Source organism: Leucobacter sp. NPDC077196 (assembly GCF_040687075.1).
GTDB lineage: Bacteria > Actinomycetota > Actinomycetes > Actinomycetales > Microbacteriaceae > Leucobacter.
This window is the reverse complement of record NZ_JBFBML010000013.1, coordinates 1-80,905: the sequence shown is the minus strand read 5'-3', so window position 1 is coordinate 80,905 and position 80,905 is coordinate 1. Positions and strand designations below refer to the sequence as shown.

Annotated in this window: 77 protein-coding genes and 1 tRNA gene; 48 read left to right on the top strand and 30 right to left on the bottom strand. The window is 67.4% G+C overall.

Features of this window, described 5'->3' with window-relative positions; all coding sequences use genetic code 11:
- From AB0O71_RS12345 to AB0O71_RS12320, 6 genes are all read left to right on the top strand, one after another.
- The coding region (locus tag AB0O71_RS12345; RefSeq protein ID WP_363745720.1) for an integrase core domain-containing protein at positions 1–100 on the top strand (100 nt) is incomplete at its 5' end.
- A gap of 63 nt (positions 101–163) precedes the next feature.
- Positions 164–814 (top strand): NAD(P)H-dependent oxidoreductase, encoded by a 651-nt coding sequence (locus tag AB0O71_RS12340; RefSeq protein ID WP_363745714.1) that lies wholly within the window; start codon positions 164–166, stop codon positions 812–814.
- Between the two features lie 103 nt (positions 815–917).
- The gene (locus AB0O71_RS12335; protein WP_363745712.1) at positions 918–2,384 is read left to right on the top strand and encodes an alanine/glycine:cation symporter family protein; all 1,467 of its coding nucleotides are present in this window, start codon (positions 918–920) and stop codon (positions 2,382–2,384) included.
- A 130-nt stretch (positions 2,385–2,514) separates the two neighbouring features.
- Complete coding sequence (locus AB0O71_RS12330; RefSeq protein WP_363745710.1) at positions 2,515–3,891, top strand: NAD-dependent succinate-semialdehyde dehydrogenase; 1,377 nt, start codon at positions 2,515–2,517, stop codon at positions 3,889–3,891.
- Between the two features lie 81 nt (positions 3,892–3,972).
- The gene (locus tag AB0O71_RS12325; protein WP_363745708.1) at positions 3,973–4,449 is read left to right on the top strand and encodes a hypothetical protein; all 477 of its coding nucleotides are present in this window, start codon (positions 3,973–3,975) and stop codon (positions 4,447–4,449) included.
- Positions 4,450–4,479: 30 nt separating this feature from the next.
- Positions 4,480–5,253 (top strand): alpha/beta hydrolase, encoded by a 774-nt coding sequence (locus tag AB0O71_RS12320; RefSeq protein ID WP_363745706.1) that lies wholly within the window; start codon positions 4,480–4,482, stop codon positions 5,251–5,253.
- A 19-nt stretch (positions 5,254–5,272) separates the two neighbouring features.
- Here AB0O71_RS12320 and AB0O71_RS12315 read toward each other — a convergent pair whose 3' ends face one another.
- From AB0O71_RS12315 to AB0O71_RS12305, 3 genes are read right to left on the bottom strand one after another with little or no spacing between them, the layout of a single operon-like run.
- Complete coding sequence (locus AB0O71_RS12315; protein WP_363745704.1) at positions 5,273–7,402, bottom strand: iron ABC transporter permease; 2,130 nt, start codon at positions 7,400–7,402, stop codon at positions 5,273–5,275.
- 16 nt (positions 7,403–7,418) lie between these two features.
- Complete coding sequence (locus tag AB0O71_RS12310; protein WP_363745702.1) at positions 7,419–8,477, bottom strand: iron-siderophore ABC transporter substrate-binding protein; 1,059 nt, start codon at positions 8,475–8,477, stop codon at positions 7,419–7,421.
- Positions 8,478–8,524: 47 nt separating this feature from the next.
- Positions 8,525–9,409: an ABC transporter ATP-binding protein gene (locus tag AB0O71_RS12305; protein WP_363745700.1), complete on the bottom strand. Its 885-nt coding sequence runs from the start codon at positions 9,407–9,409 to the stop codon at positions 8,525–8,527.
- 188 nt (positions 9,410–9,597) lie between these two features.
- Between AB0O71_RS12305 and AB0O71_RS12300 the strand changes: the two genes are divergently transcribed.
- Positions 9,598–10,029: an MmcQ/YjbR family DNA-binding protein gene (locus AB0O71_RS12300; protein WP_363745698.1), complete on the top strand. Its 432-nt coding sequence runs from the start codon at positions 9,598–9,600 to the stop codon at positions 10,027–10,029.
- 42 nt (positions 10,030–10,071) lie between these two features.
- On the opposite strand, the gene AB0O71_RS12295 is transcribed toward AB0O71_RS12300, so the two are convergent.
- Positions 10,072–12,207, bottom strand: a complete 2,136-nt coding sequence (locus AB0O71_RS12295) for an LPXTG cell wall anchor domain-containing protein (protein ID WP_363745696.1) — start codon at positions 12,205–12,207, stop codon at positions 10,072–10,074.
- A gap of 66 nt (positions 12,208–12,273) precedes the next feature.
- Positions 12,274–13,221: an isoprenylcysteine carboxylmethyltransferase family protein gene (locus tag AB0O71_RS12290; protein ID WP_363745694.1), complete on the bottom strand. Its 948-nt coding sequence runs from the start codon at positions 13,219–13,221 to the stop codon at positions 12,274–12,276.
- 97 nt (positions 13,222–13,318) lie between these two features.
- Between AB0O71_RS12290 and AB0O71_RS12285 the strand changes: the two genes are divergently transcribed.
- Positions 13,319–14,968, top strand: coding sequence for an amidohydrolase (locus AB0O71_RS12285; RefSeq protein WP_363745692.1), 1,650 nt, complete (start codon positions 13,319–13,321; stop codon positions 14,966–14,968).
- Positions 14,969–14,982: 14 nt separating this feature from the next.
- Here AB0O71_RS12285 and AB0O71_RS12280 read toward each other — a convergent pair whose 3' ends face one another.
- Both AB0O71_RS12280 and AB0O71_RS12275 read right to left on the bottom strand, forming a co-directional pair.
- Positions 14,983–17,103, bottom strand: coding sequence for an acyltransferase family protein (locus tag AB0O71_RS12280; RefSeq protein WP_363745690.1), 2,121 nt, complete (start codon positions 17,101–17,103; stop codon positions 14,983–14,985).
- A 174-nt stretch (positions 17,104–17,277) separates the two neighbouring features.
- Complete coding sequence (locus tag AB0O71_RS12275) at positions 17,278–19,836, bottom strand: LuxR C-terminal-related transcriptional regulator (protein ID WP_363745688.1); 2,559 nt, start codon at positions 19,834–19,836, stop codon at positions 17,278–17,280.
- Positions 19,837–20,132: 296 nt separating this feature from the next.
- Here AB0O71_RS12275 and AB0O71_RS12270 point away from each other — a divergent pair, with 296 nt between their 5' ends.
- The 4 genes from AB0O71_RS12270 (at position 20,133) to AB0O71_RS12255 (ending at position 26,247) form a co-directional block, all read left to right on the top strand.
- The gene (locus AB0O71_RS12270) at positions 20,133–21,032 is read left to right on the top strand and encodes an ABC transporter substrate-binding protein (protein ID WP_363745686.1); all 900 of its coding nucleotides are present in this window, start codon (positions 20,133–20,135) and stop codon (positions 21,030–21,032) included.
- Between the two features lie 11 nt (positions 21,033–21,043).
- A complete protein-coding gene (locus AB0O71_RS12265; protein ID WP_363745684.1) occupies positions 21,044–22,072 on the top strand; it encodes an amino acid ABC transporter permease in 1,029 nt (342 codons plus the stop codon).
- A complete protein-coding gene (locus AB0O71_RS12260; protein WP_363745682.1) occupies positions 22,069–22,848 on the top strand; it encodes an amino acid ABC transporter ATP-binding protein in 780 nt (259 codons plus the stop codon). Before AB0O71_RS12265 ends, AB0O71_RS12260 begins: the two co-directional genes overlap by 4 nt.
- 150 nt (positions 22,849–22,998) lie before the next feature.
- Positions 22,999–26,247 (top strand): M14 family zinc carboxypeptidase, encoded by a 3,249-nt coding sequence (locus AB0O71_RS12255; protein WP_363745680.1) that lies wholly within the window; start codon positions 22,999–23,001, stop codon positions 26,245–26,247.
- A gap of 56 nt (positions 26,248–26,303) precedes the next feature.
- Here AB0O71_RS12255 and tagD read toward each other — a convergent pair whose 3' ends face one another.
- The 5 genes from tagD to AB0O71_RS12230 all read right to left on the bottom strand — a co-directional run bounded on the left by tagD (position 26,304) and on the right by AB0O71_RS12230 (position 29,260).
- On the bottom strand, positions 26,304–26,702 hold the full coding sequence (gene tagD / locus AB0O71_RS12250) for a glycerol-3-phosphate cytidylyltransferase (RefSeq protein WP_363745678.1): 399 nt from the start codon (positions 26,700–26,702) through the stop codon (positions 26,304–26,306).
- A 60-nt stretch (positions 26,703–26,762) separates the two neighbouring features.
- Positions 26,763–26,978, bottom strand: a complete 216-nt coding sequence (locus tag AB0O71_RS12245) for a hypothetical protein (RefSeq protein ID WP_363745718.1) — start codon at positions 26,976–26,978, stop codon at positions 26,763–26,765.
- The gene (locus tag AB0O71_RS12240; RefSeq protein WP_363745676.1) at positions 26,978–27,112 is read right to left on the bottom strand and encodes a hypothetical protein; all 135 of its coding nucleotides are present in this window, start codon (positions 27,110–27,112) and stop codon (positions 26,978–26,980) included. Before AB0O71_RS12240 ends, AB0O71_RS12245 begins: the two co-directional genes overlap by 1 nt.
- A 60-nt stretch (positions 27,113–27,172) precedes the next feature.
- Complete coding sequence (locus tag AB0O71_RS12235) at positions 27,173–27,499, bottom strand: hypothetical protein (RefSeq protein ID WP_363745674.1); 327 nt, start codon at positions 27,497–27,499, stop codon at positions 27,173–27,175.
- Between the two features lie 129 nt (positions 27,500–27,628).
- Positions 27,629–29,260 (bottom strand): helix-turn-helix domain-containing protein, encoded by a 1,632-nt coding sequence (locus tag AB0O71_RS12230; protein WP_363745672.1) that lies wholly within the window; start codon positions 29,258–29,260, stop codon positions 27,629–27,631.
- 96 nt (positions 29,261–29,356) lie between these two features.
- Here AB0O71_RS12230 and lysA point away from each other — a divergent pair, with 96 nt between their 5' ends.
- The 5 genes from lysA to AB0O71_RS12205 all read left to right on the top strand — a co-directional run bounded on the left by lysA (position 29,357) and on the right by AB0O71_RS12205 (position 33,934).
- Complete coding sequence (gene lysA / locus AB0O71_RS12225) at positions 29,357–30,688, top strand: diaminopimelate decarboxylase (RefSeq protein ID WP_363745670.1); 1,332 nt, start codon at positions 29,357–29,359, stop codon at positions 30,686–30,688.
- A gap of 70 nt (positions 30,689–30,758) precedes the next feature.
- Positions 30,759–31,718, top strand: coding sequence for an ABC transporter substrate-binding protein (locus AB0O71_RS12220; RefSeq protein ID WP_336662176.1), 960 nt, complete (start codon positions 30,759–30,761; stop codon positions 31,716–31,718).
- Between the two features lie 8 nt (positions 31,719–31,726).
- Positions 31,727–32,680, top strand: coding sequence for an amino acid ABC transporter permease (locus tag AB0O71_RS12215; protein WP_336662175.1), 954 nt, complete (start codon positions 31,727–31,729; stop codon positions 32,678–32,680).
- The gene (locus AB0O71_RS12210; protein ID WP_363745667.1) at positions 32,673–33,488 is read left to right on the top strand and encodes an amino acid ABC transporter ATP-binding protein; all 816 of its coding nucleotides are present in this window, start codon (positions 32,673–32,675) and stop codon (positions 33,486–33,488) included. The genes AB0O71_RS12215 and AB0O71_RS12210 overlap by 8 nt, the downstream gene beginning before the upstream one ends.
- Before the next feature lie 38 nt (positions 33,489–33,526).
- A complete protein-coding gene (locus AB0O71_RS12205) occupies positions 33,527–33,934 on the top strand; it encodes a hotdog domain-containing protein (protein ID WP_090145610.1) in 408 nt (135 codons plus the stop codon).
- Between the two features lie 6 nt (positions 33,935–33,940).
- On the opposite strand, the gene AB0O71_RS12200 is transcribed toward AB0O71_RS12205, so the two are convergent.
- The 3 genes from AB0O71_RS12200 to AB0O71_RS12190 form a co-directional block, all read right to left on the bottom strand.
- Positions 33,941–34,411: a GNAT family N-acetyltransferase gene (locus AB0O71_RS12200; RefSeq protein WP_363745665.1), complete on the bottom strand. Its 471-nt coding sequence runs from the start codon at positions 34,409–34,411 to the stop codon at positions 33,941–33,943.
- Positions 34,408–34,713, bottom strand: coding sequence for a cupin domain-containing protein (locus tag AB0O71_RS12195; protein ID WP_090145604.1), 306 nt, complete (start codon positions 34,711–34,713; stop codon positions 34,408–34,410). The genes AB0O71_RS12200 and AB0O71_RS12195 overlap by 4 nt, the downstream gene beginning before the upstream one ends.
- Positions 34,714–34,778: 65 nt before the next feature.
- Positions 34,779–35,990 carry a helix-turn-helix domain-containing protein gene (locus AB0O71_RS12190; RefSeq protein ID WP_090145601.1) on the bottom strand — a complete coding sequence of 404 codons (1,212 nt, stop codon included), beginning with the start codon at positions 35,988–35,990 and terminating at the stop codon, positions 34,779–34,781.
- A 172-nt stretch (positions 35,991–36,162) separates the two neighbouring features.
- On the opposite strand from AB0O71_RS12190, the gene AB0O71_RS12185 reads away from it, so the two are divergent.
- The 3 genes from AB0O71_RS12185 to AB0O71_RS12175 all read left to right on the top strand — a co-directional run bounded on the left by AB0O71_RS12185 (position 36,163) and on the right by AB0O71_RS12175 (position 41,796).
- Positions 36,163–38,202: a hydantoinase/oxoprolinase family protein gene (locus AB0O71_RS12185; RefSeq protein ID WP_363745662.1), complete on the top strand. Its 2,040-nt coding sequence runs from the start codon at positions 36,163–36,165 to the stop codon at positions 38,200–38,202.
- Positions 38,202–40,205 carry a hydantoinase B/oxoprolinase family protein gene (locus AB0O71_RS12180; RefSeq protein ID WP_363745660.1) on the top strand — a complete coding sequence of 668 codons (2,004 nt, stop codon included), beginning with the start codon at positions 38,202–38,204 and terminating at the stop codon, positions 40,203–40,205. Before AB0O71_RS12185 ends, AB0O71_RS12180 begins: the two co-directional genes overlap by 1 nt.
- A gap of 199 nt (positions 40,206–40,404) precedes the next feature.
- A complete protein-coding gene (locus AB0O71_RS12175; RefSeq protein ID WP_363745658.1) occupies positions 40,405–41,796 on the top strand; it encodes a permease in 1,392 nt (463 codons plus the stop codon).
- A 15-nt stretch (positions 41,797–41,811) separates the two neighbouring features.
- Here AB0O71_RS12175 and AB0O71_RS12170 read toward each other — a convergent pair whose 3' ends face one another.
- Complete coding sequence (locus AB0O71_RS12170) at positions 41,812–43,278, bottom strand: helix-turn-helix domain-containing protein (RefSeq protein ID WP_363745656.1); 1,467 nt, start codon at positions 43,276–43,278, stop codon at positions 41,812–41,814.
- 92 nt (positions 43,279–43,370) lie between these two features.
- Between AB0O71_RS12170 and pxpA the strand changes: the two genes are divergently transcribed.
- The 7 genes from pxpA to AB0O71_RS12135 all read left to right on the top strand — a co-directional run bounded on the left by pxpA (position 43,371) and on the right by AB0O71_RS12135 (position 48,579).
- Entirely contained in the window at positions 43,371–44,105 is a 735-nt protein-coding gene (gene pxpA / locus AB0O71_RS12165; protein ID WP_363745654.1) for a 5-oxoprolinase subunit PxpA, read from the top strand.
- Positions 44,106–44,200: 95 nt separating this feature from the next.
- Positions 44,201–44,437: an acetyl-CoA carboxylase gene (locus AB0O71_RS12160; protein WP_090145587.1), complete on the top strand. Its 237-nt coding sequence runs from the start codon at positions 44,201–44,203 to the stop codon at positions 44,435–44,437.
- A 50-nt stretch (positions 44,438–44,487) separates the two neighbouring features.
- The gene (locus AB0O71_RS12155; protein ID WP_363745652.1) at positions 44,488–45,843 is read left to right on the top strand and encodes an acetyl-CoA carboxylase biotin carboxylase subunit; all 1,356 of its coding nucleotides are present in this window, start codon (positions 44,488–44,490) and stop codon (positions 45,841–45,843) included.
- Positions 45,840–46,733, top strand: coding sequence for a carboxyltransferase domain-containing protein (locus AB0O71_RS12150; RefSeq protein WP_363745650.1), 894 nt, complete (start codon positions 45,840–45,842; stop codon positions 46,731–46,733). The genes AB0O71_RS12155 and AB0O71_RS12150 overlap by 4 nt, the downstream gene beginning before the upstream one ends.
- Entirely contained in the window at positions 46,723–47,688 is a 966-nt protein-coding gene (locus AB0O71_RS12145; RefSeq protein ID WP_363745648.1) for a biotin-dependent carboxyltransferase family protein, read from the top strand. The genes AB0O71_RS12150 and AB0O71_RS12145 overlap by 11 nt, the downstream gene beginning before the upstream one ends.
- Positions 47,689–47,697: 9 nt before the next feature.
- Positions 47,698–47,892 carry a hypothetical protein gene (locus AB0O71_RS12140; protein ID WP_363745646.1) on the top strand — a complete coding sequence of 65 codons (195 nt, stop codon included), beginning with the start codon at positions 47,698–47,700 and terminating at the stop codon, positions 47,890–47,892.
- Between the two features lie 117 nt (positions 47,893–48,009).
- The gene (locus AB0O71_RS12135) at positions 48,010–48,579 is read left to right on the top strand and encodes a DUF308 domain-containing protein (RefSeq protein ID WP_363745644.1); all 570 of its coding nucleotides are present in this window, start codon (positions 48,010–48,012) and stop codon (positions 48,577–48,579) included.
- Positions 48,580–48,590: 11 nt separating this feature from the next.
- Here the strand turns inward: AB0O71_RS12135 and AB0O71_RS12130 are convergent, their stop codons facing one another.
- From AB0O71_RS12130 to AB0O71_RS12115, 4 genes are read right to left on the bottom strand one after another with little or no spacing between them, the layout of a single operon-like run.
- Positions 48,591–49,052, bottom strand: a complete 462-nt coding sequence (locus tag AB0O71_RS12130; RefSeq protein WP_363745642.1) for an SseB family protein — start codon at positions 49,050–49,052, stop codon at positions 48,591–48,593.
- An 18-nt stretch (positions 49,053–49,070) separates the two neighbouring features.
- Positions 49,071–49,697 carry an energy-coupling factor transporter transmembrane component T gene (locus AB0O71_RS12125; protein WP_363745640.1) on the bottom strand — a complete coding sequence of 209 codons (627 nt, stop codon included), beginning with the start codon at positions 49,695–49,697 and terminating at the stop codon, positions 49,071–49,073.
- 53 nt (positions 49,698–49,750) lie between these two features.
- On the bottom strand, positions 49,751–50,500 hold the full coding sequence (locus tag AB0O71_RS12120; protein ID WP_363745638.1) for an ABC transporter ATP-binding protein: 750 nt from the start codon (positions 50,498–50,500) through the stop codon (positions 49,751–49,753).
- Positions 50,497–51,108, bottom strand: coding sequence for a biotin transporter BioY (locus AB0O71_RS12115; protein ID WP_363745636.1), 612 nt, complete (start codon positions 51,106–51,108; stop codon positions 50,497–50,499). The genes AB0O71_RS12120 and AB0O71_RS12115 overlap by 4 nt, the downstream gene beginning before the upstream one ends.
- A gap of 127 nt (positions 51,109–51,235) precedes the next feature.
- Here AB0O71_RS12115 and AB0O71_RS12110 point away from each other — a divergent pair, with 127 nt between their 5' ends.
- The 6 genes from AB0O71_RS12110 (at position 51,236) to AB0O71_RS12085 (ending at position 53,791) form a co-directional block, all read left to right on the top strand.
- The gene (locus AB0O71_RS12110; RefSeq protein WP_363745634.1) at positions 51,236–51,883 is read left to right on the top strand and encodes a TetR family transcriptional regulator; all 648 of its coding nucleotides are present in this window, start codon (positions 51,236–51,238) and stop codon (positions 51,881–51,883) included.
- Complete coding sequence (locus AB0O71_RS12105; protein WP_363745632.1) at positions 51,880–52,647, top strand: alpha/beta hydrolase; 768 nt, start codon at positions 51,880–51,882, stop codon at positions 52,645–52,647. The genes AB0O71_RS12110 and AB0O71_RS12105 overlap by 4 nt, the downstream gene beginning before the upstream one ends.
- A gap of 37 nt (positions 52,648–52,684) precedes the next feature.
- Positions 52,685–52,948 (top strand): hypothetical protein, encoded by a 264-nt coding sequence (locus AB0O71_RS12100; protein ID WP_363745630.1) that lies wholly within the window; start codon positions 52,685–52,687, stop codon positions 52,946–52,948.
- Positions 52,949–52,992: 44 nt separating this feature from the next.
- Positions 52,993–53,289, top strand: coding sequence for a hypothetical protein (locus AB0O71_RS12095; protein ID WP_363745628.1), 297 nt, complete (start codon positions 52,993–52,995; stop codon positions 53,287–53,289).
- 107 nt (positions 53,290–53,396) lie between these two features.
- Complete coding sequence (locus AB0O71_RS12090; protein WP_363745626.1) at positions 53,397–53,543, top strand: hypothetical protein; 147 nt, start codon at positions 53,397–53,399, stop codon at positions 53,541–53,543.
- A gap of 44 nt (positions 53,544–53,587) precedes the next feature.
- Complete coding sequence (locus AB0O71_RS12085) at positions 53,588–53,791, top strand: hypothetical protein (protein ID WP_363745624.1); 204 nt, start codon at positions 53,588–53,590, stop codon at positions 53,789–53,791.
- Positions 53,792–53,882: 91 nt separating this feature from the next.
- Here AB0O71_RS12085 and AB0O71_RS12080 read toward each other — a convergent pair whose 3' ends face one another.
- Positions 53,883–54,212, bottom strand: coding sequence for a hypothetical protein (locus AB0O71_RS12080; RefSeq protein ID WP_363745622.1), 330 nt, complete (start codon positions 54,210–54,212; stop codon positions 53,883–53,885).
- 159 nt (positions 54,213–54,371) lie between these two features.
- Entirely contained in the window at positions 54,372–54,539 is a 168-nt protein-coding gene (locus AB0O71_RS12075) for a hypothetical protein (protein WP_346057167.1), read from the bottom strand.
- A 244-nt stretch (positions 54,540–54,783) separates the two neighbouring features.
- On the opposite strand from AB0O71_RS12075, the gene AB0O71_RS12070 reads away from it, so the two are divergent.
- Entirely contained in the window at positions 54,784–55,278 is a 495-nt protein-coding gene (locus AB0O71_RS12070; RefSeq protein WP_363745620.1) for a hypothetical protein, read from the top strand.
- 81 nt (positions 55,279–55,359) lie between these two features.
- On the opposite strand, the gene nucS is transcribed toward AB0O71_RS12070, so the two are convergent.
- The 3 genes from nucS to AB0O71_RS12055 form a co-directional block, all read right to left on the bottom strand.
- On the bottom strand, positions 55,360–56,052 hold the full coding sequence (gene nucS, locus AB0O71_RS12065) for an endonuclease NucS (protein ID WP_090145545.1): 693 nt from the start codon (positions 56,050–56,052) through the stop codon (positions 55,360–55,362).
- Between the two features lie 24 nt (positions 56,053–56,076).
- Positions 56,077–57,336, bottom strand: a complete 1,260-nt coding sequence (locus AB0O71_RS12060) for an MFS transporter (RefSeq protein WP_363745617.1) — start codon at positions 57,334–57,336, stop codon at positions 56,077–56,079.
- Between the two features lie 79 nt (positions 57,337–57,415).
- The gene (locus AB0O71_RS12055; RefSeq protein ID WP_363745615.1) at positions 57,416–58,756 is read right to left on the bottom strand and encodes an MATE family efflux transporter; all 1,341 of its coding nucleotides are present in this window, start codon (positions 58,754–58,756) and stop codon (positions 57,416–57,418) included.
- Positions 58,757–58,869: 113 nt separating this feature from the next.
- Between AB0O71_RS12055 and AB0O71_RS12050 the strand changes: the two genes are divergently transcribed.
- Positions 58,870–60,846 (top strand): M13-type metalloendopeptidase, encoded by a 1,977-nt coding sequence (locus AB0O71_RS12050; protein ID WP_363745613.1) that lies wholly within the window; start codon positions 58,870–58,872, stop codon positions 60,844–60,846.
- Here the strand turns inward: AB0O71_RS12050 and AB0O71_RS12045 are convergent, their stop codons facing one another.
- Positions 60,847–61,740, bottom strand: coding sequence for a hypothetical protein (locus AB0O71_RS12045; RefSeq protein WP_363745611.1), 894 nt, complete (start codon positions 61,738–61,740; stop codon positions 60,847–60,849).
- A 234-nt stretch (positions 61,741–61,974) separates the two neighbouring features.
- Between AB0O71_RS12045 and AB0O71_RS12040 the strand changes: the two genes are divergently transcribed.
- The 6 genes from AB0O71_RS12040 to AB0O71_RS12015 all read left to right on the top strand — a co-directional run bounded on the left by AB0O71_RS12040 (position 61,975) and on the right by AB0O71_RS12015 (position 67,742).
- Positions 61,975–62,745, top strand: coding sequence for a DUF1684 domain-containing protein (locus AB0O71_RS12040; protein WP_363745609.1), 771 nt, complete (start codon positions 61,975–61,977; stop codon positions 62,743–62,745).
- A gap of 45 nt (positions 62,746–62,790) precedes the next feature.
- Positions 62,791–64,296, top strand: a complete 1,506-nt coding sequence (locus tag AB0O71_RS12035; protein ID WP_363745607.1) for an ABC transporter substrate-binding protein — start codon at positions 62,791–62,793, stop codon at positions 64,294–64,296.
- A 95-nt stretch (positions 64,297–64,391) separates the two neighbouring features.
- A complete protein-coding gene (locus AB0O71_RS12030) occupies positions 64,392–65,354 on the top strand; it encodes an ABC transporter permease (protein WP_363745716.1) in 963 nt (320 codons plus the stop codon).
- The gene (locus AB0O71_RS12025) at positions 65,351–66,172 is read left to right on the top strand and encodes an ABC transporter permease (RefSeq protein ID WP_363745605.1); all 822 of its coding nucleotides are present in this window, start codon (positions 65,351–65,353) and stop codon (positions 66,170–66,172) included. Before AB0O71_RS12030 ends, AB0O71_RS12025 begins: the two co-directional genes overlap by 4 nt.
- Entirely contained in the window at positions 66,169–66,987 is an 819-nt protein-coding gene (locus AB0O71_RS12020; RefSeq protein WP_363745603.1) for an ABC transporter ATP-binding protein, read from the top strand. The genes AB0O71_RS12025 and AB0O71_RS12020 overlap by 4 nt, the downstream gene beginning before the upstream one ends.
- Entirely contained in the window at positions 66,984–67,742 is a 759-nt protein-coding gene (locus AB0O71_RS12015; protein ID WP_363745601.1) for an ABC transporter ATP-binding protein, read from the top strand. The genes AB0O71_RS12020 and AB0O71_RS12015 overlap by 4 nt, the downstream gene beginning before the upstream one ends.
- Positions 67,743–67,933: 191 nt before the next feature.
- Here AB0O71_RS12015 and AB0O71_RS12010 read toward each other — a convergent pair whose 3' ends face one another.
- A complete protein-coding gene (locus AB0O71_RS12010) occupies positions 67,934–68,869 on the bottom strand; it encodes a rhodanese-related sulfurtransferase (RefSeq protein ID WP_363745599.1) in 936 nt (311 codons plus the stop codon).
- 102 nt (positions 68,870–68,971) lie between these two features.
- Between AB0O71_RS12010 and AB0O71_RS12005 the strand changes: the two genes are divergently transcribed.
- Positions 68,972–69,847 carry a MerR family transcriptional regulator gene (locus AB0O71_RS12005; protein WP_363745597.1) on the top strand — a complete coding sequence of 292 codons (876 nt, stop codon included), beginning with the start codon at positions 68,972–68,974 and terminating at the stop codon, positions 69,845–69,847.
- Here the strand turns inward: AB0O71_RS12005 and AB0O71_RS12000 are convergent.
- Both AB0O71_RS12000 and AB0O71_RS11995 read right to left on the bottom strand, forming a co-directional pair.
- Entirely contained in the window at positions 69,790–71,352 is a 1,563-nt protein-coding gene (locus AB0O71_RS12000; RefSeq protein ID WP_363745595.1) for a carboxylesterase family protein, read from the bottom strand. The two genes, AB0O71_RS12005 and AB0O71_RS12000, sit on opposite strands and share 58 nt — an antisense overlap.
- Before the next feature lie 8 nt (positions 71,353–71,360).
- Complete coding sequence (locus AB0O71_RS11995) at positions 71,361–72,164, bottom strand: GntR family transcriptional regulator (RefSeq protein WP_363745593.1); 804 nt, start codon at positions 72,162–72,164, stop codon at positions 71,361–71,363.
- Positions 72,165–72,275: 111 nt separating this feature from the next.
- Between AB0O71_RS11995 and AB0O71_RS11990 the strand changes: the two genes are divergently transcribed.
- The 5 genes from AB0O71_RS11990 to AB0O71_RS11970 all read left to right on the top strand — a co-directional run bounded on the left by AB0O71_RS11990 (position 72,276) and on the right by AB0O71_RS11970 (position 79,784).
- Positions 72,276–72,845, top strand: coding sequence for a YbhB/YbcL family Raf kinase inhibitor-like protein (locus tag AB0O71_RS11990; RefSeq protein WP_363745591.1), 570 nt, complete (start codon positions 72,276–72,278; stop codon positions 72,843–72,845).
- A gap of 162 nt (positions 72,846–73,007) precedes the next feature.
- Positions 73,008–74,015, top strand: coding sequence for an ABC transporter substrate-binding protein (locus tag AB0O71_RS11985; RefSeq protein ID WP_363745589.1), 1,008 nt, complete (start codon positions 73,008–73,010; stop codon positions 74,013–74,015).
- Between the two features lie 60 nt (positions 74,016–74,075).
- Positions 74,076–75,131, top strand: a complete 1,056-nt coding sequence (locus AB0O71_RS11980) for an ABC transporter permease (RefSeq protein ID WP_363745587.1) — start codon at positions 74,076–74,078, stop codon at positions 75,129–75,131.
- A 4-nt stretch (positions 75,132–75,135) separates the two neighbouring features.
- Positions 75,136–75,927: an ABC transporter ATP-binding protein gene (locus AB0O71_RS11975; RefSeq protein WP_363745585.1), complete on the top strand. Its 792-nt coding sequence runs from the start codon at positions 75,136–75,138 to the stop codon at positions 75,925–75,927.
- 101 nt (positions 75,928–76,028) lie between these two features.
- Positions 76,029–79,784 (top strand): aldehyde dehydrogenase family protein, encoded by a 3,756-nt coding sequence (locus AB0O71_RS11970; protein ID WP_363745583.1) that lies wholly within the window; start codon positions 76,029–76,031, stop codon positions 79,782–79,784.
- Between the two features lie 4 nt (positions 79,785–79,788).
- Here the strand turns inward: AB0O71_RS11970 and AB0O71_RS11965 are convergent, their stop codons facing one another.
- Complete coding sequence (locus AB0O71_RS11965) at positions 79,789–80,250, bottom strand: GNAT family N-acetyltransferase (protein WP_363745581.1); 462 nt, start codon at positions 80,248–80,250, stop codon at positions 79,789–79,791.
- 114 nt (positions 80,251–80,364) lie between these two features.
- On the opposite strand from AB0O71_RS11965, the gene AB0O71_RS11960 reads away from it, so the two are divergent.
- Positions 80,365–80,449: transfer RNA gene (locus AB0O71_RS11960), tRNA-Tyr, on the top strand.
- Positions 80,450–80,905 lie beyond the last annotated feature (456 nt).

The following is an 80,905-nucleotide window of genomic DNA, read 5'->3' as shown; positions in this document are numbered from 1 at the left end:
GTGGCTGCACTACTACAATCAACATCGGCCACACTCGGCCATTGGGAAGCTCCCGCCAGTCACTCGGTTATCAAACAACCTCGCCGGACACTACAGCTAGCGCGAGCGCCGAGAATGCGAAACCCCCTGATGCGCTGCTGGGGCGCGACCGTAGCCTCGCGTCATGTCAGGATACGAAACGACCTTTGATGCCCATGACGAAGCCTTGATCGCCGCGCCGCGAGCGCTGCTCATCAACTGCACGCTGAAGCCATCGCCCCAGCCATCGAGCGGCGATGTGCTCGGCGGGCAGGTGCTGCAGCAACTGGAGGAGCACGGTGTGCAGGGCTCCTCGATTCGCGCGGTGGATCACCGCATCCTGCCCGGGGTGCAGAACGATATGGGTGAGGGAGACGCCTGGCCTGAGATCAGGGAGGCCGTGCTGCAGGCCGACGTGCTCGTGTTCGTGACTCCGACGTGGTTGGGGCAGCACTCGAGTGTCGCTCAGCGGGTGCTCGAGCGACTCGACGCTGAGATCTCGGCGACCGACGAGTCGGGTCGCCCGACCCTCTTCGGTAAGGTGGCGATCCCCGTGGTCGTGGGCAACGAGGACGGCGCGCACCACATCTGCGGCATTCTGGCGCAGGCGCTCGGTGATACCGGATTCACGATCGCAGCGCAGTCCTCCGTGTATTGGAACGGTCACGCGATGGGCGGCACCGACTACCGCGAGCTCGAAGAGACGCCCGAGGCCGTCGCGACGACGATCCGCACCGCGGCGGCGAATGCCGCCCACCTGGCCGAGCTGCTGCGGGGTGAACCCTACCCGGCCTGATGCCTCGACGCGCGCCGTGCCGAACTGGTCGGTCCGGCACGGCGCGAACACGTGAATCGCGCGAAAGGCCCACCCGCCAGTCGAGTTCCGTCATACTGTCGGAATGGATGCCCTGAACGAACTGGTGCTCGCCGGCGGAGATCTTCTGTGGACCTGGGCAGTGCTGCCCGTGCTGGCGCTGCTGGGTCTGTATTTCACGTTTCGAACCGGGGTCGTGCAGCTCAGGCTGATCCCGGAGATGTTCCGCACCCTGACGAACAAGACCCCCCGCGACGCGAACGGCGAGCCGCAGTCCGTGTCCGCCTTCCAGGCATTCACGATCTCGGCGGCCTCGCGCGTCGGCGTGGGCAACATCGCCGGCGTGGGAACTGCGATCGCCATCGGCGGCCCGGGTGCGGTGTTCTGGATGTGGACGATGGCGTTCATCGGCGGCGCATCGAGCTTCGTGGAGTCGACCCTCGGTCAGCTGTTCAAGGTGCGCGACAAGGACGGCTTCCGCGGCGGCCCGGCCTATTACATGCAGTACGGCTTGAAGGCCCGCTGGATGGGCATCCTGTTCGCGATCATTCTGATCGTGTGCTTCCCGTTCGCCTTCAGCTCGCTGCAGGCGAATACGATCAGCGCGACGGTCTCCTCGAGCTTCGGAGACGACGTCGGCTGGGTCCCGTGGGTCGTCGGCATCGTGCTGGCCGGCCTCACGGCGCTGGTCGTCTTCGGGGGTATTCGACGCATCGCAAGCGTGACGCAGGCGGTCGTGCCGGCGATGGCGCTTCTGTACCTCGTCCTCGGCCTCATCATCGTCGGTATGAACATCGACCAGGTGCCGACGGTCTTCGCGTCCATCTACACGCAGGCGTTCGGGCTCAACGAGGTCGTCGGAGCTACGCTCGGCATGATCATCATGACCGGCGTGAAGCGCGGCATGTTCTCGAACGAGGCCGGTCTCGGGTCCGCCCCGAACGCCGGTGCGAGTGCGGCCGTGACGCATCCGGTCAAGCAGGGGCTCGTGCAGACGCTCGGCGTGTACTTCGACACGTTCCTCGTGTGCTCCATCACGGCCTTCATCATTCTGGTGTCGACGCCGGATCTCGCCGGGGCGACACGGGGCATCGGGCTCACGCAGAACGCGATCGTCGGCAACCTCGGCGACTGGTCGAACGTGCTCTTGAGCATCATCATCTTCCTGCTCGCCTTCAGCTCGATCCTCGGAAACTACTACTACGGGGAAGCGAACATCGAGTTCATCTCGACGAATCGTGGACTGCTGCGGTCGTACCGCACGCTCGTCGTGATCATCGTCTTCCTCGGATCGATCGCCTCCGCCGACGTCATCTGGAACACGGCGGACGGAATCATGGGCCTCATGGCGCTCGTGAACCTCGTCGCGATCGGACTGTTGTCGGGCCTAGTCTTCAAGCTCCTCAAGGACTACACGGCGCAACGGCGCCAGGGCCGCGACCCGGTCTTCACGCGGGATCGGCTCCCCGAGGTGAGTGGCATCGACTGCTGGCAAGACGAGCTGAGCGTCACCGGACCGCTTCAGGTGCAGCCCGTGAAGCGCGGAAGCTAGCCGATGCCCGGTCCTCGCGAACGCCCCGGCGCCGCACTGGGAGGGTCGCTACAGTGGAGTGCGGAGATGCACGAGCTCGTGCTGATCCTGGCGCGCTGAAGCGCTGCTCTGATCTGGAGGAAAGATAACCATGTCCAAGTACCGGGTGCAGAATCCTGCCACGGGTGAGGTTCTCGAGACGTTCGAGGCCGCGACCGATGCGCAGATCGAGGAGGCGCTCGCGGGCGCCGACGCCGTATACCGGGAATGGCGGGAGCGGAGCGTGCAAGAGCGCGCCGCTGTCGTCAAACGGGTCGCCGAGTTGTTCCTCGAGCGGAAGGACGAGCTCGCTCGTCTGATCGCGCTGGAGATGGGCAAGTCGATCGCCGAATCGATCGACGAGGTGGAGTTCGCGGCCCAGATCATCGACTACTACGCGGTGCACGGCCCGAGTCTGATCACCGATTACGAGATCCCGAGCACGATTCCGGGGAAGGCGTACGTCGAGCACCTGCCCGTGGGCGCGCTGCTCGGCGTGATGCCGTGGAACTTCCCGTACTACCAGGTGGCGCGCTTCGCGGCGCCGAACCTGGTGCTCGGCAACACGATCCTGCTCAAGCACGCCGACGTCTGCGCGCGTTCTGCGCTGACGATCCAGGAGATCATGGAAGAGGCCGGCGTTCCCGTCGGCGGATACCAGAACGTGTTCGCCTCGCACGATCAGATCGCGACGATCATCGCCGACCCGCGGGTGCAGGGAGTGTCGCTCACGGGCTCCGAGCGGGCCGGAGCGATCATCGGCGCGCAGGCCGGGTCGCATCTGAAGAAGGCGGTGCTCGAGCTCGGCGGCATCGACGCGATGGTCGTGCTCGACTCCGACGATGTGGCCGATGTCGCAAAGCAGGCGTGGGATTTCCGTGTCTACAACGCCGGCCAGGTGTGCAACTCGAACAAGCGGCTCATCGTGATGGACGACATCTACGACGAGTTCGTTGACGAGCTCGTGAAACTCGCCGAGGGCCTGGAGCCGGGCGACCAGCTCGATCTCCAGGAGGCCCAGTACGTGCCGCTCTCGTCGCGCACAGCGGCCGAGACCGTCGACGCGCAGGTGCAGAAGGCCGTCTCCGAGGGGGCGCGTCTGCTGGCGGGCGGCACGCTCTCCGAGGGGCCGAGCGCGTACTACTCGCCAGCGGTCCTGGTCGATGTGCCGCGGGATTCCGAGTCGTACGGCGAGGAGATCTTCGGCCCGGTCGCCACGGTGTACCGGGTGTCGAGCGACGAGGAGGCGTTGGAGCTCGCGAACGACTGCGCGCTGGGGTTGGGCGGGTCGGTGTTCTCGACCGACGAAGCCCGCGCCACTCGGGTCGCCTCGCGACTCGAGACCGGCATGAGTCACGTGAACATCATCGCGGCCGAGTCGGCTGAGATTCCGTTCGGCGGCGTGAAGCGCTCGGGCTTCGGCCGTGAGATGGGGCCGATCGGCATCGGGGAGTTCGCGAACAAGCGGCTGTTCTTCGTGGCGAAGTAGGGCTGCGGCTGCAGTGCTGCGAGCGGGTCGGAGGGGATTTCCTCCGGCCCGCTCGCATGTGCGGGGTGCACACTGGGAGATATGCGCATCCGCACTGAGTTCGAGGCCGACTGCCCACCCGACGTCGCCTGGCGCGCGATGCACGACCCGCGCGTCGCGGCAGAGCTGTACGCTCCGATCCTCACCATGCAGCCCGAGCAGGCCTTTCCCGAGGCGTTGAGCACGGGTACTGAGCTGCGCGCGCGGCTGCGAGTATTCGGCGTCCTGCCGGTCGGCGCGCAGCTGATCCGGATCACTGATCTCACCGCAAGCTCGGGCGCTGACTGGCCCCGCACCATGCGCGACCACGGTCGCCCGCTCTCGGGGCCGCTGGCGCTGCTCACGGAGTGGCGGCATGAAATGAGGATCTCGCGATCGCGCGCTTCGGAGCACCGCGCGGTCTGGACCGACGAACTGCACATCGGCGGCGCGATCGCTCCCGTCTTCCGACCCGTGCTCGCGCTCATGTGGCGGTGGCGCGGTCGCAAGCTCCGGCGGCTCGCGCGGAGCTGGCAGTAGACGCGGGCACGAGCAGAACGGGCTGATCGAATGGCGTACGTGCATATCGGCGGGGTGGACCTGTACGAGGAGGTCTCAGGGGCCGGCGAACCTCTCGTGGTGCTGCACGGCGGCTTCTGCTCGCTCGAGTCGCTCGCCCCGGTCGCCGACGCGCTCGCCGCAGAACACCGCGTGCACGCCTTCGAGCGGCCGGGACACGGGCGCTCGGCCGACATTGCGGGCGAGTACTCGTACGAGCGCGGCGTCGCCGATGCGGTCGCCTACCTCGATGCCCACGGGCTCACCGCCGCGCACATCGTCGGATACAGCGACGGCGCGATCATCGGATTGCTTCTCGCGATGCAGCACCCCGAGCGCGTGCGCACGCTGACGGCGATCAGCGCCAATCTCGACCCCTCCGCCTATGACCGAGACCCCGAGGTGAACGGGCCGATTCTGCCAGCGTTGCCCCATGCCGCGGCCGACGAAGCCGAGACCGCGGCGCCGGATCGCGTGAGCCCCGAACGCAGCGCCTACGAGCGCCTGTCGCCCGATGGCCCCTCCCATGCCGAAGACATATGGGAGAAGTGCGTGCGATTGTGGACGACCGAACCGCACATCGATCTCGCCGATCTCGCTCGCGCCACTGCTCCGACGCTCGTGCTCGCAGGCGACCGCGACACCGTGCGGCCGCTCCACACGCTGCGCATCGCTGCGGCGCTGCCGAACGCTCGCCTCGGCCTCGTTCCCGGCACGACGCACGGCCTCGTCGCTGAAAAGCCGGACCTGGTGACGGCGCTCATCTGCGACTTTCTCGCCGAATAACGCGATCGCCGTTGACTGCCTACGCCGAGCGCCGCAGCAGCCAGACGAAGTAGGGCGCGCCGATGAGCGCGAGCATGAGGCCGGCGGGCAGCTGCGCCGGCGAGATGAGGGTGCGGCCGAGCGTGTCGGCCACGCAGACGAGCAGGCCGCCGAGCAGCATCGACACCGGGATGATGCGCGTGTGCCGCGCCCCGACGATCGCGCGCGCGAGGTGCGGTGCGACCAGGCCGACGAAGCCGATGACGCCGACCGCCACGACGCTGACCGCCGCGAGCGCTGCCGCGATGGCGAGCAGCGAGAAGCGCGTCTTCTCAAGGCCGATGCCGAGAATGCGCGGCATATCTTCATCGATCGCGAGCAGATCGAGGTGGCGGCGCAATCCGATGAGGATCGGCAGCGCGATCACCAGGGCGATCGCTACCGGCAGCACATCGGGGAGCGACCGTCCGTAGGTGGTGCCCGAGAGCCAAGTCAGGATGCGCGGCGCGTTCCAGGGGTCGGCGCGCAGCAGCAGGAACGTGGTGAGCGCGGTCAAACCGTAGCCGCAGCCGATGCCGATGAGCACGAAGCGGTCGGGCAGCATGCCGCCGCGCCAGGAGAGCAGTGCGATCAGAGCGAAGGTGGCGAGCCCGAAGGCGACGGCGAGCACGATGAGCAGCGGTCGTCCGCCCCCGTTGGTGATCGCGACGACCGCGCCGAGGCCAGCACCCGCCGTGATCCCGAGGAGGCCGGGCTCGGCGAGCGGGTTGCGCACGGTCGATTGCACGACGCATCCCGAGAGCGCGAGTGCGGCTCCTGCAAGCAGTGCGGCGGCGACGCGCGGCACCCGTTCATCGATGGCGCGCGCGACGAGATCGGGCGCGAGGCCCTGCGCCCAGAGCGCGAGGTCTCCGGTGCGCAACCACAGGCTGCCGGCGAGCAGCCCGACGACTGCGGCGACGACCAGCAGCATCGCTGCAACCGCGATGACGATGCCGAGGCGTCGTCGTGACCGCCCGGGGGCCTTGGCCTGCGGCGGGTTGCGCACGCCCCCGGCATCGCGCATGCGGAGCGCGAGGATCACGATGACCGCTGCACCGAGGATCGCGGTGGGGATTCCGGTGGGCACGGAGGTCGCGCCCTCGGCGCCGAGGAGCGCGCGCAGCCCGGCGTCGGCGAGCAGGATAAGCAGCGCGCCGAGCAGCCCCGAGACCGGGACGAGCAGGATGTGCCGCGTGATCGGTCGCACTTTCGCGGCGATGAGGCGGGCGAGCACGGGAGCTCCGAGGCCGACGAACGCGATCGGGCCCGCAAGCATCACCGCGGTGCTCGTGAGCAATACTGCGCAGAAGACGGAGATGAGCCGCGTCGCGCGGATCGGCACGCCGAGTGCCGACGCGGTGTCGTCGCCCAGGCCGAGCACGTCGAGTCGTCGCGCGAGCAGCATCGCCACCGCCAGCACGACGATGATGAGGGGGAGGGCACGGAGGGAGGCGTCGATGTTGAGCTGCGCCAGTGAACCACTGCCCCAGGCGAACAGGCCGGTGGTGTTCTCCTTGAACAGGATCAGCAGCATCGCGGTACCGGCATCGAGGGCCATCGCGAGAGCGGATCCGGCGAGGATCAGCCGCGTCGTGCCGGTACCTGCCGTGCTGCCCGCGAGGGCGAGCACGAGCGCGGCGGCAGCGAGCCCGCCGATGAACGCGACGCCGCCCGACGCCCACAGCGGGAGGGAGAGGCCGAATGCCGCGACCGCTGAGAGCGCGAAGTACGAGCCGGCGGTCACGGCGAGTGTGTCGGGCGAAGCGAGCTGATTCCGGGTGATCGACTGCAGCAGCGCGCCCGCGGCTCCGAGCGCGAACCCGACGGCGACGCCCGCCGCGAGTCGCGGAAGGCGCGAACCGGTGAGCACGTCGCCCACCGGCACGCCGTCCACCGGCTCTCTGGCGCCGCCGGCGTATCTGATCAGGTCCCAGACGCCGACGCCCGAGGTGCCCTGGGTGAGGTGCCACGCACCGACGGCGACGACGCCGATGAGCAATGCGACGAGCACCGCGATTCCGCTCGCGCGGCCGCGCATTCCGAGGTCTCGGGCGCCGAGCTCCCGGGCCGCGGGGTTTCGGGTGCCGAGACCCGCAGCCGCGTTCGTCGGAGCGCTGCTCGCCGTCATCGCGATCCTGCGCCGGTTACTTCTTGAGGATCACGTCGACGAATGCGTCGACGGCCTGCTCGCCCGAGAGCGGCCCGCCCGCGCCCCACACGCCCGCGGGGAACGCCTGAGCGCGGCCCTCTTCGACGGCCGGAAGCGAGGTCCAGATCGCGCTCTTCTCGAGTTCGTCGGTGTAGCCGCCCTCGACATCCTTGGAGTAGAAGAGATTCGCGTCGCCGACGGCGGTGAGGCCCTCGAGGTCGGTCTGCGCGAGCCCGTAAGCAGGGTCGACGCCGCCGCTGCCGTACGCCTCGTCGATGTCCCCGGTCCACGCGGGGGTGAGGCCGAGCTCCTCTCCGAAGGCGGTGAACAGCGCACCCTCGCCGTAGGGGCGGATCACGAGGTTGCTGCCTTCGACCCAGCCGTCGAAGAAGACGAAGTCGGTGGTGGGCAGGTCGGCGGTGGCGACCTCTGCCTTCGCGTCTGCGAGGTGCTGATCGAAGTCGGCGAGCACCTGGTCGGCGCGCTCCGTGCGGCCGGTGGCCTCTGCAATGAGCGTGAATACGTTCTTCATGTTGCCGATGGGGTCCGTCGTGTCGGCGCCGACCGTCACCAGCACCGGCACATCGCTCTCCTTCTCGAGGGTCTGCACGATGTCGGCGTCGGCTTCGAACGCCTCGACGATGATGAGGTCGGGGTTCGCGCCGTAGAGCGCGTCGAGATCGGGCTCGCCGCGTGTGCCGAGATCGACGACGTCATCAGGAAGCGTCTCCGCGCTCACCCAGTCGGCGTAGCCCTTCGGGTCGGAGACCGCGACCGGCGCGACGCACAGGGTCATCGCGTCTTCGGCCTGCTGCCATTCGAGTACGGCCACGCGCTTCGCCGGCTCGTCGAGCTGCACGGTGCGGCCGACGCCGTCCGTGATCTCGATGGGGCCGGTCGACGTGGTCGTCGAATCGTTCTGGCAGGCCTCTGAGGTGGCGCGAGGGGCGTCGTCGCTGCCGGCGTCGACAGACGTGGTGCCGCAGCCGGCCGCGGTGAAGGCGACGGCCGTGACGAGTGCAGCGGCAGCTGCGGTGCGAAGAGAGCGAGTCATGCGGGGTCCTCTCGGAACGGGGGTGATGGAGTCGAAGCGGAACGTGATCATGGGCGGGCGCTCTCGGCGGCAGGCGTGGTGCGTACACCGCGGGGAGCGTGCCTGCTGACGGGATCGACGTGTACGCGACCGGTGCGCCCGTCGACGGCGACCTCGACGGGAATGCCGTAGACCTCGCTGAGGTGCTCAGCCGTGAGCACATCGACCGGGTCGCCTGCTGCACGAACGCGACCCTGGTCCATGAGGATCAGGTGGTCGGCCACGCGCGCAGCGTGATCGAGATCGTGCAGCACGATACCGACCGCGACGCCCGTCTGCTCGACGAGGTCGCGCACGAGGTCGAGGGTCTCGATCTGGTACCGCAGGTCGAGGTGGTTCGTCGGTTCGTCGAGCAGCACCGCGCCCGTTTCCTGCGCGACGCAAGCGGCGAGCCAGACGCGCTGCATCTCGCCGCCCGACAACTCGCCCACGGGCCGGGCCGCCATGTCGCGCACACCGGTCGCGCCGAGCGCGTGGTCGATCGCCTGGCGGTCGTGCTCGGTGAGCCCGGCGAAACGGCGCCGGTGCGGGTGGCGGCCGAAGGCGACGACCTCTCCCACCGTCAGGCCTTGAGGAGCCGGCCGGGACTGCGAGAACAGCGTGACCTCGTGGGCGAACTCGCGCGCCGTGAGCATCGAGACCGGGCGGGCATTCGAGCTGCCGGCGCCCGTGATGGTGACCGCCCCGTTGGGGGCGGGGTGGAGCCGCGCGAGCGCGCGCAGCAGCGTCGACTTGCCGCTCCCGTTGGGCCCCACCAGCGCAGTCGCGCAGCCGGGTTGCAGCGAAATGGATACGTCGTGCACGACTGCGGTCTTGCCGTAGCTGAGATCGAGATGTTCTCCCCGCAGCGCGACAGGGGTGCGCGATACCTGTACGGAGGCGGCAGATGGCATACGGTGAATCCTGAATCGACGTGGGGGACGAGGCGCCTCCGAGTCGGTTGCTCGAAGCAACTTAGGACAGCCTTGCTTACATCAGATTAGCCGTTGGCTCCTATCCTCTGCAATTTCCATGCGCAAGCTGAACTCGGGGTCCACAAGGGGGAGTAGCCGGCGCCAGGCGCATGCGAGAGAATCGGGATGTGGATGGAGTAGGAGTGCAGGCGCGGGCAGCGGCTCGCGCCGAAGAGCTGCCCGGCGCCGAACTCGTGCACCCGTTCGGCCCCGAGTTCGACGTCACCAAGGTGTGCGGCAAGGTGTTCATGCTGATGTCCGCCCGCAACGATGCTCCCATCGTGACCCTGAAAGCCGCGCCGGCCGACGCGAATGTGCTGCGCGAGGCGTACCCCGAGATCGTGCCGGGGTATCACATGAACAAGAAGCATTGGATCACGATCTCGGGCGGCGGTTCGCTCGAGCCGGAGTTGCTCGACGATCTCGTGACCGAGTCGTATCTGCTCGTCGTGGAGACGCTGCCGAAGCGGCTGCAACCCGTGAACCCGGCCACATTCGGCCGGCGTTCTGAGGCCGGCGGCCGGGACGGCGAAGGAGCAGCGGCCCCGCAACTCGGATGAGTCGCGGGGCCGCTGCTGAGTTCGTGCAGTTCAGCGCACCGTTCAGCGCAGGGCACTGCGAGATGCCCGGCGCACGGTCACGAGCGCTCCCGCCAGCATGAGTGCGCCAACGAGCGTCGCCCATGGAGCGATGTCGGAGCCCGTCGAAGCGAGCTCCGAGCCCGACGCTGCGGGGGTCGCGCGTTCGGCGGTCGCGGGGTTCGACGCGGATGCGGATGGTTCGAGAGCGCCGGGCTGAGCTGTTCCTGCCGAGCCTGCGTTTCCGTCGGCCGCGCCCGCGGCGGCAGCGTCCGCGCCCGCGGCAGCACCATCCGCGGAGGCGTCCGCAGCCCCGCCGGCGCCCGCTTCAGCCTCGGGAACCGTTGCAGTCACCGAGAACGGCAGCGGCACCTTCTCTGCGTCCATTGCCGCACCGGTGGTCAGCCACCACGGCTGCAGCTGCGGATCGAGCCACTGCACGAAATCGGCCGGGTACGAATCCGGGTAGGTGCGCCCGTCGAGTTCGAGCGCGCGGCCGGCGAAGTCGGGCGTCGCGGTCAGCGCGAGCTGGTCGCCTTCGCGCGATAGCGCTGCATCTGAGAAGGTGGCGAGGGTGACGCGCCGATACCCGTCGCTCGCGAGGGTGTCGGCGACCTTCCACGAGACGTCGAACGACAGCGACCCGGTGCCGTCGGCAGCGATCTGCAGGCGCGGATTGCCGAGGATGGTGCTGACGTCGGGTGCGAGCCCCGGGTAGTGCTGCACGAAGATGCCGTCTCTCCAGACGAGATCGGCGGCTCCGGTCGTGGTGTCGTACCAGCCCGATCCGTCGGCGAACCCGAAGTTCGCATTCTCGCGTGTGGTCGCTCCGAGCGGGCGCGGTGACCACGCCAGCATGTAATTGTTGAGCGCCCAGGCCAGGCTGCCGTCGTTCGTCTCCGACGCGCCGGAGGGCGTCTCGCTCGGCGCCGGAGCTTCCGGTCCCTCCCAGGGGGCGTTCTCGGCCGGAGGCTCGGGAACGTCCTCCTGCCCGAGGGTGAACTCGCGATGCGTCGGAACGGGAAGGTCTCCCGACCGGCTGAGTCCGCTCAGGCGGTCTGAGTAGGGGTGGCTCACGTACACGCGTGATCCGTCGGCGTTCACGTCGAGGCCCCAGGTGTCGGCGTACCCCGAGCCGGTGCCATCGGTGACGCCCGCGGCAGTGAAGTCGATGGCCTGCTGCGCTGTCCAGGTATCGGGACTGATCACGGAAACCGAGTTCGAGAATCCGTTGGTGGTGAATACCTCATGGGTCTTCGGGTTGACCTCCATCTCGTAGACGTTCTCACCGACTTCGATTGGGGAGCCGACGAAGCGGCCGTCGGCGACGCGCAGGCTCACGACTTTGGAGCGATCCCAGGAGTCGGTGAGGGTGGGCGACACCGCGATGTGCAATTCGCCGAGGCCTTCGTCCATCGCCAGCGCTGCGGCACGGCCGCCGACCGGCTCTCCGTCGACGACGAGTGCCGAGACGGGGAAGGCAAGCGAATCGACCCAGGCGCCGGTGATGGTGCTGTACCCCGTGATGACCTTCGCGCGGCCCTCGGCGACCCAGATCATGTGGTTCGTGGCGTCGTACACCGCATCCTTGATCAGCGGGTAGCGCTCCGTGCTGATCGCGACGGGCGCAGAAGCCAGGCCGGTTTTGACCTTCACCGGGGTGATCGCGCTCGAATCGAAGACGTACACCATGCCGGTGTCACGATCTTCGACCATGCCGCTCGGGAAGGTGGGCACCCCGCTGATCTCGCGCACTTCGTGCCCGGCCGAATCGAGGTTCACGACGCTGATCGTGCCCGTGCGGTTATGCAGCACGTACAAGCTGCTGCCGTCGGCGCTCAGCACGATGTCTGTCGGCTCTGCCTGCGGCAACGAGATGACCTCGGCTGACGGAGCGCCCGTCTGCATGTCGAACCAGGCGATCTGCCCGAGGGTCGACGCATCTGCGCTCGGCTCGACGGTCACGTACACCCGCTGGCGAACGTCGTCCACCACCGCAGTGCGGCTCAACTGACCGACCTGATGCGTTCCCATGAGGGTGAATTGCGATGCGTCGGCGCGTGCGGCCTGTGGAATGAGGATCAGTGCGAGCCCGGCGAGGAGGAGCGTGATGAGCGCAACTGCGAGGGCTCGCGGAGTGAAGGTTGGTTCTGATCGCATGAGCGAGCGGTCTCCCTCGGTTGGGCGGAGTGGTCAGACCGCTAATCTTATGGAAGTTAGGGTACCCTACACAACATCCGATTTATTCGGCGCGTCTCGCCGGAGGGGTCCCCGAGCTGATGGCCGGCGGGGGAGCCAGCACGCCACCTCGCGCTCGAAGGCATCGAAGTCGGCGCCGAAGCGCGCTCGCAGGTCGGCCTCCTCGGAGGGGCGGACCACCCAGTTCCAGATCAACGAGCCTGCGAGCGCATACACGATCACGAGCCACGATCCGAGCATGCAGCCGATCCCGACGGCCTGCGCGACTCCCGCGAGCGCCATCGGGTTGCGCACCCAGCGGTACGGCCCCGCCACAACGAGGCGGCGAGCCGTCGCGGCGGGGAGCGGGGTTCCCTCACCGTGTGCCGACATCGCGAGCGCCGACCAGATGCCGAGTGAGCTCGCAGCGACGAAGAGGGAGCCCCCGGCGACCGCCACGGGCGGTGGGATCGTGATCCTCAGCCCCCACCTCGCTTCGATCAGCGCGATACCGACCGGGAGCAGCCCGAGAAAGCACCCCCAGAACAGGGCGATCTGACGCCCTGTGCGCGCAATGTGGTTGCGCCGCGTCGCCCTCGCGGCCTCGCCGAAGGCGAATGGCCCGACGAGCAGCCGCTCAGTGGGCACGCGCCCGCACCGCACGATGATGCCGGCGCCGATGCTGCAGGCCGCCGCGGCGATCATTGCGAGCGCACCCCATCCGGCGATTCCCGTCAGCGTTGCATAGCTGGCCATCCCAGCTGCGACGAGCCCCGTCCAGGGCACCACGACCCAGACTGCCCACCGCAAGCCGAAGGCCGCGAGCACTGAGCCGCCGACGAAGAGTGGGAGATCGAGTGCGGCGATCAGCACAGGGTCGAGCTCACCGAGCGTTGCCCGGCGCACGGCCGGAACGGTGAAGACGCACGCCCACCACAGCGCGCCGGCACTCGCCTGGGCCGCGAAGTACCAGCGGCCGAGCGCGCGGGAGAACATACGGCGAGTCTATGAGGCCGCGCGGTCTTCCGCGGATGCGCGAATGCCGGTACACATGAGGTGCGGCATAGCTGCCGCATTGCTGAAAGGACGCACCATGACGGACTCGGGACCCACGCTCATCACGGGTCGGTTCATCCGCACCGACCGAGACTGCATCGGCACGGGTGCCGGCGCCGACAGCGGGAGAGAGGATCCCGGCGCGTCGCCCGAGGCGATGCTCGTCGAGGGCGGAGTCATCGTCGCGGTCGGGTCCCGGCGCGAGATCAGCGCGCCCCCCGGGGTGCGCCGCATCGATGTGGGCGAGGGGTGGGCGATTCCTGGCCTGATCGAGCCGCACGGGCACCCGGCGGAAGCCGCCGTCTTGCTCGGCGACGGTGTCGTCGACATTCGCCCCGTGGTCCTCGACAGTGCGAACGGGGTGTGGGCGGCCATCCGCGCAGCGCTCACGGCCGAGCCTCGGCCGGCCCGGGTGCTCGCCAATGGCTGGGATCCCCTGCTGCAGCGCGGTCTCACCGTGCCGACGATGCTGGACCTCGACGAGGTGGCCGGAGATATCCCGCTCGTCATCGTGCACAATTCGCTGCATTCCGCGTACTTCAACTCCGCGGCCGCTCGGGAGGCGGGTCTCGGGCGCGACACTCCCGATCCCGATGGCGCCTCGTTCGGACGTGATGCGACGGACGAGTTGACGGGCGTCGCCTATGAAGCCGGAGCCGTCATGCGTGTCGCCGGTCCGGTGCTCGAAGCGGCCAGGGCAGACCTTCCGCGTCGGCTCGCCACCCACCTGAGTGGCGTGCGCGCTCGCGGTATTACGACGATCGCCGATCTCACCTGGACGGACGAGCTCGGGCGGGTGTACACCGGCCTTGCAGACACAGGCGAGCTGCCGGTGCGCGTGCGCGGCTACGAGATGTCGCGACCGGGGGCGCACGCGAGCGCACCGCGCGACAACGGGGACTCGATGGTGCGGCAAGTGGGCGTCAAAGTCTGGTCGGACGGGTCGCCGTGGGTTGGCAACATCGCGACCTCGTTTCCCTATCTCGACACGCCTGCGACACGGGCGCTCGGTCTCGAACCCGGACACATCGGTCGGCCCAACTACTCAACCGATCAGCTCATCGACATCGGCGCTCAGTACGTCGGCGAAGGCTGGCAGCTCGCCTGTCACGCGCACGGCGACGTCGCGATCGACAGCACTCTCGATGCGTACGCCGAACTCGTGCGTCGATTCGACCTCGCCGATCATCGCTTCCGCATCGAGCACTGCGGGTTGATGACGCCCGCGCAGTTCTCGCGTGCGGCAGAGCTCGGCGTCACGGTGAGCCTCTTCGTCGACCACATCACGTACTGGGGCGATGTGCTCATCGACGACCTGTTCGGGGAGCGAGGATCGGCCTGGACCGATGCCGGTGCGGCCTTCGCCGCCGGTCACCGGGCGACGTTTCACAATGATGGAACGGTGACGCCGTACGAACCGCTGCGCAATATGGCAGTGGCCGAGACACGCACCTCTCGCACAGGGCGGCGGCTTGCAGGTGGAGTGCACGCGAGGCGCCTCGATACCCTGCGCGCTCACACATCGCACGCCGCCTGGCAGCTGCGCAGTGAGCACGAGATCGGAGCACTGGCGCCGGGAATGCGCGCTGATATCGCCGTGCTCGACGTCGATCCGCGTGTCGCCGACCCTGCGGCGCTCGCAGAAGCGAGAGTGCTCACGACCGCTCTGAATGGAGAATTCCAGTAACGCGCGGCCGGCCCTCACGCCGTGAGTGCCGCAGAGATCCGCTCGGCGAACGGCTCCGAGAGCATCTCCGCGTACGCCCAACTGAGGTGATGCGAATCACGGAAGGCGAGCACGCCTCCGATGACCGGCGGGCACTTGTCGTCGACGATGAAGTACTCGCTCATGTCGATCACCTCGACGGCCGGCGATGCCGATCCGGCGCGTTTCTGAGTCGAGGCCGGTAATGCGGAGAGCTTCTGCGCGGCGTCGGCCAGAGGATCGCTGCCGAGCGCCTCGTGGGCCGACACCGAGCACGCGTCTGCTGCGGCGGTGCCGTGCCCCGAAACGCACTGGAGCACGCGATCGACCATCTGCGGCGTGTCTCGAATCGCGATGACGCGGTGTATCGAGGGCGGCAGCTCGCTCCACCGCTCCGTGTACCCGCGCTCTGCGGCCCCGTGCCAGTCCTCGCTCGCAGAGACGACGCGGTTCGTTGATTTCGCCGCGGTCATGACGGTGTCGATCGACGGATCATCGGCGAGGTACTGCAGTGCAGCATCGTTCCAGGCGACGCAGTCCGAGCGCAGAGCCAGATTCTCTGCTTCCGGAGAGTTCGCGAAGTCCCGCTCCGCCGCCGTGAACGGGCAGGAGGCCTTCGCCAGCACGATCAGCCGCCACTCTTGCTCCTCCGCCCGCTGGGCCAATGCCGGCAGCCACTGCTCCGCGTGCGAATCGCCGACGAGTGCGATCGTGTGCGTCGCGCGCGCGGCAGTCGCACCGTACTCGCACGGCTCGAGCGCCGTTCCCTCTTGCGTGCTCAGGCAGCGCTCGGGGGAGGTCGAGGCCAAGGCAGGCTCGGGTATCGGCAACTGCTCGGGCAGCGGCTCGCACCCCGATTTCGGGTCGAGCGCCGAGGCGCCCAGGCACGGATCGGGATCCTGCAGCGCCACCACCACGCGATCGCGTTCGGCCTCCACCTGGGCATCGGCTGCGTGCATGCCCGCGAGCGCCCCGGCGAGGAGCGCCACCATGCCGGCGCTGGTCACCGCAAGCGCACGAGCATCTGGCCAGTCTCGCGAGAGTCCCGTGCGAAACGGATCTTCGACCCACACCTTCGAGGCCCACGCCAGCAGGAGGGTGGCAGCGATGACCGCAGCACCTCCGAGCACTCCGGGGTTTCGCCCCAGCACGAAGGGCAGCAGCACGATGAGCGGAAAATGCCACAGGTACGCGCCGTATGAGATGTCACCCAGCCAGTGCATGGGCCGCGCACCGATCCACGGCGTGGGCGATCCGGGCCCTGACGGCTCCTGTGCGGCGATGACGAGCACGGTTGCGATGACCGGGAGCAGCGCGGCGACGCCGGGGAACGGCGTCGCATCTGAGAACCAGAAGGCTGCCGCGGCGATGCCTGCGAGTCCGATCCACGCAGACACGATGCGCAGGCGCTGCGGCACGCGGTCGATGGTCGCGCGCGACGATACCGCGGCCCAGGCGAGCAGGCCGCCGGCTGCGAACTCCCACGCCCTCGTCGTCGTGACGAAGTATGCCTGCGCCGGGGCAGCAGCGGTGAGAGTGATGGACGCAGCCAATGAAGCGGCTCCGACGCAGGCGATCAGACCGGCGAACACCGGGCGGAATCGGGCCCGGGCGAATCGACCTGCGAGCACGACCGCGAGTACGGCGACGAGCGGCCACACGATGTAGAACTGCTCTTCGACCGAGAGCGACCAGTAATGCTGCACGGGAGAGACTTGAGCTTCCGCCGCCATGTAATCGACCGACTGGCCCGCGAGAATCCAGTTCTGCACGTACCCAGCCGACGCGGCCACCTGTACGAGAAACTCGGGAAGGTACCCGCGCGGTGCGAAGAGCCAGACCGCGAGCAGCGTGACGGCGAGCACGAGCAGCGCCGCGGGGAGCAGTCTACGGGCCCGGCGCGCCCAGAAGCGCACGAGGTCGACGGTGCCCGACGTTTCGGCCTCGCGCAGCAGCTGGCCCGTGATGAGGAACCCGGAGATGACGAAGAAGACGTCGACGCCGATGTACCCGCCGGGCAGCACCTCTGGCGAGAGATGGTAGACGAGCACGAGGGCCACGGCGATGGCTCGCAGCCCTTGGATGTCGCGTCGCATGCGATGTGCTGGACGGGGCATGCGTGCGAGCGGAACGGCGTGTGCGCCGCTGTGCGGCGTTACAGCTGCCGCGGTCGCGGGCCTCGATCGAGACATGGTGTCGCCTCCGTGCCAGTGCGCCCGGGGCTCCTGAACCTCCGGGTCGTCCTCACAGGCTATGCAACGATTTGGCTACGATTCAAGGCCTTGCGCGGCTCAGACCAAACCCATCTGCCGCGCGCGAGCGAGCGCCTCCGTGCGACTCGAGACCTTGAGCTTCTTATAGATGCTGCGGGTCTGCGTCTTGATCGTGTTCGACGACACGTGCAGGTCGCCCGCGATCTCGTCGATGGAGCCGCCCCTGGCGAGTTCGATCAGCACGAGCGCTTCGCGCTTCGACAGTTCTTCGAGCACGACCTCATCGCTGGCGAAGGGGCTTCCCGGTGGCATGCGCCACACATCGGGGGGCACCAGGGATCTGATGATCGCCAGTTCGCCGGCGGGAATCCACAGGAGCGGCAACCGGTTGTCGAGCCGATCGAGAGCCAGGAACGCCTGCGTGGCAAGCGACGTCGCGCACCTCGCATTTCCCTGCCGCGCATTCGCAGCTGCACGGAGCAACTGCTGCTGCACCTGCTGCGCCGGGAACGCACCCGGATCAAGCGCACCCGGGTCGTGTGTTTCGCGGTCGATCACGTCGAGATGCGCGAGCGCCTCGATCGGTTGCGACGCGAGGATCGCCAGGCGGGCGCGTGCCAGCTGCGACGAGGTGCCGTTCCCGACGTGGGTGAGCGCCGCGCGTGCGCTCACCAGGTCGCCGGTTGCGAGCAGAAATTCTCCGCGCAGCGTCTGCAGCTCTTCCGTCCAGCCTGCGCTGATCGGCAGATGCCTGCGCTCGGCGAGCGCAGCGTCGAGCTCCTGGTATCCGAGCGCTGCCTGGCTAGCGACGAGACGCGCGATGCCGCGCGTCCACACGATGGTGGGCCACAGCTCTGAGTCGTCCATGCGCGCCGAGACCGCCCGCAACGCCTCGAATGCGTCGTCGTGCTGCCCGAGGCTCAACGCGCGGAGGGCAGTGGCGAGGTGCCAGCCGATACTGTGCGCCGACTCCTGCCAGCCGGCTCGCGACGCATCGACCGCGCTCAGTTCGCGTTTGGCCGAGCGCAGGTCTCCCATGCGTGCGTGCGCGAAGGCGAGGACCGAGTGCAGGTGCGCTTGCCTGCCCGGATGCGTATCGTCGGCGAGCCCCTCGGAAAGCGCGAGCGCGCGGGCGACTCGAGCGGCGAGCAGTTCGGTGACGATGACCTGCAGCCGGGCCGCGTGCATGCCCGACCTCCAGCTCTGCGAGCCGAGTGCTCCCTGTTGCAAGAACTGCTCGCCGACATCGGCCGCCGCTTCATACGCTCGGCTCACCCGCAATCCGGCGAAGCGGGCGAGCAGCAGGAGACGACCCGCCGCACCTCGCGCCTCCGTCGCGCGATTCTCGAGCGTCGGCATGCCGATGTCGAGCAGCTGGCGCATGCGCGGGGTGGGCACGATCGAATCTTCGCTGAGGGCCACCGCCATCATGATCGGAATCGTGCCCTCCCGCGCGAGCCGTTCGGCGGAGATGCCGTCGGTGACGGCGAGGAGCTCCCCCGAACGCCTCAGGCTGATCTCCGAGTAGTTGCGAACGAAATGAGGGAAGATGGCGCGATCCATGTTCCCCTCGATGAGCAGTTCCAGTACATCGATCGGATCCGCCTGCTCGTACAGGTGCTCGAACGCGAGTTGCCGAACCTCCGCGATGCGCGTAGCGGGCAGTTCGCCGACCGCGCTCGGGCGCAGTGCGCCCGCGATGAGCGTGTGGAGACGAAACCGCGTGCGCCCGTGCTGGGCGGAGACGCGACCGTATCCGAGCGCGTCGAAGCGCTCGAAATCCGCCCATGCCGAGGGGCCGCCCAATTGCGCTGCGAATGCTTCGTCGATCTCGGGCACGAGCGAAGCGAGGAGAGCGAGTTCGCGATCGGCGCGCGACGCAAAATCCGGAGCGAAGCCGGCGAGCAGTGTTTCGATGCCGCCAACCACCTCATCCGGCGTGGGCCGATGCGCGCCGCCCCGCGACAGCCCCGACATGACCGACAGGGCGAGCCGTACGGCGAGCGGGTGGCCTCGCGTCGAACGTCGCAGGGTGGCGATCTCGGATTCCGAGAGACGATAGGGAAGGGCCGACGCTGCGGTGGCGATCTCACTCGCGGTGAACGCAAGATCAGCGGTGCTCAGGATCGTGACGGCGAGCCCCGCGGCTGTCAGCGGCATCTCGAATCGCGTCGTCGACCGCGACGTCGCGAGCAGCCGTACATGCGGAGCACGGTGGAGCAGTGACACCAGCTGATCCTGCAGCTCGTTCGCAGCGAAGTGCAGGTCGTCGAGCACCAGGGTGACGGGATGCGGGTCGCGCATCGACGCCGACGTCACCAGGGGGAGAGCTTCCTCGGGCGAAATTCTGCCTTCCAGGAAGTCGCGTGCGAGCGGCCCGAACGTCTCCGGCCTGGCCGCGCCGAAGGCCTGCATGATGCGCAGCCAGAAGCTGCGGAGATCGTTCGCTCCGGCGTCGAGGGCGACCCACGCGAGCGCCGTCGGCTGTCGTTGCGACGACCACTGCGAGAGCAGCTCGGTCTTCCCCGCGCCATGCTCTGCCGTGATGATGACGACGCGCCCCGCGTGACTGAGCCGTTGCAGGAGTGGCACGCGTTGCACGTGACCGTGCATCGCGATTGCGCTCTCGTCTGCCACGACCTCCCCCGGCACTGAGCTTCCCCACTTCTTCAGCCCGGTTCGTACGAGCGATCACGGGCTGAGGTGCTTCGCAAAACAAGAGACTCGGATCGAGCCGGTCCCAGCTTAACCGGAATGTTATGACGGGTGATGGGTCCCTCGTGGGGCTGAATGGAGCGCGGACTCGGGCTGGGCGGCAGCCGCTCTATGGACCGGGGGAGAGACTCTGTCACAGAACCGTTACCGGGGCGCAGTAGGCTCGGGGGCGAGATTCAGACAGGACTTCGAGTCCCTTCCGATACATGGAGACATCAATGAAGATTCGTTTCGCACTTCCCGCTCTCGCCGCGGCAGCCGTGCTCACTCTGACCGGATGCGTGAACAACGCCGAGTCCGAAGGCGGAGCGGGGTCCACCGACTCCGCTCCCGCCGCCGAGATCACCGCAGACGAGGCCGCAGTCGCGCTCCTCCCGCAGGAGCTCAAGGATTCGGGCGAGCTCCGCATCGGCACCGACGCTGAGTACCCGCCGAACGAGTACAAGGACGCCGACGGCAACCCCGTCGGCTGGGGAGTCACGCTCGCCGAGGCCGTCTCCGCGAAGCTCGGCCTCGAGCCGAAGTGGGAGATCCTCGGGTTCGACAGCATCATTCCGCGCATCCAGGAGGGCGCGCTCGACATGGGCTCCTCCTCGTTCACCGATAACGTCGAGCGTCAGAAGTCCGTGGACTTCGTCGACTTCCTGAACGCGGGCACGCAGTGGGCGGCCGCCAGCGGCGCCGACGTCGATCCCGACGACGCATGCGGTCTCACGATCGCGGTGCAGGCGACCACCGTGCAAGACACGGATGAGCTGCCCGCGAAGTCGAAGGCCTGCACCGATGCGGGCAAGGAGCCGATCGAGGTGCTGCGCTTCGACGGACAGCCGGAGGCCACGCAGGCTGTCGTCGACGGACGCGCCGAAGCCTTCTCCGCCGATCTGCCCGTGACGGGCGACGCGGTGGCGAAGCTGAGCGATCAGCTGGAAACCGTCGGCGACGTCTTCGACGCCGCTCCGTACGGCTTCGCCACGCAGAAGGACGGCGAGACGACGAAGGCCGTGCAGGCCGCGCTGCAGTCCCTCATCGATGACGGCACCTACCTCGAGATCCTCACGGAGGCAGGCATCGAAGACGGCGCGGTCGAGCAGGCCGACATCAACGCCGGCACGGAGTAGTCGCGTAGATCATGTCGCATACCCACTCCTCGGATGCGGGGCCAGACGCCTCGCATCCGAAGTCGGCGCCGATTGAGGCGATCCGGCTCCGGCACCCCTGGCGAACCGTGTTCGCCGTGGTGCTCGTGCTCCTCGTGGCACTCTTCATCTACGACGCCGCATTCAACCGGCCGGTGTTCAACTGGGGCGAGGTCGGCAAGTACCTGTTCGACGTGCGCATCGTTTCAGGCGCCGGCTATGCGCTGCAGCTGACCCTCTACTCGATGATCATCGCCGTGCTGCTGGGCGTCACCATCGCCGTGATGCGGCAGTCGCCCAACCCGGTCGTGAAATCGATCGCCTGGGTGTTCCTGTGGCTCTTCCGAGGCACCCCGGTCTATGTGCAGCTCGTCTTCTGGGGCCTGGTGCCGACGATCTACAAGTCGATCAGTCTCGGAATCCCGTTCACGGAAGCGGCCTTCACGCTCAACACGAAGGACCTGCTGAGCTACTTCACGCTCGCCGTGATCGGCCTCGCCTTGAACGAAGCCGCGTACATGGCCGAAATCGTGCGCGCGGGGCTCCTGTCGGTGGACAAGGGGCAGAATGAGGCGGCGACCGCGCTCGGCCTCGGCTGGTGGCACACGATGAGCCGCGTGATCCTGCCTCAGGCGATGCGCGTCATCATCCCACCGACCGGCAACGAAGTCATCTCGATGTTGAAGACCACGTCGCTCGTGACCGCGGTGCCGTTCACCCTCGATCTGTACGGACGCGCGCGCGATATCTCCGCCGTGACCTATCAGCCCGTGCCCATGCTCATCGTCGCTTCGATCTGGTATCTGGCCGTCACCTCGATCCTCATGGTCGGGCAGTACTTCCTCGAGCGGCACTTCGCCAAGGGCGTGCTGCAGCGGCCCGACGTCATGAAGCCGACCGTTGCCACGCAGTCCGTCGGAGTCGTCGGCGTCGACGACCCGGAGCACCCGAAATATCCCGGGGCCGGGGGCGGAGAGAACATCGTGCCTCCGCACAACCGACCCGGAGGGGGTGGCGCATGAACGTGCACGCAACTGACACACCGATGGTCAGGGCCGAGGGCGTCTCGAAGTCATTCGGATCGAACCTCGTGCTCAAGTCGATCTCGCTCGAAGTGCAGCGCGGCGAGGTGCTGTGCCTCGTCGGGCCGTCGGGCTCGGGCAAGTCGACCTTCCTCCGGTGCATCAACCACCTGGAGACTGTGAACGCGGGAAGGCTCGCGGTCGACGGCGAACTCGTCGGGTACCGGCAGAAGGGCGACAAGCTCTACGAGATGCACCCTCGCGAAGCCGCGGCGCAGCGCCGTGACATCGGCATGGTGTTTCAGCGGTTCAACCTCTTTCCGCACATGACCGCGCTTGAGAACGTCATGGTCGCCCCGACGCTGCTGAAGAAGCGCAGCAAGGCGCAGCTGAAGTCACAGGCTATGGAGCTGCTGGCGCGCGTGGGCCTCGCCGAGCGACACGACTACTACCCGGCTCACCTCTCGGGCGGGCAGCAGCAGCGCGTCGCCATCGCGCGGGCGCTCGCGATGGAGCCCAAGCTGATGCTGTTCGACGAGCCGACCTCGGCGCTCGACCCCGAGCTGGTCGGCGAGGTGCTCGACGTCATGAAGGGACTCGCGGAGAGCGGCATGACGATGATCGTGGTGACGCATGAAATGGGGTTCGCGCGCGAGGTCGCCGACAAGCTCGTGTTCATGGATGGCGGCGTGGTCGTGGAATCGGGCGACCCCGCCGAGGTGCTCGCGAACCCGCAGCGGGAGCGCACGAAGGCCTTCCTGTCGAAGGTGCTCTGAGCGACCGAAACTGAGTGTCACGCGCTCAGGCGCGGACGCAGGATCGTGGCGGGGGCCCATCGGGCCCCCGCCACGTGTGCAATACCCGGCCGCCACGAAGGGGAACCTCGGTGCGGTTGGAGTCGATGAAGACTGAACAGAAAGGCAACGATGGTTACGAAACGGTCATCAACAGCCATGATCGGTGCGGGGGCACTGGTCGCGGCGTTGTTCGTGGGGGGCATTCCCACCGCGGCCACTGCAGCACCGGGCGATGCGCCCACTCCCATCACCTATGAGATCTCCGACCGGGTCCAGGGGCCGGCGAGTTACCCGGTGCAGACCCCGCTGCCCGAGGCGCCCGATGACGCGAGCGATCAGTCGCTCGTGCGCGGCGCGGTGCCGTACGCGGAGGTGGCTCGCACGGTGAACCGCCTCATGACGGAGAGCGACCGCGTGTCCGCGCAAGTCGTGGGCAGCTCCGTGCAGGGGCGCGACATCCAGCTCGTCACGCTGACGTCGCCCGAGACGGCGGAGCAGACCGAGCAGCAGCGGGCTTGGAAGGAACGGATCAAGCAGGACCCGGCGGGCGCTGCTGCCGATACGGCGCTCACCGAGGGCTACAAGGTGCCGATCTGGTTCAACGGCAATATTCACGGCAACGAGTGGGAGGGCGCCGACATTATTCTCGAGTACATCGAGAAGCTCGCGACCTCAGATGACCCGGCGATCGTCGAGATGCTCGAGCAGTACCGGTTCTACTTCACCGTGACCAACAATCCCGACGGGCGCGTCAACGGCACGCGCGCGAACGCCGACGGATTCGACGCGAACCGCGACATGATTACCGGCGTGACGCCGGAGTCCCGCGTGATCCGCGACCTTGCCGGCGTCATCCAGCCGACCTTCTACGTCGATCTGCACGGGTACACCGATGTGCTCCAGATCGAACCCTGCGGCCCGCCGCACGGCGAGAACTACGAGTACGACCTCTTCCTGCCCCACGCCTACTCGGCCGCACTCGCGATCGAGCAGGCTGTGGTCGGCGCGAACATCGAGGGCAACCCGCTGACGGATGACGGCGGCATCTTGATCCCCTACCGCGACATCCGTTCGGGTTGGGACGACTGGCCTCCGCTCTTCACTCCGCAGTTCCTCGCCTACCAGGGCGCCGTCACCAACACGGTCGAGCTGCCTCTGGGCCGCGGCGGAAACCCGGACCAGGCTGAGCGCGAGCGCCGCACCGGCGTGAACGTCGAGGTCGGCATGGTCACGGTCGAGAGCGCGAGCGCCTACTTCGCCGAGAACTCGGGCGCCCTGCTGCAGAACCAGATGGAGATCTTCCGTCGCGGCGATGCCGGCGAGCCCCTCAAGTCGATTCCGGCCGACCCGAATCCCGCGGACTACCCGGGGATGCCGCTCGAGTGGATCGACGTCTGGGACGAGACCGACGTGTACGGTGCGGAGTTCCCGCGCGCATACGTGATTCCGGCGAATACCGATCAGCAGCGCTCCGTCACCGATGCGGCGCGACTCGTCGACCAGCTCATCGCGAACGGCGTCGAGGTCTCGCGCGCGACCACGCCGCTGACCGCGGGTGACACGACGTACCCGGCGGGCAGCTACGTGATCGACATGCACCAGCCGCTGCGCGGCATGGCGAATGTGCTGCTCGCCGATGGCTCGGACATCACGGAGCGGGTTCCTGATATGTACGACATGTCGGCGTGGAGCCTCGCGCTCCTGTGGGGCGCCGACGTCTTCCCCGTGGGGGCGTCGCAGGACGCGTCGCTCGACGGCGTGGGCCTCGAGATCGTCGCGGAAGCCGCTCCGACCGGCGTGCTGCCTGAAGAGGCCGGCTACCTCGAGCTCGCAACGCCGGGGGCTGCCGAGTACCAGGCGATCAACGTGCTGCTCGAGCAGGGTGTTGCCGTGTCGTCGTTCGCCGACGGATCGGTGATCATCGGCGGCGATGAGACGACGCGTGCCGCAGCGCTGGCCGTGGCCGACGCGTACGGCGTGCAGTTCACCGCGACGACGGGCGTGCGCCTGCTCACGGAGACGAGCACCGCGCTGAAGGCTTTGCGGGTGGCGTACTCGGGCAATCAGGACGACCGCGTGACGCTGAGCCGTCTCGGGTTCACGGACCAGGTGCGGGTCGACGCGGCATCGCTCACGGCCGATCCGACTCTGCTCGATGACGTCGACGTGCTGTGGGTCGGCGGCAACCTGGCATTCGCTGCGGAGCAGACGGCGGGAGCCAACGCTGTGGCTGCGTTCATCGCGGCCGGCAACGGCGTCGCGGGCCGGGGAACCGCCGTCGCGAACTTCGCGAACGCCTTCAGCCTCACCGAGGTCACCGCGACCAGCGGTACGCGCAGCTCGAACGGCATCGTCCGAGTGGAGAACTCCGAGGGCGGCCTGCTCTCGACCTATCCGCAAGACACAGCCTTCGTCACCCCCGCGGTCTGGTACACCGGACTGGGCGAGAACGCCGTCGTCGAGCAGAGCTACGCGACGGAGAACCTCTTCGTCTCGGGGCACTGGGCCGATGTCGGCAGCAACGGGGCGCCGGGAACGAGCCGCGCCGATGCGGCCGGGCAGGCCTCTGCGGTATCCGCGGTCTCGGATTCGGGCAGCGAGCTGGTCATGCTCGGCACGTCGGTCAACTTCCGCACGCACCCGGTTGGCAGCTACCCGTGGATCGCGCGGGCGCTGTTCGACGTCAACGCGAATCCCGGCACAGCGGTACCGGTGACGCTCGGCGAGGAGCACCTCACCGATGACACCCGCGGTGGGGTGCAGGTGCCAGCCGAGATCGAGATCGGCGCGTCATTCGACGTGACCTTCGCAGATCTCGCCGACGGTACCGAGGTGGCGCTGAGCTACTTCGGCGCGAGCGTGCCTGCGACGGAGACGACTGATCCCGCGACGGACTCCACGGCGCCCGCACCGACCGCGCTGCTCGCCATGGGCACGGTCACCGGCAACACACTCACGGTCGATGCGCTTCCCGAGGGCATCGAGCCGGGTGAGCTGCGGATCGCCGCGAGCCAGGCCGAGGGCATGGCGCTCATCGGCTGGGACGACACGGTCGCGGTCGCGGCCGAGGTTCCCGGTGGGGATCCGGGCGCTGGCGCAAGCGGTGCCGCGGATGGCAGTGCGGCCGGCGCTGCTGACGGCGGCGCGAGCGGTGCGGCCGCAGGTGCTGCCGATGGTGGGGCCGCAGCGGGCGGGGGATCGGCCTCGGCTGATCCGGCGTCGGCGAGCGGGGCCGCTGACGGCGGTCAGGGCGAGCTCAGCAACACCGGCGGCATGCAGCTCACCGGTGGCATCGCGCTCGCACTGCTGCTCGCGCTCGGCGGCGGTGCAGTACTGATCGCGCGTCGCAAGCGACTTGCTCAGGAGACTGCTGCGTAGTCCGCATGCAGGAACGACGCGGGGTGGAGGCCAAGCTTCCACCCCGCGTTCTCTGTTCAGGCGCCGTCGCCGAGATCGTTCTTGATCTTGGTGGTGGAGACGCCCTCGGTGCGGTCGAGATACACGACCTCGCAGTAGTCGCGCAAAATCTCGAAACGGGGGTCGCCCTCCCAGTCGCCACCCATCACCACGGTGTCGATCTCGTACTTCTGCACGTCGCGAATCTTCTGGTCCCATGCTTCCTCGGGAATCACCAGGTCCACGTACCGCACGGCCTCGAGCATGTTCTTGCGGGTCTCGAAGTCGTGGTACGTCTGCTTGCCCTTGCCCGCGTTGAAGGCCTCAGAGGAGGCCGCCACGACGAGGTAGTCTCCGAGCGCGCGAGCCCGGCGCAGGAGTCGAATGTGGCCCCAGTGCAGCAGGTCGAACGTGCCGTAGGTCAGTATTCGCTTCATCGCTCCAGTGTACGGTTCGCCGAGCGGGGCGAGACGTTCGGTCGGCGAGCGCTGCCCAGGTCAGGCGACGAGCACCCAGACGCCGGCGATCGCCGAGGCGATTGCGAGGAGCATGGCGATGCCGATCAGTACGGCGTGCACGGTGAGAAACGTGGTGGCCCGCCCCTGCTCGTCGCGTGCACGCGGATCCTTCGAGATGCGGGTCCAGAAGCGCGGCCACACGACCACGTTGTAGAAGGCGTTGACGAGCAGCAGGATTCCGGCGAAGACGACCATCATTGCTTCAGTGTAGATGCGCGGGCGCTCGCGATGCCGAATCCGAGCTCGCAGACGACGACGCCCGTCAGCATGAGCAGCACGGCGGACCAGCCCACCCCGGCTTCGACGAGCAGCCCGGGCGCGACGATCATTCCGATGCGCCAGCGCGCACGCGAGGCGAGACTGGGCGCAGGGCGAAGCTCGACGACGCGTTATGGCGAGCCGTGCAGTTGCTCGACGAGGTGGGAGTGCGGCACGCGGAGCGCCGACTCGCGCAGCTGATCCTCCACGGGATCACGAGCGAACTGGGCATCCGCGCCTTTCTCGGGTCCTCGTATCGTTCGGGCGTGCACGTGACCCGCGCCGACGGATCGGCCGGAGTGCACCTGGATGAGGCTCGCGGGGTCGGGTCGCGATGCGCACTTCAGCATGGTGGCCAGCCGCGTCTTCCCGCCGGTGTTCCCGGCGGCCGCCCCTCCGCCTGCCCCGTCCGCTGTCCACTCCCCGAACGCACAGGCCTCCTCACTCTGAGGGGTCAACAAGGTGCAGTATTTCCCGGGATTATGCACTTTACTGACCGCTCAGCGAGGCGGGGCGGTCACTCCGGAGCACTTCCCGCGCGAATACCGCACGTCAGTTGTCGCCCGCCGCTGGGGTCTCTCAGCAGGTCAATGGCGGAGCGCCCGCAACTGCGCCCACACGGTCAGCAGATAGTCGGGCCCTCGCGAATCGAAGGGGAGATGCTCGCGAATCCTCCGGAGTCGATAGCGCACTGTTTGCTCGTGCACTCGAAGGCGGCGTGCGGTGCGTCCGACGTTGCCCGACTCCTGCAACCAGCACTCAAGCGTTTCCGAGAGATGCGCGGTCGCAGCCCCGTGATCGAGGAGGGCGCGGACCTCGGGCAGCACGAGTCGATCGTCGACCTCTAGGCGCGTGCGGCATGCTGAGAGGAACAGCTGAGGGCGCGTGCGTTCCACCGTACCGATCCGTTCCCCGAGGCGCTGAGCGGCGGCGGAGACTTCCCGCGCTTCGTCAGTCGCGTACGCGAGTCGAGTGCCGATCGGATGCGGATCGCTGAGACCGATCGTCACGTTTTCCGCCGTCTCGGGTGGCAGTTCTGAGAGTGCGGAGGCCACCCATTCCCCGACGGTCGTGACCTGTCCTGTCGGGCACAAGGCGACGATCTCGTGACTGTCGAGCACCAGCACGAGGTCGGGCATGTACATTGCGAGATACCTGCTCAAGACCGCACGAACTTCTTCGAGTCGTACCCCCACCCAGTGCCCTCTTGCCACGGTCGCGACAAGCATCACCGCGGTCCCTGAGCCCGTCGGATCCAAGGTGTGCTCATCACCGGGTTGACTCGCCGCCACGAGCACGCGCTTGAAGGATTCTTCACGGCGGGAACTGCTCTGGCTGCTGAGTCGCCACGATTCGAGCAGCATGTCGGCGGCGAGCGCGGCTCCCGACGTCAGCAACTGCGCTTTTTCGGCGTCGAGCTCATGCTCTTCGGGGTGTTCGCCTGCAGGATCGACCGCCCAGATCGTACCGAGCGGAATCGTGCCGGCGCGCACGGCGATGGCTGCTCGGGGGAGGTGGTCGCCAAGACGGTCGAATCGCACGATGCCCTCGGCGGCGAGCACGTCGCGGTACCGCCGCTCGTTCACTGGAGCATCACCTGCACGGCGGAACAGAATGCCCGTTGTGCGCAACTCATCGATCGCTTGATCGGGAACCGATGAATGGGCGAGGATCCCGCGCTGGTGATCTTCGATCGCGACTGAGCCTCCGAACCCCCGCGCGATGGTATTCGCAAGCGCGAAAAGCTTGTCCCCGGTCGAAGGCATCGGGGCGAGCGACTGTGCGCTTTCGCCCAGGATCCGGGTCAGCAGTGCGTCGAATTCCCGCCAGCTGACGTGCGCTGCGAGTACCACCGCTGCCACTCCAGCAGCGCTGATGCGCTCCATGAGCGCCTCAGATCGTTCGGAGCTGATGTCCGCTTTCAGTGCGACGCCCGCGCACCCGCTGCTGGCCGCGACCTCCAGCGCTCGCTGCACCTCGGCTGGCACCATCGCATCAGCGGATATCAAGCTGAGAAGCACGCCCTCGCCCCCGGTGTCCGAACTGCGTGCGTCGTAGATGTCGAGTGCGCGAACTACCGGGTCAGCGAGCCCATCCGGAATGACGATGCGGATCAGGTCGCTTCCGAGGCGTTGCTCGAGTTCGTGCAGACGCAGGCCGTATCGGTCCTCCCACGCGAGCGAAGCGTCGGGTGACGTTGCCGTATCCGATAGTTGCATGATCAAAACTTATCGAATCAGACAGTCAATGGGAACGCTGGCGCTCCTAGTGTGGGTGATGCACGACACGCTCATGCCTCAGACAAGGAGTCACCGGTGACCCACGCGCACGTTCTTCCGCCCTCGGTCGCGAGAGTGTTTCCCCGTAACAGCGGGGTGGGCGCCGCGGGAGACCTCACGGTTGGGGGCTGTTCGGTGCCCGAACTCGCCCGACGATTCGGAACGCCGCTCTACGCATTCGACGAAGCCGGCCTGCGTCAGACGATGCGCGAATACCGCGATGGCCTCGCCTCCCGCTGGCCGCGGTCGCGAGTCTGTTTCGCCTCAAAATCACTGCCGTGCATCGCGGCCTACGCGATCGCCGAGGCCGAGGGCCTCTCAGTCGACGTGGCGGGTGAGGGCGAATTGCGCCTCGCGCTCGCGGCGGGAGTCGAGCCGGGTCGCATCACGCTGCACGGCAACGCGAAGAGTCGGGCGGAAGTGCAACTCGCGCTCCGGTCCGGGGTCGGCATCATCGTGATCGACAATCTGCATGACGTCGAGATGCTCTCCGAATGCGCAACAGCCGACCAGGATGTGCTGATCCGCGTGATTCCCGAGATCGACGCGCAGACGCATCCGGCGATTGCAACGGGAGGCCACAGGTCGAAGTTCGGGCTGCCGATGGCAGACGCCCTGCAGGCGATCGAAGATCTGTGTGGGCATCCATTCATTCGCGTGCGGGGCGTGCATCTGCACATCGGCTCCCAGATTCTCGATACCGAACCATTCGCGGCGGCAGTCGCCGTACTGGCGGAACTCGGGAACTTCGACACGTACAACCTCGGAGGTGGTCTGGGGGTCGATTACTCCTCGGACGATGATGCGCCGAGCATCGGCGCCTATCTTGACGCCATCGTGGGTGCTGCACGTCGATCGCTCCCGGAGCATGCCGAGTTGATCATCGAACCCGGGCGGTCGTTGGTCGCTCGCAGCGGCATCACCGTCTACGGCGTGCGAAACGTCAAACATTCGAACGACGTCTTCGTGGCCGTGGACGGGGGGATGTCGGATCAGCTCAACATCGCACTCACCCGTGAACGTTTCACCGCGGTCGTGGCGGATCGGGTGACCGCGATCCCTGACACGGTGGCACAACTCGTGGGTCGGCAGTGCGAATCGGGGGATCTGCTCGTAGACCAGGCGCATCTCAGCGCTCCCCGAAGCGGTGACATCATCGCGCTCGGTGCAACGGGCGCGTATGGATTCACGTTCGTCAACAATTACAACGGCGCACTGCATCCGCCGATCGTGTTCTGCAACGAGGGCACGGCGCGCATCGCTGTGCGCCGGCAGACATATGCGGAGCTCGCCGATCGGCATGCGCCTGCGCTCGACACAGATTGGCTCGAAGCGGGCGCCCGCGAAGGGCTGTCACGGCCGCTGTAACCGCGGATCGCACGTCCGCCTCATGTGCTCTCCTGAGCGCACTGACATTTCAATGAAGAAAGGCAGTTCCATGAACAGCACACGTATTCCCCAACTCCTCGCAGTGGTCGCGGTCGGCGCTCTGACGCTCTCAGCCTGCAGCGGGGGCGGAAGCGCATCCGCGGATGGCCCGAGCGACACGGAGCCGGGAGGCATGTCGCTTTCGGTCACCACGGAATTCAGCACGGAAGCGAGTGAGGACGCGGTTGCGCTGCTTCCCGAAGACGTGACCGAGCGCGGCGTCATCCGCATCGCGATGGGGGTGCCGTACCCGCCGTTCGTCGAGTACAACGATGCTGATGAGCTCGTCGGAGTCGACGTCGACATGGCGACCGCGTTGAGCCAGAAGCTCGACATCCCGATCGAGGTGAACCACCAGCCGTTCGAATCGGTGATCCCGTCTCTGCAGGCCGATCGCCACGACCTCATCATGATGGGCATGAACGACTCCGAAGAACGACAGCAAACGCTGAACTTCGTCGAAGAGATCAAAGCGGGGTTCGGCATCGTCGTTGCGAAGGGGAACCCCGAGGGGATCACGACCTTGTCGGACCTGTGCGGCCTGAGCGCTTCTACGCAGAAGTCGACGCTGCAGGCCGAGTTGCTCCAGGAGCTCTCCGATGAGTGCATCGCCAACGGCGAGGCCGGAATCGACGTTCAGGCGCTTCCCGTGGCGCAGGACTCGCAGACCGCGCTGCGGGCTGGCCGCGCGCAAGCGTACATCGTGGATGCTCCGGTCGCGGCCTATACCGTCGCCACCGCGGGCGACGGAGAGCATTTCGAGATGATCGCCGATCCAGAGAATCCTCAGGGCTTCAACCCGGTGTACACGGGGTTCGGATTGCTGAATTCACGAACAGAGCTCACCGACGCCCTGCAGCTCGCGATGCAAGAGCTCATGGATGAAGGTATCTACCAAGACATCCTCGACGAGTACGGCATGGGTTCGCTCGCCTTGGATGAGGCGCTCGTGAACGCGGCGAAGGAGTAGAGCGCCTCATGGCATCGACGGCTCCCAGTCGCGAGTTCGACAACGCGGTGCGTCCGCTCCGGCGGCCGGGCCGATGGGTCGGCGCGGCGGTGATCATCGTCCTCCTCGCCGCCTTCGCGCAAGCGATCGCCACCAACGAGAACATCGATTTCGCCACGATTGGCGAATATCTCCTCAATCCGCGCATCCTCTCCGGCGTGCAACTCACGCTGCTCATCACCGTCATCGCCATGACGTGCGCCGCGATTCTCGCGGTGATCATCGCGGCCATGCGCATGTCCGGCAATCCGGTCATGGTCGCGGTTGCGGCCGTGTACGTCTGGGCGTTCCGCGGGACACCGCTGCTCGTGCAGATCGTGATCTGGGGCTACTTCGGGTTGATCTTCGACAAGATCACGCTCGGGATCCCCTTCACCGACATCGTGTTCGTGCAGGCCGACACCAACACTTTGATCACAGCGCTCGTGGCGGGAATCATCGCGCTCACCCTGAATGAGGCGGCGTACTCCTCGGAGATCGTCCGGTCGGGCATGCTGTCCGTGGATGAGGGTCAGCGCGAAGCGGCCGCTTCGCTGGGCATGAGCCCTGCCTACTGCTTCATGCGGGTGCTCCTGCCGCAGGCGATGCGGGTGATCATCCCGCCGATGGGCAATCAACTCATCTCGATGATCAAGAACACGTCACTGCTGTCGCTGATCGCGGTCCTCGAACTCTATACGCAGGCCACTCAGATCTCGGCGCAGAACCTGCGTCAGGTCGAACTGCTCATCGTGGTGAGCATCTGGTACCTCGCGATCGTCTCGGTGCTCTCGATTCCGCAGCACTACCTCGAGCGCTACTTCGGTCGGGGAAGTACGAAGAATCAACCGCAGACGCTGGCGCAGAAGGCCCGCGAATATACCGGGTCGATCCAGGTGCAGCGGGAGCACAAGCGCAAGCGAAAGGCACAGAATCATGTCTGACTCCACGGTTTTCGGCAGCGGCAGCGAGTCTTCGATCGCACTGAATGACACCGCACTGGTGCAATTGCGGGGCGTGCGGAAACGCTTCGGCACGCTCGAGGTCTTGAAGGGCATCGACATGGATGTGCACGCGGGTGAGGTGACCTGTCTGCTGGGCCCATCTGGCTCGGGCAAATCCACGCTGCTGCGGTGCATCAATCATCTCGAATCGATCAACGGGGGCAGGATCACGGTCGACGGAGAGCTCGTGGGCTACCGCGAGCGCCGGGGTGAACTGCACGAGTTGCATCCGCGCGAGGTGGCGAAGCAACGGCGGAAAATCGGCATGGTGTTCCAACGCTTCAATCTGTTCCCGCATATGACCGCGCTCGAGAACATCATGGAGGCTCCGATTGGCGTGGCGAGACGGCCGAAAGCCCGAGTGCGCGCCGATGCGATGGAACTTCTCGCGCACGTGGGTCTTGAGGATTGGGCCGGTCACTACCCGGCGCAACTGTCGGGTGGCCAGCAGCAGCGCATCGCGATCGCCCGTGCGCTCGCGATGAAGCCGAAGATCATGCTGTTCGATGAACCGACGAGCGCCCTCGATCCTGAACTGGTGGGCGACGTGCTCGAGGTGATGCGAGACCTGGCGCGAGCGGGAACCACGATGGTGGTCGTCACCCACGAGATCGGGTTTGCGCGCAGCGCGGCAGACACCGTTGTCTTCATGGATGACGGTGTCGTCGTGGAATCCGGTACCCCGGAGCAGGTCTTCGACTCCCCGCAGAACCTGCGCACGCAAGGATTCCTGGAGAACGTTCTCTAACAGGGGGATCGTTTGAGCACCCGCATTAGGCTGACGGCATGAACGAGTACCGCCAGATCGTCCGCAAATGGGTGAAGCCGGAAGACCTCAATCAGCACGGGGCGCTGTTCGGCGGCCGCCTGCTCCAGTGGGTCGACGAGGAGGCGGCGATCGTCGCCGTCGCGCAGCTCGGCACCATCGACGTCGTGACCAGGCACATGTCGGCGATCGACTTCTCGGCGCGCGCCGACCGGGGCGACCTGCTCGAGCTCGTCTACTCGATCGTCGCCTACGGCCGCACCTCGATCACCTTGGCGTGCCGTGTGGAGAACGCGGTCACCGGTGCCGAGATCCTCACGCTCGAGCGCATCGTCTTCGTCGCGGTCGATGCGACGGGCGCTCCGGTCGTGCACGGGCGCACCGCCCCGACGCCGGGCACTGAGCGCCTCCGCGAGTCGTCGAAGTGACGCCGACTACTCGGCGGGTCGCAGGTCGTAGGTGACCCACGGCGTCTGCGTCGCGACCCGATCGTAGAGGCTGCGGGCGGCCGTATTGCTCTCGTCGGTGATCCACCGCACGAGCGATGCGCCCTCGTCTCGCGCGATCTCGGCCAGGCGGTGCAGGATCGCGGTGCCCGCTCCCGTGCCGCGCGCATCCGGCGCGGTGAACAGGTCGTCGAGGTAGAGGCCGCTGTCGCCGTAGATCGGGCGGGCATAGGCGCGGTAATGGGCGAGCCCGACCGGCGTGCCGTCGACCTCGGCGATGAGCCCGCGCGTCTGGTGGGCCGGGTCGGTGAGCCACCCCCAGACCGTGTCGTACACCGCTGGGTCGTGCGGTTTCTCGTAGAAGTCGCGATAGCCGCGGTACAGCTCCGCCCACGTCTCCCGGTCGTCGGGTGCGACATCGCGCACGCGGACGCGGCCGGCGGTCGCCCCGTCGCTCATGCGAGGCGCTCCGTCTCGACGAAGACGATCGGCGCGCCGTCGCCGCGATTCTCGACGCGGTGCTCGGAACCGGCGGGTCGCGTGTAGCTCTGCCCGAATACCAGTTCAGCGACGATCTCGCTGCCGTCCGCCGCGACGACGTGCATCGTGTCGGTGACGAGCGGCACGACGACGTACTCGAAGTCGTGCCGGTGCATGGGGATCGCGCCCCCGGGCTGGATCGTCCATCGCGTGACTCTGAAGAACTCGTTCTCGAGCTGCACCTCGCCCTGTGATCCCGTGCCGTGTGCGTCGCTGCTCATGCATCCTCCTCGAACGTGGTGCGGTCTTCGCCGGGAGGCCGGCACCGCAGAACCTGCTCCTCAGCCTACGCCCGCTCGGCGTCGCCGAGACTGGATCGGAGTCCGATGAGTTCGGGATACAGGGCGAGGATCACGTTCGATAGCACGAACGACGACGTGATGGGCTGCCCGAGCGCCTGCTCGACGCGCGACAGGCGATACCGGACGGTGTTGGGGTGCACGAAGAGTGCTGCAGCGGTGCGGGTGACGTTCTGCTCGGTGGCCAGGTACGTGACGAGGGTCTCCCGCAGCTGCGGTGCGGCGATGGGGGCCAGCGTGGTGCGGATCCGCTCCTCCAGCTGGCGCGCGTCGACGTGCGAGAGCAGCCAGGTGGCGAGGTCGATGCGGTCGATGAGCACGGGGCCCAGCCCTTCCGGGGCGGTGGCCGCTGCGGCCCATTGACGTGCGATGCCGAGACCCGTCTCCGCTTCGCGCACGCACTCGGAGATGCGGGAGAGCGCGGAGAACGGCGCGGAGACGCCGACGAGATACTGGCGTGAGATGTCTGCGAGCCACCGCTCGCTCGCCGGCGTATCCGGCACGATCGCGGAGAGCGTCGCCGGGGCGTCCATTCCGACCCGTCGCAGCATCGCGAGGAGCGGCAGCTCCTCCGACCGCGCCCGGGCGTGGAACTGGGTGACGTGCCCCTCCGTGGCGGTCGTGCCGTCGATCGGCGCCGCCTCGATCGTGCGGATGGCGGCGTATGCGGGGAACCGGAATTGCGCGAGCCGACTCCAGAAGCGGTGCTCGCGAGCGGGGAGCACCCCGTCGTAGAGCGATGAGATGAGCTGCTCGTTGTCCCGCCGATCGCGCTGGGTCGCGCCGTACTGGATGCCGTGGACGGCGCCGAGCAATCGCTCGGAGGTGTCGAGGAGGAGTTCGCCGAGCTGGTCGAGCGTGTCGGCGCCCCGGCTGGCGATCGCGATGACGTGCACGCCGTCCCTGAGCGCGACCCGCCGCGTGCGCACCGCCCACCGCCCGATCGACAGCTGGAGCTCGCGGCGGTGCGTCGCCGCCACCTCGTTCCAGATGAGCTGGGTGGGTGCCTCGCCGGTGCTCGCGACGATCGTGCCCTCGAAATCGTAGATGACGGCGGTGCCCTTGCAGAGCGTCGCGATGCGGGACGTCAGGGCGTGCACCGGGTCGGTGGAGGCGACCGCGGAGAGCAGGGCGTTCGTGATGTCGAGCGTGGTGCGGAGGCGATCGATCTCGGTGATCGGAACGGACGGCGTCGTCATGCGGTACTCCGAGCATTGTGTGAACGGGAGATTTCAGGGAGGGTTTCGATGCGATTTTTGGAGATTCTACAAGGGGGCGCTCTGAAAGCTTCGTATTTTCTAGTGACCCCGGCGACGAGGCGCAGCAAGGTTGAGGCATCCGGAACTCAACGATGAACTCCAGGAGGAGCCCATGAACCATGTCCGTGTCGCAGTCGACGTCGGAGGCACGTTCACCGATGTGTGCATCTTCGATGACGATACGCAGCAGATGCGCATCACGAAGGTCCCCTCGACGCCGAGCGATCCGATGGAGGCAGTGATGCACGGCGTCGCTCGCGGTGAGATCGATCTGTCGCAGGTCGTCCAGTTCTCGCACGGCACGACCGTGGCGACGAACGCCCTCATCACCCGGAACTTCCCGGCCGCCGCTCTCGTCACCACCCGCGGGTTCCGCGATGTACTCGAAATCCGGGACGGCACGAAAGACGATCTCTGGGATGCCTACAACGACGTCTCGGAACCGTACATCAGACGCCGGGATCGCTTCGAGGTCACGGAACGCATCGACTACAACGGCCACACCATCACCGCCCTCGACGAGGGCGAGGCGCGCGCACTCGCCGAGCTGCTGCATCGCCGCGGGGTGAAGACCATCGCCGTGTGCTTCCTCAACTCCTACGCGAACGCCGCTCACGAGACCCGCATGCGGGAGATCATCGAGGAGACCATTCCCGATGCGACCGTCTCTACCTCGGCCGAGGTGCTCCCCGAGATCTTCGAATACCCGAGGTTCAACACCGCCGTCGCGAACGCCGTGCTGGCCCCCCTCGTCTCGGGGTACGTGAACCGCCTGGCCGCGCGCCTCACCGACGGCGGCTACCGGGGCGATCTCCTGCTCCTGCACTCGGGCGGCGGCTCCATGACGCCCCGACTCGTCGAGAAGTTCCCGGTGCGGCTCGCCGCCTCAGGCATCGCCGCCGGAGCGATCTCGGCGAAGCACATCGCGCAGCAGTGCGGGTACGACAACGCGGTGAGCCTCGACATGGGCGGAACGTCCACCGACATCGCGCTCGTCGCGGACGGGGAACTGCGCGTCTCCCAGGAGTGGCAGGTGGAGTACGGCCACCCGATCATCTTCCCCTCGATCGAGGTGCTCACCATCGGCGCGGGAGGCGGCTCGCTCGCGCACATCGACATCGCCGGCTCGCTGCGCAACGGCCCGCAGTCCGCCGGGGCCGACCCCGGCCCGGCGTGCTACGACGCGGGCGGCGACGCACCCACGAACACCGACGCCAACGTCGTGCTCGGCCGGCTCGGCACGTCGCTCGCCGGTGGCGCGAAGCACCTGCAGAAATCGCTCGCAGAGGCCGCGATCACCCGCGCGATCGCCGAGCCGCTGGGCATGGAGCTCGCGGAGGCGGCCCACGCGATCGTCGCTGTTGCGAACGCCAATATGGCTGACGCGGTGCGCCTGGTCTCGATCCGGCGCGGATACGACCCCCGCGACTTCGCCCTGCTGGCCTTCGGCGGCGCCGGAGCGCTGCACGGCGCCGACGTGGCCAGAGAGCTCGGGATCCCGACGGTCGTCGTCCCGCCCAGTCCCGGAGTGACCTCCGCCATGGGGTGCCTGCTCGTCGACATTCAGCACGACTTCGCGCATATGTACACCGGTCTCGCCTCGGGGGCGGATGAGGAGGGCATCGAGCAGGAGTTCGTCGCACTCGAGAACGAGGCGTCGGCCCGCCTGCGCCACGAGGGCGTCGCCGAAGCCGACGGGCTGCTGCAGCGCAAGATCTCGATGCGGTACCAGGGGCAATGGCGGTCGCTCCAGGTGCCGATGGGCTCGGGTCCGGGCGCCGTTGAGCAGGCGGTGCGCACGTTCCACGAGCAGTACGAGCGGGAGTTCGCGTTCCGGCAGGATGACGCGCCGGTCGAGGTGTATCAACTCCACCTGACGGCCGTCGGCAAGATTCCCAAGCCGTCGTTCAGGCCGGCGGAGGTGGTCGAGCAGGCTCCGGGGGAGCCGGAGGATCGCCGCGATGTCTACTTCGGGTCCGACGGCTGGCTCGATACGCCGGTCTACGATCGCGACGCGCTCGCCGCGGGCACGGTCTTCGGGGGCCCCGCCATCATCAATCAGCTCGACTCGACCACTGTTGTGCCGCCGCACACGAACGCCGAGATCGACGAGTGGCTCAATATTCGCATTCATCTCGAGGAGACCAACTGATGACTGACACCCTGACCCAGGTCAGTGCCCCCGACACCGTTCGCACCCGGCAGACCACCCTCGACCCCGTGACGTTCGAGGTGCTGAAGAACGCATTCGCCACCAGCGTCGACCTGATGAGTGAGCAGATCCTCCGCACGTGCTATTCCTTCGTTATCTATTCGCGGGACTTCTCCTCCGCGCTCTGCGATGCGCGCGGCAACACGGTGATGCAGGGTTCTGGCGACATCGCGGTGCACGTCGGCACGCTGCACTTCCAGGCCAAGGCGGTGATCGAGCAGTTCGACGGAGACATCCACCCCGGAGACGTGTTTGCGATCAATGACCCCTATCGTGGTGGCACGCACTTCAACGACGTCTCGTTCGTGCGCCCGGTCTTCTCCGAAGGGCGGATTATCGCATTCGCTCAGAACAAGGGCCACTGGGCCGACATCGGGGGCAAGGTGCCCGGTTCGTTCGATGTCTCCGCGTCCGAGCACTTCGGCGAGGGGCTGCGCATTCCCCCGATCCGCGTGTGGTCGAAGGGAGTCTTCCTGCACGATGTGGCGCAACTGCTCGTCGCGAACACGCGCGCACCCGAGCAGGCGCTCGGCGATCTGCATGCTCAGTCGGAAGCGACTGCGGTCTGCGAACGGGAAGTGCTGCGCCTCGTCGATCGGTACGGCACCGACACCGTGGAGCTCGCCATGCAGGAGACGCAGGACTACGTCGAGCGAACCGTGAGACGCCGGCTGGTCGACCTGCCCCAGGGGCGTTGGGAGACGGTCGACTACCTCGACCTCGATCCTGGCAAAGCCGAGGGGCTCGTGCCGGTGAAGATCGTCATGACGCTCGATGGGGAAGGTATCCACTACGACCTGGAGGGCAGCGCCGGCGTTGTCGACACCTTCTTGAACTCCGGCTACGGCACGACCTTCTCCGCGATCTACGCCGGCACGAAGACGTTCTTCCCCGATGTGCCGCTGAACTCCGGCTTCTACGCTGCCGTCACCGCTGAGATCGGCCCGGAGGGCACGGTGGTCAACGCCGGCTGGCCCCATGCTGTAACCGGCTTCTGCTCCGGGCCGTACGAGAAGCTGATGAACGGGATCTTCGAGATCTGGTCGCAGATCATGCCGGAGCGGGCGATGGCGTGTGCGTTCAACCTCGAGTATCTGCTCGTGGGCGGGCGCGACTCCCGACGCGAGGAGAACCCGTACTTCATGTGGTACGACTGGATGGCCGGCGGCTGGGGCGGCCGCTCCTCCAAAGACGGTTCGACGGCGACGGCGCCAGTGTTCGGCGTCGGGCTCGCGGTGCAGGCGTGCGAGGGTCAGGAACGACTCACCCCGGTCCTCACCACCATGCACCGCATCGGCACCGATTCCGGCGGCCCAGGCCGGTTCCGCGGCGGCTGCGGCGTGGAGAAGGGCGGAACGCTCACCGATGCTGACGCCTCGGTGATGAGCTACTGCTGCGACCGCGCACGCTCCATCACGTGGGGCATCGAGGGCGGCCTGCCATCGATCCCGCACGGCGTCTGGCTCAATCGCGACACCGAGAACGAACGGTTCCTCGGCTCCATCTTCTCCTCGGTCCCGGTGCAACCCGGCGACACCTTCTACCGGCCTTCGGCGGGCGGTGGCGGCTTCGGAGATCCCCTCGACCGCACGCCCGATGAGGTGCTGGAAGACGTGATCGACGACTACGTCTCGATCGAGCGGGCAGCGGCCGATTACGGCGTCGTCATCATCCCGATCGATCCCGATCTCGACCAGTACGAGATCGATCGGGAGCGCACCGCCGAGCAGCGAGCGCACATCCGCACGCATCGCCGGGGGTGGCTCGAGGAGGACCCCGAGCGCATCGCCGAGCAGTACCGCGCCGGGGAGATCGATCTGCTCGATGTGATCCGGCGGCACGGCGTGATTCTCGACTGGGGCACCGGCGAGCTCTTCGTCGAGACCACACGACAGCACCGGGAGCAGATGGTGCGGCGATCCGCCTCGCACTGGGCTGCCTAGCGAGCTGCTGCAGCGCGTTTCATCCTGGAGGGGAGGGAAGGGCCGGTATTCGATGGGGCACGCCGCTCGTTGCGGTTTGTGCAAATGCCAGAGAATGTCCCGGCCCTTCCGGCTCCTGCACAGTACTTCATCGGGTCTCGACTTATCACAATGAGATGGCGACGCCCACTCACACCCAATACCAATGGAGGTACGGACCGTGACAATCAACCTCACCGGGAGCAACGACGACGTCGAAGCGACCGATGCACTCGCCCGAACGGGCGACGACCAAGACCAGATGAGCCGTGGCCGATTGACGATGGCGTGGTACGGCACGGCGAGTGCCTTCTTCTTCGTCTACATCGGCGCCGCGATGGCTTCGGCGTACGGCACGCTGAACGCGATCATCGGCATCGTGCTGACGATCATCGCCTACGGACTCATCAACAGCGTGCTGTCGCGCTACGCGATCAACAACCGCACAACGGTCGCCCAGTTCTCGCGGACGATCCTCGGCAATGCCGGATCGGCCATCGCGATGATCATCTTCGCGCTCATCGCGATCTATTACGCGGTCTTCGAGGGCTCCATCGTGGCCTACGCGTTCATGACCGCGTTCGGCGGCGAGATGTGGGTGTGGAGCCTCGTTGTCGTCGTCTACTCGACACCGCTCATCATCGGCGGAGTGCGGCGCTTCCTCGACAAGATCAACGGCATTCTGATGCCGATCTACTTCTTCGGCCTCGTGGCCGCCGTGATCTGGGCGGGGGTGCAGTACGGGTTCACGGATACGTGGCTCACGCAGGCGCCTGACGTTCCCGTCCCGCTGTCGATGGGCGGCCCTGGCTGGCTGGCGACCTTCGCAGGGTACATGGGCGTCTGGATCATGATGATGTTCACCATGGACTTCGCCTCGCTCGGCAAGCGCAAGGACATCACGTACCACCAGCGCGTCACCTTCGGCCCGTTGTTCTACGTGCTCGCCTACGGCTTCTCGGCGTTCGTCGGCATCTTCCTGACCTTCACGATCCCCGGGCTCGAAGCCTCGGAAACCGGTCTGGCCGGCGGTCTCGTGAGTCTCATGGGCATCCTGGGCCTGATCGTCGTGATCGCGACGCAGACGCGCATCAACACCGCGAACTACTTCCTCGGCGCCGCGAACCTGCGGGCGTTCGGGGAGAAGGTGTTCAAGATCAACATGCCGAACATCGTGTGGGTGCTGCTGTCGTCCGTCATCATCTTCCTCTTCATGCTGCTGCCCGTCGTGGAGTACCTGCTCATCGCGCTCGCGTGGCAGGGCGTGCTCGTCACGGCCTGGGTCGCGATCGCGCTGACCCACATCCTGCTCGGTCGCTGGCAGAACGAGGAGCACTCGGCGATCGGCGACCAGCACTACAAGGCGTTCAACAACAACGGTCTGATCGCGTGGGTGGTGGCGACGCTCGTCGGCATCGTCATGCTGCAGCTCGGTACGTTCAACCCGGACCTCGCCGGCATCGGCGCGACCTGGGGGCCGATATTGACGGCGATCTCGGCGGCACTCGTCTACGGAATCCTCTGGAAGACCAACCCGGTGAGCCGCACCGGCCTGATCAAGGTGGTCGGGTAGTGCAGACAGCAGCGGTTAGTACGGCTCGATCTCCACCAGCCGCAGCGCCATGAGGCACGTGGCGCGGCCGTCGAGCGTGTCGAGCGAGATGCCGAGCAGCTCCTCGATGCGGCGCAGCCGGTAGCTCAGCGAATTGCGGTGGATATAGAGCTCCTCGCAGGTGCGCGACGGCTGGGCGTCGTTGCGCAACCAGGTCCGCAGCGTCGGCAGCAACTCGGTCGCCCGGTGCTCGTCGTGTTCGAGCAGGGGGGCGAGAAATCGCTCGGCCGATTCGCGTGCCCCCCGCCCGGCTGCGGCGGCCACGACTGCGCTCAGACCGAGCACGGGCGCCAGCACGGGAGCCGACACGTGCCTGATGAGGTTGAGCGCATGGACGAGTGCGATCCTCAGCTCGTCGATCGTGCGGGCCGGCCCGCGCAGCACGAGCGGCAGCACCGGCTCGATTCCCAGCAGTCGTTTCGAAACCTCGCTGAACTCCTCGCGAGGAAACTGGGCCAAGGCGATGAGCTGTTCATCGAGTTCGGCGACGCGAACGTCGTGGAACGTGTCGTGCAGTGCGACGCGGAGCTTCCAGGCTGCGGCGGCGTGCTCGCCGCTCATGTCTGCGACGAGCAGCGTCGTTTCGGCGCGACGGCTCAGACCCAGTTCGTGAAACGCGTTGGCGACGTCGCTCCTGGTGGACTCGGACCAGGCGACGCAGCGATTGACGAAGCGCAGCATGTCTTGATGGCTGCTCGCATCGACCACGACCGAACGGTTCAGCTGCAGGGCGAGGATCGAGGTGACAGGAGCGAGGAGCGCCTCGACCTCCGCGGATGAGCCGTAGAGGCGCACCGCGAGCTGGCAGGAGTTGCTGAGACCCATCGGCAGCGGCACGGTGACGGTGTCCGGCTGCGACGCTCGTGCGGCGCCCGTGCGCCACGTCACCGTCTCCGGGTACTGCGCGATCAGCGAATCGAACGCGTCGTACACGGCGATGGGGAGCTCGAGCGCGGCGTACATGGCCGCGAGCAGCGTCGAGATCTCCGCGCCCTGGCTGGCGAGGCGCGCGCACTCGTCGGCGAGCAGCCAGCCGCGGTCGAGCAGGGCGATGCGCTCCGCTTGCAGCATGCCCTCGACGTGCTGATCGATCTTGAGGAGTGGGACGGTGGTCGGCACTTCGAGCAGTGGCAGGTCGTGAGCCGTGCAGGCCGTGATCAAGCCTTTCGGCAGCGAATCGTGCGCGGCGCCGACCGCGAACGCCAGCGCGGCGACCGGCACGCGGGTGAGCCGCTCCACGTAGCCGTCCCAGATGCTCTCCTCCGAGAAGTTCATGCCGATCCCCGAGGTCAGGAGCAGCACGTTGGCGTCGAGAAACGGGGTCGGATCTAGGTGCTCGGTCGGCGCGCAGCGCACGATCTCCTGGCTCAGTCGGTCGGGTCCGGTCGGCGTCTCCAGCCGCAGTTGCAGGGAGTGCTCGGTCAGCAGGTCGGCGACGCGCATCGGGCATCCTCTCGCGCTTGCACAAATCACATCTGAAATTTCTTGCAACTGCATAATAACGCTCGCGTGACGCTCCGCGTAGCTTGGGGGCTATGACATCACAGCGAAGTGACTCGGTTTCGGTGAACTCGGATATGGGCGAGGCCTTCGGTCTCCACACCTTCGGCAACGACCCGGCCCTCATGTCGCTCATCGACGTTGCGAACGTCGCGTGCGGCTTCCACTCGGGCGATCCGGGAACCATGGATGCGACGGTGGCGCTCGCGCAGCAGCGCGGCGTTCGCGTCGGCGCCCACCCCGGGCTTCCCGATCTCGTCGGGTTCGGACGCCGGGAGATGAAGCTCACGCCCGACGAGGTGGAGAGCCTCATCCGGTACCAGGTCGGCGCCCTCGCCGGATTCCTGCGGAAGTACGACCTGCCTCTCAACCACATCAAGCCTCACGGGTCGCTCTACGGGATGCTCGCGCGCGATGAGGCGCTCATGCTCGGCGCCGTCAAGGTCGCGCGCGACTTCGGTGTTCCCGTGTTCGGGATCGCGGGTTCCGCGCATCAGCGCGTCGCGGAGCGCGAGGGCGTCGAATTCGTCGGCGAGTTGTACGTCGACCTCGACTACAACGCCGACGGAGGGCTGATCATCCTGCGGCAGCCGCACGAGACGAATATCGTCGCGGCGTCGGAACGGGCACGGCGAGCGCTCGATACCGGAACCATCTTGGCGGTCGACGGCACTGAGCTTCCGATCTCGTTCGGCAGCATCTGCGTGCACTCCGACACCCCGAACGCCGTCGAAGTGGCGACGGCCGTGCGCGCCGTGGTCGACGGGTAGCCGCGCGCCGCCGCTCGGCCGCCGCCCACCGGCGACGCAGCGATCCCACGGTTCCGCCGCGACCCCTCCTCGATTCCCTGAAGAAAGCAGATTCCATGAGTTCACAGATCATCGCCCCCATTCCCGGCATCTTCTATCGCCGACCCGCCCCCGACAAGGATCCGTTCGTCGAGGAGGGCGACTCGGTCGAAGCCGGTCAGACCGTCGGCGTCATCGAGATCATGAAGCAGTTCACCGAGGTGCGCAGCGACACCGCCGGCGTGCTGGCATCCTTCGCGGTCGAGGATCTCGGCATGGTCGGCCCGGGCGACGTCATCGCGACGATCGACTGACAGCCGCCGCTCGTCCACCGAAGACCTCCGAATCGAGTGAAGGACACACCTTGAAGAAACTGTTGATCGCGAACCGCGGCGAGATTGCTGTGCGGATCATCCGAGCGGCGAAGGAGATGGGCATCGCGACCGTCGCGGTGGCGAGCGAAGCCGACCGGGAGTCGGACGCGGCACGGTACGCCGACGCATGCGTGGTCATCGGCCCCGCTCCCGCCGGGCTCAGCTACCTCAACCAGGACGCGGTGATCGCCGCCGCCGTCGACACCGGCGCCGACGCAGTGCACCCCGGATACGGGTTCCTCTCCGAGAACGCGGGATTCGCGCGCAAGGTGCAGGAGGCGGGCCTCATCTGGGTCGGCCCGAACCCGGATTCGATCGACCTGATGGGAGACAAGGCGCGCGCACGCCAGGCCGCCATCGAGGCCGGGGTGCCCGTGCTCGCCGGCACGGACGGAGTGCTCGACGTCTCAGGGGATCTCGAAGCGCTCGCAGAGGGCATTGGCTATCCGCTGGTCGTGAAGGCATCCGCGGGCGGAGGGGGCCGGGGGATCCGTCGCATCAACGCCCGCGCCGATCTCCGGAGCACGGTCGAGGTCGCGCAGGCCGAGGCGCTCGCAGCGTTCAACTCGAGCGACGTGTACTTCGAACGCTTCGTGACGCACGCGCGGCACGTGGAGGTGCAGATCTTCGGCGACGGCGAGAGCTGGGTGCACCTCGGCGATCGCGACTGCTCGATGCAGCGTCGGCAGCAGAAAGTCATCGAAGAGGCCCCGGCTCCCGGGCTCCCGGACGATCTGCGCGAGCTGATGCGCGCGACCTCGGTCCAGCTCGCGCGTCAGACGGCCTACACCGGCGCCGGCACCGTTGAGTTCTTGTACGATCCCGAGCGCCAGGAGATCGCCTTCATCGAGATGAACACGCGACTGCAGGTGGAGCACCCGATCAGCGAGGCCATCACCGGCATCGATCTCGTGCGCGAGCAACTGCGCATCGCGGCGGGCGAGAAGCTCGGGTACACGCAAGCGGATATCCGTCTCGACGGACACGCCTTCGAGTTCCGCATCAACGCCGAAGATCCGAACAACAACTTCATGCCGAGCCCCGGCCGCATCGAATCGCTCGATCTCTCGGGCGGGCCGGGCGTGCGCGCCGACTTCGGATTCCGGGCGGGCCAGACCGTCGTGCCGTTCTACGACTCGTTGCTCGGCAAGCTGATCGTGTGGGACGTCGACCGCGACCACGCGCTCGCGCGCGCCGCTCGGGTGCTCGATGAAACGGAGATCGCAGGAATCAGCACGACGGTGCCCCTCATGCGCCGGCTGGTCGCCCTCGACGACTTCCGCTCGGCCACGCATCACACGACGACCATCGAATCGGTTCCCGGACTGTTAGGAGAATCCGCATGACGCTCACCGAGCACGCGCGATACAGCTGGGGCGGCGACGAGTTCCTACTCGTCGAAATCGCCCCCGACATGTCGCTCGAGGCGAACTTCGTCGCGAACGCCATGGCAGCGGGACTCGAAGAGCAGGAGCTCGACGGCATCGTCGACATCTGCCCCGCGAACGCATCACTGCTCATCCGCTTCAACCCGGACGAACTGCGGCACTCCGACCTCGAGCGCGCTGTGCAAGCTCTCGAAGCGGAGGTCAAGCAGGCGACGGTGCAGGAGCTGGAAACCCGCATCATCGAGGTTCCCGTCTGGTACGACGACCCGTTCACGAGCGAGACCGAGACCCGGTTCCGCGAGGGCTACCACCAACGGCCGGAGGGGTCCGACCTCGACTACAGCGCCGAGGTGAACGGCCTCGCGAACGCGGCCGAGTTCATTCAGCGCCACCACGAGACGCCCTGGCTGGTCTCCATGGTCGGCTTCGTCGCCGGCCTCCCGTTCCTCTTCCAGCTGACCCCGAGGGAGCGGCAGCTGCAGGTGCCCAAGTACCTGAGCCCGCGCACCGACACGCCGCCGCTCACGCTCGGGTACGGCGGGTGCTTCACCGCGCACTACTCCGTCCGCGGAGCCGGCGGATACCAGATGCTCGGCATCACCCCGAGCCCGATCTTCGACCCGGAGCAGAAGCTCGCCGACTTCGCCGACTTCATGGTGCTGTTCCGCACCGGAGACATCGTGAAGTACCGTCCGATCGACGAAGCCGAGTACACCGAGATCCAGGCCGAGGTCGAGGCCGGAACCTACCGGTACAAGCAGGCGCCGGTGCGCTTCACCCTGGCCGAAGCGCTCGCCGATCCCGACGCGTACAACCGCACTCTCCTGGAGGCTCTCGATGTCGCTTGAGGTACTTTCCCCCGGACTCGCAACAACCGTGCAAGATCGCGGTCGCTTCGGCTACTACCGTTTCGGGATCCCGCAGGGCGGCGCGATGGACCAGTACGCGGCGGCACTCGGCAACCGCCTCGTCGGCAACACCGCTGATGCTGCCGTGCTCGAGTGCACCTACCTGGGACCCCAGCTCAAGACGGATGCTCGGGCGGTGATCGCCGTCACCGGTGCGCCCGTCGAAGTACTCGTCAACGGTGAACCCGCGCCGCAGAACGCGCGTCTCGTGCTCGAAGCGGGAGACGAGCTCTCCTTCGGCATGCTCCGCGGCGGCTCGAAGTTCTTCGTCTCGGTGGCCGGAGGCATCGACGTTCCCCGCGTGCTGGGTTCGAGATCCACCTATCCCATCGGCAAGCTGGGCGGGTTCGAGGGGCGCGCCGTGCAGGCGGGAGACGTGCTGCCGGTCGGCGAAGCGACGCCTCGCGAACTGCCCGTGCTGGAATCGATTCCCGAGGATCTGCTGCCGTCGTACGACCGCGAGGTGGCCGTCCGCATCATGCTCGGGCTGTACGACCACAAGCTCACTGAGGAGGGTCTCGCGAACCTCACGGGAGCGGAGTGGACGCTGACACCGGTCGCCGACCGCATGGGGCTCCGCTTCGACGGCCCGGGGGCGGAGTGGAAGCGCGAAGAGCAGCCGTTCGGCGCCGGGCAGGACCCGTCGAACATCACCGATGCGGGCTACGCGGTCGGCTCGATCCAGATCCCCGGCGGCACGCAGCCGATCGTGCTGCACTGCGATGCCGTTTCGGGCGGCGGGTACGCGCAAGCGGCAACGGTGATCAGCGCCGACATGGACCTCTTCGCGCGCATGGCTCCGGGTGCGAAGGTGCGCTTCGTGGCCGTCACGATGGACGAGGCGCTCGCGGCTCGTGCCGAACGGAACGCCCGCTTCGCGCGGGTCTGGAAGTGAGGAGCGCCCATGCCACTGGTGAACGTGAAAATGTTCGAGCACCGCCTGCAGCAGGATCCGGATCTGGCGAGACGACTTGCCGTCGCCATCGACGACGTGGTGGCCGAGTACTGCACCGGGCCCGACGGCAAGCGGCCGGATACGTGGGTGACCGTCGAAGGCGTGCCGAGGGAGCAGTGGACATTCAACGGCGAGACGCGGTGAATGAGTGTGCACCGGGCCGACATTCGGCTCGGTGCGCACTCGTGCTCGAGGTGATGTTCGGTCACAATGGGCAGTGAGGTGCGGGGGCGCCCCACGCCCAGATCGAAGGAGACCGTGATGTCCACTGCAACGACTGCAGAGCACACGTCCAGAGGCGGGCTCCGCACCGCACTCGGCATCGGCGGGCTCATCGCCATCGTGCTGGGCCTGCTCATCATCTTCTTCCCGGCGAAGTCGGGCGCCGTGACCATGCAGATCGTCGCGGCGCTCGCCGCCGCGTACGCTCTGATCGTCGGCGTCGTCTACATCAGCTCGGCGGTATTCACTCAAATGTTCGGCGGGTGGGCGCGCACGGGTCGCATCGTGCTCGGCCTGCTCTACATCATCGGCGGCGTCGTGATGCTCGTGAATCTCGGCGCGACCGCCGCGCTCCTCACCGTTTTCCTCTCAGTAACGGTGGGGGCGCTCTGGCTCTTCGAGGGCGCACTCGCATTCAGCACGCTGAAGGCGGCGCCGAGCCGCGCTTGGGGCATCATCCACGGCGTGATCAGTGTGCTCGCGGGTGCGACGCTCATCATCACTCCGCTGCTTGCCGCCGTCACCCTTTGGCTGCTCCTGGGCGTCTCGATGCTCGTGCTCGGCCTCGTGCAGGCGGTGAGAGCCTTCGGCATGAAGCCTGCGGCGTGACCCCGGGCGCGCTACTTCATGCCTTCGAGCAGCTCGGCGGTGATCTCCTCGTCGCCGGCGGCGAGCGTCACGTACTTGCGCAGCAGCACGAGTGCTGCTGACGCCTTGTCGAATTCGGCCGCCACGAAGCGATCGCTCCCGATGAGTGCGAGTGCGTCGCGGGCCGGCATGACCGCGCCCTTCACCTGGTGGCCGCGACTCGCTGGAGCGACGGCGCGCAGTTCGGCCATCGAGGTGAAGATCGGCAGTACAGGCTTGCCGGTCGTTGACCGGATGGTGCGCACGCGGTGCCCCTTCTTCTTCGAGGGCGCCCCCGTCACATCGACCACCAGGTAGCCGTCGCGCAAAGCGGTCAAGAAGGCGGCGAGGTGCACGTAGTCAGGGGTCTGCTGCAGGGCGGTCAACGCGCGCCGCACGGCCTCGTTCGCGTAGTCGGCGTGCACATCATCAGGAATCGGCGACTGCTCGGTCATGCGCACTAGCCTACGGCGTCACTCCTCCCCGATACCTCGTGCGGCGAGGGCCTCTCCGGTGACCTGAGCGTGGGCGACGGTGCGCAGCACGAGCGGCACGACGCGCGCACGCGGATCCCGCTCGAGTCCCCGCGCCCGCGCCGCTGCCGCCGTTTCGTGCGCGATGCCGAGAATGCTCGGTATGGCGCGGATGACGAGTGAGAACGCGAGTGCGACGCGCTCGGGTTTCGCGCCGAAGCGACGGAGCGGCGCGAGAGCGCGGGTGATCGTGTCGAGCATGTCTTCGACGGCGGTGCTCGCGGTCACTGCGCTCGCGACGAGCACGAGAGCGAAGAGGTCGCCGATGACGGAGTAGCCTCGCGAGAACCCCGCTGCCCACGCTGCGGGGCCGGGCAGTTCGAGCCCGGCCGGCCCCCATCCGCCGTCTCGGCCGAACGCGGCGCTCGTGGCGGTGAACACCAGCAACGGCACCGCGATCACCGCAAAGCGGCGGGCGACGCGCCAGAAATCGGGGCCGCGCAGGCCGGCGACGATGGCGGCGGCGACGGCGATTGCGAGCCCGCATGTGGTCCAGATCGTGCCGCTGACAGCCATGATCGCGATTGCGAACACGAACAGGCCGATGAGCTTGACGCCGGGGGTCACGCGATGCAGGGGACCTCGGCGGGCGATGTACTCCCCGAGGGGAGAGGCCCCGGTCACCGCGAGACCGTGTTCCGGTAGTGCGCGATCGCCGCTGCCGGGTGGCCGTCGAAGGTGACGCGACCGCCGTCGATCACGAGCGTGCGGTCGGCACGGGCCGCGAGCTCAAGGTCGTGGGTCACCACGACCACCTGTTGCGGGAGTGACAGGAGGAGATCGCCGATCATGCGCGCGTTGCGCAGGTCGAGCAGGGTCGTGGGTTCGTCGGCGACGAGGATCGCCGGGTCGGTCGCGAGTACCGATGCGATGGCGAGCAGCTGCTTCTGGCCGCCCGACAGGGTGTGCACGCTGTGGTCTGCGAGCTGCCGCAGGCCGAAGCGTTCGAGGGCTGTCAGAGCCGCGGCATGACGCTCGACACGGTCGCGATGACTGCGTCGGAGCGAGAGAGAGACGTCTTCGACGACGGTCGGCATGATGAGCTGCGCCGAGGGGTCGGTGAAGACGAAACCCACGTTTCGGCGAACGGCGGCCCCGTCTCGACGCGTGTCGAGTGAGCGTCGGGCGCCGCCCTCGTGGAGCTCGATGCCCACGGTGCCGGCGCTCGGCTCGACCAGCCCGTTCACGAGGCGGGCGAGTGTCGACTTGCCCGATCCGTTGCCGCCGATCACGGAGATGCGGCGCTCGCCGAGCGAGAGGGAGGTGGGATGGAGGATGGTGACGTCGTCGTTCGCGGTCGGCGCCGTGACCACGACGTTCCGCAGTTCGATCGAACTGCTCGCATCCGCGCCCGTCTCTGGAACGGTCATCGTCGCGGAAGGAGGGCCGGGAACGCCCGGTGCACAGCGGTTGCGACGATCGCGACGATCAGCGTTTTTACGAGATCGCCGGGCCAGAAGGCGAGATCGAAGAGGAACGCGGCGCCGATGCTCATGTCGGCGCGCCAGGCGAGGCCGAGTGGCCCCAGCGTGTGCACGAAGACGAGGTTCGCGACGAGGCCGGCGGCGAAGAAGAGCGGGATGCTCGTCGCGAGCTTGCGGCGGGGCAGCCGCTCGACGATGAAGCCGATGAGCCATGCGGCGAGCGGGAAGCTGACGAGGTACCCCACGGTGGGGCCGGCGAACGGAGCGAGGCCCGCCGATCCTCCGCTGAACACGGGGAGGCCCGCAGCGCCCACAGCCATGAACAGCAGCACCGCGAGCAGGCCCCGGTTCGCACCGAGCACCGCACCCGCGAGCATGACCGCGAGGGTCTGCATGGTGATGGACGCGGGGCCCAGGCTGATTCCCGGGATGATCGAGCACACGGCGATGAGCGCCGCGAACGCCGCGATGAGGGCGAGGTCCGTGGCGACGTGACGACGGCGCGCAGCGGATGGGGAGCCCTGCGGGGCGGCGGTGAGATCTGGAGCGGTCACGAGGCCTCCGGGGGTCGGGCCGCCAGGCGGCCGAGGGGTGCGTCAGTGCTCTCGGCTCGCCGGGCGGGGAGATGAACCTGAACAGTGTTCGGGTGAACGGTGTTCAGGTTAGCGCTAGGCTGTGCGGATGCGCAACACGGTGGCCGACGTCGTCGCTGCAGCGCTGCGCGTGCTCGACGCGCACGGGCTCGAGGGCTGCTCGATGCGGCGGGTCGCTGCTGAGCTCGATGTGCAGCCGAGCGCGCTCTACCATCACGTGCCGAACAAGCAGAGCCTGCTCGCGCGCATGGCTGACGTGATCGTCGGGGGCGTGCTCGAGGGCGACGCGGCCGGAGCGGGCGTCGGCGCGAATGCGCACGCTCATGCCGCAGCTTCTGACGTGGATCGCGCCAGAAGCACGTGCGTCTCGATGCGCGGGGCGATGCTGGCCGTGCGCGATGGCGCTGACGTCGTCGCCACCGCAGCCGCGTTCAGGCTCGGGTCGTCCGCGGTCGAACGGCGCCTCGCAGAGTGGGTCGGAACGGATGGCGCGCGCGCACTGCTCTTCTATACATTCGGGCAGGCGCAGTCGACCCAGACACATCGGCAGGCGGCCTCGCTCGGCGCCCTCATCGACGCGGGTGAACGGCACGCGGGCTTCGGCTCCCGAGCGCCCGCGGATCCCGAGGTCTCGCTCGATGCATCGTTTGAACGCGGGCTCGACATCATCATCGCGGGACTCGGAGCCGGCAATGGGAAACAGCTCGCATCGACGAACGATATTCTGCACGGATGACAGCCCGCGACCTCACCTTCGACCTCGGCCCGGTGTCGATGTCGTACGGCGAGACCCCGGAATCCGAGAGCGCATCGAACCGTACCTTCGTGCTGGTGCACGGCATCGGGATGGGAAGGATCGTGTTCGACGGGATCGGTTCCGAGCTCGCCGCCGAAGGGCGCGTGCTCGCGGTCGACCTGCCCGGCTTCGGAAACTCGCCCGAGCCGGGTTCTGCTGCCACGCTCGAGCAGACGGCCGAAGTGGTCGCGCAGTTCGTGCGCGATCGGGCCTCGACCCCTGCTGTGCTCGTCGGGCACTCGATGGGCACGCAGATCGTCGCAGAAGTCGCGTTCCGCCACCCCGAGCTCGTGGAAGCGCTCGTCCTCATCGCGCCGACGGTGAATCGGAGCGAGCGTTCGGCGATGCGGCAGGGGCTGCGCATGGCTCAGGATCTGGTGGGGGAGTCGCCGAGGGTGCTGCTGCTCGGGATCCGGGAGTACGCGAAGACGAGCCCGCGATGGTTCCTCAACAAGCTCAGGTTCATGATGGCGCATCGCATCGAGGAGATCTGCCCCGGCATCGAGGCGCCCACGCTGGTGCTCAGCGGGGAGTCCGACTGCGTGTGCCCGCACGCATGGGCGCGCGAGGTGACACACGCCCTGCCGCATGGGGAGTTCGAGCAGATTCCGGATCGGGGTCATGAGGCCATCATCCGCAGCCCTGAACCAGTAGCGTCGATGATCCTCGACTTCGTGCGCCGGCGCACCGCGGGCAGCGTGTAATCGAACAACGTCGGAGGCCGCTCGTACGCTGCTGCTCGTGGGAGAACGATCGAATCTGATCCAGGTGGCGAGCGACGAGTGGATCGTCATGCGAGAGTTCGCGCAGTATCCAAAGGCGGTGATTCGCGGAATTCGTGACACCTCAGGTGAGGCCCGCTATCTGCTTCTCGCGTGGCATCCGGTACGCCACCGGCAGCGCATGGTGGGCATCTATGCGACGCGTGAGGAGGCGGAACAAGCGGTGCCCTGGCCGACGCGGTCGCCGCAGCTTCCTGGGTTGCCGACGTCGGGCAGGCGTTGACCCGCGTCTCGCAGCACGGCGGAGCATCGTCTACCATCGAACATATGTTCGAATCAGTGATCGGCCCGAAAATGCCGCTGCGAGATGACACCGTCGTCGTCTGGATGGTCGACGGTCGACCTGCTCGTCTGGTGTTCGAGCGCGCGCGATGGCGCGTCGAAGGCAAACCGCGTCCGATCGTCGAGGTGCCTGATGGGCATATGCATCCGCTCATCACGCACGTCGCCGAGCGGCACACGGGCTGGCGCTGCACAGTGCGTCGAGACGGAGGCGCTGAGCAGCTCGAGCTCGCGGTGAGGCGCGACGGCGTGCGGTGGATCGCTGAGCGTGTCAGTGCGTGAGAGCTGAGTGCACTGAACCGCGTTGCGCTGAACGGTGCCGCGCAACCCCCTGTCGGCTCCCCCAGAAGTGGCAGAAGCTGGAACTCCAATTCGGAAAGGAGTTCAGTATGAGCATGCTCGATGATGCAGCGGACAACACGAAGAACGCCGTGAAGCGCGCGCGCAACGAAGCCGCGGATGAACGCAAGAAGGATCAGGGTGCCGAGCGGGGAGAGTCTCCGCGCGACGCGGAATCCGAGACGACGACCGACTGAGTCGCACCGTACTGCAACCCATATCTTCTGGAAGGAGCAGGATCATGTCGACGAATCTGAACGATCCCGACCGCACGGGGGCCGAAGGCGGGCATCTCGGCGCCGAGGGCAATAGTCCCCTCGCCGATCCCGACGCCCCGGAGCAGCCGCTCGCGGATGACCACGAGGTCGGCACCGGGCTCGATAGCCCCGTCGCTCCTGGCGTTCCCGATCAGCAGGATCCGGGCGCCGCGGCGGAACCGGAGTAAGCGGCCGGGCCCGCGCGCCCGTCTGGTGCAGCCGCGTCAGCCTCCCCATCGCACATATCGGCGGGGAGGCTGACGCGTGCGCCGCGATCGATCAGAGCAGATCGGGATTCTTCTTCGCGTACTTCTCGGCGTCTTCCTCAGAGAGTACGACCAGGCCGCGTGGGCTGTGCGAAAGCGCGGTGAGCACCTTCAACCAGCGTTGATTGTATTCGGGCTCTCGGCCCCCCGAGAAGCGGAACGCCAACTCGATGTACGGCGACATCCACACGGACACGCGCCCGCTTCCCTCCGCCGCACCGCGGCTCCAACTCAGGAAGAAGCACTCCTGTTTGCGCAATTTCTGTCCGATGACGAACTTCATGTGCAGCAGCAATCGGTCGTCGAATTCGAACTCTTGTCCCCCGTGAATCAGATACCCCATGCTCGAAGCATTGCATAGTGCGGGCCAGTTCTAGGCGAGAGTGCGCAAACTCGCCGTTCAGCTAGTGGTATTCATGCTGGAACATGCATTCTCTGGACGAGATTGCGGCTCGGCCGACGTGACATTGGGAGGTGCGCGGTCGACGATTCGCCAGGGCGGTTACGGCTTCTTGACGCGGCCCTTGATGGCGCCGACGATCAAGGTTCCCAGGAAGAGAATGATGCCGATGATCGCGAGCCAGAGCAGCCCTTTGAATACGAAGCCGATCACGGAAAGGATCGCCCAGAGGACGAGAAGGATGACGACGACTGTCCATAGGTTCCTCATGCACCAAAGAGTACCGGTGCGTCAGGGCAAACGAACACCCCTTGCGCAGTTGCTCCCGCCTGGTAGCGGGTGCCGCACAGCGCCGTGAAGCGCGTCAAAGGGTTAGAGTGGTTTCGAGGCGTGGGAACGCCTTCTCAGTCCGGCGCCGTGACATGTTCTCTGCACGACGAAGTCAGCGAACGCTGCGACACACGGACCCGCCACGAGAAATAACCTGCAACGTTCGTCAGCGCACTGAGATCCCTTGCTCACGAAGCTCAACGGGATTCGACCATGGAACAGGCGGGCTCGCGCCCCCGGATGGAATCACATGAAAATAGGTAACGAAGACAAGCGCACGTTCTCGACACTGGCGGAGATGTTTCAAGCCCGCAAGACGCCCGCGGCCAACCGCGACTTCATCGCGCATGCGTTCGACGATGTCGATGTCATCGAGATCGTGGAAACACGGTCATACGTGAAAGTAGTCCGCGGGCACGGAGCAGATTTGCGAATCTATCGCAGCATCATCTGCGGCTACTCGACGGAGCAGGAGGCTCTGCAGCTCTCCGGCGCACCGCATGCGGTGCTGAGCAAGTCGCGCCCCGGATCCTGGTCGGTGGATCTCCCAGAGCGGGCGGGCAACGGCAGCACCGTCAGGGCTGGTGCGCGAGAGAAGAAGCCGTCATGGATGCGCACGCCATGCCCGAAGTGCCGATACCTGATGAATGAACTTCGAGAATGCACGAATTGCGCCTGAAGTAGCGGTGCTCTGCGTCGGGGTGCGCTGCCCCGGCGCATCAACGTCGCAAGTCAAGACGCAACGGCGAACAGAGTCGCCTCAAAACAGGGTGTTCTGGTCTTCCATGCCGCGCATCGCGTCGTAGTCGAGGAGCAGGCACCGGATTCCGCGATCCTCTGCGAGCGTTCGCGCCTGCGGTTTGATCTCCTGCGCCGCGAAGACCCCGGTCACGGGAGCGAGCTTCGGGTCCCGATTCATGAGCTCGAGGTAGCGGGTGAGCTGTTCGACGCCGTCGATGCCGCCCCGTCGCTTGATCTCGATGGCGACTGATCCGCCGGCGGCGTCTTTCGCCAGGATGTCGACGGGGCCGATCGGGGTCATGTACTCGCGGCGCACGAGGGTGTGACCGGCGCCGGCGAGCTCGATCTGATCGGCGAGCAGCTCTTGCAGGTGCGCTTCGACGCCGTCCTTGATGAGGCCGGGATCGACACCAAGATCGTGCGCGCTGTCGTGGAAGATCTCGAAGATCGAGACGATCAGCTTGTCGGCGGTCTTCTTGTGGGTGACCTGCCAGGCCTCGACGATTCCAGCACTCGTCTGCGTCTCGTCGAGTTCGAGCTGCGCGTGCGAGCACGGCGGGCTCATCCAGTTCAGCGGCTTGTACGATCCGCCGTCCGAGTGCACGAGGATGCTACCGTCGTTTTTCAGCATGAGCACGCGCTTCGCTCGAGGCAGGTGCGCCGAGAGACGCCCTGCGTAGTCGACGGAGCAGTCTGCAACAACGATTCGCACCCGCAGGAGTTTACCTGGTCGGGCTCAGTGCGAGGATCCGAAATCCTGGCGGGGTTCGCGCGCCACTCGAGCCATGACGAAGACGAACACCGAGAACGCGACGAGCGGCCAGAACGCCTGCAGCAGACCGAGGTGCTCGCCGAGGAAGCCGATGCTCATCGGCCCGACGAGAAACGCGGTGTACGCGATCGCAGATACGGCGGCGACGTCTCTGGTCGCGGTTGCGGGATTGTCGGCCGCCGCCGAGATGCCGATCGGGAGCCCGAACGCGCATCCGACACCCCAGAGGACCGCACCGACGACCGACGCCCAAGCGACAGGAACGACGATGACGAGGATGAGTCCGACGATCACGAGGATCGCGCCCGTGCGGAGTACGCGCACGCGCCCGAAGCGGGTCAGCAGCCAAGAACCCGCGACGCGCACCAGTGTCATCGAGACGAAGAAGACGCCCAGGGTGAGAGCGGCCGAATCGTTCGCGAACCCGCGACCGTCGGCGAGTGCGAGGGGCAACCAGTCGCTTGCGGTGCCCTCGGCGAGCGCCATCGACATGGCGATGAGACCGATCAGCAGGATGCGCGGCTGGCGCCAAGGCGAGTACTTGGGCCCAGGCTTCGGCATACCGGCCGATGTGATGGGCAGCGGGATCGGTCCGGTGTGCACGTTCGGAAGTCCCTCGGAATCGGCCTCCGTGTCACTCGCGTTGCCCTGGGGAAGATTCGGCAGCGCGAAGACCGCAATGATCAAGATCAGCAGATACGTGCCGCCGAGGTGCACCGGAACGATGATGCCCGAGGATTCGGCGAATGCCGAGACACCCATCGCGCTGACGCTGCCCAGGCTGTACGCGGCGTGCAGCAGTGGCATGCGCGGCTTGCCGAGTGCGCGCTCAGCGCCGGCACCGCTCACGTTCATCGCGACATCCGAAGTGCCGAACGTGAGCCCGTAGATCACCAGGCAGATGATCGCCGGCACGGTGGCGTCGATCCAGAACAGGGTCGCCGCCGCTGGAAGCATGAGGGTCTGCCCAGCGATCCCGACGGCCAGTGTGCGGCGGGGTCCCAGCCACGACACGGTGCGACCCGAGAAGACGAGCCCGGTGAGTGAACCGAGTGCGAGCGAGAGACCGAGCCAACTCATCTCGAGCGTGCTGGCGCCGAGATGGTCGCGGAGGGCCGGGATGCGCCCGAGCCAGCTGCCGAACCCGAAGCCGAGCAGCGCGAAGATGACCAGCACGCCGTACGTCCAGCGCACCGCGAAACGATTGTCGAACGAACGAGACAAGCTGCTCCTGTGCGAGGTGAGGGGGCGTGAAAGCTCAGGCTATCAACCCGAGGGGCGTCGAGCCGAGGTGCTCAACGCCTCACATGCCGAGCCGCACCCACCTGTCGCCTCTGGCGCGTATCCCGAGCGTCATCGCGCGCGCCGCCATGAACACGACCGTGAAACCGGCTGTGAGCGCGATGAGTCCGCTGGTCCCCGCCGGCACGAGCACGGTCAGCGCCCACAGCACGGGTACGTATGCGGCGAGGTTCACGAGACTGGTCCAGGCGAGATAGCGGGCATCCCCGGCTCCCATGAGCACGCCGTCGAGCACGAAGACGAATCCAGCGAGCGGCAGTGAGATGCCGAGCACCAGAATCGCGGCGGGAAGAATCGACAGCACTGCTGCGTCATCGGTGAACACCCGACCGACCCCGGGGCTTGCGAGAGCGAGTGCCCCGCCGAAGACGACTCCGCATCCGATGCCCCAGAAGATGCTGCGCCGGAGGATCAATCGTACGCGTGCGGCATCACCGGATCCCAGCGCGTCGCCCACGAGTGCCTGCGCCGCGATCGCCAGTGCGTCGAGGGCGAACGCGGCGGTCGTGAAGATGGTGAAGACGACTTGGTAGCCGGCCGTCGCGGCCGTTCCGTGGCTCGTCGCAGCGAAGACGGTCGCGAGCAGCGCGGCGCGCAGACCCACGGTGCGAACGAAGAGCCACCCCCCGCTCTGCCCCGCACGTCTCATCCCCTCGCGTCGCGGGAGGAGACGGGCGCCCGCGCGCCGCGCGTGGCGCACGACCACGATCAGATAGACCGCGACCATCCCCCACTGCGCCGCGACGGTGCCCCACGCGCTTCCCGCGATGCCGAGGTTCAGGCCGTAGATGAACCACCAGTTCAGCAGCGCGTTCATGGCGAACCCGACGGTCGCCACGGCGAGCGGCGTCCGGGTGTCCTGCAGGCCGCGCAGCAATCCGCTCGCGGCGAAGACCACGAGCATGGCCGGGATGCCGAGACAGGACACCGCGAGGTAGGCGAGCGCGTGCCGCGTCGTCTCCTCCGATGCGCCGAACGCGGCGACGAGCGGGCCGCTCGCGAGCCAGAGCGCCGCTCCTACCGCGACACCGATACCGCAGGCGAGCCACAGCCCGTCGACACCCACCTGCACCGCACCTCGCACATCGCCCGCGCCACGCGTGCGGGCAACGAGCGGGGTGGTGGCGTAGGCGAGAAAGATCATGAGTCCGACGGCCGTCTGGAGAACGGCGCTCGCGACTGCGAGGCCCGCGAGTGGGCCAGCGCCGAGATGGCCGACCATCGCCGAATCGACGATGAGGAACAGCGGCTCGGCGATCAGCGCGCCCAACGCCGGAATCGCGAGACGCGCGATGCTCCGATCGATGCTGCGGCGGTCAGCCCGGGTGCCACCTGAGGTCATGCCACAACGGTAGCGCCGACCTCCGACGCTGACGTCGACTGCGATCGGAAGCGATCCGATCGCGTCTGGCGAACCCCCGCGGCGTTGTCCGTCGCCACCAGTAGGGTGGTCGCATGAGCAACGCAGCGTCCGTTTCCGGCATCGATATCTCCGAACTCGACCCTGCGGTCCGCCCGCAAGACGACCTCTATCGACACGTGAACGGCAAATGGATCGATCGCACAGAGATTCCGTCCGATAAAGCGCGGTACGGCTCGTTCGCGGTGCTCGCCGAGAACGCGGAGGAGGCCGTTCGCGACATCATCACCGGCACGGAGCCGCCCGCAGCCGGTGCCGGTGCGGCGACGGAGGCCGACAAGGTCGCGGCGCTCTACGCGAGCTTCATGGATGTGGAGCGCGCTGACGCGCAGGGTGCGGAGCCCATCGCAGCAGACATCTCACGCGTGCGAGCGATCGACTCCATCGACGAGCTGCTCGCCGTCGTCGCGCAGTTCGAGCGCCAGGGGCTCGGCGGGTTCTACGGCATGTACATCGATAACGACCCGGGCGATCCCGCTCGGTACATCGTCTTCGTCATGCAGGGCGGCTTGGGCCTGCCAGACGAGTCGTACTATCGCGAGGAGCAGTTCGCGCCGGTTCGCGAGCAGTATCAGGCGCACATCGCGCGCATGCTGGATCTCGCCGGTGTGGGCGATGCGGATCGCCTCGCCGGTCTCGCCTACGACCTCGAGCGCCGCATCGCCGCGACCCACTGGGACAAGGTGGCGAGCCGCGACATCCAGAAGCTCTACAACCTGCGCACGTTCGCCGAGTTGCAGGAGTTGACGCCGAAGCTCGATTGGAAGGCGTACCTCGCAGCGATGGGCGCGCCCGAGTCCGCCTTCGCCGAGGTCGTCGCCGCGCAGCCCGACGCGATCACCGGTCTCGCCGACCTGCTCGTCGACTCCGAGCTCGACGCCTGGCGGGCGTGGTTGGTCTGGAGCGTCGTGCGCTCGTCGGCCGCGCTGCTCTCGCAAGAGATCTCCCGCGCCAATTTCGACTTCTACGGCACCGCGCTCACGGGTGCTCCGCAGCAGCGGGAGCGCTGGCGTCGCGGGGTCTCCTTCGTCGAAGGCGCCATGGGCGAGGCCGTCGGCCGCCTGTACGTCGAGGGGCACTTCGACGAGCGCGCCAAGGCGGCCATGGACGGCCTGGTCGAGCACCTCATCGAGGCGTACCGCGACTCCATCGAGCAGCTCACATGGATGAGCCCCGAGACGCGCACGCGTGCCCTCGAGAAGCTCGACCGATTCACCCCGAAGATCGGCTACCCGACGAAATGGCGCGATTACTCCGCGCTCTCGGTCGATGCCGGTGATCTCGTCGGCAACTCACGTCGAGTGTCGGAGGTCGAGTTCGCCCGCGAGATCGGCAAAGTGGGCAAGCCCATCGATCGCGACGAGTGGTTCATGACGCCTCAGACCGTCAATGCGTACTACAACCCCGGCTTCAACGAGATCGTATTTCCCGCCGCCATTCTGCAGCCCCCGTTCTTCGACGTGAGCTGGGACGCCGCCGCGAACTTCGGGGCGATCGGCGCGGTCATCGGACATGAGATCGGGCACGGTTTTGACGATCAGGGCTCCCGCTACGACGGCGACGGGCGACTGACCGACTGGTGGACCGAGGACGATCGAGCTGCCTTCGAGAAGCTCACCGGTGCGCTGATCGGTCAGTACAACGCACTGTCGCCCGAGGGCGCGGACGGGCAGACGGTGAACGGCGAGCTCACGATCGGCGAGAACATCGGCGACCTCTCGGGCCTCGAGATCGCCTGGAAGGCCTATCTCAGGTCGCTCGAGGGCGTCGAGCCCCCGGTCATCGAGGGTCTCACCGGCGCCCAGCGATTCTTCCTGGCGTGGGCGCAGGCGTGGCAGCAGAAGTCTCGGCCCGAGGAGACCGTGCGTCTGCTGACGATCGACCCGCATTCACCGAACGAGTTCCGCTGCAATCAGATCGTGCGCAATCTCGAAGCCTTCCACGCAGCGTTCGAGACGCACGAGGGCGACGGGTTGTGGCTCGACCCGGCCGAGCGCGTCTCCATCTGGTAGTCAGCGCTCGCGCGGCAACGACGTGATGTCGTACGTCTCGGCGCTCGAGCTGACGGCGGCCTCGTGGGGCAGCGGTGCTGCGTAGCGCGGCGCCGCAGTGGTCGTCTCGGCATCGGTACCTGCATTCGCGGCCAACGGCCCCGGCGTGACCTCGAGATCGCCGGGCAGCGTGAGCGGTGGCGGGCCGAACGCCTGGCGAGCGGCCCGGGTGACGCGCCGCGCCAGCAGGTGGTTACCGGTGCCGCCGACGACCGCTCCGATGCCGAAGGGCAGCGCCTTGCCGATCACTGAGGCGCCGCCTACGCCGGCGAGCCGATGCATGAACGAGGTCTTCAGACGATCGAGCAACGGCCCCATCGCGTAGCGAGGAATCGCCGAGGTGAGCATCTTGCCCCAGTAGTCGCGCCGGGTGCCCCCGCCGCCGACCGCCTGCATGGTCACCTGGCGCACGAGCTCGGCGCCTTCGTTGCCGAGCATGAGCGCGAGCACCAAGGCGCGGGTGCGCTCGCGATCGGTCATGGTGATGCCGTGCACTTCGGCAACCGAGTGCGCGAACAGGGCGGTTGCTTCAACGAAACCGAGCGTTTCAGCACCCGCGAGGCCCAGGGCGATCCCCGTGCCGACCGAGGGGATCACCGCGGCGGCTCCAACGCCGGCTCCGCCGGCCGTGACGGTGGCGATGTAGCGCGTTTCGAGCACGTGAATCATCTGCTCGGGTGTCGCGTGCGGATACTTCTTGCGAATGCGCCGCAGATGGGCGAGCACCGGCGGGCGCTGCACAGCGAGCAGTCGGTCGAGCGAGCGTTCGACGACGGGGCGCGGTTCGCCAGTCGCGCTCGTGCGCGGCTGGGTGATGCGCGTAATCAGGCGTTCGCGCCGTGAAGGACTGGTCATGCGGGAATCGTAGAGCACCACCCTGCGCGACCGACGCATGCGCACGCCAGCAGCGAACGGGGTTGGCATCCCGTGCTCCCCGGGGCAGGAATACGGTCGCCCTCTGTGTCGTTCGAATGCATGAGCGTTCGCGCGCTCCGTTCGAATGCGAAATACTTGCAGATTGTGAATGCGTCGCATTTGCGGAGCTTCATTTCCCAGCATGAGACCGCCGAGCTCAGAAAGAGAGACACCATGAACGCAGCCTCGCAGCCCGCCGCGGTTCCGACGCCTGAGTCGGCGCACGAGGCTTGGCGCGCCGGCCGGCGTGCATCGGTGACCTCCGCTACGGGCAATCTGAGTCTGGTCGAAACGCGCTGGTTCCTCGGCGACGTAGACAGCGAAGCGGCCGCCCGCCTCGTCGTGGCCGAACGCGAATCCGCGCCCGAGGGCGTCACCGTCACTTCGGTCGAGCGGAAGAACATCGCGAGCGGACGTGCAGAGCACGGTCTGCGGGTCTGGGATGCGAACGCTCCGGCGATCCGCGCCTTTGCAGAGATCGAGACCTTTCCATTCGACCCGAGTTGGATCATCGAGGCCGAGTTCACCCCGGTGTCATCAGATCGCACCGTACCGTTCGAGCACATCCGAGACGCAGGCGGCAGTCGCGATCTCGTCGTACCCGGCGACATCACGTTCGAGCGCGACGGGCAGCGGTTCACCCTCGCAGCGTTCGACGACGCCGGGCAACTGCTCCTCGTCTTCGGCGATCCGACCAATCGGCGGAGCGACGAGACGGCCACTTACGGCTCCGGCCGATTCCTGTTCGTCGAGCGCGACGCCGCGGAGTTCGGCGAAGCGGGGCACGTGCGCCTCGACTTCAACCGCGCCTTCGTGCCGCCGTGCGGCTTCTCCGCTCAGTACAACTGCCCGATGCCTCCAGCGCAGAACCGCCTGCCCTGGCCGGTGCACGCTGGTGAACGCCTGCCCAGGTTCACGGGCGGTTTCGACATCTACACCGTCTGACTCGGGTTTCGCCCGATCCTCATTTTCATCACGAGAAGGAACATCATGCCCTCCCTCAAGAAATCAGCGCTCACCGCGATCGGTGCGCTCGCCGTCACTGCGCTGGCGCTCACGGCGTGCGCGTCCAACGGCGGCGCGTCCGCCGGCGGCGAGGACGCCACCATCCGCATCGGTTCGCTGTACGAGCCCGTCAATCTCAGCAACACCGCGGGCGGCGGTCAGGGCGTGACCGAGGCGCTCACCGGCAATGTGTACGAGGCGCTCTACCGTCTGAACGACGACGGCACCACCGAGCCGTTGCTCGCCACGGGCCACGAGGTCAGTGACGACGGCCTGACCTACACGTTCACGCTGCGCGATGATGTGACGTTCCACTCGGGCCAAGCGCTCACCTCTGCTGATGTGAAATCGAGCGTCGAGCGGGTCACTGCGCCCGATTCGCAGTCGGCGCGCAAGTCGAGCATGGAGGTCGTCTCCGATATCGCGACGCCCGATGACCAGACGGTCGTCTTCACGCTGACCGAGCGCTCGATCTCGTTCCCCTACCTGCTCACGTACATCTGGATCGTGAATTCGGAGGCGACCGACCTCGAGAACTCCGAGGACGGCACGGGCCCGTACACGCTCGGCGAGTGGAAGCGCGGCAGCACTCTGACGCTTGAGCGCTGGGACGACTACTGGGGCGAGGCAGCGAAGAACGCTGAGGTTGTCTACAACTACTTCACCGACTCGACCGCGGAAGACACGGCGCTGCAGAGCGGGCGCATCGACCTCATCACGAGCGTGCAGAACCCGGACTCGCTGCCGCAGTTCGAGGACTCCGGCAAGTTCACCATCACCGATGGGCAGTCGACGACGAAGGAACTGCTCGCCTTCAATGATCGGGTGGCCCCGTTCGACGACGTCAAGGTTCGGCAAGCCGTGTACTCGGCGATCGATCGCGAGAAGCTGCTGGGCGCGATCTGGGGCGAGTACGGAACCGTGATCGGTTCGATGGTGCCCCCGACCGACCCGTGGTACGAAGACCTGAACGATCTCAACGCCTACGACCCCGAGCGCACGAAGACGCTGCTCGAGGAGGCGGGTCTCGGCGACGGATTCGAATTCACGCTCGACACCCCGAGCTACGACCCGCACCCCGCCGTCGCCGAGTTCTTGCAGTCGGAGCTGAAGCAGGTCGGCGTGACCGTCAACATCAATACGATCAGCGCTGACGAGTGGTATACGAAGGTGTTCCAGGAGCACGATTTCGAGGCGACGCTGCAGGAGCACGTGAACGATCGCGATGTGGTCTGGTACGGCAACCCCGACTTCTACTGGGGCTACGACAATCCGCAGGTTGCCCAGTGGATCTCCGAGGCCGAGCAGGCGGAGACCGAAGCCGAGCAGACGGAACTGCTGAAGCAGGCGAACCGTCAGATCGCCGGCGATGCCGCAAGCGCGTGGCTGTACCTCTATCCGCAGATCGTGGTCGCTGCAGACAATGTGACCGGGTACCCGGTGAACGGACTGAACTCGCAGTTCTTCGCCTATAACATCGTCAAGGAGTAGTGGCGTCGGTGCCGGGCCTTCGAGCCCGGCACGTCGCGCACGCATCACCGACGGCTGGCATCGCGAGCGACCGTCGCATTATCAGGGGAGGGCCGATGCTCGGGTACGTGCTTCGCCGCGGCCTGCTGCTCATCGCGTCGTTCGCCATTGCGATGGTGCTGATCTTCGTGCTGCTGCGTCTGCTCCCGGGCGATCCGGCCAACGCGCTGCTCTCCGTGAACGCGACGCCTGAGCAGATAGCAGCGGCGCGGGCCGAGGTGGGGTCCGATCGACCGCTTCTCGTGCAGTTCGGCAATTGGGTGGCGCAGATGCTCCGATTCGATCTCGGCGAGTCGCTGATCACCGGCGCTTCAGTGGGCGACGAGATCGCTGCGCGTCTGGTCGTCACCATTCCGCTCACGGTCTTCGCCTTCCTCCTCGCGGTCGTCGGATCCCTGCTCGGCGGCGTCACCGCGGCCGTGCGGGCGGATCGCTGGTACGGCGTGCTGCTCTCGGGTGTGGCTCAGCTCGGCATCGCCGTACCGGTCTTCTGGGTCGGCATCATCCTCGTGTGGGTATTCGGCTTGCTCCTCGGGTGGTTCCCGACCGGCGGCTTCCCCATCGACGACTGGAGTGATCCGGCGGGCGCGATCTCGTCGCTCGCCCTTCCCGCGATCGCCATCGCCTGCGTGATGGGCGCATCCCTGACTCGCTATGTGCGCTCCGCCACGATCGACGTGCTCGGCAGCGACTATCTGCGCACGGCTCGCGCGCACGGTTCCGGCTTCGGCGAGGCGCTGTGGCGTCACGGCCTGCGCAACGGCGCGGTTCCGGTCATCTCGGTGCTCGGGATCGAACTCGCCTCGACCCTGCTGGGCGCCGTGGTCGTGGAGAGCGTCTTCGCACTCCCCGGCCTGGGCAGCTATCTCGTCGACGGCATTGCGCGCCACGATTTCTCGGCGATCCAAGGGGTGCTCGTGGTGACCACCCTGCTGGTGCTGCTCGTCGGGTTCGCCGCAGATGTGGCGCAGCGCGTGGTCGATCCGCGTCTCAGACGAACCGTGGGGGTGGGGGCATGAGCGCCCGACGCAGCACGACGCTCATCACGGGCCTCGTACTCGTCGGAGTGGTCGTGCTCATGGCGCTGGTGTCCCTGGTCTGGCTGCCGCACTCGCTCGACGACACCTCGGGCGGCCGTCTCTCCGCTCCGAGCCCCGAGCACCTGCTCGGCACCGACAAGCTCGGCCGCGACCTGCTCAGCCAGCTGATGGTCGGCGCACGCATCGCCCTCATGGTCGGAGCCGGGTCGGTCGCCATCGCCGCGGTGCTCGGCATCGCCATCGGCCTGATCGCAGCGCTCGCGGCGCCGTGGCTCGACGATGCGATTTCGGCGTTCATCGACGTCGCCATCGCGTTCCCGGTGCTGCTGACGGCGATGCTCATCGTGGCGCTGCAGCCGCCTTCGCTCGGGTCGGCGATCCTCGCGATCGGCCTCGCAATGTCGGCGATCGTCGCGCGCGTGTCGCGCATCCTCGCCAAGCGCGCCGTCGGCTCGCAGTATGTCATCGCTGCGCGAACCAGCGGCACCCGCACCCTCGGCATCGTGCGCCGTCACCTGCTGCCCAACATGGCTCCGACCCTCGCCGTCACACTCGCACTGCAGTTCGGCGCAGCCGTGCTCGCGGAGGCGAGCCTGTCGTACCTCGGCCTCGGCGCGCCGCCGCCCAATGCATCCTGGGGACGGCTGCTGCAGGAGGCGCAGGGCACCGTGCTCACCGCACCAATCGCAGCGATCGCCCCGGGTATTGCGCTCGTCGTGCTGGTGCTCGGCGTGAACTTCGTCGCAGATGGTCTGCGCGATGCCGCCGACCCGACCCGGCGGGGGAGGACCGCATGACCGAGGCACTGCTGCGCGTGAGCGCATTGTCCGTTCGCTCGGGTGAGACCGCGCTCGTGAACGGCATCGACGTCGAGATCGGGGCCGGTGAGCGCATCGGGCTCATCGGCGAATCCGGATCGGGCAAGTCGCTCACTTCGCTGGCCATCACCGCTCTCCTCCCCGACGGCCTCCGCGCGTCTGGCTCGGTGCGACTCACCGGTGTCGAGACTGTTGGCGCAGACGAGCAGACCCTCCGGCCGCTTCGCGGACCGATCGCGGGCATCGTCTTCCAGGAGCCGCTCACCGCACTCGACCCGCTCATGCGCGTCGGCAAGCAGATCGCCGAGCCGATCCGACGTCATCTCGGGCTGCGCGGCGACGAACTCGCACGCGCCGTGGCCGACGCGCTGGCGGAGGTGCGGCTCGACGAGGCGCGACTCGCACGCGCCTATCCGCACGAGCTCTCCGGTGGTCAGCGGCAACGCGTGGCGATCGCGATCGCGCTGGCTGCGCGCCCCCGCCTGCTCATCGCCGACGAGCCGACCACCGCACTCGATGTCACCGTGCAGTCCGAGGTGCTCGATCTGATCGACCGGCTCGTGACCGAGCGTCACATGGGGCTGCTGTTCGTGAGCCACGATCTCGCCGTGGTCTCGCGCATGACTGACCGGGTGCTCGTGCTGCAGCACGGCGACGTCGTCGAGGAAGGCCCCGTGCGCGACATTCTTCGCGCGCCGCAGCACCCGTACACGGCCCAGCTCGTGGCGCACGCCCGTGTGCTCGACGCGGCACTCGACGGCTCGCACCCGAGCGGAACGGGGAACGCGCGATGACGGTACTCGAGGCCAGAGGCGTCGACTTCTCGTACGGGAAGCGGCCGATCCTCACCGGTGTCGACCTCGCTGTGAGGGCCGGGCAGTCCGTCGGAATCGTCGGAGAATCGGGAGCGGGCAAGTCGACGCTGCTGTCGCTCCTGCTCGGGCTGGCGTCGCCGCAGCGCGGCGAGATCCGGTACGACGGTGCTCCGCTGCAGCTGCGGGATCGCGCGCTGATGCGCGATTTCCGCAGCGGCGTGCAGGCGGTCTTTCAAGATCCCTACTCTTCGCTCGACCCCAGGCAGCGAGTCGATCGCATCGTCGCCGAGCCCCTCGAATCGCTCGGCCTGGCCCAGGGGTCGCAGGCCCGTGAACGAGTGCGCGAGGCACTGGAGTCGGTCGGATTGCCCGCCGATGCTGCCCAGCGCTACCCGCACGAGTTCTCCGGTGGGCAGCGGCAGCGGATCGCCATCGCTCGCGCGACGGTCGTGCGCCCGCGGGTACTCGTCGCCGATGAGCCGGTCAGCGCGCTCGACGTGAGTACGCGCACCCAGGTGATCGAGCTCATCAACCGGCTGCGGGCGGAGCACGGGCTGGCACTCGTCATGGTCTCGCACGACCTGGGCGCCGTGGCCGCGACGTGCGAGCGCACCGTCGTGCTCGAGGGGGGACGGGTGGTCGAGGCCGGCCCGACCGGCAACCTGCTCGCGGCGCCGCGGGAGGCGTATACGCAGCGCCTGATCTCGGCGATCCCGCGCCTCCCGACATCCTGACCGCTCCGCCACGGTCCACCGCTCCCTCAACCCCCCTCCCCTCACCATTCACTCGAGCGGGGTCACTGTTGGTGCGTGTCGCGCGTGCAACACGCACCAACAGTGACCCCGCTCCGAGAAGTAGGAGTAGGAGTAGGAGTAGGAGGGGGAGAGGGGAGGGAAGGGGACGGGGAGAAGAGCAGCGAGGTGCGTTACGCCGCGGCGTGCTCAGCGCACGGGGAGCCAGTGTGCGCGTCGCACACCACGAAGCGGTGCTTGCACGACGGGTCGGAGCAGTTGGTCACGGTGTTCGACGGGGCAGCGCATACGCGACATCTGCCGATCACCGCCGCGTCGGGCGCGAAATCGAGCGCTTCGCGTCCGTCGAACACGGCGAGCGATCCCTCCCACAGTCCGTCGTTGCCGAAGGCCTCGCCGTATTTCACGATGCCGCCGTCGATCTGATACACCTCGCCGAATCCGCGATCCCGCATCGCCGCCGACAGAATCTCGCAGCGGATGCCGCCCGTGCAGTAGGTGACGACGGGTCGACTCTTGAGCGCGTCGAAGTCGCCGGCGTCGATCTGCGCGATGAAGTCGTGGGTCGTACGTGTATCGGGCACGACTGCGCCGCGGAAGCGACCGATCTCGGCCTCCCAGGCGTTGCGTCCGTCGAAGAAGACCACGTCCTCGCCGCGTTCGGCCACGAGGTCGTTCACCTCCTGCGGTGAGAGGTGCGCGCCGCCGCCCACCATGCCGTCACTGTCGACGCGCGTTTCGTCGGGGATGCCGAACGCCACGAGTTCGTCGCGCACCTTCACGGCGAGCTTCGGAAAGTCGGTGATGCGCCGCCAGCGCGGTCCTCGCTCGACGCCGTGTAGGCGCTCCTCGGGTGCGTCCTCGAGTGCAGTGCCCTCGCTCCATTTCGGTTCAAGCGTCGCGAACGGCGCGTATTCGCGGGTGCGCCGCAGGTACTGTTTGCACGCGTCGAGCTCCCCGCCCACGGTGCCGTTGATGCCGTGAGGCGAGATGATGATGCGTCCGCGCAAACCGAGCGATTCGCAGAGCTGCCGCTGCCACAGGCGCACGGATTCAGGGTCGGCGACGGGGGCGAAGACGTAGTACAGCAGAATCTTGGGCTCGCTCACCCGTCAATGGTACGCGGCAGATGCGTCGCGATCGCCACCCGGTCGCCGCTTGACCTTGACGTTGCGTCAACGCATATCGTGGCACGTGAAACGGAGGGCACCATGACGTCGACAACCGCTCGGGCGCTGCACAGCGTGCAGGCCGTGGCTCGTGCTGCGAGCACGACTTCGCGCACCCTGCGGCACTACGACCGCATCGGTCTCTTGCCGCCGACGCACGTCGGCACAAACGGATACCGCTACTACGATGACCGGGCGCTCGTGCGCCTGCAGCGCATCCTGCTGCTGCGCGAACTCGGTCTGGGCCTCGATGCCATCGCGCAGGTGCTCGCGGCGCAAGACGGGCCCAGTGAGCGGGCCGTGCAGGATCGCGACGACCCGACCGGCGAAGCCGAGATTCTGCGGGCGCACCTCGCGATCCTCCACCGGGAGCGCGAGCGTGTCACCCGTCAGATCGGTGCTGTGGAGCGCACGATCGCCGCCCTCCCGGGCACCACCGACACCGCACAGGAAGGAGCACTGATGTCTGAGAACATCTTCGATGGATTCGACCACGCACAGCACCGCGAGGAGGTGGAGCAGCGCTGGGGATCAGGTGCATATGCAAACGGTGACCGCTGGTGGCGCGGGCTCGACTCGGATGCTCGCACCGCATGGCAGCAGCGCAGCGCCGAACTCGCTGCAGCGTGGTCGTCAGCCGCTGCACGCGAACTGGATCCGAAGGGAGCCGAGGGGCAGGGCCTCGCTGCCCAGCACGTGGCGTGGTTGCGAGGGATACCCGGCACACCGGCTGCCGACCCCGAGGGCGACCTCGCGGGATACGTGCGCGGGCTCGGCGAGTTGTACGTCACCGACGGCCGCTTCGCCGCAAACTACGGTGGAGCGGCGGGAGCGAAGTTCGTGCGGGATGCACTACGGCACTACGTCTCACTCGTCGAATGCTCAGATGATTCGAGCAGCGCCTCGGCCGACGCGTAGGCGCCGCGCTGCTCCCGTACGGGTACATCGAATACGCGCGTCGGTCCGGTCCCGTCGTGATCAGCATTCCACCCGGGATCGCCGTCGCACGCGAAACGCGCGAGGGCGCCGTGAACGGCATCCGCCAGCGCCTGCGGGGGAGCCGAACCGGCGACGTGCTCGACCCCGTGGGCATCGAGACGGTCGAAGACGAACGGCACGTCGCTGCAGTGCCCGGCGAAGTGCGGGACGCCGGCTTCGGAGACCGGCGCATGGAAGGAGAAGCGGGAGCTCCAGGTGGCGCCGGCTTCTGCTGATGCACCGCGGGCGCGGGCGATGCGGGGCACCCACGCGCGGAATACGGCGTCTGTGGCGTAGCGGCCGACGAGCGCGACACTGCTCGTGGTCGCCCGGGCCTCGGGAGTCGCGAGCCACCGATCGGCTGCATCCGCAGACGCTCCGAGCGCGCGCAGCACGGCACGTCGCGGGGCACGGTCGAGTATGGGGCGCGGCGTGAACATACCCATGAGCTCGTCATCCGTGGTGCTCAGCGCCAGGGGCACGTGGGCGTTGGTTCCATGCGCGGCTGCTTGCACCGTGGCGAACGGAACGATGTCACCGTCGACGAGCGGGCCGATCATCAGCCCGTCGCGGAGCATGCCGTGCACATCGCGGAGGATGCGGGGTGCCGCGGGCGCCGTGATCTTGCGCTGCAATTCGAGGATCCGGGCTTCCGACAGCGTCGAGATGCCCGCGAGATTCGGTGACACCCCTGCCAGTCGAGCGAGGTGCCTGGTGCGCGCGGCGGCGGCCTCGGGAGAGGGAGCGGCGACCGCAGCCGACATCGCGTATCCCGCGCGGAAGAGGCCCTGCGCTGACGGCACACCGAGCAGCGTGAGCACCGCGCCGCCCCCGGCGGATTGCCCGGCGACGGTCACGCGATCCGGATCGCCCCCGAACGCCGTGATGTTCTGCTGCACCCACTCGAGCGCCCGCACCCAATCGAGCACCCCGCGGTTGGCGGGAGCCCCCTCGACCCGGCCGAACCCGATGAACCCCAGCCGGTACGAGATGGTGACGAGCACCACGCCGTCCCGGGCGAACGCCCGCCCGTCGTACCAGGGGCTGGCCGGGGAACCCGAGATGAAGCCACCGCCGTGAATCCAGACGACGACCGGGAGCTTCGACGCTGGGCCGGGGGAGGGGGACCACACGTTCACGTTCAGGGTGTCGTCCCCGGGTACCGAATGCTCCGGGATCAGCGTGATGCCCGTGTCGCCGCGTTGAGGCGTGGGGCCGAAGGCCGTTGCCTCGCGAACGCCCTCCCAGGTCTCGACGCGCTCCGGAGCAGCAAACCTGAGGGTGCCGATCGGCGCCGCGGCATAGGGGATGCCGCGAAACACGGCGGCGCTCGGGCTGTCTGCCGAATCGGGATCGACGGGCTCCCATGATCCCTGAACGGCCCCGTCGGCCGTGCGCACGACGGGGCCGTTCGGTGCGCTGCTGCGATCGGGGCCGGTGGGCACGGGAACGGTCAGAGCCGTGACTGGGCTTCTGCCCGCGCGAGCACGTGGTCCTGCGCCATCTGCGCTTCATTGATGCGCTGCTGCTGCTCGGGCGTGCGGGCGAGCGGCGGGATCACCTCGTGCTGATCGTTCACGATCACGACATCGTGGTCGACGTGGTTCACCATCGCGTGGACGGCGTCGATGAAGTCCTGGCGTCGAATCGCGTCGAGCACGCGTGCGTGATCGCGCTCCATCTCTGCTCCCGTCGCGACATTCGCCAGGCGTCCGCGATGCTCCGGGGTACGCAGGCGGTCGTTGATGCCTGCGTACAACGCGGCGAGCAAACGGTTCTTCGCGGCGTCGAACACGAGGCGGTGGAAGCGGCTGTCGAAAGCGGTGTCGACGTCGCCGGCGAACCCGAGTACCGGGCAACGCGTGCAGCCGACCTCCTCGATCGCGGCCTGCTCGAGCGCGGCGATGTCTTCGTCGGTGCGGTGCAGGGCGGCCTGCTGCGCGGCCTCGATCTCGAGCGCACGGCGGTAGCTGAGGATCTCCTCGAGCGTGAAGTCGGTCAGAAACTCGTTGAGCAGCGTGCTCGTCGGCGCTGCGGAGCGCACGAAGGTGCCGCGACCGGGCAGCGTTTCGAGCATGCCGATGCTGGCGAGCGAGCGCACCGCTTCACGCACGGTCGAGCGGCCAACGCCCGTCTGCTCGGCGAGCTCGGGCTCGATGGGAATTCGGCCGCCCACGGGCCACTCGCCCGTGGTGATCTTGCGCCGCAGGTAGGCGAGCGTCGCGCGTGCTCGATCTGACCCTGTGGTCGTTGCCATGATCACTCCGATTCGTCGGGCGCCGTGTGCGCCGATGCCGAGAATTCAGTATAACCAGCGCATCTGCGGGCGATCGACCGTAGTCTGGAGGTCAGAACACGAGGGGGTGCCATGACGAATCAACAGCCGGGCCACGGCGACATCGACCCGTATGCGCGCATGCGTGCGGTGCCGAGTTTTGCGCTGATGAGTACCGACATCCAAGACGGCGAACCGCTCCCGGCAGAGCAGTACGGCGAGGCAGCGGGAGGATCGAATCGTTCGCCGCAGTTGAGCTGGTCCGGGTTCCCCGCTGCCACGAAGAGCTTCGCCGTCACCTGTTTCGATCCCGACGCGCCGACAGGATCCGGCTTCTGGCACTGGGCTGTCGCGAACCTTCCGGCGACGACGCGTGAGCTGCCGGCGGGCGCTGGCGCGCTCGCCGGGACGCCGGGCAGTGAACTCCTCCCGGCGGAAGCAGTGACCATGCCGAACGAGCGACGCCAACGCGCATTCACCGGGGCTGCACCGCCGCAGGGCACAGGCGTGCACCACTACTGGTTCGTCGTGCACGCGCTCGACGTCGAACACCTCGAAATCGATCCAGAACTCACGCCCGCGGTGATGGGCTTCATGATGCGCGAGTCGACGCTGGCCCGTGCCGTCATCGTGGCTACCGGCGAGTACGGCCAGGCGGACTGATCGACGCGTGCAACACAACGGCTCGATCACGAAGGCGCGCCCGGTTTGCCTTCCCGGGGGTATCGCGGTCTACGATGCTTGAAGCGGCGGGGGTTCTCGCCGACTCGCTCAGTTCGCCGAAGCACTGACCCGGCGACGTCCCTCACGAAGGATTCGATACCCATGCGACAGACCTCGTTCCGCCGCCGCGCTCTCACCATCGCCGGCGTCACCGCTGCGGCAGCACTCACGCTCAGCGCCTGCTCTTCGCCGGACACGTCCGGCGAAAACGGCTCGGCGGAGACCTTCAACATCGGCATCAGCCAGTTCGTGCAGCACCCGGCGCTCGACTCGGCGACCGAGGGGTTCAAGCAGGCGTTCATCGATGCGGGGTACGTCGAGGGCGAAACGGTCAACTTCGATGAGCAGAACGCGAACGCCGAGCAGGCAACCGCGGTCACCATCGCCCAGGGCTTCGCCACGTCGGACAACGATCTGGTGCTGGCCGTCGCCACCCCGGCCGCGCAGGCTGCCGCCCAGGCCATCACCGACAAGCCGATCCTCTTCACTGCGGTGACCGACGCAGTGTCGGCCGAACTCGTCGATTCGGATGAGGCGCCCGGAGGCAACGTGACCGGCACGAGCGACCTGGCCCCGCTCGACGAGCAGCTGAAGATGCTGCAGGAGATCGTTCCCGACGCGCAGAAGGTCGGCATCGTCTACGCCTCGGGCGAGGTGAACTCGGAGGTGCAGGTGAAGGCCGCCGAGGAGGCCGCGAGCGATCTCGATCTCGAAATCGTCACGAAGACCGTCACCACGGCGAACGACATCGCTCAGGCGACCGAAGCTCTGGGCGACGTCGACGCGATCTACGTGCCGACGGACAACCTCGTGGTCTCGGGCATCGCTTCGCTCGTGCAGGTCGCCGAGGAGAAGCAGATTCCGGTCATCGGCGCTGAAGCCGGCACCGTCGAGGGCGGCGCGGTCGCGACGCTCGGCATCGACTACACCGATCTGGGTCACCAGACTGGCGAGATGGCCATCAAGATTCTCGAAGATGGCGCCGATCCCGCAGAGCTGCCGGTCGAGGTCTCGAAGAGCTTCACCTACGTGGTCAACCCCGGTGCCGCAGAGCGCATGGGCGTCGAGATTCCAAAGGATATTCTCGATCAGGCGGAGACCGTCGAGTAAGTCGGGCCGTCAGCCCTCTCGGCTCCCCGAACCACACGACACGAACAGGATGACCATCGCATGATCGGCGCGCTCGAACTCGGCCTCATCTACGGGGTGATGGCGCTGGGCGTCTACCTGACGTTCCGGGTGCTCAATTTCCCGGACCTGACGGTCGACGGCAGTTTCACCACGGGTGCCGCGGTCGCAGCCGCGCTGATCACGAACGGTCACAACCCCGTCCTCGCCACCCTCGCCGGTGGCGGGGCGGGGCTCGTCGCGGGCATCATCACCGGCCTGCTGCACACGAAGGGCCGCATCGACGGACTCCTCTCGGGAATCCTCACAATGATCGCGCTCTGGTCGATCAACCTGCGGATCATGGGCACCGCGAAAGAGGGCACCGCGGTCGCGGCCAACCTCCCGCTGCTGCGCGCCGACACCGTATTCACACCGCTTCGCGAGGCCGATCTCGTCGGCACCTGGGGCGGCGTCGCCATCATTCTGATCGCCGTACTGCTGCTCAAGGTCGTGGTCGACTGGTTCCTCTCGACCAACCTCGGCCTCGCCATTCAGGCGACCGGCGACAACGGTCCGATGATCCGCAGCTTCGGCGTGAACACCGACCGCACGACGATTCTCACCCTCGCGATCTCGAACGGATTCGTGGGACTCTGCGGAGCGCTCGTGGCGCAGTACCAAGGGTTCGCCGACATCAGCATGGGCGTCGGGCTGATCCTCGTCGGCCTCGCCTCCGTGATTCTCGGTCAGGCGATCTTCGGACAGCGCTTCATCTGGCTCGCGAGCCTCGCCGTGGTGCTCGGAGCCGTCATCTACCGCCTCATCATCTTTTTCGCGCTGCGCGCCGGTCTCGACCCGAACGACATGAAGCTCATCACGGCGCTGCTCGTGATCGCGGCGCTCCTGCTTCCCCGGTGGGGATTCCTGCGGAAGCTACCGATGCTGCGTCGCAAGGACGGGCGCGTGGTGCTCGAGGAGGTCACGGCGCCGGCTTCTGCCGATGCCTCCTCGACCGGCGCCGCGCCTGTCGGCGTCACGACGGCAGGCGTTGGCGCCGATCCTGCATCGCCGACTGCCAGCTCGTCGCCGGAATCCGACACCCAGGCCGGAAGGTAGCCGCATGCTCACCATCGACCGCATTGAGAAGACCTTCTTCCCAGGCACCGTCAATGAACGACGCGCCTTGGGTGGCCTCAGCCTGCGCCTCGACGCCGGTGATTTCGTCACCGTCATCGGATCGAACGGAGCGGGCAAGTCCACGCTGTTGAACGCGATCTCCGGCCGGTACAGCGTCGACTCCGGCAGCATCGAGATCGACGGTCAGCGCGTCAACAAGCTGCGCGAGTACCAGCGGGCCAAGTACATCGGCCGCGTGTTTCAGGATCCGATGGCAGGCACCGCGCCCGACCTCACGATCGAGCAGAACCTCGCGCTCGCGGAGCGCCGGGGCAAGAGCCGAGGCCTCGGGCTCGCGCTCAGCCGATCACTCCGCGATCGCTTTCGCGAGGAGCTCACCGCACTCGAACTCGGGCTCGAGCACCGCCTCACCGCGAAGGTCGGTCTGCTCTCCGGCGGTCAGCGCCAGGCGCTGTCTCTGCTCATGGCCGGGTTCACCCGACCCAGCATTCTGCTGCTCGACGAGCACACGGCGGCACTCGACCCGCAGCGCGCAGCGCTCGTCACCGAACTGACCGATCGGATCGTCGCCCAGGGCGCGCTGACCACGTTGATGGTGACGCACAACATGGAGCAGGCATTGCGGCTCGGCAACCGTCTCATCATGATGCACGAGGGCGACATCGTGTTCGAAGCGTCGGCAGACGAGAAGCGACAGCTCACCGTGCCGCGACTGCTCGAGGAGTTCGCGAAGATCAAGGGCGCCCAGCTCGACGATCGGGCGCTGCTCGCGTAAGACACCCTCGGACCCGGGCCTGTTCGATCCAGGGGGCGGGGAGATTCGGGCTTCGGCGCGCGCTCCCGACAAACGCGCGCGACCCTCATACAGTGGGGTCTATGGCAGCTGAACCCATCACCCCGGTGTCGGTGTGGGACGCCGTGTCCGAACGATCCGCAGCGCTGGTGCAGACCTGGATCGAGGCGGTGCGCAGCCGGGCGAACGATGATTCACTGGAGCCGCGCGGATCGGCGCATCTGCTCGAGGGGCTGCGCCGAGACCCCGAGAGCTTCGAGTTCACCCGGAGACTGCTCGAACTCGTCGCCGGCACGGAGGACGCGTTCGCCTCGGCCATCGGGCTCCACGCGATGTCGCAGGAGGTTCCCGACTCCATGCCTGCACGCGATCGATTCGCAGTGCGCGCGGGCGGGGCCGCATCGCTCGGTCTCCCGTGGGCGGTCATGCCCGTTGCTCGCCGATGGCTTCGGGATCGCGTCTCCGGTCTCGTACTCGCAACGAGACTTCCGGGCACGTCGAGCGGCCCCGTTCCCGCGGGATGGTTCAGTTCCGCAGCCGGCTCGGCCCTGGGCGACGCGCACCGTCGCTACACCGAGGCCGGCCTGAAAGCTGTCACTCAGCCGCTCGGCTTCGGAGTCCACGGGCCTGCCGGTGCCGAGCGCGAAACGGAGCGGCTCGTCGCCATGGCCGCGCATCCGACCGTGACGCATCTCGTGGTCGACCCGCAGCGCATCGCTCCGGGCGGAACGGACTGGTCGTTCGACGACGACGTGGCTCGAGCGGCGGCTGCGCTCGAGCCGGTGCTGCGCGCCTCGGCTCAGCACGGCACGACGATTCATCTCTCCGCCCGGAGCGTGCGCTGGGCGCGGATGCTGCCCGACATCGCGGTGCGAGCGCTGGTCGATCCCGCACTGGATCGGGCGCGTATCGGCATACAGCTTCTCGCCGAGCTCCCCGAGTCCCGCGAGTACTACGGCCGTTTGAGCCGCTGGGCGCAACGGCGCGTCGCCGAGGGCGGCGCGCCGGCCGAGGTCGTCATCGGCGTGGGCGGCGTAGCGGGCACTGAGCGGATCGCGTCGATCAACTCGGGGCTCCCCGTACCGGTGCTGGAAGACCGCACTGATGTGGTTGCACAGCTGCTCCGGCTCATGGAGCTCGCGCTGCACCCGGGTCGCGCAGCCGTGCTGCGACCCGTGCTCGCCACTGAAGACGTCTTCGTGCTCGCGTCGGCGGTCGCGCTGGCCGAGCATCTCGGTTCGCTCGACCTGAGTGCGGTCCAGTTGCGCAGCGGCACCGCGCCCGGGCTCGCGACGGTGCTGCGCCAGACCGCGACCGACGTGCGCGTCGCGATTCCTGTCGTCGCACCGAAGGAGTTCGGTGGTGCCGTCGACCTGCTCGTCGGCATCGCGGCTGAAGCTGCCGATCCCGATTCGGGCATCTCGCGGCTCGAAGCGCTCATCGCTCAGCCCGCCGAGCCCGAAGACGAGTCATCGCAGGAACAGGCGCTCGCCCACGCGTTGACGGAGTACGGAACCGCACTCGTGCGCGCTTCCGAGCCGGCGCCGAGTTCGCACCGCACGCAGAATCGCGCCCGCGAATGGGACCCATCCGAACGCGACAGCGCGCTCTTCTATCGTGCCCCCGACGAACCCGCTCGATTCGAAACCGGCGGCCTCACCGCGGCCGTGCTAGGTCTGACGCGGGGTTCGACGGGAGAATTCACCCTCGAAGCCGTTGCCCCGCCGCGCGCCATTCCCGCGGTATCCGAATCGGGCTTCGCCAATGAACCGGGCACCGACGCGACGGTCGCCGTCAATCGGGAATGGGCACGCGACCTCCTCGGGGATGCCCGCGCCCGAGTGACCGACCACGATGCCGCAAACGACACGATTGCATTGTCTGCTGCCGACCGAGACCCTGCGTACGTGGCCGATGAGGCCCGGTCGCGAGCCGAGGCGTGGTCGGCTCAGTCGACCCGCACGCGCGCCTCGCGACTGCGGCGAGCCGCGCTGGCGATGGTGGCGGCGCGCGATCGGTTGATCCAGCTGCTCGCCGCTGACACCGGTGCCCCCATTGCAGAACTCGATGCTGAAGTGGACGACCTGGTGGATGCGGCGCGGTACAGCGGCCAGCTCGCGGAGGCTCTCGGAGCAGTGCGAGGAGCGACGTTCGTTCCCGAGCGTCTGGTGCTCGTCGTCGCGGATGCACCGACCCCCCTCGCCGCGCAGGCGGAGGCAGTGTTCGCCGCGCTCGCCGCGGGCAGCGGGGTGCTGTGGGCCGTTCCCCAGCGGCTGCACGCGTCGGCGGCCGCGGTGATCGAGGAGTGCGAGGTCGGAGGGCTCACGCCGGGCGTCGTTCGGCTCGAAGCGACGGTCGTGGGCCGAACCGTTGCAGCGCTCGCGGCGCACCGTGGAATCGACCGCGCGGTTGTGATCGGATCGCGTGCCGATGCGATCGAGCTCGCCCACCGTCGGCCCGACTTGAGGGTCGAAGGGCGCTTTCGGGCGCGCGGGTTTGTGCTCGTCACCCCCACTGCCGACCTCGATCAAGCCATCGCCGATGTGGTCGAATCGGCGTTCGGGCGCTCCGCTGGCAGCATTCGCGCGGCCCGCGGAGTGATCCTCCTCGGAAGTGTGGCGCGCTCCCGGCGGTTCCGCGAGGGGCTCGCGGACGCGGTGCGAGCGCTTCGGTCCGGAGACAGCGTGCGCGCGGGCGACGCGGCGGGGATGGGCGTGCAGGTCGGGCCTCTGCACGACGCGCCAGACGAAGCAGAACGACGCGCGCTCACCGAGCTCGCACGCGGTGAAGAGTGGCTCGTGCAACCAAGGCCGCTCGACGCAGATGGCCGCGTGTGGAGTCCGGGAGTGCGATCCGGGGTGTCGGCGAACGCCGCCTTCTGGGACGATGCGCGCACTGTGCCAGTAATCGGCATCACGACCGCGCACTCGCTCACGGACGCCCTGGTCGTGCACAATGGCGCGGGATCGGGCGGCGTCGCGGCCATCCACTCGAACGACGGCGACGAGATCGCGACGTGGTTGGACGGCATCGAGGCCGCAGCGGTCTCGGTGAACCTGGCGACAACGCATGCGCGCACGGAGCGGCAACCCGGGGGCGGATGGAACGATGCGGGCATGGGTCTTTCAGGGCTCGCTGGCGGCCCGAACCGCTTGATCGCTCTCGGCTCGTGGCGTCTCCGTGAGGGAAGCCGAAGCGAAACGCTGCATCTCCGCGGCCTCGAGTCGGAGGTGCGTGTGCTCATCGAGAGCCTGCAGCCGGTGCTTCCGTATCACGCGTTCGACGAGCTGAGGCGTGCCGCGCTCGCAGATGCGTTCACCTGGCGCACTTCGTTCGGGATCGATCGCGACACCATCGGTCTCGGCATCGAGCGCAACCTCGTGAGGCACCGGCCGGTTGCGGCGCACGTTCGATTGGCGGAGGGAGGCGCGGTGGTTTCGCTCGCGCGAGTGGTCGCCGCGGCGCTGGTCGTGCAAGCTCCCATCACCGTGTCGACCGGTGAAGTGCTTCCCGTCGAACTCACTGACTTCTTGGAACAGCGCGACATCGAGGTGTCACTCGAGCGCGATGACGACTGGGTTGAACGGCTCGCCGTGTCGGGTCCTGTGGCGGCCGACGGCACCCGTGCGTTGCGGGTGCGACTCATCGATGGCGATCGGGTGCGGGCTGCCGAATGGTTGGGGCAGCAGGATCGCGTTGCCATCTGGGCGGAGCCGGTGACCATGGCCGGGCCCGTCGAGCTGCTCTCCCTCGTGCGGGAGCAGGCCATCTCGGCGCGAGCGCACCGACACGGGCTCGCCGTGACGGTGCCGGGCCTGGACGACCTGATCGACCCCTAATCCGTCAACGCAGCTGCATCGGCGTGTGGGGAATGCCGTCTTCGAGGTACTCATCGCCGGCGCGCGAGAAGCCGAAGCGCGAATACCATTCGACGAGGTGCGACTGCGCATGGAGCACGATCCTCCGCTCACCGCACTGTTCGATGGCGGCTTCGAGCAACACCCCAGCGACTCCGCGACCGCGCCAGGCCGGAGCTGTCACGACTCGTCCGATGCTGCGGACCCCTGACTCCGAGGCGCCCTCATCGAGGATGCGAACCGTAGCCGCAATGGACCCCGAGGAGTCTTCGGCCCAGATCTGCACGGAGCCTTCGTCAAGATCGCGGCCATCGAGGTCGAGATACACGCAGTTCTGCTCGACGACGAACACGGTCTGGCGCAGCGCGGCGAGGTGGTAGAGCGTCACAGGAGCCATGTCGGCGACGTGGGCGGAGTGCAGCACCAGTTCTTCAGGGAGAGCAGTCATGCACCGATACTGCCACGACGTGCCGGCGTGGCCGCGATGATCGGTGTGCCTCCGATTTCCGTTCCCGCAGTTCAGCCGCTAGGGTAGATTCCTGGTTGCGTTCGCGCGACCGACGGCGGGTTACCCGAGCGGCCAAAGGGGGCTGACTGTAAATCAGCTGGCAACGCCTACGGGGGTTCGAATCCCTCACCCGCCACCAGTACCGAAGGCCCCGGCCTCGTTGAGAAATCGATGAGGCCGGGGCCTTTCGCATTTCCCCTTCCGAACGGCCGTGCCCTCGGGAAAGCGGAGTGCCGCGCTGCTGAGGGAAGACACGCCCGGGATGTGGACGCTAGTTGCCCCACGGCCAGGATCGCCGTAATGTATTCCCTTGTCAGCGAAACGGAAAACGGCGCGAAAGCGGCCGAGATTCGAATCGGACATCGGCTCTCTCGAGATCACCGAGAGCAAGACTTGCGAAAGTCTGGCTCGGGCGTGTAAAGTGAGAGACTCGATCTCACCGCAAGGTGGACGCCCCAAGGGCGGTCCAGCTGGAGCGCGTATTGCTCCCAGCGGTTGATGACAGGTTGCCGTTCGGAGCTTCCCTTGGTTGGGTGTGACGGGTGGTGTCTGGTCTTTGAGAACTCAATAGTGTGCACTTAAATTGTCATATGCC

Excerpts from the sequence above, each read along its gene's own strand:
- AB0O71_RS12150 (WP_363745650.1), top strand. The coding sequence starts at position 45,840 with ATGACGCTCACCGAGCACGCGCGATACAGCTGGGGCGGCGACGAGTTC.
- AB0O71_RS12105 (WP_363745632.1), top strand. The coding sequence starts at position 51,880 with ATGACAGCCCGCGACCTCACCTTCGACCTCGGCCCGGTGTCGATGTCG.
- AB0O71_RS12005 (WP_363745597.1), top strand. The coding sequence starts at position 68,972 with ATGACGTCGACAACCGCTCGGGCGCTGCACAGCGTGCAGGCCGTGGCT.
- AB0O71_RS12285 (WP_363745692.1), top strand. The coding sequence starts at position 13,319 with ATGACGGACTCGGGACCCACGCTCATCACGGGTCGGTTCATCCGCACC.
- AB0O71_RS12050 (WP_363745613.1), top strand. The coding sequence starts at position 58,870 with ATGAGCAACGCAGCGTCCGTTTCCGGCATCGATATCTCCGAACTCGAC.
- AB0O71_RS11970 (WP_363745583.1), top strand. The coding sequence starts at position 76,029 with ATGGCAGCTGAACCCATCACCCCGGTGTCGGTGTGGGACGCCGTGTCC.
- AB0O71_RS11985 (WP_363745589.1), top strand. The coding sequence starts at position 73,008 with ATGCGACAGACCTCGTTCCGCCGCCGCGCTCTCACCATCGCCGGCGTC.
- AB0O71_RS12160 (WP_090145587.1), top strand. The coding sequence starts at position 44,201 with ATGAGTTCACAGATCATCGCCCCCATTCCCGGCATCTTCTATCGCCGA.
- AB0O71_RS12095 (WP_363745628.1), top strand. The coding sequence starts at position 52,993 with ATGTTCGAATCAGTGATCGGCCCGAAAATGCCGCTGCGAGATGACACC.
- AB0O71_RS12270 (WP_363745686.1), top strand. The coding sequence starts at position 20,133 with ATGAAGATTCGTTTCGCACTTCCCGCTCTCGCCGCGGCAGCCGTGCTC.
- AB0O71_RS12320 (WP_363745706.1), top strand. The coding sequence starts at position 4,480 with ATGGCGTACGTGCATATCGGCGGGGTGGACCTGTACGAGGAGGTCTCA.
- AB0O71_RS12055 (WP_363745615.1), bottom strand. The coding sequence starts at position 58,756 with ATGACCTCAGGTGGCACCCGGGCTGACCGCCGCAGCATCGATCGGAGC.
- AB0O71_RS11990 (WP_363745591.1), top strand. The coding sequence starts at position 72,276 with ATGACGAATCAACAGCCGGGCCACGGCGACATCGACCCGTATGCGCGC.
- AB0O71_RS12215 (WP_336662175.1), top strand. The coding sequence starts at position 31,727 with ATGGCATCGACGGCTCCCAGTCGCGAGTTCGACAACGCGGTGCGTCCG.
- pxpA (WP_363745654.1), top strand. The coding sequence starts at position 43,371 with ATGACATCACAGCGAAGTGACTCGGTTTCGGTGAACTCGGATATGGGC.
- AB0O71_RS12330 (WP_363745710.1), top strand. The coding sequence starts at position 2,515 with ATGTCCAAGTACCGGGTGCAGAATCCTGCCACGGGTGAGGTTCTCGAG.
- AB0O71_RS12040 (WP_363745609.1), top strand. The coding sequence starts at position 61,975 with ATGAACGCAGCCTCGCAGCCCGCCGCGGTTCCGACGCCTGAGTCGGCG.
- AB0O71_RS12315 (WP_363745704.1), bottom strand. The coding sequence starts at position 7,402 with ATGACGGCGAGCAGCGCTCCGACGAACGCGGCTGCGGGTCTCGGCACC.
- AB0O71_RS12145 (WP_363745648.1), top strand. The coding sequence starts at position 46,723 with ATGTCGCTTGAGGTACTTTCCCCCGGACTCGCAACAACCGTGCAAGAT.
- tagD (WP_363745678.1), bottom strand. The coding sequence starts at position 26,702 with ATGAAGCGAATACTGACCTACGGCACGTTCGACCTGCTGCACTGGGGC.
- AB0O71_RS12025 (WP_363745605.1), top strand. The coding sequence starts at position 65,351 with ATGAGCGCCCGACGCAGCACGACGCTCATCACGGGCCTCGTACTCGTC.
- AB0O71_RS12245 (WP_363745718.1), bottom strand. The coding sequence starts at position 26,978 with ATGGTCGTCTTCGCCGGAATCCTGCTGCTCGTCAACGCCTTCTACAAC.
- AB0O71_RS12310 (WP_363745702.1), bottom strand. The coding sequence starts at position 8,477 with ATGACTCGCTCTCTTCGCACCGCAGCTGCCGCTGCACTCGTCACGGCC.
- AB0O71_RS12340 (WP_363745714.1), top strand. The coding sequence starts at position 164 with ATGTCAGGATACGAAACGACCTTTGATGCCCATGACGAAGCCTTGATC.
- AB0O71_RS12035 (WP_363745607.1), top strand. The coding sequence starts at position 62,791 with ATGCCCTCCCTCAAGAAATCAGCGCTCACCGCGATCGGTGCGCTCGCC.
- AB0O71_RS12295 (WP_363745696.1), bottom strand. The coding sequence starts at position 12,207 with ATGCGATCAGAACCAACCTTCACTCCGCGAGCCCTCGCAGTTGCGCTC.
- AB0O71_RS12220 (WP_336662176.1), top strand. The coding sequence starts at position 30,759 with ATGAACAGCACACGTATTCCCCAACTCCTCGCAGTGGTCGCGGTCGGC.
- AB0O71_RS12260 (WP_363745682.1), top strand. The coding sequence starts at position 22,069 with ATGAACGTGCACGCAACTGACACACCGATGGTCAGGGCCGAGGGCGTC.
- AB0O71_RS12280 (WP_363745690.1), bottom strand. The coding sequence starts at position 17,103 with ATGCCCCGTCCAGCACATCGCATGCGACGCGACATCCAAGGGCTGCGA.
- AB0O71_RS12190 (WP_090145601.1), bottom strand. The coding sequence starts at position 35,990 with ATGACGACGCCGTCCGTTCCGATCACCGAGATCGATCGCCTCCGCACC.
- AB0O71_RS12335 (WP_363745712.1), top strand. The coding sequence starts at position 918 with ATGGATGCCCTGAACGAACTGGTGCTCGCCGGCGGAGATCTTCTGTGG.
- AB0O71_RS12230 (WP_363745672.1), bottom strand. The coding sequence starts at position 29,260 with ATGCAACTATCGGATACGGCAACGTCACCCGACGCTTCGCTCGCGTGG.
- AB0O71_RS12205 (WP_090145610.1), top strand. The coding sequence starts at position 33,527 with ATGAACGAGTACCGCCAGATCGTCCGCAAATGGGTGAAGCCGGAAGAC.
- AB0O71_RS12195 (WP_090145604.1), bottom strand. The coding sequence starts at position 34,713 with ATGAGCAGCGACGCACACGGCACGGGATCACAGGGCGAGGTGCAGCTC.
- AB0O71_RS12090 (WP_363745626.1), top strand. The coding sequence starts at position 53,397 with ATGAGCATGCTCGATGATGCAGCGGACAACACGAAGAACGCCGTGAAG.
- AB0O71_RS12085 (WP_363745624.1), top strand. The coding sequence starts at position 53,588 with ATGTCGACGAATCTGAACGATCCCGACCGCACGGGGGCCGAAGGCGGG.
- AB0O71_RS12255 (WP_363745680.1), top strand. The coding sequence starts at position 22,999 with ATGGTTACGAAACGGTCATCAACAGCCATGATCGGTGCGGGGGCACTG.
- AB0O71_RS12045 (WP_363745611.1), bottom strand. The coding sequence starts at position 61,740 with ATGACCAGTCCTTCACGGCGCGAACGCCTGATTACGCGCATCACCCAG.
- AB0O71_RS12015 (WP_363745601.1), top strand. The coding sequence starts at position 66,984 with ATGACGGTACTCGAGGCCAGAGGCGTCGACTTCTCGTACGGGAAGCGG.
- AB0O71_RS11995 (WP_363745593.1), bottom strand. The coding sequence starts at position 72,164 with ATGGCAACGACCACAGGGTCAGATCGAGCACGCGCGACGCTCGCCTAC.
- AB0O71_RS12110 (WP_363745634.1), top strand. The coding sequence starts at position 51,236 with ATGCGCAACACGGTGGCCGACGTCGTCGCTGCAGCGCTGCGCGTGCTC.
- AB0O71_RS12030 (WP_363745716.1), top strand. The coding sequence starts at position 64,392 with ATGCTCGGGTACGTGCTTCGCCGCGGCCTGCTGCTCATCGCGTCGTTC.
- AB0O71_RS12200 (WP_363745665.1), bottom strand. The coding sequence starts at position 34,411 with ATGAGCGACGGGGCGACCGCCGGCCGCGTCCGCGTGCGCGATGTCGCA.
- AB0O71_RS12130 (WP_363745642.1), bottom strand. The coding sequence starts at position 49,052 with ATGACCGAGCAGTCGCCGATTCCTGATGATGTGCACGCCGACTACGCG.
- AB0O71_RS12185 (WP_363745662.1), top strand. The coding sequence starts at position 36,163 with ATGAACCATGTCCGTGTCGCAGTCGACGTCGGAGGCACGTTCACCGAT.
- AB0O71_RS11965 (WP_363745581.1), bottom strand. The coding sequence starts at position 80,250 with ATGACTGCTCTCCCTGAAGAACTGGTGCTGCACTCCGCCCACGTCGCC.
- AB0O71_RS12265 (WP_363745684.1), top strand. The coding sequence starts at position 21,044 with ATGTCGCATACCCACTCCTCGGATGCGGGGCCAGACGCCTCGCATCCG.
- AB0O71_RS12075 (WP_346057167.1), bottom strand. The coding sequence starts at position 54,539 with ATGAGGAACCTATGGACAGTCGTCGTCATCCTTCTCGTCCTCTGGGCG.
- AB0O71_RS12325 (WP_363745708.1), top strand. The coding sequence starts at position 3,973 with ATGCGCATCCGCACTGAGTTCGAGGCCGACTGCCCACCCGACGTCGCC.
- AB0O71_RS12020 (WP_363745603.1), top strand. The coding sequence starts at position 66,169 with ATGACCGAGGCACTGCTGCGCGTGAGCGCATTGTCCGTTCGCTCGGGT.
- AB0O71_RS12120 (WP_363745638.1), bottom strand. The coding sequence starts at position 50,500 with ATGACCGTTCCAGAGACGGGCGCGGATGCGAGCAGTTCGATCGAACTG.
- AB0O71_RS12140 (WP_363745646.1), top strand. The coding sequence starts at position 47,698 with ATGCCACTGGTGAACGTGAAAATGTTCGAGCACCGCCTGCAGCAGGAT.
- AB0O71_RS11975 (WP_363745585.1), top strand. The coding sequence starts at position 75,136 with ATGCTCACCATCGACCGCATTGAGAAGACCTTCTTCCCAGGCACCGTC.
- AB0O71_RS12240 (WP_363745676.1), bottom strand. The coding sequence starts at position 27,112 with ATGATCGTCGCGCCCGGGCTGCTCGTCGAAGCCGGGGTGGGCTGGTCC.
- AB0O71_RS12290 (WP_363745694.1), bottom strand. The coding sequence starts at position 13,221 with ATGTTCTCCCGCGCGCTCGGCCGCTGGTACTTCGCGGCCCAGGCGAGT.
- AB0O71_RS12170 (WP_363745656.1), bottom strand. The coding sequence starts at position 43,278 with ATGCGCGTCGCCGACCTGCTGACCGAGCACTCCCTGCAACTGCGGCTG.
- AB0O71_RS12080 (WP_363745622.1), bottom strand. The coding sequence starts at position 54,212 with ATGGGGTATCTGATTCACGGGGGACAAGAGTTCGAATTCGACGACCGA.
- AB0O71_RS12210 (WP_363745667.1), top strand. The coding sequence starts at position 32,673 with ATGTCTGACTCCACGGTTTTCGGCAGCGGCAGCGAGTCTTCGATCGCA.
- AB0O71_RS12135 (WP_363745644.1), top strand. The coding sequence starts at position 48,010 with ATGTCCACTGCAACGACTGCAGAGCACACGTCCAGAGGCGGGCTCCGC.
- AB0O71_RS12305 (WP_363745700.1), bottom strand. The coding sequence starts at position 9,409 with ATGCCATCTGCCGCCTCCGTACAGGTATCGCGCACCCCTGTCGCGCTG.
- AB0O71_RS12180 (WP_363745660.1), top strand. The coding sequence starts at position 38,202 with ATGACTGACACCCTGACCCAGGTCAGTGCCCCCGACACCGTTCGCACC.
- AB0O71_RS11980 (WP_363745587.1), top strand. The coding sequence starts at position 74,076 with ATGATCGGCGCGCTCGAACTCGGCCTCATCTACGGGGTGATGGCGCTG.